The following is a 114565-nucleotide window of genomic DNA, read 5'->3' as shown; positions in this document are numbered from 1 at the left end:
CGCGCTCGGAGCGTTGTTCTGTACCGAAGCGATGCCCTTCTTGGCGGCATCACGGGTGGCGTAGGCCTGGCTCTGGGCGATCGTCTCGCCGTTTCCGGCCTTGAGACGCCAGCGGAACTTATCGCTCGCGTCGGTGAACAGTTCGAACTTGCCTGCCATGACTCACCTCGTCTCGACGTACGAGAATGGGATGCGGACCTGCGCAGAATACGTCTGCCTGTGCGTTCGGCGGACCGGGTGGGCGGGAGTCGACGCAAAGCGGTGCTGTGCCGGTGACCGGACTGTTAGCTTCGGTGGGTGGAGTTCGGGATCTATGTACCGCAGATCGTTTCGGAATTCTCGCCGCTGCTCGATATCGCCCGGACCGCGGAGCGCACCGGATTCGACAGCCTGTGGTTGTTCGACCATCTCTGGTCGCCGGGACTCCCCGAACACCCGTCCCTGGAGGCGTGGACGACCGCGACCGCCCTGCTCACCGCGACCACCACGCTGCGTGTCGGCGCCCTGGTGCTCTGCAACAATTTCCGGCACCCGGTGGTGCTGGGGCGGATGGCGACGACGCTGGACGTCATCTCCGGCGGCCGGCTCGAATTCGGGCTCGGCAGTGGTTCCATCCCCGCGGAGCACGCACAGGCCGGGCTGCCCTGGGGCTCGGCCGCGCAACGATCCGAACGGCTGGGTGAAGCGCTCGAGATAATCACCTCGATGTTCGTGGGCGAACGCACCTCGTTCGCGGGCTCGCACTATCGGGTGGACGATATTCCCAATGCGCCCGGCCCGGTGCAGCGTCCCCGACCGCCGATCCATATCGGCGGCGCCGGACCGAAGTACACGCTCCCCCTGGTCGCCCGCTACGCCGATGTCTGGAACATCCCCACCTACGGCCTGCCCGACCAGCGGCGGTTGTCGGCGTTGCTGGACGCCGAATGCACCCGTGTCGACCGTGACCCCGCCACGATCCGCCGCTCCCACCAGGCGGTCCTCGCCGTCGCCGCGACCGACCGCGAACTGCCGGAGGTCCGCGACCGCGCCCGGCGCCATTTCGGCGCCGCGGCGTTCGCGCTCGACGAAGGCTACGTCGGTACCCCGGCCATGCTGGTGGACCGGCTCGGGGAACGCGCCGACCGGGGCATCGACTCGGTGGTGTTCATGGTCGGCGCGAAACAGGCGGCGACGACCATGGAACTCTTCGCGGCCGAGGTCGCACCGAAACTGCGCGGCTGACCTTCCCGCGCGTGGGGCGTCGCCCTCGAGTCCCCCGCTCCGGCACGGCGGCGCACCGGTTCCGGCCCAGGGGTTCAGCGGTCGGGTTCAGCGGTCGCTACCGGCGCGATCGGCCGTGAGGAACTCGGTCATGGCGGATGCGACGGCCTCGGGGCGGTCCAGCATGGACAGCACGTAGGCGTCGGAGAGTTCGATCAGCCGGGCCGCCGGAATGAGTTCGGCGAGCCGGCGACCGTGGTCGCGGGGCATCACCTTGCCCGCCGCCGACCAGAGGATCAGGGCGTCGCCGCGGAATCGGCGCAGCGCTTCGGTGTTCTCGATCAGTTCGCGCGTGCGGAAGCCGGACCGGGCGTAGGCGAGCAGGTCCCGGCGGATACGGCGGTCACGCAGACCGGGTTCGGTCCAGCCGCGCACCAGCTCGTCCGGCAGCGGCTCGCGAGCCATCCAGCCGAAGAGCACCGGTAGTTCGCGCAGCCGACGGACGCGCAGCTGTCGCAGCGCCAGCACGACACCGCCCGGTAGATAGGCGGCTGCCGTCGCCGTCTTGCCCGGCAGACCCGGCGGGAAATTGCCGAACGCCTCGCACGGCAGCACGATCAGTCGGCCGACCCGCTCGTCCAACCCGTAGGCGGTGAGGAACAGCGCGCCGCCCCAGTCGCTGTGCACCAGGACGGTCTCGCGCAGATCCAGGGCGGCGAGGAAATCCGCGACGAGGTGATTCAGGCCGCGCAGACTCAGGTCCGTCCCCGGTTCGAGGGGGATGGGATGGGCGCCCAGGGGCAGGTCGGGCCGGATGTAGCGGAAGCCCGGCGGCAGCAGCTCCAGCACCGGGTCCCACACCGTGTGATTCATCAGCAAGCCGTGCAGCAGGACCACGGGCGGACCCTCACCGTGCTCCACATAGTGCACCCGACCTGCGGAAAGTTCGACCGTCGGCATCTACTGACCCCTTTCGAGCGATCGCTCTAGAGTAATTGCTCTAGTCTGGAACGGTGACCGAGAGAATGTCAACCAGCACCCGCGACCGGCTGGTCACCGCGACGACCGAACTACTGCGCACCCGCGGCTACAGCGCCACCAGCGTCAAACAGATCACCGTGGCCGCCGGTGTCCCGATGGGGTCGCTGTACCACCACTTCCCGGGCGGTAAGCCGGAACTGGCCGCCATCGCACTGCGGTCGGCGGGGGTGGCCTACGGCCGATTGATCCCGCTACTGCTCAGCCCGTACCCGGACCTGCGCGATGCCGTTCCCGCCGCCTTCGCCGCCGCGGCCGAGCAGATCGAGCAGACCGGATGGATCAATATGTGCCCGGTCGGCACGGTCGCCGGTGAGGTCGCCGATGCCGAACCCGCGCTGCGCGAGGTACTCGCCGAGATCATCGACGAGTGGATCGCCGACGGCACGGCGTACTTCGTCGCACGGGGACTGCCGGAGGCGGCCGGGCGCGAATTGATCCTCGCCATCGTCACCGCCCTGGAAGGCGCGTTCGTACTGAGCCGGACTCTGCGCTCGACCGAACCGCTGCACACGGCGGGCCGTGCCATGAGCGCGCGCCTCGGCGAACTGCTGGCCGCGCCGGAGTTCGACGCGGCGGGGGCCGCTGATCATCGGGAACACCCGGCGCAGAGCGATATCCGGCGCTAGGGCCGGCACCGGAACTCACCTCACCACGTGTCGATCCCCGTACTGCGGGCACTGTTCCGCCACCCGTCTGCCCCGGTCCGGTCACCGACCAGTTGGACCTCCAGATGCCGCGCGCCGGTGAGCAGCCGCTCTACGTACAGATCCGCGGTCCCGAAGGCGCCCGCCGCCTCGGTCCGGCACTGCGCGAACGCCGCCGGTAATTCCGCAGCCGACCGGACCACCCTGGTGCCGCGGCCGCCGCCCCCCGGCGACAGCTTTCCTCGTCACCGGCGCGGACTGCGCGGCCAGGAATTCGGCCATCTCCCGCTCCGAGGTGGGTCCGGTGGTCCCCGGCAGGACCGGCACTTCCTGTTCCTGGGCCAGCCGCCGGGCGCGGCCCTTGTCGCCGAACAACTCCAGCGTCTCCGGGGCCGGACCGACGAAAACGATCTCCGCCTTCCGGCAGGCGCGCGCGAAATCGGCGTTCTCCGAAAGGAATCCGTAGCCCGGATGGATCGCCGTCGCGCCGGATTCCGCGGCCGCGGCCAGGATCGCGTCGATATCGAGATACGCGGCCGGGCCGACGCCGGGCAGCACCACGAGTTCGTCGCACCGCGTGCAGGGCGCCGTCCTCGTCACGCGCGCGCAACCCCACCGTACCGACGCCGAGCGACTGCGCCGCCCGGAATATCCGTATCGCGATCTCGCCGCGATTGGCGACCAGGACTTTCTCCGGCTGTGCGCTCATCGGTGCCTGCCTCCCGCTCCTGCCCGCTCTCGCCGGGGCTCGGTTCCGACGCTACGTCCCCACCGTGCCCCGTCCCGCCGGTGGATGCCCGGGGCCGGGCGCCCGCTACGTCCGGGTGGGTTCCCCGGCACCCACGCCTTTCACCGCGGCGCGGTCCATGAACCCGAACAGATACCCCGCGACGCGACGCATCTGGATCTCCTCCGCGCCCTCGGTGATGCGATACCGGCGGTGATGCCGGTAGATGTGCTCGAACGGTGTGTAGCGCGAATAGCCGAGTCCGCCGTGCACCTGCATCGCCCGGTCGGCGGCTTCACAGCAGAGGCGGTTGGCCCAGTAGTTGCACATCGAGACCTGCTCGGACACCGCGAACGTGCCATAGGCGTCCATCGACCACGCGGTCTTGTGCACCAGCGCCCGCAGCATCTCGCACTGGGTGTGCAGTTCGACCAACTGGAACTGGATGGCCTGGTTCGCCGACAGCGGTTTGCCGAACGGTTTGCGTTCGTTGGCGTAGGCCACGGCCCGGTCCACGCAGTACTGCGCGGCGCCGAGGCTGGACGCGGCCTGGCGGATGCGGTTCTCGTTGAAGAAATGTTGCACGACGGCCAGACCGCGGCCCTCCTGCCCGAAGATCGCCGAGTCCGGTACGCGCACCCCGGTGAGCGAGACCCGGGCGTGGTCGGTGGGCATATTGAAGGTCCACAGGTATTCCTCGACCTTGAAGCCCGCGGTATCGGTGGGGACCAGGAACGCGGTGATCCCCCGGCCGTCGCCCGCTGCGCCGGACGTGCGGGCGAAGATCAGGTCGGCGTCGGCGATGTGCACGCCGGTATTCCAGGTCTTGGTGCCGTCGATGACCCAGTCGTCGCCGTCGCGGACGGCCGTCGTTTCCATATGGGTTGCGTCGGAGCCGTGTTCGGGTTCGGTGATGCCGAAGGCGAAGAACCGGGTTCCGGCGGCGAGGCCGTCCACCCACTGCTGCTTCTGCTCGGCGGACCCGTACTCCAGCATCAGCAGCAGGCCGACATTGTTGGCGACGACCGCGTGTTCGTTCTGCAGGTCGCAGTGCAGGCCCAGGCCGCGCCGGGCCAGATGCTCCCGGATCACGGCCATCCCGAGATTGGTGCCGTCGCGGCCGCCGAACTCCTTGGGGAACGCGTACCGGTAGTGGCCCGCGGCATCGGCCCGGCGGCGGGATTCGGCGAGCAGTGCCTCCCATTCCGCTGTGGGCAGACCGTCGCGGTCCCAGTCGGTTCGGGCGTCTTCACGGCGATGGTCGAAGAACCGGATATTGTCGTCGGCCTGTTCGAGTGGTTCGATCTCGCGCTCGATGAAGTCGTCGAGTTCGGTGAGATAGGCCGACAGGTCGGTGGGCAATTCGAAATCCACGGTCTCTCCTATGCTGTCACGCGAGGACGGATCTGCATGAGCAGATCCCATTCGATTTCCGAGACCCGGCGACCGCTGGCGGCCATGACGATATCCCGGACGGTGCCGTCGAGATGGGCCGCCGCCTGCTGGGCGAGCCCGACGCCCCAGTACACCGTGCCCATCACCTTCCACCAGCGGTAGCGGTCGAGATCGAAGGTCCCGCCCGCCTGTTCGTAGCCGCCGACGAAGGTGTCACGGTCGGCGAAGCCGCCGAATTCCTTCGCGTCCTCGCGGAATCGCCACATCCGCAGCGCGGGCCAGGCGATATCGCGCATAGGGTCACCGAACCGCTGCGTACCCTCCCAGTCCAGCACCGCGCGCAGCCCGTCCGCACCGATGATCAGATTGCCGTTGCGCATATCGGTGTGGACGAGTGCGGGTTGCGGTGGCGGACCGGGCAGCCGCTTCTCGAGCCAGCTCAGCGCCAGTGCGAACACCGGCCGGTCGGACAGGAGCGCCCGGGCGCCGGCTTCCACCTCGGCGAGGTGTTCGGCGGCGGGGTCCGGCCCCGCGGCCGGGACCGCCGTCGGCGCCGACCCGGGGTCGATACTGTGCAGCCGCGCCATGGCCGCACCCCACTGCCGCGCGGTCTCCGCGGCGTTCCCGGCGGCGGCGAGCGTACGTAATACCCTGCGCGGCACCGTCTCTCCATCGATGTGCTCGGAAATGACGAACGGTTCGCCGACATAGCCGGTATCGGCGCAGACCGCGACCACGGCCGGGACCGGCACCCCGTGCGCCCGTGCCAGTTCGCGGACTCCGGCCTCCGCCGCCACGGGCATCAGTTCCACCGCGGGCGGCACGATCGTCGCGACCAGACGGCGCGGTGCACCGGCCACGGTGGCGGTGAAGGCGATATTGCGGCGGCGCGCGCCGGCGGAGAGGAACTGGAAATCGGTGATCGTCACCGGGCTGCCGAACTCTCCGGAGAGGTAGTCGGTGAGTCCCCGGGCCGGATCCGCGCTCATTCGCCCGCCCAGCTGTCGTAGCCCGGTTTGGCGATCGCGAGGTCGGCCCGGACGATCTCGGTGAGCGCCTGCCACAGCGCCTCGTCGTCGCCCGGGGGGACGGCGTCGAGCAACTCTTTCTCCCGGGCCGCCGCGGCGGGCCCCAGCTCGACCTCCCGGCCCAGGATGCGGGCCAGATTGGCCCCGACCCGCGCACGGTGCTGCAATTCCGGCGGTAAGGCCGGCAACAGTGTGGACTCCAGCAGTTCGGCAAGTGATTCCAGCAGCTCGGCTGCCGTCGGGCGGTTCTGCACTACGGCTCCCCTCGATGGATTCCGGCTCGGCGGGATACGACGAGCGGGTCCGCGGGCAGCTGGCGAGCATCCACCGATCCGACCTCCTTGTCGTCGCTACAGGCGAGCGGTGAGACAAACAGTAGAGGATGTTCTCATCGTCGCACCAGGGGTCCGGGAGCCTCCGGCACGCCGGCGGAGGAGTCCGTCGCGGAAGAACCGGTCGCCGGCGGGGTCTGGGCTCACCGGTCGCACCGGCCACACCCGCGCTACCCAGGATCAGGGTGGCCGCGGCGGCGGCTCCGGCTCCGAGCCGCACGAAATCGGGAGCGGTCACGCGGCCGCCGCGAGGACGATTCGCGGCTCACCCTGTTCGATCACCCGGCCGTCACGCAACAGCACGCAGTGGTCGGCGTCGCGCACGTCGGCACGATCGTGGGTGGCGTGCACCACCGTGACCCCGGCGTCCCCGGCCTCGCGGATCGCCGCGCCGATAGCGGCCCGGGCGGCCGCATCCAATCCGGTGCAGGGCTCGTCGAGCAGCAGCAGGCCGGACTGCTGGGCCAGGGCGCGGGCGAGCAGAACGCGCTGACGTTGCCCGCCGGACAGCGTGTCCAGGCGCCGTTCGGCGAGGTCGGCGATATCCATGCGAGCGAGGCAGTCGGCGACGATCGCCCGGTCGATCCGGGTGATCCGGCGCCACAGACCTCGATGCGCCCAGCGACCCATGGTGACCGTTTCGCGGACCGAGATGGGCAGCGTCGCCGGTATCGCCTGCTGCTGGACGACCAGCGCGGGCCGGGATCCGCCGGTACCGGAGACCGATCCGGCGATCGGCGCGACGATGCCGCCGAGGACGGCGAGCAGGGTGGATTTTCCCGAGCCGTTCGGGCCCATCAGCGCGGTGACCCTGCCGCCCGGCAAAGTCGCGGTGACCTCGTGCAATACCCGGTTCCCCTGGTAACCCGCGGTTATTTCGGTGATCTCGACATCCGCCGTGCACATTCTGTGACTCCCGCCAACAACTTGTAATGACAATCGTTATCAGTTTAATCTCTGGGCTATGGATTGGCTGATCGTCCCGTTCGAAGTCTCCTTCGTACAGCGAGCACTCTGGGGCGGACTGCTGGTCTCCTGCCTGTGTGCCCTGGCCGGAACCTGGGTCGTGGTGCGCGGGATGGCATTTCTCGGCGAAGCCATGGCGCACGGAATGCTGCCCGGGGTCGCCGTCGCGGCCCTGCTCGGCGGCAACCTGCTGCTCGGCGCGTTGGTGAGCGCCTCCGCCATGGCCGCCGGGGTCTCGGTACTGAGCCGCAACCGCCGCCTGTCCACCGACACCGGTATCGGACTGCTGTTCGTGGGCATGCTGGCGGCCGGGGTCATCCTGATCTCGCGCTCACAATCGTTCGCGGTGAACCTGACCGGATTCCTCTTCGGCGACGTCCTGGCCACTCGTCCCCGGGATCTGGTCTTCCTGCTGGCCGCGCTGGGGGTCGCGCTGGCGATCACCGTGCTCGGCCATCGCGGTTTCGTCGCCCTCAGCTTCGACCCGCGAACCGCGCAGACGCTCGGATTGCGCCCGCGCCGAGCACAATTCGCGCTGCTCGCCCTGCTGACGCTGGCGATCGCGGCCTCGTTCCACATCGTGGGCACCCTGCTGGTCTTCGGCCTGCTGGTCGCGCCGCCCGCCGCCGCCACCTACTTCACCCACCGGCTGCCCCGGATCATGCTGGCGGCCGCGGGAATCGGGGCCCTGTCCACGGTGCTGGGCCTGCTGATCTCCTGGCATGCGGGAACGGCTGCGGGCGCGACCATCGCGGCGACCGCGGTCGCGATCTTCTTCGTATCCGCCGGCGCCGCACGGCTACGCGCGGCGCTGCGCGGGCGGACCGGCGCGGGACCGGGCGGCGGGGCCACCCAGTCCGCCCGACTCGCACGACAAACCCGGAAATTCCGCGGTCGGCGCGCCGCCCGCGCGACGGTGACCGCGCTGCTGCTCGTTCCGGTCGCCGCCTGCGGCGCGAACCCCGCAGATCCGCCGGAACCGGCACCGCACGGCTATATCGCGGGCGCTGAGGAGAGCGCGAGCGCGCAGCCGCGACTGGTGCTCGCCGAGCGGTCCACGGGCGCGGTCCGGGTGCTGGACCTGGTGACCGAGCAGATCATTTCGCCGGACCCGGTCCCCGGAGTCACCCGTATCGCCGACGACGGGCGCTACGCCTATCTGGCGGCGAACGATACGACCACGATCCTCGACAGCGGCAGCTGGGTGGTCGACCACGGTGATCATGTCCACTACTACCGGGCACAGTCACGCACAGTGGGCGCCCTGAGCGGCGAGGTCCGGACCGCGCACAGCGATACCGCGGTCACCGCGGCCGTGATGAGGGACGGCTCGACCGCGCTGGCGGATCGCGCGGCGCTCGACGAGGGCACTGTCGTACCGGGTCCGGTGGCCGACGGACCGGCACTCCCCTACGGCGGTCAGCTCCTCGTCGCGGACCCCGGCGCCGGGAAGGTACAGGTGCGCAGCCGCGCCGACACACCGGCGCTGACCTTGGAACCTTCGTGCCCGAAACCGGGCGGGCAGACCGTGACCCGGCGCGGTGCGGTGTTCTCCTGCGCGGACGGCGCGCTGGTGGTGACCGAGCGCGACGACAGCTTCACCGCCGAGAAATTGCCGTATCCGGCGGGCACGACGGGCAGCGCGGACCGGTTCTTCCACCGCCGCGGCAGCGATGTGCTGGTGACCGTGCGGGATTCGCGAGTGCTGGTGCTCGATATCGGGCGCCGCGTCTGGCGGACCATCGCGACCGGACGGGTCGCCGCGGCGAGCACGGCGGGGGCGGGCACCGCGGTACTCGCGCTGGACACCGCCGGTGTGCTGCACGCCCACGACCTGGAGACCGGTGCCGAGACCGCGCAGCGCCGGGTGTTGCCGGCTCCGGTGAACCCGGCGGCGCCGCCTGTTCTGCTCGTCGACGCCGACCGCGCCTATATCAACGACCCGGCCACCCGGCAGGTGTACGAGATCGACTACGCCGACGGGCTGCGCGTCGCCCGTACGTTCCCGCTCGACATCACCCCCGACCTGATGGTGGAGACCGGCCGATGATCAGACCCTTGCGACTCTGCGCGACCCTGCTCGTCGCCGTGTGCGCGGTCGCCGGATGCGCGGTGACGAACTCGGGTGGCGGCGGAATCGTGGTCACCACCGATATTCTCGGCGATATCACCCGGGCGGTGGTCGGTGACACGGCGCAGGTGACGGTGCTGATGCCGCCGAACTCCGATCCGCATTCCTTCGCGTTGTCGGCCCAGCAGGCGGCGGTGCTCGACACCGCCGACCTCGTCGTCGAGAACGGCCTGGGCTTGGAGGAAGGGCTGGCACGCCATGTGACGGCCGCGGCGTCGGCCGGTGTCGCGACCTTGCCCGTGGGTCCGGAGATCGATCCGCTGTCCTACCGGGCCGGCGCCGCCGCCGGAGCACCCGACCCGCATTTCTGGACCGATCCGCAACGCGTGCACCGGGCTGTGGAGGTCATCCGGGACCGGGTGCTCGAGACGGTTCCGGATATCGACGCCGCCGCCGTACGCGCCAACGCCGATCGGTACCTGACCGAACTCGACCAGTTGCGGAACTGGATGGCCGGCCAGTTCACCGGTATCGCCCCCGAACGCCGCAAACTCGTGACGAACCATCACGTATTCGGTTATCTCGCCGCACGATTCGACTTCACGGTGGTGGGTGCGGTGATCCCCGGCGGCACCAGCCTCGCCTCACCGAGTGCCGCCGATCTGGCGGATCTGGCGGCTGCCGTCAGGGCGGCCGGAGTGCCCGCGATCTTCGTGGATTCCGCTCGCCCGGACAGGCTGGCCCAGGCCCTCGCCGAACAGGCCGGTGTACAGGTCCGCATCGTCGGACTCCATTCGGAATCACTGACCGCGCCCGGTGGGGGCGCGGCCACCTACCTGGAAATGATGCGCGCCAACACCACCGCGATGGTGGCGGGTCTGGCCGACGCGTGACCCGGGACCGCTGCGATATCTCGCTGCCGCAGCCAGCACAACAGAATGAGGGAGTGTCATGCACATTCGGACCGGCCCGAAACGGGCCGTGGCCCTGTCCGGCCTACTCACCGCGGTCATCGCGGTGAGCGGCTGCGGTACCGAGACGGCCGGGGAGACGGCGATCGCCGATCCGCTGGCCGTGACCTATGACGGCGGTATCCACATACTCGACGGCAACACTCTGGTCCGCGGCGGCGGAACGGAGCTGTCGGGATTCACCCGGGTCAACCCGGCCGGCGACGACCGGCACATCATCGTGTCGACCGCCGATCGGTTCCGGGTGTTCGACGCCGTCGGCGGGCAGTTCACCGATATCGAGTTCGCCGCGCCGAAACCGGGACACGTGGTGCGCCACGCCGGGCGCACGGTGTTGTTCTCCGACGGCACCGGCACCGTGACTTCCTTCGATCCCGCCGACCTCACCGCGGGAAACCCGGCGACCAGCGAATACCGGGCCGCGGCGCCGCATCACGGTGTGGCGGTGGAACTGGAGAGCGGCGAACTGGCGGTGACCCTGGGCACCGAGGAAGAGCGGGTCGGATTGGCGATCCTCGACGCCGACCGCAAGGAGCTCACCCGCAGCGAACAGTGCCCCGGGGTGCACGGCGAAGCCACCGCGGCCGGCGACACCCTGGTTGTCGGCTGCCAGAACGGTGTCCTGATCTACCGGGACGGCAAACTCACCAAGGTCACCAGTCCGAACCCCTACGGCCGAATCGGCAACCAAGAGGGCAGCGAAGGATCGCCCATTGTGCTCGGTGACTACAAGAAGGACGAGCACGCGGAATTGGAGCGCCCCGAACAGATCTCGCTGATCGACACCGAAGCGGGCACCCTGCGCCTGGTCGATGTGGGCACCAGCTACACCTTCCGCTCGCTGGCGCGCGGGCCCGCGGGCGAGGCCCTCGTCCTCGGCACCGACGGCGGCCTGCACGTGGTCGATCCGGTCGCCGGCAAGGTGGTCCGGACGATCGACGTGCTGGACCCCTGGCAGGAGCCGATCGATTGGCAGCAGCCGCGGCCGGCACTGTTCGTCCGCGGCCCGAACGCCTATGTCAGCGATCCGGCGACCAAGCAGATCCACCGGATCGATCTGGCCTCCGGCGCGGTGACCGCGTCGGTGACCCTGCCCCAGGTCCCGAACGAGCTCAGCGGCGTCGAGTCCTGAGCACATCACGGAACGGGGCTCGCCCGGCACGGCATGAGGGGCCGGGCGGGCTCCCGCCATCGCAGGCGGCCCGAGGAATCGGTGCCGCCTGCGATGGTGCAGCGGCGGGCTCATCGACCTATCGGCACTGCGCGATCTGCTGGAGCAGCGGCCCGGCCGGTTGCGGCGAGCTACCCGGGGGTCAGGAGTCCCACGGGTCCAGTCCGGCCGAGGGATCGATGTGGTCGAGGTTCGCGACCCGCATCGCAGAGTTCAGGAGCCGGTGGCGATTCACTTGGGTGGGGTCGTTGTAGTAGGCCTCGGCGATGGCGAGATGCGTCTCGGCCAGCTGGCTTCCGATCGCCCACCGCGTATCACGACCCACGGTGTTCCACTCCTGCGGAGTGATCGCAGCGCGCAGCGCCGGACCCGAATCCCAATTGTTCTCGACACGGCGAACGAACGATTCGTCCACCATCCCGGCGGGCCCGTTGCTGTGCCGGGCGAAACCCTCCGCGGCGACCACGGCCTGCGCCGCGAACGCACGCTGGGCGGGCCCGTCGGCACGGTTGTGCGCCGCATACGCGGCGGCCACGGTCTTCTGCAGCGGCGTGAACCCGAACGGCGCATGCGACCTGGTCGCCTCCTGGACGGCGAACGCCTCCAGCGCGCCCGTGACGAGCCGGTCCGGCGCGCCGATCGCCCGCAAGACCGGGACCAGCTGGGAATCCGGAATCCGGTTGTCACGCATCAGCTTGAGCGTCCGGGCCACGCCCATCTCGCTGTTGACCCCGCCGAACCGCTCGGCTTCGCGAACGGCGAGCATCCGCCAGTTCTGGCGTCCCAATTCACCCCAGCGGTACGACTCCTCCAGACTGCCGCTCGAGGCAGCGGCGGCGCGCTGCACCCGCATCAAACCCCAGGCGAGCGGGTCGAGCGGACGCACGGTCCCGGCCAGCGCCCAGGCGACGACCGGCGAGTTGTCCAGTGTGTTCAGTGCGCCGAGGGCGCCGAGGACGCCGGAACCCGAACCACCGTGGGCCCCGCCGTGTCCGCCGCCGCCGGACTTCGCGCTCGCGCCACCGCGCAGTGCCGCGGAGATCCGCCCGGTCACCTGGTCCGAACCCCGGGACATGGCGCGTCCGAGCCGGGATACCTGGGTGACGGCGACGACCTCGACGATCGCCACGAGCACGATCACGGTGATCACCTGCCCCTGCGCCTGCCGGAAGAGGTTACCCAGGAACAGCAGGTAGATCCCGAGGAATACGGTGAACGCACTCATCCTGGCCGCCGCGAAACCACAGGTCACGAGATTGCGGACCAAATAGCTCTGCGTCGGTCCGTACACGAAACCCCCCGCGGCGAATCCGAAGATCGCCAGGAACCCGTGATAGATCGCGTCCAGCGCGCATCGGATGATGAGACCGGCCAGGAAGGCGGCGAAAACCAGCAGGACGGTGGCGCACAGCAACAGCAGCAGCCCGGCGGCGACCTGACCGAGCGTGGGGAGCGCAACCCGGTCGGCGGCCGCGGTATCACCACAGTCCGCCAGGCCCGCCCGCAGGCCCTCGGTCTCACCGGCGGTCACGCTCGCCGACCAGACCGCGCCGCACCGGTCGTCGAGCACATGGCCGAAGTTCCACACCTGTACCGGATGCCGGGCGAACTCGTCGGACATGGTCGTCGAGAATGTCTCGACCAGCCGATCCGGGTCGGCGTCCGCGCCGTTCAGTCCCGCCGCGACCGATACGCCCACATCGCGCCCCCGGGCCAGTAGGCCGTCCGCGGACAGCAGATCTGTCACCGGACCGAACACCAGCAGTCCGCCGACCACGGCTACCGCGAGCATGGTCACTATTTGCCGTGCGGCTCTGGCCGGGCTGCCGCGAATTATGAACCACGCCACAATAAATGCGCCTACGGTCGCGGCCGTGACGGATATCACCGGATCGTCGAGTTGCCGCGAAAGCGCTTCGGCCACACCGTGTAATGCCGTCGAGAACAGATCCAGCCAACGGAAACTCAAGGCGTATCCGATGAACCAGATCGCCGTCGTCACGATAACCATATAGCCGACGAATTCCAGGCCGAGCAACGTCCACAGCGCGGTTGCGCCCGGGTTCGACAATCCACCCCGATCGATCAGGAACGGGTAGTCGGCCAGGGAGACGCCGTCCGAGTCAACCACTCCGGTCCAGGCCAGACCGTCCATACGAGAGATCCCCGGGTCCGTGAGACCCGGCTCCGCGGCCACCGCCACGGCTCCGACACTTCCCGGAAAAAGAAGAATTACGTAAAGTAATGCAGCGCAATACTTCCCACGCCGCCACCACACACCCGCAGCAGGGAGCCGCCCGCGAAACGACGGAGTTTTCGATCCCACGTCGGTCAACGTCTGAATAGAACTGACACGATATAAACGCTCTTTTCCACAATCGGCACCGGTTTCGACGTACCGATGGATTATCCATTTCCGAGCCACCTCGGCAATAAATGAACTCTCCATGGCGGAAAAGGTTGTTCGATCAACAAAAGCAGGTCCGGGGTCCGCCCGCTCCGAGCCGACGCGGGCGAACCCGGACCGGAGCCGGAAGACGGACCCTAGGCTGGTCGGGACAGCCGAGTCGAGCACCGGAGCGCAGATGTCCCAAGTGATCAGTAAAGGCGGCAACGTCACCGTACGGGGCGGGCGGCTGCGGATCTCCGCCCTTCCGGCGCAGACAGATCTGACCGTGCTGTGCCTGCTGGCGAACGGCAAGGTCGGCAGTGACAGCGATTTCGTCTTCTACAACCAGCCGGCCTCGCCGGACGGTTCGGTCCGGTTGGTCGGCGGCGCGATCGAGCTGGATCTGCGGGCGGTCGCGGCGACCACGGACAAGTTCGTCGTCGCCGCCTCTGTGGATTCGGGACACTTCGGCGGTATCGCGCTGAGCGTGCGGATCTCCGAGGACAACGCGAACAACGCGGACGACGCGGACGACGCGGACGCCTACGATCTGCCGATCACCGGGCTCACCACGGAGACCACCGTCGTCCTCGCCGAGGTCTACCGGCGGGCGGGCGCCTGGAAGATCCGCAATGTGGGACAGGGCTACGCGACCGGCCTGGCCGGGCTGGCGACCGATTTCGGTATCACAGTCGACGACGAGCCCGGGGCGGCGAGCTCCCCGCCACCGGTCGCGCCCGCGGCCGGGCCGCCGCCTACCGCTCCGGCAGGACCACACGTGCTCGCGCAACCCGGGAATCCGGCGCCGCAGCCCGTTCCGGCCGCGGCGTATCCGACTCCGTCACCGGCGCCTGCCCATCCTGCCGCTCCCCCGGCGGCGCCCGGCGTGACCTTCAGCAAGGGGTCGATCACCCTGACCAAGGGGGCCGGGCCCGTTCTGCTGGAGAAGGCCCCGCTTGTCCGGCTGCGGGTGGCGTGGGCCAGCGGCACCGACTATGAGGCGTACGCGCTGGTCGTTCTCGCGGACGGGCAGGTCGTACACGTCGCAACGTTCCCGGCCGCCGGTATCCCGGCGAATCCCGGATACAACGGCCTGGTGCGCCATCTCGGCGACCGCGGCCGCGGCGATGTGCAGCGCGGCGACGGCCGCGCCGAGGAGATCATCGAGGTGCGGCTGTCGCCCGAGATCGTCGCGGTGATCCCGGTGGCGTATTCGGCGATCAACAACGGAACGGGGTCCTTCCACAAGTACCGGGTGACACTGTCGATCGAGAACGGAGCCGACAGTGTCTCGATTCCCGCCGATCAGGCGAAGAAGTCCGGCTGGATCTTCACCTGCGTACCGGGCATCGTCTACAACCGCCCGGAAGGCGTGCTCATCGAACGGCTCGAGCTCTACAGCCGGCGCTTCTCCGAACACCGGCCCGCCGCGATCCTGCATCCGGACGGACGGGTGGAAGTGCGGATGGACAAGGGTCCGGTGAACCGGTTCAAGGCGGACAGCACCTGAATCCGCCCGCCCGCGGATTACCTGCACAGTGCCTATCTTTACAATTATTGCAATCTTTTAAGAACTAGCAGGTTCACTGATAAACTCACGCCCATGGTGCATCTTTGCGGCCGGAAGCGGTCGTTGTGACGGCCCCGCGGCGGGGACGGGTCACCCAGCATCGGGTGGCGCAGACCGTGGCGGCGGAATTGCGGACCCGCATTCTGAACGGCGCCGACGACTACCGGCTGCCGACCCAGGAGCAACTGGTCCAGGAATTCGGCGTCTCCTATCCGTCGATCCGCGAGGCCATCCGGATCTTGGAAACCGAGGGCCTGGTCACCGTGCGCCGCGGGAATGTCGGCGGCGCGGAGGTGCACCGGCCCGACGAGAACTCGGCCGCCTACCATCTCGGACTCGCACTCCAAGGCGGACGCGTCACGCTGGGGGATCTGGCCACCGGGCTGCAGATGCTCGAGCCCATGTGCGCGGCGGAATGCGCGCGCCGCCCGGACCGGCTCGAGACCGTCGTCCCGGTGCTCGCCGCCAATGTCGAGAAGTCCATGGAATTGATCGATGACGGGGTGGCCTTCACCCAGACCGCCCGGGAGTTCCACGATCTGGTCGTGTCCTTCACCCCGAACGCGACGGTCCGGTATGTGGTGAGCAGCCTGGTCGCGCTGTGGTCGGCGCAGGAGGAGGCCTGGGCGGAAGCGCTGACCGGACGAGGCGAATACCCGTCGCCGGAGCAGGCCCGCGCCGCGGTCCGCACCCATCAGAAGATCGTCGACGATATCGCCTCGGGTCAGCCGACGGCGGCCGAGCACATGGCATGCGCCCATCTGGCCGCCACCCAGGCCCTGCTGCTGGACCGCTTCGACGACGGCATCGTGAACGCGTCCTCCACTCTGGCCCAGCAGGCGATCCGGTCCGGTTCGGGACGGCGCTGAGCTACAGCCGCGCCGCGCTGGGTATCTCGGTCACCGGACCCTGGTCGAAGGCGCGGATCATGGCGTCCTGGGTGAACGAGGCGATCAGCGCGCCGGCGCCGGTGCTGATCTGACCACGGATGTACGCGGTGCCCGAGCCGACGAACGTGGCCTCGTGGTGGTAGCGCAGCCAGCCGTCCCATTTCACCGGATCGTGGAAAGTGACCGCGATGCCCATCGGCGCGGTCGACAACGTGTGATGGGCCTGCGCGGTGCCGATGCCCGGGTGCGGACGCAGCGCGGTGGAGATGCCCAGATGCCCGGTGAAATGGGCGAGCACCGCGCGTCGGAGTTCGTCGCGGTCGGGCACTTCGGCGTAGCGCAGCCACGCGTCCACCACCGGTGGGCCCACCTCGTCGGGGTCGTTGATATCGACGCAGTCGACGATGCGGACCTCCCGGCCCGGCAGCGGCAGACTATCGGCCGGGACGGCGTCCGGCGGGCCGGAGACCGGCAGGCCGACCGGCTCATCCCAGCGGACCACGTCGGGTTGCGGAGTGTCCAGCAGCACCGTGCAACTCGTGCGCACCTTCAGTTCCTGCCGGACGGTCACCGTGGCGCCGGCGAAATTGCGGCCGGTCCGGATCGGGGTGACGGAGAAATCCAGCGGGGTATCCGGGTCCGCGGCCGAGAGGAACAGCGCGTGCGCGGTGCGCACAGTGCGCTCGGGCAGGGCCTTTGCCGCGGCGACGATGCTCTGTCCGAGTATCTGGCTGCCGTCGACCACACGTCGGCTGCCACCGTCGCTGTCCCCGAGATACCGTGCCGGCACCGCCGGATCGGGGCGCACATCGAAGATCTCGACCATCCGCGCCATCGAGGACGCGGGCGCACCGGGCGGCGGGTCCAGGGCGTGTCGGCCGCTCACGACCGGACCCCCGTGTAGCGGCCCGCGCCGATCGTCACCTGGACGACCGACTGATCGAAGGCCACATACCCGGCCAGGCGGGCGACCGGCGGGTGCGGCAGCGGATAGGTCCAGGCGACCCAGGGCCGGTCGCTGCCGCGGGCCGTCCAATAGGACGCCTCGCCCTTGTACGGACAGATGGTGTGCAGATCGACGGATTCGAGCTGGGTGAGGTCCACCGCGTCGGACGGGAAGTACACGACCAGGCCGTGGTCCTGTTCGTCCACCAGCAGGCAGGCATCGCTGGACGCCAGCTGCCGGCCGTCGAACACGGCGGTCATCGTATTGGTCCGGGCGAGCAGGTCCACGCGATAGTCGGGACGCTGCTGATACCCGGAACGGACAGGTTCTTCGCTCATTGCTGCTCCGAATCTCGGCTGTTGATCTCGGCGATCTTCCCGGACGGACCGGCACCGCGCACCGGGCCCGCCGGTATCACTCTCGCACGGGCAGGTACGGCTCGAGGTCCGGTTCCGGACGGACCCCGAACGACCGCATGGCCATGGCCAGCATCGCGTAGGTCCCCACGGTGAACACGATGTCCATCAATTGCTGTTCGTCGAAATCCTGTGTGAGCGCCTGCCAGGTGCTCTCGGCGACGGAACCGGAACCGCGCAACTCGTCGGCCGCCCGCAGCAACGCGCTCTCCGCGGCGGTCCAGCCCGGGGCGGCGGGACCGTCGGCGATCCGGGCGATCTCCGCCGCGGTCAGGCCCGCGTTACCGCCGAGCACCGCGTGCTGGGCCCATTCGTAGTCGCTGTCCCACAGATGCGCGACCCGCAGAATGAGCAGCTCGCGCTGCCGGTCCGACAGTTTCGTGCCATAGAGCAGGTGGCCGTTGAACGGAAGGAACGCCATGGTGAACGCGGGGTACCGAGCCAGCGTTCCGAGCAGATTGGTACCAGACCGGGTATTCGCGGGCGCCGGGCCGCCGTCGTGCACCCGGGAGCGGAACTCGGCGAAGAACGCGCGCAGTTCCGCCGACCAGTCCGCGGGCTTCAGCGGGGGTATCCGCTCCATATCCGACTCCTCTTCCACCGTCGTACCGGGATCGTTCATGTGTTGCGTCCTCCGTTCACCCCGACCGTCTGCCCCGTGATGTAGCCGGCCTCCTCGCCGACCAGGAACGCGCAGGTGGCGGCGATATCCTCCGGTTGCCCGATCCGGCCGACCGGGGTGCCGGCCACCTGCCGGTCGAGATCGAACACCCCGTTGTCCAATGCCTCGCGCATCATGGGGGTTTCGATGAAACCGGGCGGGACGGTGTTGACAGTGATGCCGTAGCGGCCGAATTCGAGGGCCAGCACCTTGGTGAGACCGTTCATCCCCGATTTCGAGGACACGTACGCGGCCATGCCGGGGACCCCGCTGTGCGTACTCGACGAGGAGATGTTGACGATGCGCCCCCAACCGGCGGCGACCATATCCGGAAGCACGACCTGACAGCAGTGGAAGGCGCTGGTGAGGTTGGTGGCCAGCACTCGGTTCCAGGTTTCGGGCTCGAGTTCCAGAAACGGCCCGGACACCGTCACCCCCGCACAGTTCACCAGGATCGCCGGACCGCCCAGCGCGGAACGCACGTCGGCCACCCCGGCTTCCACCGCGGACCGATCGGCGACGTCCACACCCACACCGAGGGCCGTCCCACCGTCGGCGCGGATCGCGGCCGCCGCCGCGCCCGCCGCGGCATCGTTGATATCGAACACGGCGACCGCGGCGCCGTCGGCCGCCAGCCGGCGGCCGATCGCCGCGCCGATTCCGGATGCGCCACCGGTCACTATCGCGGTGCGTGTCATGCGATGAGCTCGGACCCGAGCACGGTGGAGCGCGCCATCTTCCGGGGTTGGGAGCGATCGAATTCGCAGGCCCGGTGCACCAGGCCGGTGTTGTCCCACAGCACCAGATCGCCCACCGACCAGGTGTGGGTGTACACGCGGTCCGGCGTGGTCGCGCGGTGTTCCAGATCGTCGAGCAGATCCCGGCCGTCCGCCGGGTCGGTGCCGTGGATATGCGAGGCGGTGGCCCCGAAGACCATGGACCGGCGGCCCGATTCGTGCTGCCACACCAGCGGGTGGATCCGGTCGTCCCAGCGCTCCCAGTCGGCCAGCTGTTCAGGGCTGGGATCGGTGTAACTCAGCTGCTGGATTCGCGCCATCCGGTGGACGATCCGGATATCGCGCAGGCGTGCCTTCTCCCGGTCGCCGAGTTCGTCGTAGGCGAGATAGGTACTGGCGAAGGCGGTTTCCCCGCCTTCGGGGGTGATCACGCGAGCGCTCATGATCGATGTCCTGGCGATCATCCGGTCCAGGCAGCCGTCGATATGCCAGAAATCGTTGCTCGGGAAGTACGGCGCCAGCGGATTGGCCGGGTCGAAGCTGATCTCCATCACATGTTCGTTCGGGAACTTCGGGAACCTTGCCAGTTCACCCAGTTTCGCACCGAATTCGACCTGGACCGCGTCGGGAGCGTGCAACTCCCGGAACAGGACCACGCCGTATTTCTCCAGCAGCTCCTGGCACAGCCGTGGCAGGTCGGGGTCGGCGACCAACCGGTCGGCGTCGACGCCGAGTATCTCGACGCCCACCCTCTCACTCAGTTCGGTGGTGGCGACGGCCGGCATGCTCGTTCTCCTCACTACGCTCAGCTGGGCGTATTCGACTGCCGCACATTGCGCAGGGGGCGACGGTAGGACGGGTCGCCCGGAGTACGCGACGGTGCGCCGTTGGCATGGATATCGGGGACGTCGGCGAACGGGATGGGCATGGTCGGCACGACGCCCGACCATTCGATCGCGTTGGTGCGCAGCGCGATCCGCCACCGGCCGTCCCGCCGCTCCAGGCGATCGAGGTAGCGGCCACCGGCCAGCCAGTTCGAATCGTCGCGGTTGCGGGCGGCGAACAGGTAATACGTTTCGGTATGGGCGGTATCGCCTTCGATATCGCAGGTGTGGTTGAGCAGATTGTGGTGCGTGGCGTACTGGCCCTGTTCGTGCATCGCCGCAGCCCAGTCGTACAACTCGGCCGGACCGCCCACGAAATCTCCGGCCGCGACGGTGGCGTCGGGATGGAACGCGGACAGGAACAGCCCGCGATCGAACCGGTCCATGCCGCGGCTGAACCGGGTCAGGCAGTCGATGATGTCCTGCCGGTCCAGCAGGGTCGCGAGCCGCTGCTGGGTGTCTGCGATGGTCATGGCGTCCTCGATGTCGATGCGGGGGTTGTCACGGAACAGGCGACCAGATCGGCGCGCCCCGGGTATCGCGCAGTGACGGGATCGCGCGGCCGTCGATATCGGTGATGCGGTAGTCCCGGCCCAGTTCCGCGGTGATGAATGTGCCACCGGTGCGGGCCAGGAGATCCGGGGCGACGGCCAGGGCGGCGATCACCCGGCCCGGGTACTCCGGCGAGCAGCCGTGGGCCGGGGTGGTGGCCGCGTGGCCGGAGAGTCCCGGCACCGCGGCGAGATTGCGTTCGGCGCGTTCGGTCAATGTGAGTCCCTGCCACAGCGATACCGATGCGACGCCGAACGGCTTGAGTTCGACGGCCATATCGCGGGCCATCCGGTCGACCGCGGATTTGGCGGTGCCGAAAACGACGCCGTAGGTGTACGCGACTCCCGTGTACCCGGAGACAGCGACCACCAGCCCTGATCCCGCCGCGACCATGAGGGGTGCGGCATACCGGGCGGCGACGAAATTCGACCGGACTCCGACGTCCACCATCTCCCAGTTCGACAGCGGCTTCTCCCAGAACGGCCGCGGGTCGGTCAGATCCTCCGGCAGCGCGAAGGCGTTGTTCACCAGGATGTCGAGCCGGCCCTGTTCCTCGGCTACCCGCGCGAAGAGGCCGGCCACCTCGTCGTCACGGCGGTGATCCACCCGGACCGCGATCCCGGCGCCACCCCGGCGCGCGCATTCGGCGGCGGTGTCGCCGATCGTGCCGGGCAGCGGATGGTCACCGGCCGTGACCGTCCGGCCGGTGATATAGACCGTCGCTCCCTGTCCGGCGAGCGCCAGCGCGATCCCCTTGCCGATACCGCGGCTGGCGCCGGTGACCACGGCGACCCGGCCGGTCAATGAGCTCATCGGGAACCGCCTACTCGTCGAAGAATTTTTCGCTGTAGTCGCCGTGCGGCCGGCCGACGAACCACTCCTCGCGCAGCGGGGCGCCCATGACGCCCTGCGACCAGTCCGCCGAAGCCCCCTGATCGTGCGTCCAGTCGTAGAGCATGATGCGTTTCGAGATCCGCCACCGACCGTCGCGGAGTTCGAACCGGTCGAGATAGCGGCCGCCGAGTATCGCGTCCCGATGCTCCGGGCCGGTATCGAGCCGGTGGTAGGCGATGACCTGTGTTTCGGCCAGGGCCACCGCGTCCCGCACGTCGATGGAGGTCTGGCCCAGCAGATGCTGGGTCGCCACCACCGCGGGAGAGCCGGGGATCACCCAGTTCAGATACTGGTCGAACGTGCCGTCGAAGATGCCGAAATCCACCGTCGCGTCAGGCCAGAACGCGTCTTTCACCAGCGTGGGATCGCGTCGATCCTCGCCCCGCGCGAGCCGGACGACACAGTCCCGGATACGCGCGTGGGCGAGGATGGTCGCGATCTCTGCACCGTCGTCCATGCTCGGGCCGACGCTCAGGCCTGAGCCGCTTCGGGGGCGTACCCGAGGATGCCCTTGATCTCGAGGTACTCCTCGAAACCGGCCGCGCCCCATTCGCGGCCGTTACCGCTCTTCTTGTAACCGCCGAACGGGGCGGCGAAATCGAATCCGCCGTTGATGCCGATGGACCCGGCCCGCAAGCGACGGGCGACGGCCCGGGCCCGGTCCAGATCCCGGCCGGCGACGAATCCGGCGAGTCCGTACTCGGTGTCGTTGGCGATGGCGACGGCGTCGTCGATATCGTCGTATCCGATGATCACCAGGACCGGGCCGAAGATCTCCTCGCGCGCGATGGTCATATCGTTGGTGACATCCGCGAATACCGTGGGTTTGACATAGAAGCCCTTCACCAGCCCCTCGGGCCGACCGGGGCCGCCTGCCACGAGGGTTGCGCCTTCGTCGATGCCCTTATGGATGAGTGCCTGGATCCGGTCGAACTGCGAACCCGCGACGACCGGGCCCAGGGCGACCTCGCCGGTGGGGTCGCCGACGGTGATGCCGTCGGTGGCGGCGCGGGCGGCGGATACGGCCTCGGCCATCCGCGCCGTGGGAACCAGCATCCGGGCGGGCGCGCTACAGGTCTGGCCCGAGTTGCCCATCAGATCGGCGACACCCTGCCCGACATTGGTCGCGAGATCCTCGTCGTCGAGGATGATGTTGGGCCCTTTGCCGCCGAGTTCCTGGGTGACTCGTTTCACCGTGATCGCGGCGTTGCGAGCGATATCGATACCGGCCCGGGTCGAGCCGGTGAACGAGACCATATCGACCTCGGGATGCCCCGACAACGGCACACCGACGCTGGGCCCGTCGCCCTGCACCAGGTTGAACACGCCCGCCGGAACACCCGCGGCGGCCAGTACCTCGGTGAAGATCTGACCGGTGAACGGCGACCGCTCCGACGGTTTGAGCACCATGGTGCAACCGGCGGCCAGCGCGGGGAACACCTTCACCGCGATCTGGTTCATCGGCCAGTTCCAGGGCGTGATCAGCCCGCAGACGCCGATGGGTTCCTTGACGAACAGGGTGGCGCCGCGCTGTTCTTCGAACCGGTAGTTCCGCAGCACCTCGATCGCGGTCTGCAGGTGCCCGGCCGCCAGATCGACCTGGAACCCGTTGGCCAGGCCGGCCGGGGCGCCCATCTCTTCGGTGAGCGCCGCCGCCAGATCGCCGGTGCGCTTCTGGTACTCCGCGCCGATGGCATCGAAGAGGTCCAGCCGCTCGGCCACGGTACTCGCCGACCAGGCGGGGAACGCGGCGCGCGCGGCCCCGACCGCGGCGTCCACATCGGCGGCCGAACCGAGCGCGACCTGCCCACAGACCTCTTCGGTCGCCGGGTTCACCACCTCGATCGTCTGATCACCCGCCGGCTCGACCCACCGGCCGTCGATATAGAACTTCAGGTATTCGCGCATCACTGCATTCCTTCCGCGTACCAGGTGCGGAACTCGTCGTAGCTCGGCATTTCCTCGGAATTGGCTTTCGGATCGACCGCGACATGGATGACGCCGGGCTTACCGCTGGCGAACGCGCGTTTGATGGCGGGGGCGATCTCGGCGTCGGTTTCGACGTATTCGCCGTAGCAGCCGAACCCCTCGGCGACCTTGTCGAGCCGGGTGTCCTTGCTCCAATGCACCGCGGTCTCCCGGGAACCTTGGCCGAAGGTGCGTTTGTAGACGCCGACTTCCAGGCCCCACGCGTAGTCGACGGCGACCACCGAGACGAGCGGAAGATTCAGCCGGGCCGCCGTTTCCAGTTCCGCGATCTGGAACTGGAACGACGAATCGCCGGTGATCAGGAGTACGGGCCGCTTCCCGCCGTCGGCGACCGAGGCGCCCACGGCGTAGGGCAGGCCGGTGCCCAGATGGCCGAAGTTCTGGTTCCAGACCACATCGTGCGGTTTGCACTGGGTGTAGGTCCAGCCGAAGATCGTGGTGGCCCCGCCGTCGCGTACGAGGATTCCGTCGGACGGGAAATCCTTGGTGGCCTCGACCACCAGTCGGGCCGGATGCACCGGAGTCATTCCGGAGGGTGCGGATTCGGCGAGTTCGGCCAGGCGGGCGGCATCCTGTTCGATCCAGCGCGCGAGTTCCGGGGTCGGCGTGCGCGGAGTTTCCCGCAGCGCCTCGACCAGTTGCGGGACGACGGCGCGGAGATCGCCGACCAGAGGTACGTCGATGGGCCGGTTCACGCCGATCGCGGTGGGGTCCTGTTCGATCAGGATCCACTTCCGGTTCGCCTCGTTGTCCAGCCAGTGCCGGCCGCGGCCGTAGTGGACGGGCTCACCGAGCTCGGTGCCGATGGCCAGGCACAGGTCCGATTGCACGACCGCCTCGACCGCGGACGGCGAGAAGCCGTAGGGGAAGGTGCGGTCCTCGAGGCCCTCGATGTAGGAGGTGCCGCCGGAGGTCTGGACCACCGGGCAGGCCATGAGATCGGCGAGCGCCTTCACCGAGGCGCCGGCACGGGTGGTGTGCACCCCGTGTCCGACCAGCAGGACCGGCTGCTTCGCGGCGCGGATGAGTTCGGCGGCGGCGGCGACCTTATCGGGTCCCGCGGTCTGCCCGACCAGCCGGTAGCGTTCCGGCGGCAGCGCCGGGGCGACGTCGAGTTCCTCCTGGATCACATGGGAGGGGTACTCGATATAGACGGGTCCGGGGGTGCCGGTGAGGGCTTTGCGCAACCCCTCACGAATGACTTCGTCGGTCTGATCGGCGTATTCGATGCTCGCCGCGTACTTCACCGACGGCTCGAACAGGCCGGACTGCTTCACGAACTGGATCCGGCCGCGTCGCACCCGCTGCTCGGTGATCCGGGCGCGCTGGCCACCCAGGAAGATCACCGGGGAGTTCTCCACTTTCGCGCACATCATCGCACCGGCCAGGTTCGCGACACCCGGGCCGAGGGTGCCGATGCACACCGCGGCCTTCCCGGTCATCCGGGACACCGCTTCGGCCATGAACCCGGCCGATTCCTCATGGTGGGGGGACACCACGTTCCAGCCGCGTTCGTCGGCGAGGTGGAACAGGTGCACGAAGTTCGGATCCGGGATGCCGAAAAGGGTATTGATGCCTTCGGCCTCGAAGAGATCCAGAATCCGTTCGTAAACCTTGACCGTCATATTCACTGTCCTCCCATGGCCATTGCGAAGCTTCGGCCGATATGGTCGCTGTGGGCCGATGGCACCACCGGCAGCAGCCATGAATCGTTGGTATCGCGTATGTCGTCTATCTGTTCGCCGACCGCCTCGATCGTCCAATCCGGCCGGTACACACCCGGCGTCTCCGCGATATACGCGCGGGCCACCCGTCCGGCCAGCGCGACCAGCATTTCGCCGGTGACCGAACAGGTCTCGTGGGCCAGCCAGCCCACGGCCGGAGCCACCAGTTCGGGTTCCATCGGCGGATATTTCGAGGTGTCCAGCCCGTCGGCCAGCCGCGTCACCGCGGCGGGCACGATCACATTGGATTTCACCCCGTGTTCGGCGCCCTCGAGTGCCACCACATTCGACAGCCCGATCACCCCGGCCTTGGCGACGGCGTAGTTGGCGACGTTCTGGTTCCCGTACAGCCCGCCGATCGAGGAAGTCAGCACCACCCGGCCGTATCCCGCGTCGCGCATCGCGGGGAAGGCCGCGCGCACCACGTGGAAGGCGCCCCGCAGATGCACATCGAGCACGGATTCGAAATCCTCGTAGCTCATCTCGGTGAGCGGGGCATAGCGCACATTGCCGGCGTTGTGGATCAGGATGTCGATCCGGCCGTAGGTGTCCGACGCGGCGGCGACGATGGCCGCCCCGCCCGCGGCGGTGGCCACCGAGTCGGCGCTGGCGATCGCTTCCCCGCCGGCGGCGCGGATCTCCTCGGCGACGCTGCCGGCCACCCCGATATCGCTGTCACCGCCGGGGATACTGCCGCCGACATCGTTGACCACGACCTTCGCGCCGCGGGCGGCGAGCAGCAGCGCATACGCCCGCCCCAGCCCGCGACCGGCGCCGGTGATCACGGCGACCCGGTCGTCGAACCGCAATTCGGACATCGGCTTTCCTCTCATTCGCCGAGGACCAGGCCGTCGAGGCGGCCCGTGCCGCGCCACTCCCGCAGCAGGTCGTCGAGGGCGTAGAACCCGGGCCAGTAGGGCTCACCGAGGTGGGAGCGGATGTTCTGCTCGCCCTCGTTGTTGTAGTAACCCGGCGTGCACTCACGCTGGAAATTGCTGTTGTCGACCGCGGTTTCCCGGATCGTGGCGCACCACTGATCGACCGCCTCCGGCGTGGGCTCGGCCGATGTCGCACCCCGGTCGAGCGCCTCTTTGATGATGTAGGCGGCGTGCGTGCCCTGTTGATCGAACATATCGGTGGTGCTCGCGGTGATCCCGCCCTGGAGGAACCCGGTGAAGAAGATGTTCGGGAATCCGTGGCTGGTGAGACCGTGCAGGGTGCGGTAGCCGTCGGCCCAGTGCTCGTAGAGCGAGAGCCCGGCACGGCCGGTGAACGGGTGGATACCGTAGCGGCGGTCCAGATCGGTGGTGATCTCGAAGCCGCTGGCGAAGATGATGCAGTCGACCTCGTGCTCCACCCCGCCGGCGACGATCCCGTGCGCCGTGATGCGTTCGACGCCCTTGGTCGCGGAGACATCGATCAGAGTCACGTTCGAGCGGTTGTAGGTGGGCAGGTACTCGTCGTTGAAACAGGGTCGCTTGCACAGGAACCGGTAGTACGGCTTGAGCGCGGCCGCGGTCGCCGGGTCCTCGACGATCTCGTCCACCCGGTGCCGAACGCGTTCCATGGCCCGGTAGTCCTGGATCTCCCGGATCTCGACGAATTTCTCCGGGGTCACCTCCGCCCAGCTGTTCGTCTCGTCAAGGTATGCCTGCACATTCCGGCTGACCTCGGTCCAGCCGTCGCACACGAGGTCCGGCTGGCCGGGCGCGAACGCCTCGAAGGCGGCGGTGTGGAAGTTGCGGCGGCGGGCCAGTTGCCAGCCCGGTTCGAGCGTGTCGACCCATTCCGGATCGGTGGGGACGTTCCCGCGCTCGTTGATATAGGACGGGGTGCGCTGGAACACGTACAGGTGTTCGGCCGACCGGGCGATATGCGGAATCACCTGGATTCCGCTGGCGCCGGTGCCGATCACCGCGACCTTCTTGTCCTCCAGGCCGGTCAGCGCGCCGTGCATATCGCCGCCGGTGTAGGCGTAGTCCCAGCGGGCGGTGTGGAAGGTGTGCCCGGTGAAATCGCTGAGCCCCGGGATACCGGGCAGTTTCGGTTTGTTGAACGGGCCCTGCGCCATGACGACGAACCGGGCCAGGATCTCGTCGTCCCGGTTGGTGCCGATGCGCCAGCGCCGCAGCGCCTCATCCCATTCCAAGGATTTCGTCATGGTCGAGAAGATCGCCTTCTCGTACAGGCCGAAATGCTTTCCGATTCGCTGCGCGTGCTCGAAGCATTCGTCGCCGTAGGCGTACTTCTGCGTGGGGATGTACCCCGTCTCCTCGAGCAGCGGCAGATAACAGTAGGCGTCGGAGTCGCATTGGATGCCCGGATAGCGGTTCCAATACCACGCGCCGCCGAAATCGCCGGCCAGTTCGATGATCCGGAAATCCTCGACGCCGGCCTGGGTCAGCCGCGCGCCCGCGGTCAGTCCGGCCCAGCCGCCGCCGAGGACCACCACGTCGACTTCCTCGGTGAGGGGTTCGCGCGGGGTCGCCGGGGTATAGGGGTCGCCTTCGAAGAAGTCGGCGAACCCGTCCTCGCTGGCGACGTACTGCTGCTGGCCCTCCGACCGCAGCCGCTTATCGCGTTCGGCCAGATATTTGGCCCGCAGGGCGGCATGGTCGACTTCGGGAGTCTGCGTGGGTGCGCAGTTGTTCATTCGGGGGTCCTCAATGGGGGATCGGGCCGGCGACGCCGGAGTCAGCTGAGGTCACGCGGTTCGCCGGTGCCCATGTACTTCGCGAGGTTGTGGTGCAGGTTGACGACACTGCGTTCGCGATACGGATTCGGTTTCGGGCCGGAGAAGCCCAGGGTCTTCATCCCCTGCTGGACCGCCGCCATATTGTCGAAGTCCTGCGGCAGCACAGTGCGCCAGCCCGGATCGTCCTGCGGTGTGTGGACCCATTCCGTCTCCGGCGCTTCGCCTTCGGGGAACAGTTCGTAGACCGCGGCCTCGAAAATGCATTTGTCCGGGTCGTAACCGTAGGGCCGGGCGCTGTAGCAGAGCATATTGTTCACCGCCTGCCCGATCTGGAAGTTCGGGAAGATCTGCCACGCGGTACCGGCGGCGGCCACATCGGCCGGGGTGACGGTCGGCCAGACGACGCCGCGCGCCTCGTCGGTGGCGCGTGCCGAGGCCAGCCAGTGCTGCATGACCTCCGGCGCCGGGGTGCCCTCGGGGAGTTCGTCGGTGAGTCGACGGGCCGCTTCCACCATGGTCCAGGTGGTGTTGGTGTTGGCGTTCTCCCAGGTGAAGTTCTGCAGTTCGATGGTGGATTTGCGGGCGTCGGGCCCGTGGCCGAGCCGGATCTTGCCCTGGCTCTCCTCCTGGCCCTTCGGCGCGTCGTAGCCGATATTGCTGTGTTTGCCCTGCGCCCGCGCCCAGCCCAGGAACATGCCGAAGTTCATGAACTCCGGATGGGTGTAGGGCACGTGGTAGGTCTCCATGAAGGCCTCCAGCGCGACCTTCCAGTTGCAGTCGAACACCAGCCACCGCCGCCAGCGGTAGCGCATGTTCTGCAGCTGGAACGGATCGAGCAGGGAGGCGGCCGGGTCCAGGTATTCGGCCAAAGTCTCCGACGGATTCGGATCCAGGTTGATCCAGATCCAGCCGCCCCAGGTGTCGACGTGTACGTCGACCAGCCCGTCGTTGCGTTCGGTGAGGCCGCAGGGCCAGTCCTCGCGTTCGGGTACGAAGGTGTTGCGGCCCTCGAGGTCGTAGCGCCAGCCGTGGAAACCGCAGACGAACTGCTTCTTGCGTCCTTTGGCGTTCCGTTCCCCCGGCGGGGTGTCGACCAGTTTGCGGCCGCGGTGGGCGCAGACATTGTGGTAGGCGCGGATCTTGTCGTCCGCGGTGCGCACGATGATGATCGAATCGTCGAGGATCTCGTAGGTGAGGAAATCACCCGGACGTGGAATCTCCTCGACCCGGCCGACCTGTTGCCACACCTTGCGCCAGAGTTTGTCGCGTTCGTCTTTGACGTACTCGGGACTGAGGTAGGCCTCCACGCCGATCGTCATCGGCGAGGACAGCGGTTGGGTGTTCGTGGCGATATCGTCGACGGTCTCGCTCATACCTCCGCTTCGCTCCGGCACGAGCGAGGGCTCGGCTGTGTCCATTGATCGCTCGCTACGCTCGCTCATGGCGTTCTCCCACCCCGGGTCCGGGGACAGTCGGTATCGGTGCGGTTCATATCGGTGGTCAGCGGGTGATCGCGGCGCGGAATCCCTCGTCCTTCAGGAACAGTGAGGTGTTGTCCGCGCCCAGATGGGTCCATTTCAGATTCAGTCCGCCGTCGACCAGGAGCGTCTGCCCGGTGATATAGGACGACAGCTGCGAGAGCAGGAACAGCACCGCGCCGGCCTGCTCCTCGGGACGGCCGCGACGGCCCATGGCGATGGCCGTCCGGTCGCGTTCGGGGTCCTCGTCCACGTAGGTGCCCGAGGCCGGCGTCTCGGTGACGCCGGGGGCGATCGCGTTCACCCGGATATCGCTGAGGGCCAGTTCGACGGCCAGCGTCCGGGTGGCCGCGACCAGCGCTGCTTTCGCGGTGCCGTAGGCGATATGGAACGGTGCGGTGTTCATCCCGCTGATGGACGACAGCGAGACGATCGACCCCGGGCGGCCCTGCTCCTTGATCTCGGCGGCGACGGCCTGGCTCATGAAGAACATGGATTCGAGGTTCTGGTGGAACAGGGCCCGCCAGTCCTCGCGCGTCACCCGGGTGGCGGGCATCCAGGTAGCAGGTGCGGCGCCGCCCGCGATGTTCACCAGCCCGTAAAGGTCCCCCTCGGCATGCCGGGCCGCGTCCAGGACGGTGGCGACTCCGTCGTCGGTGGCGGCGTCGGCCTGAACGGGGATCACCTTCAGGCCTTCCCCGGCAAGGGGTTCCACATGCTTCGCGAGATTCTCGGCGCCCCGGCTCACCCCGAGCACCGTGGCGCCGGCCTGGGCGACCAGCCTGGTCACGGCGGTGCCGATACCTCCGCCGCCCGCCCCGGACACGATCACCACGCGTCCGTCGAGCCCGAAGAAGTCGTTCGTCATGGATATCTCACCCGTCCTTCCGGAACGCGAGCACACTGCCCTCCGCGTCGGCGGCGATGTAGAGGGTTCCGTCGGCGGCGGCGGTGATCCCCGCGAACGGCCCCTGCGGACCCGAGAACGGCGGCATGCCCAGCAGCGGTTTCGGTGTCACTCCCGGCGGGGCGCCCACCGGCAGGTTCCAGGCCAGTACCTCCCGGGCCTTGGTCTCCAGATCCACCGACACGAGGGCCTTCGCGCCCGAATCGACGATCAGCAGTTGCGAGCCGCGGACCAGGATGCCCTGCGGGATATCGAGCCCGTCGACGACGGTGTCCACCCCGGCGGGGGTGACCGAGACGATCCGGCCCGCACCGGATTCGGCGACCAGCGGCGTGCCGCCTTCGGTGAACGTCACCCCGAGCGGTTTGTTCAGACCCGACGCGAGCACATCGACACTGCCGCCGCTGTTCACTCCCAGCACCCGGCCGGTGCCGAATTCGGTGGTCACGATGACCCCGCCCGGACCGACCTCGACGCCGTAGAGCTGATCGAAGGGCGCCTGGGCGCCGGCCAGGAACTCGCACTCCCCGGCGGCCGGTCGCCAGCGGGCGATCTGTCCGCCCGCGGTGGCGACGACGAATTCGCCCGGCCCGGTGGCGGTCACGCCCCGAGCGAAACCCGGATAACCCGGGTTGAAAAGCATGCCCAGGGTTTCCAGCCCGTCGGCGCCGACCGCGTAGAAGTACGTGCCGTCGGCGACGAAGAGAGTGCCGTCGGGGCCCACCGTCAGATCCAGCGGCCAGTTCAGCCCACCCGGCAGGGTGGTGCGGGTTTCGCCACCGGCGAGGATCTCGGTGATCTCACCGGTGAAGTTGGAGACGAACAGACGGCCGTCCACCAGCGTGCAGTTGTCCAGACCCGGGTTGAGCTGGGCCAGGACGGTTTTCTCGCCGTTGCGCGGGTTGATCCGCAACACTTGGCCCGAGGCCACCTGCGTGGAGACGATGAACCCGTCTCGATCGAATTTCACGGAATCGGGCACGCCGAGATCACCGGCCACCCGTTCCGGTTCACCACCGTCGGGGTGGATACGCCAGATCTCGTTCAGGCCCATCACCGGGTAATACAGCAACCCGTCCGGCCCGACCTCCATGGCGTTGGGCTGTTCGATGTTCTCCAGCACGATGCGAGGCGCACCGCCGTCGAGCGGGAGTTCCATCAACCGCCCGCCGGGCCGGCATTCGTTGACGAACAATCGCCCCTGGTGGACCGTGATGCCGTTGGCGCTGGGCAGGTCCGCGCGCAGCAGCCGGGTGGTGCCGTCGGCATGCCGAGCACTGACCCGTCCGTCCATCACCTCGGTGGCGTAGAGGGTGCCGTCCGGATGGAAGGCGCAGTCGTCGGGGGCGATGATGTCGCCGCCCTTGGCGCTGACGGTTTCGATCGCGCCGGTATCGATATCGAGTGCGCTGATCTGGCTGCCGGTGACCTGGGCGATGTAGATCCGGCCGTCCGGCCCGGTCCGCAACCCGTTGGCGCCGAAGAGCCGGCTGGGCGCGGTGACCCGCCGCTGGCTCCAGCCCGCCGCGAGCCCGATCGACTGGCCGCCCTGAAAGCGGGCCCCTTGCTGCAACATTCCGACTGACTCCCAACCGACCCGGCCGCTAGCGCTGATCCGCCTCGATGTCGAGGACTTGTAAGGAATCTAACGCCCCATCCAGGCAAGCGCAATAAGTATTGCAATCTTTGTAAGGATAGACAGGAGCATGCGATATCCGCATGGGCACGAGGACTTTCGACGTCCGCCCGAGCCTCGCCGAGGCTGCGATCGTCAAGAAAATGAGAATATCATTCTCCATTAGGGAAAGACGCAGTTCGGCCGGATCGATCGCGGTGGCGGAGGGCCCGACAGAACATCCCCCGGGCGCGGCTCGGCCATTACACAACGGCCGCACGGACGATCGACGCACCGCACCAGCGACCCGCGCTCAGCCGAAGCGCCGGCCGACCGCGTCCACGGCGAATCGGCGCCCTCCCCATTCGGCCGCCCAGAGCGCACAGCCCGACCGCTCACCTCCGCGCTCGCCTCCGATGCAGCGAAAGCCGTCCGCCGAGACTCCGACCCGCGCGCGAGACACCTCGGCGCGCGCCCAGAGACAGGACCCTAGAGCGGCGACGAGACCGCCAGCCGATTCGGCGGAAAACGATTCAAAATGAGTATTAGTAGATGCTCAAACAGTGTTGGACATGAATCACAACAGTTTCTTACTGTGTTCTCGTTCACTACCGAGCTGTTACTCGCAGGAGGAAAGACCGATGCCCGCCTTCACCCCGACCGAACTCGCCGAACAGCTCGGTTCCGGTCTCTTGTCGTTCCCGGTCACTCATTTCACCCAGGATCTGGCATTCGACGAGCCCGCCTACCGGGAGAACATCGTTCGCTTGGGCGAGTACGAGGTGGCAGGACTGTTCGCCGCCGGCGGCACCGGGGAGTTCTTCTCCTTGACGCCGCCGGAAGTGGGCCGTGTGGTCCGGGCGGCGGTCGCCAGCGCACCCGCGGGCACCCCGATCCTCGCACCGGCCGGGTACGGCACTGCGCAGGCGGTCGAGATGGCCCGCGACGCCGAAGCGGCCGGCGCCGACGGCATACTGCTGTTTCCCCCGTACCTCACCGAAGCCTCGGCCGGCGGTCTCATGACCCATGTGCGCGCAGTCTGCGAAGCCACCTCGCTGGCCGTCGTGGTCTACAGCCGGGCCAATGCCAAGTACACGCCGGAGATGCTGGTCGGCCTCGCCGACTCCTGCCCGAACCTGATCGGGTTCAAGGACGGCGTCGGCGACCTCGAGTCGATCACCCGGATCCACTCGCGACTGGGCGACCGCCTGGTGTACATCGGCGGACTCCCGACGGCCGAGACGTTCGCGCTGCCCTACCTGGAGCTCGGCGTGACGACCTACAGCTCGGCGATCTTCAATTTCCTGCCCGAGTTCGCCCTCACTTTCTACGCCGCGGTCCGCGCGGGAGAGAAAGCGACCGTGCGCCGGCTGCTCGACGAGGTGGTGCTCCCCTATACCGCGATCCGCGACCGGGAGGCGGGGTACGCGGTCAGCGTGGTCAAGGCCGGAATGAAGATCATCGGGCAGCCGGCGGGTCCGGTGCGCCCGCCGCTGACCGATCTGGACGACGACGAACTGTCGATGTTGCGCGACATCGTCGAGAAGTCCGCCGTCCTCGCCGTCTGAGCACGGCCGACCGTTCGCCACCCCCTCCTGAGCCCGAAAGAGACGCCCGTGTCCACTCGCTCCCTCACCGGTCCGACCGGTGCCATGATCATCGGAATCGAGCCCGTCCCGGGCAGCGGCGCGATAGTGCGGTCCGCCGACCCGCGCACCGGCGAAGCTCTCGACCCCGCGTACCGCGCGGCATCCGACGCGGACATCGAACGGGCCTGCGCGGCGGCGGCCCGGGCATTCCCGGTGCTGCGGGCGACCAGCGCGCAGCGGCGCGCCGACTTCCTCGAACGCATCGCCGACCTGCTCGATGAACGCCGAGACGTCCTGGTCGAGCGCGCGCACGCCGAGACCGCGCTGCCGCGGCCGCGGCTCACCGGCGAGGTCGGTCGCACCAGCGGTCAGCTGCGTCTGTTCGCCACCGAGTTGCGGGCCGGAAGCTGGCAGGGGGCCCGGATCGATCCGGGTCGATCCGGCGACGCCCCGCGCCCCGATATCCGGCAGCGCCGGATCGCGCTCGGTCCGGTCGTGGTGTTCGGTGCGAGCAACTTTCCCCTCGCCTTCTCCACCGCGGGGGGCGATACGGCGTCGGCGCTGGCCGCGGGGTGCCCGGTCATCGTCAAGGCGCATCCGGCGCATCTGGGTACAGCGGAGCTGGTGGCCCGGGCGATCGCCGAGGCAGCCGCTGATACCGGGATGCCCGAGGGAACCTTCTCCCAGCTCGTCGGTGTCGGCACCGAGATCGGTATCTCGCTGGTCACCGATCCGCGGATACGCGCCGTCGGCTTCACCGGATCACGTCGCGGTGGTCTGGCGATCGCGGCGGCCGCGGCCGCCCGGCCCGTGCCGATCCCGGTCTACGCGGAGATGAGCAGCGTCAATCCGGTACTCCTGCTCCCCGCGGCCCTCGCCGCCCGCGGTGCCGCCCTCGGCGCCGCCTTCGCCGGGTCGCTGACGCTGGGCGCCGGACAGTTCTGCACCAATCCCGGGCTGGTGCTCGCGGTCGACGGACCAGGACTTGATACGTTCACCGAGGCGGCAGCCGATGCCGTCGCCTCGAATGCCGGAGCCGTCATGCTGACCAACGATATCGCGGACCACTACGCTGCCATGGGCGATGCACTCGCCGCCCGGGACGGCGTGGCCGAGCTTGCCCGCGGTTCCCGGCCCGACGGCGCGGCCGCCGGCGCTGCCCGGTTGCTGACGGTCGACGGCTCCCGATTCCTCGCCGATCCCGAACTGCAAGCCGAGGCCTTCGGCGCGACCTCGCTGCTCGTCCGCTGCGCGGACACCGCCGAGCTGACCGCGGCGACGACAGCCCTGCAGGGCCAGCTCACCGCGACCGTGCACGCCGACGAAGCCGACCACCCACTCGCGGCGCAACTGCTGCCGCTGCTGGAGGAGCGGGCGGGCCGCATCCTGTTCGACGGCTGGCCCACCGGGGTCGAAGTCGGGCACGCGATGGTGCACGGCGGCCCGTTCCCGGCGACCACCGACGCACGGACCACCTCCGTCGGGACGCTCGCGATCGAGCGCTTCCTTCGCCCGGTCGCCTACCAGGATGTTCCCCCGGCCCTGTTGCCGGCCGAGGTGCGCGACGACAATCCGCTCGGCGTCCGGCGCCGGCTCGACGGTCGGGACGCGATCGCTGCGAGCTGACGACGCCGGTCGTCCGTGGCCCCCACCCGATCCGGTCTCTACGCGGCCCCGGTCGCATCCGTTCCACACTGTGAGGATCCAGTGAACTCTCGATTGTGCTCGCCGTCCGTGCCGCAATACCGCGGCCCGGCTGGGCCGGCTCTTCCCGCCGCGGGACTCCGCGGGCGTCCGTACTCGTGCCAGGTTGTCGATGACTTCCGTCTCGCCGCGATCACTACGCACGGCACACCTGTTGATGGGAGCAATTGCCATGGCCATTCCTGAAGTCGGTACGGACGCGGCGCGTCCGTACTCCCCTGACGCCGCCCCCCGTGAACGCACCGTGTCCTGGCCGGGTATGCCCAGTCGCGACTCGATCGCGACCGGCGCGAAGGCCGTCGCGGGGATCGTCGGACTGTTCGCCGTCTGGCAGGTGCTCGTCAGCGTTTTCGATCCGCCGGAATTCCTGCTGGTCGGACCGCTGTCGGCCTTCGCCGAGCTGATCGAACGGCCCGAGTACTTCGCGACCAACACCTTCGTCACCTTGCAGGAGGCGCTGGCCGGTTTCGCGCTCGGCACGGTACTCGGCGCCCTGTGCGGCGCGGCGCTGCACTACTCCGCGACCGTACGCAGCTTCTTGTACCCGGCACTCGTCGCGATCGACACCATTCCCAAGGTCGCGCTCGCGCCGTTGTTCATCGTGTGGTTCGGCTTCGGTTTCGAATCGAAGGCGTTCGTCGCGATGGCGATCGCCTTCTTTCCGCTGGTGATCAACACCTATGACGGTCTGAGCTCGGTTCCCCACGAATTGCAGGAACTCGCCCGGATCAACAAGGCGTCGTCGTGGAAGAAGATGACGAAGATCGAATTGATCTACGCACTCCCCGCGATCTTCTCCGGCGCGAAGATCTCCATCTCGCTCGCGGTCGGCGGCGCGGTCGTCGGTGAATTCATCGCCGGCTCGAAAGGGCTGGGATATGTCATCCTGCTCGCCAACAGTCAGGTAGATCTCCCCTCGATGTTCGCGGCCTTCATTGTGCTGGCCGCCATCGCGCTGGCGTTGTTCTTCCTCGTCGATCTGGCCGGACGAAAGCTGGTCCCGTGGAAGAACCACGCGAAATGAGCACGGGATCAGGGATTCGGATGCGGAAATCGGCGCGTACGGCCGCGGCAGCGATCGTCGGGGCTGTTCTGCTCGCGTTGTTGCCGGCCTGTTCGAGCGGTAGCGGGCCGAACTCGATGACCCTCATGATGGACGTCGGCTACCTGCCGAAGCACGCGCCGTTCTTCGCGGCGGTCGAGCAGGGCTTCTTCCGGCAGGAAGGGCTCGATATCACCATCATGCCGGGGTCGGGGTCGACCAATACGGTCACCTCTGTCGAATCCGGGCGGGTCGATGTCGGATTCGCCGACTTCGGCACCACGATCATCGCCCAGGGCCGGGGCGCCGCGGTCAAGCAGGTCAACCTCCTGCAGGCCAGATCCGCCTACGCGGTGGTCGGTCTCGCGGACTCCGGTATCCGGGACTGGAAAGACCTCCGGGGCAAAACCCTCGCCACCGAGGGGGCGGGTGCGATGACCGCGATGTGGCCGCTCGCCCTGAACAGACTCGGCTTGCGCGCCGGCGATGTGAATCTCGTCCACGCGTCGAGCGGATCGAAGATTCCGGGACTGCTGGCGGGCCAATGGGACGCCAATCTCGCCCTGTACGTCTCCGACGAGCCCGCCATCGATGCACTCGGCCGGGAGGCCGCCGTCCTGAAATGGTCCGATCTGGGGATCGATCTCTACGGCAACGGGATCGTCGTCTCCGACGAGAAACTGAAAAACGACCCGGATCAGGTGCGGCGTTTCAACCGGGCGATGCAAAAAGGTTTCCTCTGGTCGTGTGCGAACCCGGAGAAAGCGGCGGGAGACTTCCAGAAGGAAGTCCAGGGCTACGAGACCGATACCATCGCGCTCGCGATCCGCGCACAGTGCTCCCTCAACTGGAGTGCCGACACCACCGCGGATCAATTCGGCGTCATGGACGACGCGGGCGTCCAGGAGCTGCTCGACGTGGCGAAAGAGTTTCTCGGTCTGAAAGCCGACAGCCGTCTCACGCCCGCAGACATTTACACCAATGCCTATCTCGCGCCATTACACCGCGACGAGACCATCCAAGCCCCGTAACAGTCAGCCGGAGGGCACCATGAACAACGAATACGCCATCTCGGTCAACGGCGTCGGAATGACCTATCGCTCCCGCGACGGTCACGACAACACAGTGCTCGAGGGCCTGGACTTCCAGGTGAAACCGGGTCAGTTCGTCTCGATCGTCGGACAGTCGGGCAGTGGTAAGACCACATTGCTCAAGACCATCTCCGGCCTGCAGCAGCCCACCGCGGGCGAAATCACGGTGAAGGGCCGGCCGATCAGCGACGGGCTCGAAGATATCGCGATGGTTTTCCAGAGCCCGGTGCTCCTGCCGTGGCGCAACAATATCGACAATGTGCTCCTGCCCCTGGAGTTCCGCGGCACCCGAACCGACGAGTCACGCCGCTATGCCCAGGAACTGCTGGAGATGGTGGGACTGGGCGATCGCGCGAAACGGTACTCCTACGAACTCAGTGGCGGAATGCAGCAGCGGGTCGCCATCTGCCGCGCCCTGGTCTCCCATCCTGAACTGCTGCTGATGGACGAGCCGTTCGGCGCGCTCGACGCCATGACCCGCGATTCGATGAACTTCGAGATCCAGCGCATCTGGCAGAACACCGGGTGCAGCGTCCTGTTCGTGACGCACAGCATTCCGGAGGCGGTCTGGCTCGGCGACCGGGTGGTCGTGGTGGGCGGCAAGCCAGGCCGGATCGTCGCCGATATCGCGGTCGACCTCCCGCGCCCCCGGGGCAAGGAACACCGGTTCTCCGCCACCTTCTCCGACTATGTCACGGAGATCGAATCCCATATCGGAGTCACCACCGGTATCAGCTGACCCGCCCGAACCGAAACCGTTCCGAATCTCGACACCAGAGGGAAGAAATGCTGAGTATCACCGCCGACGCCACGCAGGTCGAGCAGATGTACGGGCTGGACGCGCGCAAGAGTCTCCTCTTCTCCGCGATCCGCCTCGATTCCCACCCGCTCGTCGCGCCGCTGATCGCGCAGACCGATGAAGCGCGGTATCTGCTGGTGCGCCAGCAGGAACAAGGCAACGCGCTGTCGGCCGGGGTCCCCAAGGAGCAGATCAAGTTCTATGCGCCCTGGGTGACGATCGACCCCCGGATCATCGCCGACACTCCCGCCGCGGAGTCGCTGACCAGCCTGGTCCAGGAGCTTGCCGACGGCGCGGCGGTGCGTCTCGCGGCCGATGTCGTCTACAGCCACTACCGCGCGCTCGCCGGCTCCGTAGAGCTCGTCGTCGCCGATCAGGACCCCACCCCGGTCACCGCCTATGAGCTCGATCTCGACGAGATCCTCGCGCGGTTCGCGGCGTGGCGCAAGGCGGGTGTCGATACCGCGCGGCAGGTGATCGAGGATGTCGAGCACCTCTCGGGTCTGGCCGACGAGTTCACCGCCACCGTGGACACCAGGTTCTCGGGTCTGCGGGCGGTGGCCGCGGAGCGTTCCCTGGACGCGCTGCTTCTCGCCGCTCCACCGAACTTCACCGAAGCGACCGGGTTCGCTCAGCCGGACGGATCGGTCGCCCTGTGGCTCGCCGATTCCGGGAAGCTGATCGTCCTGGCCACCGGGGACGCGCCGGAAACCCCCGGTGTCGTCGTCGGCCGGTACCCGTCGGTGGGCGCCGCGGTCGCGGAACTTGCCACCGGACCACGGACCGGCGTCGAAGAGGAGTGGATCAGTGTCGGCCTGGCCCGCGAGCTCGAGGCCGCGGCAGCCGAACTGGTCCCGGTCACCCGCGACCTCGCGCACTGGCGCGACATCCGCGATCACGAGGACCTCGCCTTCCAGGTCGTCGCGGCTCGGGCCAGCGTCTTCGCCATCGAGGAGGCCCTGGCGTGGGCGGGGGCCGGACTCGATGCCGGTCGCACGTTCACCGAGCTGGACATCTACGCCGTGTACGTCGACAAGATCAACGAGTTCCGCACGGGCAACGAGATCCCGTTCGCTGTCGAGCCCTACTTCACCAACCTGCACTCCTCGAACCGGATGCTGTTCCCCGGGCCGCCCGTCGACTATCCGATCAACGACGAGACGACGTGCATCCAGCTCGATGCCGGCGTGCGCATCGTCATCGACGGGGTCATCGTCGCCACCTCGGATATGGCCCGCTCGCTGCCCCGCACCGCGGCGGCGAAGGAGGCCTACAGCTTCTTCTTCGATGTCGTGCGGGAGGGCATCATCGGACAGCTCGCGCCCGGCGTGATCTGCGAAGACGTGCACGAGGGAACCCTGCGTTACCTGGCGCCCCACCTCGATCGGATGGTCGAGATCGGGATGCTGGGAACGGAGGTCGATTTCGATACCGAGTACCGCAAGCGCAATGTCGGTCACCTCATGGGCAAGCAGGAGTCGTTCGCGAACGAACTCCGGCCCGGCTACAAGCATGTCCTCGATATCGGCTCGTACGGCGCCGCGGAGATCCCGTGGCGCTACGACAACGCGGCCATCGGCACCGAAGACCTGTGGTACATCGGCCGCGACCGGACCTACATCCTCAGCAAGCGATGACGATCGCCTGTGACGCCACTTTCGCTGTAGCAGAACAGGTTTCAAATATCCGGAGCCGCATGATCCGCGTCTTCCGGGCTGTTGAACGGAAATCAGTGTGACCGAAGTGAAAGAACGCCTCGCGGCGTTGTCCCTCGAACTACCCGTACTCGGTGCGCCCCAGTACGCCTACGAGGCGACCACTCGCTGGGGAGACCTGCTGTGGGTCTCCGGCCAGATCTCGCGTACGGCGACGGGTGAGATCCTGGGCGGCCGGATGGGCGAGAACGCCACCCGCGAAGACGGTGTGGCCGCGGCCGAGACCTCCGCGCTCAACCTCTTGGCGCGCATCGATGAGGCGGTCGGCCTCGACAATGTGGCGCAGGTGCTCAAGCTCGACATCTGGGTCGCGAGCGCGGCGGATTTCGTGGACCAGCCGTCGGTAGCCGAGGGGGCCTCGCGACTACTGCTCGCCGTCCTGGGCGACGCCGGGCGGCACGCGCGCACCGCGCTGCCCACCCAGGTGCTGCCCAAAGGCGCACTCGTGGAACTCGACGCCACGGTGGCCGTCCGCAGCGCGTAGCACCACCTGACAGGCCGCGGCGCGGGGGCGCCGCGGCCTGCTACGCGTTACCGTGCTCGCATGCCCGAGGACCCGCTGCCCCGATTGCGCGAGTTGTGCACGGCCCTGCCGGAGACCTCCGAGCGGCTCAGCCACGGTGAGCCCACCTGGTTCGTGCGCGGCAAGAAGACGTTCGTCACCTACTCCGATCATCATCACGACGACCGCCTGGGCTTCTGGTGCGCCGCCCCGCCGGGTGCGCAGGAAGCGCTGGTCGCCGCCGAACCGAATCGTTTCTTCCGCCCACCGTATGTCGGCCACCGCGGCTGGCTCGGCGTGTACCTGGATGTACCGGTCGACTGGGCAGAGATCGGCGAGATCGTCACCGACGCCTACCGGATGATCGCCCCCGAAACGCTGATCGCCCGGCTCGACGAGCCGTGAATCACCGCGGACACACCGCCGGATGCCGCGCAGCTCCGCAGTCGGAGCGGATCGGCACCGAGCACCCGAACCACGAGCAAGTGCGTCGACGACGACCACAATCGCGGTGTGCGATGGCCATCCCCCCAGCGTGATCATCCCGAGGCCCCAGCCCGTCGCCGGGGCACAGTGAACGGGCGTGGACCGTCCCGCTGTCCGGGGTATCGGATGCCGACGTCGGGATTCAGCGGGCGGCAGGTGGTGTGTTCCAGCCGGCCCGCGATGCGGGCGGACCGGATTCCCGGGGTGGGCACGCGTGTCTGCCTCACCGGATAGACCTGTGGCTCGTATTCTGCAGTCGACCAGGCTTTATCCAGCTTTGCGAGCGGAGGCAGGCATGGCGGGCAAGTTCGTACTGTTCACCGATTCGACCGGGATGTTCCGGTGGCGGCTCAAGGCCGGCGACGGCGAGATCATCGCCGCGAGTCAAGCCTATGACAGCAAGGACTCGGCGCAGAAGGGCATCGACTCGGTCCGATCCCATGCCCCCGGCGCCGAGGTCATCGACGACTCCGTCAGAGCCTGATCCCGAGCCCGGCCGCTCGGCCGGCTCATCCCGCGCGGCCCGAGCGGCATCAGCGTTCACCGCGGACCCGGTCCCAGCATCGGGCTCGGCGACGTCGCGCGAGCGGTCACAGGCCTTCGTCCACCGGGACCTCGGGTAGGCCCGGCACCGGCGCTGTCGCCGCGTAGAGCACATACCGGTCGTCTTCCTCATCCATTGCGGCACGGATGCGGCTTCCATCCGCCGAGACCACCGTCCACAGCCCCGGCGGCTCGGTATCGCCGTACAGCACGCAGGTATCGAAGTGGGCGGCGAATCGTTCGGCGAACTCCTGGCGACCGACCCGGTCGGCCAACCGACCCTCGACGCCGACGGCGACGCGCAGTGCGAAGTGGCCGAAAACCTTTCCGTACGTGCAGAACACGGAGAATACGACGTCTTGCGCAATGTCCGGCGTCGCGTCGGCGACCTGGTCGTCGCGGCCCACGAACAACTCTCCCGCGCCGATCCCGAAACAGTCCAGCAGGAACGTCCGCAGCTCACTTTCCGGGATAAGGCGAGCCGATAGACAGTCGTAGCCTGTGGCATCGGTATCCGTCACGACGCCACCCTACGGCGCACACCGGCTTCTATCCTGCGCGTTTCACGCGCCTGCACCGGCCTCCGGCCGGTCGGCGCACCCGAAAACGAATCACACTGATTACATGCCGTGAGTGCCGGCCGCGCTCCGGATACCTTGCGCCGTGGGAGGACTTCTCTTTCTGACGGAAAGTGTGCGACTCGATGCGTAGGAACAAGCGCAAGGCGATCATCGCGGCCGGGATCGCCGCCGTGCTGCTTCTCACCGGATGCTCCGGCGGGAACGACGCGGGCCTGCCGGTGGACGGTGGCGAGTTCGTCACCGGCCTGTACCTGGAACCGCGCGGGCTGGATCCGCACCGGCAGGTGTACTGGGAGACCTACCGGGTCTCGCGCAATATCTTCGAACCCCTCGTCGGTGAGGACCTGACCACCGATTCCGGCGTTCCCGGACTGGTTCCCGTCCTCGCCACCGAGTGGGAGCACAGCGATGACGGGCGGGTCTGGACGTTCCAGCTGCGCGACGGAGTCACCTTCCACGACGGCTCACCGTTCGACGCGGCCGCGCTGCACAAGAACGTCCGGCGGGTGTGGGACCGCTCCTACGAATTCTTCGACGAGGAGAGCGCCGGCCGGGTGAAGGTGTGGTTCGACAACCTGCGCGCCGCCCGGCCCACCGGCGACCACAGCTACACCTTCGAATTCGACAAACCCTTCCTCGGTTTCCCGCGCATCCTCGCCCAGTCGATGTACACGCTGCCGGTCGGGAATCCGGCGGTCTGGGAGAAGTACGGCAACGACGGATTCGCCCAGCATCCCGAAGGCACGGGGCCGTACCGATTCGCCTCCCGCGCGATCGGCGACCGGATCGTCCTGCAACGCAATCCGGACTACTGGGGTCCGCGTCCCCGCCTGGATACCTTGACCTTCCGCGTCATCCCCAACAATCAGACCCGCGTGGCCTCCCTGCTCAACGGCGAAGTCGACCTGATCAGCTACGTCCCGCCCGACGATGTCGAAACGCTCGAGAACGCCGGTTTCAACGTCCCCGAGGGCACCGCCGCCGAACTGGTGTATTTCTCCTTCAATCGCCACAATCCGGTATTCGAGGACGATCGGGTCCGCCGGGCGCTCATCCACGGCCTCGACCGCGAAGCGTTGGCGAAAGAGGTCTACAACGGCTTCGCGTCACCGCAGTATTCGTTCCTCCCGCCCGGCAACGAGGCCTACGATCCGGCGGCCCGCGATTTCGACTACGACCCCGATCGCGCCCGGCGACTGCTCGCCGAGGCCGGTTACGATCCGGGCGAACTCCGCTTCAATCTGGTCATCGATGTGGCCAACGAGAACCTCGGGCAGTGGCTTCAGGCCCATCTGAAGGCGATCGGGGTCGAGGTGGACGTCGTGAGCCTGGACCGGGTCAACTACTCGGCGCGGGTCTACCACCCCCAGCCCGGTGACGGTCTGAGCATCGATGAGTTCGGCGAGACGAATGCCGAATGGCTGCACAACGGGTACAACGGCCTGAAGAATCGGGGGCTCGACCCGGCGAAGTATCCCGACGTGACGGCGGCCATCGACACCGCGCTGCACACCACCGACCCGGATACGCGAATCCGGCTGTGGCAGCAGGCCGAGGAGAAACTCCGCACGAACGCGCTGGTGATCCCGGCGGTCAATCTGAACCGCTACTACGCGACCGGCCCCAATGTGGAAGGTTTCGTCTACGCGTCCACCAACTGGTACGACCTGTCCCCGGTCTGGCTGTCGGGCTCCCGATGAGGCAACTTCGTCATATCGGGTTCCGCGTCCTCAACGTGCTGCCCATCCTGTTCCTGGTATCGATCCTGGCGTTCCTGCTCGGCGTGCTGACCCCGGGCGATCCGGTGGAAGCCCAGTTCGCGTCGCGGTTCACCCCCGAACAACTCGACGAGCTGCGCACGACCTACGGTCTCGATCGACCGCTCTGGGAACAGTATTTCGTCTGGTTGAAGAACCTCGCGGCCGACGGCGGCGGGCTGTCGCTCACCCTGGGCACACCCGTGTTCGACATGCTCGTGCCGCCCTTCCTCAACACGCTGATACTCACCGTGGCGGGGGCCCTGGTCTGCGTGGTGTTCGGCACGCTGATCGGTGCGATCGCCGGTATCTTCCACGGGACCTGGATCGATCGCGCGGTGATGCTGCTGGCCCAGGTCGGCAGCAATCTGTCCGTGTACTGGTTCGGGCTCGTGCTGATCAGCGTGTTCTCATTGCAGCTGGGCTGGCTCCCGGTCGGCGGTATGCAGTCGCGCGGCGGCGGCGGATTCGCCGACCTGCTCGAACATCTGGTCCTGCCCGCGGTCTCGGCCGCGTTGATCTCCATGCTGGTGCTGGCCCGCTTCGTCCGGATCGGCGTGATCCGGGAAGCGGAGACCGACTACGTCCGCACCTTCCGCTCGCAGGGCGTCCCACTGCGGACGATCTACGGCCGCAACATCTTCCGCAATATCGCACCGAGCATCGTCAATGTCACCGGCCTGGAGATCGGCACTCTGATCACCGGCGTGTTCTTCGTCGAGATCGTCTTCAACTGGCCCGGAATCGGCACGCAGCTCGTCAATGCCGTCAACGGCAAGGACTATCCGGTGATCCAGGGCGGAATCGTGCTGGTGGCACTGTGCTATCTGCTGGTCAACCTGGTCACCGATGTGATCGTCGACGCGCTCGATCCGCGGCTGCGGGGGGCGTGATGGTTCTCGCGCTCCCCCGCGTCTCGATCACCGGATCCGCCGCCGCCCGTCGGCACAACGCGCAGTTGGTCGCGGCCGCCGTTCTCATCGGCGCCGTCGTGCTGGTCTCTCTGCTCGCACCGCTGCTCGCACCGTACGACCCGGTGGCCACCGATCCGTCCGCCAAATTCCTGCCACCGGGCAGCGCCGGGCACCTGTTCGGCACCGATGATCTGGGCCGGGATCTGCTGAGCCGGCTCCTGTGGGGTGGCCGGACCTCATTGCTGCTGGCTGTTCTCTCGGTGGCCGGCGCCACCGTCGTCGGAGCGGTCGCGGCGCTGCTCGCCGGTTTCGCGGGTCCCAAGGTGAGCGGCGTGGTCATGCGGCTGGTGGACATGCTGTTCGCCTTCCCGGTGATCCTCGTCGCCGTCGCGCTGGCCGCGCTGCTGAGCCCCGGGCCGGGCGTCGTGATCGTGGCGATCGTGTTCCATGTCGTTCCTTATGTGACGCGAGTGATGTTCACCGAGGTCAAGCAACATACGCGGCGGGAGTACGTGGAGGCCGCCACGGCGCTCGGCGCGACCCGCTGGTCGCTGATGGTGCGGGAGGTGCTGCCCAACGTCACCGGTCAGATCGTCGTCTACGGCACCGGCCTGGTGGCCAGCATGGTGGTGTTCTCCGCGAGCCTGAGCGCGGTGGGAATCGGCGTCCAACCCCCCACCCCCGACTGGGGTCAGATGATCGCCTCCGGGGCCAAAGTGGTGCTCTCCGGACATATGTACGTGGCGGTGATACCGGGCGTCACCGTCGTGCTCGTCGCGCTGGCCTTCAACTGGCTCGGCGACGGCCTGCACGACCTGACGAGTCCGCGCACCCGAGGGATCCGACGATGACCACGCTCTCCACACGGGAAATCCGCGAAGAACAGTCCGTGGCGCCGGCCGCGCCGGTCCTCGAGGTCGAGGATCTCGGCATCGCCTTCCCTGGAGACGCGGCCGGGACCGCGACCGTGTCCGGGATCTCCTTCGCCCTGAACGCCGGGGAGGTCCTCGCCCTGGTGGGGGAATCCGGCTCCGGGAAGAGCCTCACCGCCGCCGCGATCATCGGTCTGCTTCCACAGGCCGCCCGCGTCACCGGCGGATCGGTGCGATTCCGCCGCGGGACAGCGCCGTCGGTCGACCTCACCGCGCTACCGGAGCGCCGGCTCGCCGCCTACCGCGGCTCGGGTATCGGCATGGTGTTCCAGAACCCGCTGGGCGCACTGGATCCCGCGCACCGCATCGCCGCCCAGCTCGACGAGGTCCTCGCCCGGCACCGCCCGGACACCTCGCGGGCCGCGCGCCGCGAGCTGGCGGCGGAATGGCTCGCCAAGGTCGGATTCGACGTCCCGGAGCGGGTACTGGCCGCGTACCCGCACGAACTCAGTGGTGGAATGCGGCAGCGGGTCGCGCTGGCGCTGGCCGCGCTGGCCGAACCCGTCGTGCTGATCGCCGACGAACCCACCACCGCGCTCGATACCGTGGTGCAACGGCAGATCCTCGATCTGCTGCGCGATGTCACCCGCGCCACGGGGTCCGCGCTGCTGCTGATCACCCACGACTTCGACGTGGTCGCCCATATGGCCGACACCGTCGTCGTGCTCCAGCGGGGCCGGATCGTGGAACAGGGGGCGCGTGACACCGTGCTCACCACACCGGATCATCCCTACACCCGCCGTTTGCTCGACGCGGTACCGCGGCTGGGCAAGCGGGCGGCCCTCCCCCACTGGCAGGGGGCACGGCGGTTGTCGGCGGCCGATCCGGAGCGGGGCGAACTCGTGCCGACCACACCGGACGACACTCACGAACCGTTGCTACGACTGGAGTCGGCCGGCAAGCGGTTCACCGTCGGCGGTTTCGGCACCGGACTCGCCAAGCGCGAACTGCCGGCGGTGGACGATATCTCGCTCACGGTACGGCGGGGCGAGATCTACGGGCTGATCGGGCCGTCCGGATCCGGTAAGTCCACGCTCGGACGCGTGATGGGCGGGCTGCTACCCGCCACCGCCGGTTCGGTCGTATTCGACGGCAACCGGCTCGTCGGCGCCCGGCCCGCGGCGTTGCGCGCGCTGCGGTCGCGCCTGCAATACGTGTTCCAGGACCCCGTCGGCTCGCTCAATCCCGGCATCCGCGTCGGTGAACAGATCGCCCGCCCACTGCGGCGGTTCGGCCGGGCGCACGACCGGAAGGCGGTGGCCGACGCGGTCGCGCGGGCTCTCGAACTGGTCGGGTTGCCCACCGCGTTCGCCGACCGTTATCCGCACGCCCTCTCCGGCGGCCAGGCCCAGCGGGTCGGCATGGCGCGCGCGCTCGCGCTCGAGCCCGAACTGCTCATTCTCGACGAACCGACTTCGTCGCTGGACGTCTCCACCCAGGCCGAGATCATCGACCTACTACTCGAACTACGGGAGCGACTGAATCTCACCTGTGTGTTCATCGGTCACGATCTCGGTCTCGTGGAATGGGTCAGCGACCGCATCGGCGTGATGTCCGGCGGGCGGCTGGTCGACGAATTCGCGACCGAACACCTCTACGACACCGCGCGTTCCCCCGCGACCCGGGCCCTGCTCGAGGCCGATCTCGGCATCAGGAAAGCACAACTTCCATGACAAACCCCGATTCCGGCGCCGGCGCTCCCACCGTCGCTTCGGCCACCATCGCTTCGGCCACCATCGCTTCGGCCACCATCGCTTCGGCACTGACCACCGCGGAGGCCGCCGCGATCATCGGCGACCCGGCGCTGCTTTCGGCGTGGGCGCGGTATCGCGCCGCGTTCGTCGTGATCGGGATCGATCGGCTCGCCGGCGCCGGTGCGGAACTCACTCCGGCCGCCGGCGATCTCGATCCCAGTGTGCTGGCCACCGCGCTGGCGGCGCACGGCGGCCCCGCGGTCGTCATCGCCGCGAGTGCCCATATCGATCTTCCGTACAACCTCGCCCGCCGCGCACTGTCCCTGGACCACCTCACTCGGGGCCGGTCCGGTGTGCTGCTCGGCAGCCGTGATCCGCGGGGACGCACCACGAACGCGTGGAGCGGAGCGGGTCTCGGCGGGGAAGCCGACCTCGGTCCGGAGACCGCGGCCGACACCGCGCGGGCCCTCGTCGGACTGTGGCAGAGCTGGCCACTCGACAGCATTGTCGGGGACAAGGAATCCGGCATCCTGGTGCACTCCGACCGAATCCGGCGGGTCGACCATCAGGGGGTCACGAAAACGGCAGGACCGCTGAGCATTCCGACCTCGGACCAGGGCACGCCGGTACTGGGCTGGTACGGCGCCGGCGCGAACGGCGGAGCAGGCGACCCCGATTTCGGCGATTTCACCGTCCTGGGCGGGTTGCCGACCAGCGAGATCGTCAGCGCCACGATCGATCAGCCGCCGGGCCGCGCACGCGTCCTGGCCGAGGCGTCGGCCGGCGATCTCGAAGCTGCCGCCGGACTTCTCGCGGCCGGCGCCCACGGACTCCTGTTGCGCACCACGGGCGGCGGCGTCCCCGCCGATACCGCCGCGCACCTGCTGGGCGTCGACCTGCTGTCGCGCTTTCCCGATGCGGCGGATCCCGGCGGCGCAACCCTGCGGGACGCGCTCGGACTGCCACCCCCCACTGATCTGTTGACCACCGCCGCGCCGGCGTTCAGCGCGCCCTCCACGCGGGTCTATCGCTGACCGCGCGCCCACTTACCGAAGGGATCACCCCATGGCAGCCCCCACATCGGCCGATCTGAGGTCGCTGCTGGCACACCCGGACGCCGACTACGACACTCTCGCCGCGAAATACGGGCCGCTCTTCGACCGGATCGCCGCGGGCAACGCCGCTCGGGAACGGGCGCGCGAGTTCCCGTTCGACCAGGTCCGGCTGCTGGTGGACGCGGGGTTCTCGCGGTTGCGGATCCCCCGGACGCTGGGTGGTGACGGCGCGACCCTGCAGCAGGTCTTCCTGTTGCTCGCCGACCTCGGTGCGGCCGATCCCAATGTCGCCCATATCTTCCGCAACCATCTCGCGTTCGTCGAGGACCGGCTCAACTCCCCGGATCATCCCGCCACCGAGATCTGGTTGGACCGTTTCCGGCGCGGCGAGTTCGTCGGGGGCGGCTGGACCGAGGCCAACAACGCGAAATTCGGCGATATCGGCACCCGGATCAGCACGGCCGGCGGAATCACCCGGCTGACCGGCGAAAAGTATTACGCGACCGGCAGTCTCTACGCCGACTGGCTCGATGTGATCGGACGCGACGAGAACGATCGGCTGATCACCGCGCTCGTCGCGCGCGAACAGCCGGGCGTCACACTGACCGACGATTGGGAGGGTTTCGGGCAGCAGACCACCGCCAGCGGATCCGCGCGGTACCGCGACGCGGTGGTCGACGAACACGGCATCTTCCCGGCGGAAGAGCGCTTCGCCTACCAGGGGCTCTTCTATCAGACGGCCCTGCTGTCCGTTCTGGTCGGCATCGCCCGGGCGACATTCCGGGACGGCGCCGCGGCACTGCACCGACGGCCCCGCAATTATCCGCTGGGCACGAACGAGGTTCCGGCGCAGGACGCTCTGCTCCAGCAACGCATCGGGTTGCTCGCCACCCGGGTGTTCCAGGCCGAGGCCGCCCTGGAGAAACAGTCCGCGACGCTGGATGTGGTGGCACACGCCCATATCCGGGGTGACGAACAGGCCGAAGAGAAAGCGCTCGTCGCGGCGACGGTGCGCACCCATGAGGCGCAATCGGTCGTCATCGAGGCCGCGCTCGAGATCACCACCACGGTGTTCGACGCCCTCGGCGCCTCGGCGACCGCCGTGTCCGCGGGTCTCGACCGGCACTGGCGCAATGCCCGCACGCTCGCCTCGCACAATCCCCGGGTGTTCAAGGAGCGGGTGCTCGGCGACTACTACGTCAACGGCACCCCGCCGCCGGGCGGTTCGAACTCCTTCCTGCGCCCGCAGGGCCAGGGGGCGTGAGAGTCGTGCCCGAACCGCGCCCCGGTCATGTCCTGCTCGGTGTGAATGTGCTGGTCTACGGCTATATCCCGGCGGCCTGGCGAACCCCGCTGTTCGGCGCCCGGGATTTCCTCACCGCGCACTACTGGGAGCAGGTCGGCCGACTCGCCGAACGTGCCCACCTCGACGCGGTCTTCCTCGCCGACGCGCTGGGCCTGGGCGATCCCGCCTATGACGCCAATCCCATCCGGCTCGATCCGTTCGTCGTCTGGGCTCATATCGCCCGGGCCACCGAACACGTCGGTCTCATCGCCACCGCCTCCACGACCTTCAACGATCCGGTGGACCTCGCCGCCCGGATCCTGACCCTGGACCACGTATCGAACGGCCGCGCGGGCTGGAATCTGGTGACGACCCGCGACGACCGCTCGGCGGCGAACTTCGGGCTCGAACGCGTGGTGCCGCGCGGTCAGCGCTACGAGCGGGGCGCCGAGTTCGCCGAATTGGCGCGCGCGCTGTGGTCGGCGGCCGGAACCGGAACGCGAGTCACCCATCACGGCAAGCATTTCCATTACGACGACGAATTCCGCGCCCCGGCCTCGCCGCAGGGCCTGCCCGTGCTGTTCCAGGCCGGAGGCTCGCCGGGCGGCCGGGATATCGCGTCGCGGTACGCCGACGGCGTCTTCACCGCCGAGATCACGCTCGAGACAGCCCGAGAGCACTACCGGACGGTGAAGGACGGCGCGGTGCGCGCCGGACGCGATCCCAGCGATGTCGCCATCATGCCCGGCCTGTTGCTGACCCTCGGTTCCACCGAGGAAGAGGCGCGGCGGCGCGTGGACGACCTGTACGAGTCGAGCCCGAGTGTGTACGCGGCCGCCTGGTTGTCGCATGCGATCGGCGTCGACGTCAGCACGCTGGAACTGGACGAACCGTTCCCGGCCGCGGTACTGCGCGGCCCCGCCGACCCGGATATCTTCACCGGCAGTATCGGTTTCCGCGAATCCATCCTCGAGCAGATCCGCCAGACTCGGCCCACCGTCCGGGAATACCTGCGCCAGACGCGCTACTCCGGCTCCGGGCACGGCGGTTTCGTCGGGACTCCGGAACAGCTGGCCGACCGGATCGAGCAGTGGTACCGCGAGTACGCCTGCGATGGATTCAATCTGCAGCCCGATGTCCTGCTGGACAGCCTGGAGGTGATCGCCGACGAGGTGATACCGCTGCTGCGCGCCCGGGGGCTGTACCGCGAGGAGTACGAGTCGACCACGCTCCGGGGCAATTTCGCCGCGGCCCACCCGACCAGCGCGCCGGCGATCACCGCGATACGACCGTGAGTCGCGGGCGCGGGCGCCCAGCGGTGTAGCGTCGCGGGCGGAAACGCGCCGAATGCCGATTGCGAGCTCGTGAGGGTGCCATGCCGCGGGAACTGACCGACCTGCCGTTCGCGAACCTGCTGGAACCGGCCGGTGCGGTGGACGTCGAGGGAGAGTACGACTGCGTCCGATTCGACGACGTGGATCTGACCGACCCGGACGCTCGCCACACCGTGTTCGACCAATGCGCCTTCCAGTCGGTGCGGTGGGACGGCGGCTCGTTACGCGGCGCGCGGTTCAGCGAGGTCTGGCTGCACGGGGTCCGGATCACCGGTACCGAGATGTCCGACGCGGCCTGGCTGGACGCCGAGATCGTCGAGGGCGCCTGGTCGGGCGTCGAGGCGAGCCGAGCGGAGTTGCGCCGGGTGGTGTTCCACAACTGCAAACTCGATTCGGTCAACTTCCGGGGCGCGGTCCTGACCAAGGTCCGGTTCGTGGATTGTGTGCTCCGGCACGTCGATCTCGGAGGCGCGAAACTGAACGAGGTCGACTTTCCCGGCTCGGAGATCTCGGCGCTCGTGGTCCGGGACGCACGATTGACGAAGGTGGACTTCCGGGGCGCGGAGGCGCTGCGGGTCGCCGACGGGGTCGGCGCGCTGCGTGGCGCGATCGTCACCCCGGATCAATTGCTCGATCTCGCACCGGCCTTCGCCGCGTCGGTCGGTTTGCTCGTCGAACCCGAGTAGACCCGGGGCTCGTTACCCCGGTGTGCGGGTGACGGCGCGCGCCACCGTCGCGGCGACTTCCTCATCGCACGGACACGTCGAGATGGATGCCGACCCGCTGTCGGCGGTCACCGAGCACGACATCGCATCCGGCCGGGTACTCGCCTGCCTTGCCCGGCCGGCCACCGAACGCGTAGTCCTGCGGTTCGCGAACCGGTCACCGTCCACGGACGGGTGACACCACTGGATCGTCAGCCCGAAAGTTTCTCGTACTGCGTATCGAGCGCCCAGTCGAGCGTGGTCCGCCAGCGATCGTCCTGGTCGAAATAGGCGAGAAAGGCATTCAGCACGGTATCCCGGTCCGTGTCGGGTGTCACGTAGTGCCGGCCGGCGTCGCCGTCCCGGAATTCGAGAGCGAACTCCGCGGCGCCCGGGGAATAGGAATCCCGGTTGTCCGGGAGGTACACGGTCTGGATGTACACCTGGTTCGTACTGCCGAGAATGGCGATCGAGTATCTCCCCGTACCCAGCGATCGGATCAGGTCGGCAACCTGATCCCGGGACGCAGTCGCTGACACGAGGGCGAAATCGGACCTGAGAAACATAGGCTACTGATCTACCACGATCCGGCGGCGTCCGCGAATACAGCACCGAATCATCGCGCGCTCACTGCGACATGGTCCCGAGCACCGCGGCCGCCGCGTCGGCCACGGCCGGGTCGGCGCCCGCGGCCATCGGATAGCCCGTGGTCGAACGGCTGAAGATCACCAGCGCGATCGACGTTCCGGTGGGGCTCCACACCACGCCCGCGTCGTTGGCCGTGCCGTAGGCGCCGCTACCGGTCTTGTCCGCCGCCACCCACCCGACCGGCAGACCCCGGCGCATCCGTTCCCGCGAGGTGACGCTCGACCGCATCCAACTCGTCAGCATGCGCCGATAGTCGACGGCCAGCGCATTTCCGAGGATCAACTTCTGATAGCCGCCGGCGAACGCCGCCGCGGTGGTGGTGTCGCGTGGATCGGCGGGCAACGCCTCGTCGAGTTCGGGTTCCCAGCGGTCCAGCCGGGTCTGCGCGTCGCCGATCGATCGCGCGAATTCCGTGACGGCACCGGGGCCGCCGAGCCGGCGCAACAGCAGGTTGCCCGCCGTATTGTCGCTGCGCACCAGAGCCGCCCGGCTCAGCTCGTAGTAGCTCATGACCTCGCCGACGTTATCGCTGGTGACCGGCGAATTCACCACGATGTCCTGCCGGGTTATCGGCACCTTGTCGTTCAGGTCCAGCTCGCCGCGTTCGGCGAGCCGCAGGACGGCGGCGACCGCGTACACCGTGAAGGTCGAGCACATCGCGTATCGCTCACCGGCGTTCCATTCGAATGTCCGCCCGCCCCGCGTATCGACGGCGGCGATCCCGAACAGCACGTTGTACTTCGCCTCGAGCGCCATCAGCGTGTTGCTCAGGTCCGTGGTGTCCGGTGTGGTGCCCGCGACGGGACCGGCCGGCGCCCCGGTGTCCGCGCCCCCGCAGCCGGCGGCGGACAACGCGGCCGCTACCAGAACGATCGCCAGTGCACGCCGGCGCGACGGGACGCGATACGCGGATCGGTTCGGTTTCACCCCCGCAGCAGACACCGCCCCGCCACCGGCCGCCAATATCCGACACTCCCGCATATCATTCATATTCGATATAACTGCAGTTGAGCGTGTGTTTAGCTGCTCGGATCGGCCCATAATTCCGCTGTTCGGCGGGGGTGTCGCACGCGGCTGGTTCAATATCGCTATGGACCTGATCCGCCATCTCGGCTACTTCGTCGCCATCGCCGACGAAGGCCATTTCGGGCGGGCCGCCACCATCCTGGATATGACCCAGCCGCCGCTGTCCCAGGGCCTGCGGCGACTGGAGGACCGGCTCGGCGTCGAACTGCTCCACCGCACCCGGCAGGGCGCGGTGCTCACGGCGGCCGGCCGGCAGCTGCTGCCCCGGGCCCGGCTACTGGTCGACGACGCGGAGCGACTGCTGGCCGAAGCGCAGCGGATCGCCCGCACCCGCGGCACGGTGCACTGGGGCGCCACCTCCGCCCTCCCCGACCGGATCGTCACCGCGTGTGTCACCGTCCTGCGTACCGGAAACACCTCCGGCGAGGCCGTATCCACCGATATGGGCACGACGGTGGATCTGGTGGCGGCGGTCCGGTCCGGGCTGTGCGATCTGGCGGTCATCGAGCATCCGGCGCTGGTGGACGGCGTGGAGGCCCGGCCGGTGGTGAAACTGCCCCGCTGGGTCGTCGTCCCGGCCGATCATCGCAGCGCCGCCACCGAACGCCCCGTGTTCCCGATGCTGACCGACCTCACCTACGCCGCGTACCCGCGCGCCGCGAATCCCCCGGCCTCCGATACGGTCCGGGATCTGTTGCGCGAACGCGGCCTCGACGCGCCGACGGTCACCGTCCACGACGACCGCGCGGTGCTGGCCGCGGTCGCCGCCGGGACCAGCTTCGGGCTGACCACCACCCCGCCGTCCGATATCCCGGGCGTCGCCTGGTTGCGCATGGCTCCGCAAGCAGTGGCGTTGCGCTGCCGGGTGATCCACCGAGCCGGCGCCGAGGACCAGGCGAACGCCCTGGACGGGGTTCTCTACCGGGAACGCCTGCAATGACCGCCGCCGACCGGATTCGCGCGGTATTCGCCGACGCCGGCTGCACCGGCCGGCTGCACGCCCGGCGCTGCGACGACAGCACCGAGCAGGTGTCGATCGGCGGGACCGAGCGGGTGGTCACGGCATCGGTGTACAAGCTGCCGCTGCTCCTCGCGTACTGCCGGGCCGTGGACGACGGCCGCCTCGACCCGCTCGCCCGGCTCACTCTCACTCCGGCCGACTGCACGCCCGGGCCGACCGGGATCTCGGCGCTGCACGACCCGGTCACCATGAGCCGCCGTGATCTCGCGACCTCGATGATGACGGTCTCCGATAACGCGACCGCGGATCTGCTGCTGGGCGAGATCGGGCTCGCCGCAGTGCACGAACTTCTGGCATCGTTGGGGCTCGAGCAAACCCGGCTGGTCGGCGGCACCGCCGATATCCAGCGCAGCCTGGTGCAGGACACCGACACTCACGATACGGCCGAGGCGTTCGCCGCGCTGGCCGACAACGACGAGGCGTGGACCGTCTCCGCCTACGATCCCGCGTATACGAGTGCGACGACACCGGAGGAGATGACGCGGCTGCTGTCCGCACTCTGGTGCGGCCTGGTGGTGTCGGGTGAGCAGACGGATTTCGCTCGCGCGGTCATGCGCCGCCAGGTGTGGCCGCACCGGATCGCCGCCGGGTTCCCGCACCGCGGCGTGCGGGTGGCCGGGAAGACCGGCACCATCGGCATCATCCGCAACGAGGTCGCCGTCGTCGAGTTTCCGGACGAGTATCCGGTCGCGGTAGCGGTTTTCACCCGGGCCGCCCGCGCCGACCCCACCTTGCCCGCCGTGGACGCCGCGATCGCCGAAGCCGCCCGGATAGCGGTCACCGAACTGCGCCGGGCGCTGCCCGCCGAGTGAGGCATGCCGCCGCCCGGCGGGGCGACGTCGCGGGCGGCGCGGACAAACGGGCTCGTCGTCACCCGGTCACGCCCGGGTCACCAGCAGGTCCACTCGATAGTCCGCCGCGGGAACCCTGCCGCCCGCCGGCGGCGACGGGTGGACGGCCACCAGTTCGATCCGGTAGCCGCCGACGGTCGCGCCCGTGGCGAATCTCCGGTTGCTATGGAGTTCCTGGCGGGAGCGCTGCGCCCCGACGGTCACCTCGGCCACTATCGTCGCGTCGCCCGCCCACATGCATGCCGTGCCCTCCGGGCACCGGCTGTCCTCCGGCACTTCGGCGAACAAGACGGTCATCCGGTCCTGGTCGAGATCCGCGGAGGCACCGGCGGCCAGCGTGAATTCGGCGCCGAGCTCCACCGGCGCGTCCGGAGAATCGGCGACCGCGCTACAACTCGGCGACACCATGAGCAGTGTCGCCACGACCGCGCACCGCAGCAGACTCGAGGCATTCATGGAGGCCGATCCTGGCACAAGGCAGCGCGCAATTCGAGCGTCTCGCACGAAATCCCGGCACGGGATCAGATCTGTTATCCGACGGGCGAGGGACCGGTTTCGCTACCCGCTTCGGGAGCCCGGAATCGGGGACCGATGAACTCGAGCCCGAAACGAGCGCCCAATGCATTGAGCGCGTCCGGATCACCGAACACCGCTTCACCGCTGTAGTCCTCGTCCGGCGGATCCACCGCACAGAAGACTCCGACCGGGTGGGCGGTCATTCCGGGCAGATAGGTGGCGAAGGTCAGGGCGGCCTCCAGCGCCTCCTCCGCGTCGCCGGGGCAGACCGACCACACGTGGGTGTCACCGTTCCAGTCGAATCGGAGGTCCCATTCGTCCTCGTCGCCCTCGACCAGCCGCACCTCGGTGATCGTCACCGCACCCCGGGCACAGGCGGCGATGGCCTCCAGCTCGTCGCGATACCAGGCCGAGCGCTCTTCGTCGTCGGCGTCCTCGATTCCGCGAAACGTCTTGTAGTCCAGGGTGTATCGAATCCCCAGCTCACCGAGCAGACCACAGACGGCACGCGGGACGGTACGACCGAAGTAGCTCAGGGGCTGGTCGAGTTCATAGGGAGCCAGCGACTCCGCCGCCACCGCCGAATCGACGAGGCCGAGTTCGACGATCAGATCCACCACTTCACGGGTGCCGTATTCGGAACTCACCGATCCCCCTCGAGGCGGCAGCGTCGGGCGGCCGACACCGAGTATCCGTATCGGGCGGGACTTTTCCCACCGGGCCCGTACCCATTCCTGGGGAGGCACGCCTCGCCCGGTGCTCGCGTTCCGCCAGCGGATCGGGCCGCCGATCAGCCTTATTCGAGCCGACGTACCCGGGAAGGATCCCGCACCGCGGCGCACCCGGCGGGCTCCGTCGGGAACAGATCGGCCCGATCCGTGCACCCCGTCCGGAGATCGCGCACATCGACGGCGCGAGCAGCATGCTCTCACCCAGCGGGAGTGAAACAAGTTGTGCCGCATCATTTTCAGACCACCGTGTGTAGGCTCCCGTCGGGTGACCGGCGCTGAGCCGGTCGTCATCCAGCCGGGCGACAGAAGAGTGATGCATGACCAGGTACGCGCATTTTGTAGGTAGCCTCCCCCCAGAACTGATGACAGGAGGCGACCGGGCCGTCCTGGATTGGTTCGCCACACACACCGCGGGCCATCCCGTCACCGCGTTGCCGTGCGATCTCGACCCCGACTGGATCGTCGCCTACCTCCGGGAGCTCGGCAGCCGTACCGACGCCCTCGAAGTGCTGCGCCCCGGCGCTTTCGCCGGCTACGCCGACTTTCCCACCTACGGGGTGCGGGCCGGCCGGAGGCTCGAGGCGAGCGATATCTCGATGGATCGGATCGACCGGATCAGCGAGGTGGTGACGGCCTTCGAATCGTTGCGGCGGGACCGGCCGGAATTGGCGGAGGCGAAGCTCCAGCTCAGTCAGCCCCATCCCCTGGATCTCGCGATGTTCGTCTTCGCGGGCGGTGCGGTGGCCGGGGGACTTCCGGTCGGCCTCGCGGTCCGACGGTCGAATCTGGTGCTCGCGGCATTGCGACAGCTGCCGGCGTTCACGGAGGCCGCGCTGGAGGAGATGCGCGAAGTGCGCCGCCGGCACGGCGACCTGATCGTATGGCAGGTGGAATCACCGATTTCACTGCTGAGCATGGTCAAGGCCCAGCAACTCGGGGCGTTGTGGGCGCTGGCGCCGGTGGTCGCCGGACAACTGGCCGGGTTCCTGGAGAAGGTGCACGAAGTCGACCGCGATCACGGCATCGACACCGAGACGATCGTGCATTTGTGCTACGGCGATTATCAGCACAAGAGCCTGCTCAGCCCGCGGAATCTGGCGCCGGCCGTCGCTCTGCTGGACCAGACCGGCCGCCGCCTCGTACAGCGCGGCGTGCCCGTACCTCTGGTCCATATCCCGTGCGCGTACGGCGCCCATCCCGCACCGGTCGACCCGGAGTTCTACGCGCCGTTGCGCAAGCTCGGACCCGAATGGCGAGTGATCGCGGGCGTGGCCTCCACCGGAGAACCTGCGGCGAGCGCGGCGGCGCTCACCCTTTTCGAAAAGGCCAGCGGCGCCGCCGCCTACGGTGTGGCCGCCGCGTGCGGCTTCGGCCGGAACAGCGCCACGGAGGCCGAGCAGGGCGCCGAGACCATTCTGTCTCTCGCCCGGGCGCAGGACGACAGCCGGAGCTGACTCTCCTGCACGGTATTCGGCGCGGGCACTACGCCGTTCGGCCGGCCGTCGACCTGAAGGTGTGTCCGCCCGGCCGGCCACCACACCCGAGCGCCAGCGAATTGCCGAGAACGACGCCGCCGGGTCCGGTCGGGCCCGGCCACACGTCTTCCACAGTGCCGAGTGATGCGGCGGCGCGGCGTACCGACTGGTTCGGTCCCGCGCCCGCCGTTCGACTGCTGATCTGAAACACCTTCTACCAGGCCGTTGTTCCGCCTCCGCCGGGCAGGCATGCAATCGACGGTCGAGTGCGCGCACATCAGGACGCGCCTCATCGTCCGTGCACGTGCATAGTGCACTTGCAGGCGCAATCGTGCGTTCGTTGCTACACTTTTCCCGGCGCCACTCTGTTCGAAACCACCAGCGGCATCGCGATTTCGGGTCCATGGGCCCGGTCGGCCCGACCGCCGGTGGCGGACCTCATGGTCCGTTCAGCTATTCCAGGAGTCAGCTATGGCGCACGATCCTCATGTTCTGGTTATCGGTGGAGGTCCGGCCGGATCCACCACCGCGGCCCTTCTCGCCCGCGCGGGGATCCGCGTAACTCTCCTGGAGAAGGAATCGTTCCCGCGCTACCACATCGGCGAATCCCTGTTGGCGTCGGTTCTTTCGACCCTGCGGCTGTCCGGCGCATACGACAAGGTCGCCGCGCACGGGTTCCAGGTGAAACGGGGCGCGTACTTCCTATGGAAGGACGACCCGTGGCTGTTGAACTGGGCGGCACTCGTCGACGCCGAGGCGTGGTCGTGGCAGGTCGACCGCGCCGAGTTCGACAAGATCTTGCTGGACAACGCCGCGGAGCAGGGAACCGAGGTGATCGAGCAGGCCACCGTGAAACGCGTCGTCTTCAACGACGAGGGCCGCCCGAACGCGGTGGAGTGGACGCTGGCCGGTGACAGCGCCGTACGCACGACAGAGTGCGATTTCCTGGTCGACGCCTCCGGGCGCGCCGGGATTCTCGCCAAGCACTTCAATATGCGCCGGGTCCACGACGGTTTCCGCAATATCGGCATCTGGTCGTACTGGACCGGCGCACATCTGCATCCGGACAGCCCCGAGGGCGCGATCAATGTCGTGTCCACGCCCGAGGGCGGCTGGTTCTGGCACATCCCGCTGGCCGGCGGGAAGTTCAGTGTCGGTTATGTGGTGTCCACCAAGGTCGCCGCCGAACGTGTTCGCGCCCACGGATCCCGGGAGGCGTACTACCACGCCATCATCGGTGAGACCCCGGAACTGCAGGAGTTGCTCGTCGGCGCGGAACAGATCGCGGATGTGCGTGCCGAACAGGACTACTCGTATGTCGCCGACCGCCTGTGCGGCCCGGGCTACGCCCTGGTCGGCGACTCCGCGCTGTTCCTCGACCCGCTGCTGTCCACCGGCGTGCACCTGTCCACCTTCGGTGGCCTCACCGCGGCCGCGTCCATCGCGACCTATCTGCGGGGAGAGATGGACGAGAGCCAGGCCCTGGCGTTCCACGAATACGTGTACCGCCGGGCGTACGAGCGGTTCCTGAGCCTGGTCTCGCGCATGTACAAGGACTACGTCGGCTCGCAGGAGTATTTCCAGCACGCGGCCACCCTCACCGAGGAACACGAAGCCGACAGTCCCGCACAGTCGTTCACCAGGATCATGGCCGGGTTGACCGACGTGGAGGAATCGTCGGGCGCCCAGACGCGGACCGCTACCGTGACGATCTTCGACGAGGCCGACGGGTACCGCGCCGATTTCGCGGACAACGCGAACACCGAGTACATGGGCTCGATCGATATGGCTCCGGTCTGGGACCTCTGGCGCGACCCGCTGGGCGCCGATACGACGATGGGCGATCTGCGTATCACCACCACACCCCTGGGTCTGACCTCCGACCTCCGCACCGAAGCCGAGAAGGCCGCGGTGGTCCGCCCGGTCCGACCTCCGATCACCGCGGAAGGCGCGGCCGCGGGCTGAACGACGGATCCGGAGAGTTTCATGTGCGGTAACGCGCGGGGGTCGCGGTGACAGCGGCGCCCCCGCTGCCCGAGCCGTCCGGGTTGCCCCCGGACGGCTCGGGGTTCCGGAATCCCGTGACCCGGTCCTTGCTGGCGCATATCGGCTACACGACGCCGGCACTGGAAGCGCTGGTCCACACCGATCTCGACATCCGGGTACTCCAGCAGCACGATACGCAGGCCTCTCGGCTGACCCCGACAGTCGCCGGAGTGCTGAAGGTGTCCGGGCACGATCGCGTCCTGGTCCGCAGATCGGCGCTGGTGCACGAGGAGCTGACCGTGTCGGTCAACCTCGTGGTCGCCACGCGCGGCCGTGCCGCCGACTACGGGGTCGATGACCAGCGGACGCCGATCGGGCGCAGCCTGATGGCACGAGGGGCCCGCCAGCAGCGACGAGTTCTCCGGGCGGATCTGGCGCGCTGGCCGGACGGCAGGATGTGCGCGGCCCGCGCGTACATCATGACGCTCGATCATCGGCCGCTGTGTTACATACGGGAATCGTTCAACCCCGATATCGTCTCGCCGGACCATTGCGAACCCACTCGATTCCGGACCTGGGACGACGAGCCGGTCCCCTCCGGCGGGCCCGTCCCCTGGTCCTGAGCGCCGGCGAGGCCAGGGCCGGGCGCCTCCCCCGCCGACGGCGGCGCGAGGCCGCGGCGACGCGGGCCGCGGCACGGCATGCGGAGGTAGCTGGTCGGGATTGTCGTCCCGTCAGTTACCACCCAGGAATTGCGATCTTCATAACGCGGACTATAGTTCTGGTCCGAGCTGAGGAGAGGCAAGAATGAAACAGGATGTCGCTGTTGCGATTTCATGGTCCAGACCGATCACTGTGGTGAATATGGTCCGGGGTGAATCGTACGGACTTTCGCCATCCGTCGGACTATCGACACCTGCGTGAACACCCGGTACGACCATCCCCGCCGATATCGGCCGGGATCCTCTTCCGCCCGTGTTGATCATGCAATTCGAAGCTGTACCCATAATCGCGATTCCAGCCCTGTTCACACCTCTGGAGCCACATCTTGACCATGCAGTCGTCCCCGACCTACCCGGGCCCCGCACCCCAAGATGAATTCCGGTACCCGCTCTACTCCCCGGAGTTCGCCGCCAACCCCCACAGCTGGTACGAGCATATGCGGGCCACGGGCCAGTCCCTGGTACCCGTCGAACTCGCACCCGGCGTACCGGCCATGCTGGTGATCAGACACAAGACCGCGGTGAGAATTCTCAACGACCCCCAGCATTTCCCCTCGGACCCGAGGGAATGGCAGGGAACCGTTCCCCAGGACTCGCCCGTCCTGGCGATGATGGGATATCTTCCCGCCGCTCGATACAGCATCGGCCTCGAGCACGCGCGCTATCGCGGCGCCTCCGCTTTCAGTATCGACGGCGTCAACGTCAACGGCCTCATGCCGATGATCGAGAACATCGCCGTCACGCTGATCAACACCTTCTGCGAGCGCGGCCGAGCCGACCTGATGGGCGACTACGCATTCAAACTCGTGCTGGAAGTGCTCAACCGCATCTGCGGATGCCCCGAGGACATCGGGAAAAAGGTCGCCGACGGCATGACGAAGCGCTTCGACCAGGACCGCGCCCTGGCGAAAGAGGGCATGCTGGAACTCAAACAGGCGCTGATGGAGCTGATCCAGCTCAAGCGGGACAAGCCGGGCGACGACGCGACGACCCGCTTGGTGCAGCACTCCTCCGGACTCGACGACACCGAGGTCTGGGCCCAGCTGATGTCGTTCTACGGGGCCGGTTTCGAGCTGCAACGCAATCTCATCGTCAACACCCTGCTGATGATGCTGACCGACCCGCGGTACAAGGACAACTCGGGCCGGAACCTGGCCACGATGACCGCCATCGACGAGGTGCTCTTCAACGACCCGCCGATGGCGAACTTCTGCACCACCTACCCACGCCAGCCGACTTCGCTCGGCGATGACGGATGGGTGCCCGCGCACCAGCCGGTCGTCATCAGTCTCGCCGCCTGCAACAACGACCCCGAGATCCGCGACGCGATACACGAGGGACCGGGTGGAGCCCACAGCGGCAACCGGTCGCATCTGGCGTGGAGCATCGGGCCGCATGCCTGCCCGGCGAAGCCGCTGGCCTATCACGTCACGCAGTACGCGATCGACGAGGTGCTCAACGCGCTGCCCGACATGGAAGTGATGCAGCCCCCGGACAAGCTGCTCTGGCGACCGGGGCCGTTCACCCGGGGACTGGTGACGCTGCCGGTCGGCTTCGCCCCGGTGCCGCCGATGATCGTGCCCGCGTAGTCACTGAAACCGCTGCGCCGGCCCGTGTTTCGGGTCGGCGCGGCCGCATGCGCTCGGTTCGGAGCGCGCACCTGTCCTGGTTCGCCGCCCCGTCGGGAGTCTCCTAGCGACCACCGCGATGAGCGGGCGGGCAGCCTTGTACACGACTCCGACCGGATGCCGCGGACGGCCCCTCAGGGGTTGCTCGACATGCGCTCGCCGACACCGAGCCTGTGTCATGATGATCTTGAATCTATTGTTTGCAGTGCGAGCTCGAAAGGGGGCAGGGGATCGGCCCCGCCAGGGCGACCGCACCCCGACCGCCATATGTTGAACTCCATCGTCGGTACTCATCTACGCCTCTTCCTCCCCAACGGCTGGGTTTTCGAACCTTGGTTCACCGGACCCGATTTCATCGAATACCAACTGGTCGGCGGCCCGCACACCGGACGTCACGCCATCCAGTACCCCACCTTCCGCCAGCTGGCGCCCGGGGTGGAGTTCCTCGGCTGGTACGAAGAGACCGGCACCGTGGTGACCCTGACCTGGTTCCTGGAGAGCCAGACCGTGAAACGCTTCGCCGCAGTGCCGAAGTGGCTGCACGACGGCGATATGGCCGTGAGCGCGGGCAAGAACTGGGATCTGGATTTCCTCGGCAAGATGCAGGAATTCGCGGCCGCCGGGCCCGATATGCCGCGCCATATCTACTCCGACCGTGGCTACTTCGAGGTCCTCGAACCCGAGAAGGTCGCGGAGCACAAGAGCAAAGGATTCGGCACCGAGCGGGCGGAGGCGAAGAAGGTGGCCGCGCAGTACCGCGGCATCTGAGCCGGCGGCGGCCACGCTTGCGCCGTTAGGCCCCGCGCCGATCTCCAACAGCTGCCGATGCACCCTGCGGGCGCATCGGCAGCTGTTTCGGACCGGACGGTTGCCACGAGATCGCCACCTGCGGTCGAGCGGCGGCGATGTTCAGGCGTTGCGCCACATCCTATCCCCGTCGGCTCGCGCACAGGCGACCTCGAGCTGGGGCGACCGGTCTGTTCGACAGCGGAAGAGGAGTCACCGTGCGGATCCAGGTGACCCAGGTTCCGGGGGCGCCGGGGGTCTGCCCAGCGGCCTCGTCCGAACGCTCGCCGAGCAGACCCCGAATGCGAAAGAGGCTACGGTTACCGGTGACTCGTCGCGGCACAGGACTTTCCGACGTTGCGCCGGTGCCGAAGAGTCGTAGGTTAGGGCAGGTGCCTTAACAAGCGCCTGATGATCGGAGCCCGGGTTGTCAAGTCATCAAATGATCTTTCTGCTACTGGATCTCGTCCTCATCATCGTGCTCGCGCGCCTGCTGGGCGGGCTGGCCCGACGACTCGGCCAGCCCGCTGTGATAGGTGAGATCGCGGCCGGAATTCTGGCCGGCCCGACCATTCTCGGCGCCGGGCTGTCCTCGGCGATCTTCCCGGCCGAGGTGAACCCGCAACTGACCGCGCTGGCCAATATCGGCGTCGTGATCTTCATGTTCCTGGCCGGGCTCGAGATCGACCAGGCCCAGTTGGGCGGAAGCGGCCGGTCGATCGTGGCGGTGGCGCTGTCCGCGTTCACCACGCCGTTCGTGCTCGGCTGCGCCATCGCGCTGGGGCCACTCGCGCGCCACCACGACGGCAACGAGCTCGGGTTCACTCTCTTCATCGGGTGCGCGCTGGCGGTCACCGCTTTTCCGGTGCTGGCGCGAATTCTGCAGGACCGCGGCCTGTTCACCGCTCGCCTGGGCCAGCTCAGCCTGGCCAGCGCCGCGCTTGCCGATGTCCTGGCCTGGTGTGCGCTGGCCCTGGTGTTCACGCTCGCCCGGCCGGAGTTCGACGATCACTGGCGGCTGCTGCTGCTGGTCCCGCTGGTGGCGGCGCTCTGGTGGGTGGTGCGTCCCGCGCTGGCTCGCGCCACCGCCCGCAAGCACAGTGAGATCGAGATGATCCTGGCCGGGATCTCCGGGGCCATGCTCACCGCGGCGGTGACCGAATGGATGGGTTTGCACCTGATCTTCGGCGCCTTCCTCTTCGGCGTGGTATTCCCCCGCTCGGAGCGTCCGGTGGTCGAACCCGGCGCACAACTGATCAGCAGTCTGTTCCTGCCCGCGTTCTTCGTGGTCGCGGGACTTCGGGTCGATCTGAGCGGTCTGGACCGGGCCGCGATCGTCGAGGCGTTGGTGATCGTCGCCGCCGCCGTCGCCGGAAAAATGGGCGGAACCTACCTGGCCGCGCGATTGTGCCGGCTCGACCGGCGCACCGCCGGCGCGCTGGCGGCACTGATGAACACGCGCGGCCTGACCGAACTCGTCATCCTCAACGTCGGGCTCAGCATCGGCGTCATCGACACCCAGCTGTACTCGGTCCTGGTGCTCATGGCCCTGATCACCACGGCGATGACCGGCCCGCTGCTCACCGGGTTCGGTGTGCGGCGGCCCGCATCACCGGAGGCCGAAGTCATGGGCCCGCACGCCGCCACACAGATGTGAGGACATCGGCGCATCGGGATTCGGACGGGTGTCATCGTGACGCTTCGGCCGACACTCGGTGCACCGGCGCCCAGGACTTCGTGCCGACCGGGCGCCCCACCCCGGTGCGGGGGTGGCGCGCCCGGATCGTCCCGGCTACTTGAGCAGCGAGCCGCAGTCCACGGGCAACGTCACGCCGGTGAGATAGCGGGCCTCGTCCGAGGACAGGTACAGCACGGCGTTGCTGATATCGATCGGATCCACCCACGGCACCGGCAGAGTGTGGAACATCTGACAGATCGGCGCCATGTCCTCGGCGGTCGGGTTCTCCAGATCGGGGCGGAACATGGCGAAAGTCTTCTCGTTCATGATCATCGCGGTGCTCACGTGCGTGGGGTGCACCGAGTTGACCCGGATCGAATGCTGGCCGAGCTCCACCGCGAAGGCACGCATCAGGCCGACCACACCGTGTTTCGCGGAGACGTAGTGCCCGGTTTGCGGGTAGGCCTTCAGGCCGCCCACCGAGCTCGTGAGCACGATGGATCCTCCGCGTCCGCCTTCGAGGATGTGCGGGACACCGGCTTTCACCGATTTCCATACGCCGCTGAGGTTGACGTCGATCATGTCCTGCCAGACCTGCTCGTCGGTCTCGGCGAGGGTGTCGCCGCCGCTGGCGATACCGGCGTTCGCGACGATGATGTCGAGCCGCCCGAGCTTGCCGACCGACTCGGCGAGAGAAGCCTTCAACGCGTCGGAGTCACGGACGTCGACTTCGGCGGTGATGATCTTGCGGCCGGTGGCCTTGACGAGTTCCTCGGTTTCGGCGAGATCGTCGGGTGTCGCCAACGGGATCTCGACCGTATCGATCGGCTTGCAGATATCGATGGCGATGATGTCGGCGCCCTCTTCGGCCAACCGCACCGCGTGGCTGCGGCCCTGGCCGCGCGCCGCGCCGGTGATGAAGGCGACCTTGCCTTCTACCCGTCCGGTCATGATTACCTCTTCTCTTCGTGCCTGCGTCGGAATCCTGCTGAATGCTGTGGCAGTGCGGGTTTCAGCGTTTGGGGGTGTAGGTGATGTTCAGCTCGGTCAGACCGCGCAGGATGAAGGTCGGCTCGAAGTCGAACACCGGATTGTCCGCGGACCCGTGCTTCTCCGGATCGATGCGGATATCGAGCATCCGGTCGAGGATCCGTTCCAGTGAGACGCGGCCCTCGACGCGCGCCAGCGGGCTGCCGGGGCAGGTGTGCACACCGCGGCCGAAGGCCATGTGCTCGCGGAAGTTCGGACGGTCGAGGTCGAATTCGTGCGGGTTCTCGAATCGCCGAGGGTCGCGGTTGGCGGCGCCGGGGCAGACCATCACCAGCTCACCGGCCGCGATCGGCACGTCCCCGATCTCCACGGGCTTCTTGGCGAGCCGGAAACCGCTCTTCACCGGCGCCTGCATGCGCAGGGTCTCCTCGATGAACACGGGGATGCGGCTGCGGTCGGCCCGCAGCGCGTCCTGCAGGTCCGGCCGGACGACCAGGAACTGCATGGCGCTACCGAGCAGTTTGGCGGTGGTCTCCTGGCCGGCGCCGAACAGGAAGGTCGCGGTACGCACGACATCGATGACCTCGGGGGTCGACCCGTCCGGGTACTTGGCCTGCGCCAGCGAGGTCAGCACATCGTCGCGGGGGTTGCTCCGACGGTCGGAGATGAGGCTGCCGAACAAGTTGTCCAGCCATTCCAGCGGATTGGTGGGCACGATCTCCTGATCGATCGATCCCACGGTCGGGCCGCCGGCCAGGTTGATGCGCAGTTCCTCGTGATATTCCTCGGGTACGCCGAGCAGGTCGGCGATCACCAGCAGGGTGAACACTTTGGCGTAGGCGCCGAGGAATTCACATTTGCCGTTGTCGATGAACTCGTCGAGCTGTTTGTCGGCCAGTTTCCACATGAACTCCTCGTTCTCCTTCAGCCGTGAAGGAACGAGGAGCTTGTTGAGCAGCGACCGAGCGGCCGTGTGATCGGGTGGGTCCATGGTGACCATGTGCTCGAACATCGGCAGCTGCTCGCGGTGTTCGGCGATCTGGGCGGTGATGTCGTCGCCCTCGGGGGTGAACGGCAGCGGCGGGAACGGGCCGCCGACGGCGATGCACGAGGAGAAGGTGTCCGAATCGCGCAGCACATCGATGGCTTCCTCGTAGCCGGTGACCGCGAAGACGCCGTAGTTGGGTTCCCGGGTCACCGGGCATTTGGCGCGCAGATGGTCGTAGTAGGGATGCGGGTCGGGCACCAACGCCGGGTCGGTGAAGTAGTCGACCGTATCGAAATCGGTCACGGGAACCTCCTGATATCAACAGAATTGCGTTGCCAACCGTGGATCACCGGTTGATACGGCGTGTGCACACCGCGGCCTGCTCGGACTGTCGCCGGCGGCGGCCGCCGCCCCGGACGCGCGTTGTCGCTCGGTATCGCTCACAGCAGCCTCCTCGCCCCGGAACGCATCTCGTACCGCGCCGCCGCCGTACCTCGGAGCCGACCCGGTACGACCATTGCTGAGCGCGCGCTCAGATGTGATGCTGAGCACATGCTTAGCATGGTCGGAGGGACGGCGTCAACAGTCGCTGCTCGCGGGATACGATCCCCGGTGATCCCATGACCGGGGTGGCCACCCGGAAATCCCAGAGGAGGGCGAGACATGTCACCACCCCGCCGGCTCGGCGCACCCGATGCCAAGAACCGCGGCGTCCTGATGGATTCCGCCGAACAGCTGATGATGGAACAGGGCTGGGCCGCGGTGACCTCCCGGCGGATCGCCGAACACGCCGGCCTCAAACCGCAATTGGTGCACTACTACTTCCGGTCGATGGACGATCTGTTCCTCGAACTGTTCCGCCGCCGCGCCGACCAGGGCCTGGAAACACTGGCGCAGGTACTGAAGTCGGACCGGCCGCTGCACGCGCTGTGGGCGTTCAGCACCGATACCACCGCGGCCCGGTTCACCATGGAGTTCGTCGGCCTGGCCAATCACCGGCCCGCGATCCGGGCCGAGGTGGTCCGCTACTCCGAACAGTTCCGGGAGGCGCAGACCGAAGCGCTGGGCCTGCTGCTCAGCGGCTACGGCGTCGATACGAGCCGGTTCCCGGCCGATGTGCTGTCGGTCCTGATGACCAGCGCGGCCCGGATGGTCGTCCTGGAACAAGCGCTCGGCATGACCGCTGGGCACGCCGAGACCTTCGCGTTCGCCGAACGCGAGATCGGCTTCCTCGAGGACGGCGTGTAGACCGGTCATCGCGGCCTCATTTCCCGCGGTTCATCACGCGATCGGCCGCCGCCCAGTGCGCGTCGGCCACCCAGAGTTCGGCGAAGGCCGCCACGGCTTCATGCCGACTCGCACCGTCGACGACGCGTTTGATCGCGCCCGCCGACGGCGTGGCCAGCGCCCGCGCCAGGGTCCGCCACGAGTCGGCGAACTCGGCACGCGGCACCACGCGATCCACCAGACCCAGGCGTTCGGCGTCGGGGGCGGTCAGGATCTCCCCCGACCCCGCCAGCAGCAACGCCCGGCTGCGACCGACCAGCCGCGCCAGCCGCTCGGCGCCGCCCCAGGCCGGCATGATCGCCAGCGCCACCTGATTGAACCCGATCTTGACATCGTCCGCGGCGATCCGGATATCGGCGGCCACCGCGACCTCGGCGCCGCCACCGAGCGCGTGGCCGTTCAACGCGGCGACGACCGGACCGGGGAACCCGGCCAGTCTGTCGCAGACGCCCCGCATCTTCTCCGCCATGGCGGCCGCCTGATCGACGGTGCGCAGCGCGGCCAGTTCTTTGAGGTCCCCACCCGAGACGAACGCCCGATCCCCGGCACCGGTGATCACGAGCGCCCGGGCGCCCGCGGCCTCCTCGATCGCCTGGTCCAGCTCGTCCATCGTGTCCAGGGCGATGGCGTTGCGAGCATGCGGCCGGTTGATGGTCACGACGGCCAGACCGTCCGCCAGTTCGAGCTCGATCACGACTTGTTCTCCTCGACGGAAATATGATTCTCTTACATAGAGAACCATATACTTTCCGCTGGTTTCCGGCGGCCGGATCGGGAGTTCGTCATGCGCAAAGTTCCCCCCGAACTGGCCCTTCGCTATCGCGAAGCGGGCTGGTGGGCCGACGAGACGCTCGGCGAACTCCTCGCCCGCAGCCTCGCCGCGGCCCCCGCCGCGACCTTCGCGGTGCACTCCCGGTTGCGTCCCTATTCCGGCACCTTCGCCGAGGTCGAGCAGATCGCGCGGCGCCTGGCCGCCGGGCTGCGCCGACGCGGCGTCGGGCCCGGCGATATCGTCGCGTTCCAGTTGCCGAACTGGATGGAGGCGGCGGCGACCTACTGGGCGTCCGCCCTGCTGGGGACCACGGTGGTGCCGATCGCGCATTTCTACGGACGCAAAGAGCTCGGCTACATCCTCGATTCCGTCGCACCGAAGGTGTTCGTCACCTGTGAACGGTTCGGCCACAACGAATTCGACCCGCGCCTGTGCGCGAATGTCCCGGTGGTGGGGGTGGTCGGCCAGGACTTCGACGAACTGCTCGACCCGGAGCCGATGACCGGCGTGCTGACCACCGATCCGGACGGCCCCGCGTGCATCGCCTTCACCTCGGGCACCACTCGCGCACCAAAGGGCGTCGTACACAGCCACAACACCCTCGGGTACGAAGTCCGGCAGCTGGCCGGCATGTATCCGCCGGACCGGGGCGATCAGCTCACCTCCGCGCCGGTCGGGCATTTCATCGGCATGCTCAACGCCCTGCTGATCCCGGTCCTCGACGGAGCGCCGATCCATCTGCTCGACCTGTGGGATCCAGGATGGGTGCTCGAGCTGATGGAGACCGAGAACATCTGCGTCGGCGGCGGCGTCAGCTATTTCATGACGAGCCTGCTCGATCATCCCGGCTACAAACCGGCACACCTCGCACAGCTGCGTTACGCCGGACTCGGCGGTGCGGCGGTGCCGGCGGCGGTCAGCACCCGGCTCGAGGACCTCGGGATCACCGTGTTCCGCTCCTACGGCAGCACCGAGCATCCCTCGATCACCGGGTCGACGGCGACGGCGCCGGCCGCGAAACGGATGTTCACCGACGGCGACGCGCTGCCCGGCGTGGAGTTCCGGCTGGACGAGGACGGCGAGATAATCAGCCGCGGACCGGATCTGTGCCTGGGCTACACCGACCCCGATCTCACCGCCCGCACCTTCGACGCCGACGGCTGGTATCACACCGGCGATATCGGCGTGCTCGACGCCGACGGATATCTGACGATCACCGATCGCAAATCCGACATCATCATCCGCGGCGGCGAGAACGTGAGCGCGCTCGAGGTGGAGGAGGTACTGCTCACCCTGCCGGGGGTGGCCGAAGGCGTGGCGGTGGCCGTACCCGACGCGCGCCTGGGCGAGCGCACCGCCGCCGTGGTGCGCTGCCTGCCCGCACATCCGGAACCCGATATCGATTCGCTGCGCCGGCATTTCGAGCAGGCCGGACTGGCCAAACAGAAGTGGCCCGAGGAACTGCACATCGTCACGGATTTCCCGCGAACCCCCAGCGGAAAGATCCAGAAGTTCGCCATCCGACGCGATCTGGCCGCGGCGCGTACCGAGGCCGTTGCGACCGACCTGAAATGAGAATACGATTCTCATAAATAGCCAAGGAGGATTCCATGAGTGAAGTCGAGCTGCCGTACCAGCTCTTCGATGCGGACAACCATCTCTACGAGACCAAAGAAGCCCTCACCCGGCACCTGCCCAAGGAGTACGAGGGGGCCATCCAGTACATCGAGATCAACGGCCGCACCAAGATCGCGGTGCTCGGCCAGATCAGCGAGTACATCCCCAACCCCACCTTCGACGTCGTGGCCCGTCCCGGCGCGATGGAGCAGTACTTCAAGCACGGCAACCCCGAGGGCAAGAGCCGCCGCGAGATCTTCGGCAAATCGATGAAGGCGATCGACGCCTTCCGCAATCCGGAAGCACGGCTGAAGGTCATGGACGATCTCCAGTTGCAGCGCGCGCTCATGTTCCCGACCCTGGCCAGCCTGGTCGAGGAACGGATGCGCCACCACCCCGATCTGATCCACGCGGTGATCCACTCGCTGAACCAGTGGATGCTCGAGGACTGGGGCCAGGACGGCGGTTTCGTGCACTCCGACCGGATCTTCACCGTCCCGGTGATCACCCTGCCGATCGTCGAGAAAGCCATCGACGAGCTGAACTGGGCCGTTGTCGAGCACGGCGCCAAGGCGATCCTGATACGCCCGGCCCCGGTACCCGGCCTGCGCGGTATGCGGTCGTTCGCACTGCCCGAGTTCGATCCGTTCTGGAAGCGGGTCGTCGAGCTCGACGTGCTGGTCACCATGCACTCCTCGGACAGCGGCTACTCGCGTTTCGACGCCGAGTGGGAGGGCAGCGCCCTGGAGATGCTGCCGTTCAAGACCAACACCTTCGCAATGACCAACCAGTGGCGCCCGGTGACCGACGCGGTCGCGTCGTGGGTGTGCCACGGTGCGCTGAACCGCTTCCCGGACCTGAAGATCTCCGTGATCGAGAACGGTTCCGCCTGGCTCGAGCCGCTGCTGCAACAGCTGACCGACGTCTTCAAGAAGGCGCCGGAGGGCTTCGGCTTCCGCGACCCGGTCGTAGCCATCAAGCAGAGCCTCTACGTCAGCCCGTTCTGGGAAGAGGATCTGCAGCGACTGTCGGACGTGATGGGCGTCGATCACGTGCTGTTCGGTTCCGACTGGCCGCATCCGGAAGGCCTGGCCGAGCCGGCGCGCTATATCCACGAGATCAAGGACATGCCGCCGGAGAACCAGGCCAAGATCATGGGCGGCAACCTCGCACGCCTGCTCGGGGTATGAGCGGATCAGGCCCGGAGGCGGGAGCGGAGCGTAACCACGCAGGGCCCCGCTCATACCCCGATGGACACAGTATGAGCGGATCAGGCCCGGAGACGGGAGCGGAGCGTAACCACGCAGGGCCCCGCTCATACCCGATCGACACAGCATGAGCGGATCAGGCCCGGAGGCGGGAGTGCGATACCTTCGCCTTCGCTGCGGCCACCGCTATCCCGGCGTGGACGGATCGCCGGGCTCGTTCCGGCCCATGGAGACTGCATGACCTTCCGGACCATCCCGCAGGTGGCTCTGTCCGCCGCCGACCGCTTCGGCGAAGCCGAAGCGGTCGTGGACGGGGACCTGCGCGTGAGCTATACCGAGCTCGGGGACCGGATCCGCCGAGCCGCGGGCTCGTTCGCGGAGGCCGGGATCGGCAAAGGTGATCGAGCGGCCGTCTGGGCGCCGAACTCCGCGGAGTGGATCATCGCCGCGCTCGGCCTGTTGACCGCGGGCGGCACGCTGGTCCCGGTCAACACCCGGTTCAAGGCGGAGGAGGCGGCCGATGTCATCCGCCGCAGCGGCGCCAAGGCGCTGCTGGTGCAGAAGGGGTTCCTGGGCGGCGAGTATCCGGCGCCGCCCGGGGTGCCGGTCTACGACCTGAAGTCCGATTTCCTGTCCAGCGGCGCACCTTTCGAACGTGAGGTCGAGGGCACCGATATCGCCGACATCATCTACACCTCGGGCACCACCGGCCGCCCCAAGGGCGTGATGATGAACCATCTGCAGACCTTGCGGCTCTACGCGGAATGGTGCGATCTGGCCGATCTCCGGGAAGGCGACAGGTATCTGCTCGTCAACCCGTTCTTCCACACCTTCGGATTGAAGGCGGGGATCGTCTCGTCGCTGATCCGCGGCGCGACGATGCTGCCGGTGCCGGTCTTCGATGTCGAGAAGGTCCTCGAGCTGGTGGAGGCCGAGCGGGTCACCATGCTGCCGGGACCGCCGACGCTGTACCACTCCCTGTTGGAATATCGTGGGGCGCGCGATATCTCGTCACTGCGCGCGGCGGTCACCGGTGCGGCCGATATCCCGGTCGACCTGATCCGGCGGATCCGCGAGGAACTGCCCTTCCAGTCGATCATGACCGGCTATGGGCTCACCGAAGCCGGCACGGCCACCGCCTCGCGTCCCGGGGATACGTTCGAGCAGATCGCGACGACCGCCGGCCGCGCCTGCGATGGAATCGAGCTGCGTATCGCCGCGGACAGCGAAGTCCTCATCCGCGGTTACAGCGTGATGCAGGGCTACCTCGACGATCCGGAGGGCACCGCCGCCGCGGTCGATGCCGAAGGCTGGCTGCACACCGGCGATCTGGGCAGCCTGGACGACGGCGGACGGCTCCAGGTGATCGGACGGAAGAAAGATATGTACATCGTCGGCGGATTCAACGCCTATCCCGCCGAGATCGAAGGGTTCCTGCTGGAGCATCCGGCGGTCGCCCAGGCGGCGGTGATCGGCGTACCCGACGAACGGCTCGGCCAGGTCGGCAAGGCGTTCGTGGTCGCGCGCGGCGAGGTCGGCGAGGCCGAGCTCATCTCGTGGAGCAAGGAGCGGATGGCCGGGTACAAGGTGCCACGGTCGGTGGTGTTCCTGGACCGGCTGCCGCTCAACGCCACCGGGAAAGTGATGAAGGATCAGCTGCGCTGATCGCGCGACCGGTGCGGCTCGGTACCGAGCGGGCCTGCGCATCGCCGCAGCAGCAGAGACGCGGCGAGGCGACGAGGGCGGCCCGTTCGGCGAAGATCCGCAACAGTTCAGCGCCCGAGCCCACACGGTCACCCGATATTTCGAACGCCGGAGTCGGCCCGCGCCGGGCGGCGGCGACTACGCACTCGCCCCCGACCCCGGGCTCCGCGCCTTCCGGCGCGATCCGGACTCGGATCATCTCGACCCGAGGACCCCGCCGGGTGTATCGTCGAACACAATCGAGAGTCTAATTCTCATTTTATGAGATCTTCGATCTCCGTCCGGGTGCGCCCGGCGTCGAGCACGAACAGCGAGGAGTCCGGTGAATATCGACGACATGATTCTGGTGAGCATCGACGACCATGTGGTCGAACCACGCAATATGTTCGACAATCACGTGCCGAAGAAATACGCCGAGTACGTGCCCAAGGTCGTCCTCGACGACACGGGTATCGATCGCTGGATATACCGGGACCGGCCGACCGGTGTCACCGGCCTCAACGCGGTCGTCTCCTGGCCCCCCGAGGAATGGGGATACGACCCCGCCGGCTACGCGGAAATGCGGCCCGCCGTCTACGACATCCACGACCGGGTACGCGATATGGACGCCAACGGCGTCTTCGCCTCCATGTGCTTCCCCACCTTCACCGGCTTCAGTGCCGGGCATCTGAGCCGCGGCGGTATGGACGAGATCACCGTCGCGATGATCTCCGCCTACAACGACTGGCATATCGAGGAGTGGGCGGGCGCCTACCCGGGCCGGTTCATCCCGCTGGCGATCCTGCCGATGTGGGACCCGAAACTCGCGGTCGCCGAGATCGAGCGCGTCGCCGCCAAGGGCTGCCATTCGGTGACCATGCCGGAGCTACCGCATATCGACGGCCTGCCCAGCTACCACGATATCGACTACTGGGGCCCGGTGTTCCAGGCGCTCTGCGATAACGACACCGTCATGAACCTGCACATCGGGCAGGGCTTCGGTGTCCTCAAGCTGGCGCCGAACGCACCGATCGACAACCTCATGGTGCTCGCCCCCAGCATCTCCCTGATCGCAACCCAGGACCTGCTCTGGGGGCCGGCGTTCCGCAGCTACCCCAAGCTGAAGGTGGCTCTGTCCGAGGGCGGCGTCGGCTGGATCCCGTTCTTCCTGGACCGCTCGGACCGGCACTACACCAACCAGCGCTGGCTGCGCCGCGACTTCGGCGGCAAGATGCCCAGCGAAGTGTTCCGGGAGCACGTCATGGCCTGCTACGTCACAGACCCGACGTCGCTGAAGCTGCGGCACGACATCGGTATCGACAACATCGCCTGGGAATGCGACTACCCGCATTCGGATTCACTGTGGCCGGGCGCCCCCGAGTTCGTACTGAACGAACTCGAGGCCGCGGGTGCCGACGACTCCGATATCGACAAGATCACCTGGCAGAACGCCTGTCGGCACCTGAACTGGGAACCGTTCGCCCATATCCCCCGGGAAGAGGCGACGGTCGGCGCGCTGCGCGCCAGGGGCGCCGATGTCGACCTGTCCACCACTACTCGCCAGCAGTACGCCGACCGATACGCGGCCAAGCACGCGAGCTGATCCGCGGAGTGCGGCGGGCGTTCCCTCATGAGCCCTGCCGCGACTGCCGGTACACCGCCTCCTGGATTCCTCGAATCCAGGAGGCGGTCGACAGTGTGGGCACCGGCGGCCGCTCGGTTTCGGAACGGCACGGTGACGACGAGACGAGGTCGACGCCCCGGAACTTCTACGCGCGCATCGCGTTCCCGCGGTCGCCGCGCCGGGCAACGCGGGTGAGTCCTACACCGGCGGCCGCGACCCGCTTGCCCCGGCACGACGGACGGTAGAGCCTCGAATCGGTGAGCACACTGAGACCATCCGATCTGGCCCGCGAACACGGCCTGTCGGCGCAGGCCGTCCGAAACTACGAGCAGAACGGATTCATCCCGGCGGCCGAACGTACGGCCGGCGGTTACCGGGTCTACACCCCGGTGCACGCGGCAGCACTGCGCGCCTTCCGCGCCCTGGTCGCGGCCTACGGCCACGCGCTCGCCGGCCGGATCATGACCGAGCTCCACCGGGGCGACCTCGACCGCGCCCTGGAAATCATCGACCGCGGCCATTGTCAACTGCTCCGCGACCGCGAAACGCTGGACGCGGTCCGCAAGGCGATCGACCACCTCACCCCCGCAGCAGATATCGTCGCGGACCGCTCCCCCGGACGCACAATTCGCACCGTCGGCGAACTCGCGCGCCACCTCCGTGTCACCCCCGCCACCCTGCGCGCCTGGGAAGCCGCGGGCATCCTCGCCCCCGCCCGCGACCCGGCCACCGGGTATCGCGTTTACCACACACCCGATGTACGCGACGCCGAACTGACCCACCTCCTGAGGCGCGGGGGCTACGACCTGCCACGCATCGCCGCCGTGGTCGAACAGATCCGGACGGCCGGCGGCGCCGGCGCGGTGACCGCCGCCCTCGACGAATGGCGTCGAAAACTCACCGCGCGGGGAGTCGCCATGCTCGAGGCGGCCGGTCGGCTCGGACATTACCTGCGTGATCACCCCGACGGCCCGCTCCGGACCAGTGATGACGAGTAGGGGCAGAATTCGAGCCGCTGCCCTGGGAGATCGCCGAACAGACCGAGCCCTGGGTAGACCGGGTCGTCCGGGTGCGGCGCGGCCGGAATATCGGTCGACAGCATGTTCGGCCATGCGGTTGCATCGACGCATGATGCGATTCCGGTTCGAGTTGGCGCCGGTCGAAGAGGTCGGCCCGTGGGGTCCCGATCGAAGGCTGCACTGGTTCGGGCTCACCGAAGGCCGGTACTGCCTCGAGGTGGGCGGAACCGAGTTGATGCGATACGCCGAACAGACCATTGCCGCGCGCCCCCTCGAAGGCCGTCGGACGAAGGCACCGTGGGTGGACTACTACGTCGTGCGGCTATGGGAGGACATGCTGGATGCGCTGCCGCACATCCTCGAACCCGTACCCGACGATCTGGTGGACTTCGTGGCCGCCGGAGCCGCGGAATGGGCCGACACAGACGATCCCGAGATCCTGAACGACACCTCGATCGACGCGGCCTGCGACGCCTGCGCGCAGCGGTGCGTCGACACCGGGTATCTGCGTTTCGGTCCCTTTCTGCGATGGTGGCGCACCGTCGATACCGCGGACACTGTCACCGTGGCTTGGCAGTTCACCCCTGATCCCGACGGTGAAATCGCGTTCACCGCACCCCTGTCGGGCCGTGCATCGGTCGCCACGGATGAATTCATCGCCGCCGTGACCGATTTCGACAATCGACTGTTCGAGTCCATGCAGCAGCGAGTGGACCGGCTGACCGCGACCGGCGCGCCCGCGGGAATCGAACTCGATATTCCCGGTCTGGTCCGGGAGCAGGCGCAGCGACGGACCTGGCTGCCCCGCGCGCTGGCGCGGCAGGTGGACACCGACTGGAATGCGGTGCGCGCCGGAATCCCGACCCTGGCGCCGCATCGGGTGCGGCCCGCGGACCGATCCTGAACTGTCGGCCATGCCATCGCCCGCGGCCCCCGAGCGCCCCCGGGGCTGCGAGCAGTATGGTTTGCGCGGGCGGGACCACCGTGGTCGAAGCGATACGAATGGCTCGATGAGCTGCGAATATCGGGTCTACTATTGGGCCATGTCCACCCCTCCGGCTCACCACCCCGACCTCCCGGAGTACATGACCTGGGAGGACATCCGGATCCCCTGGTCGGATCTGGAATTCTGAACCCCGCGGGGGTTTGCGGGAGCGGAGCCCCTGGTCAGAACCCGCGCACTCGGTCGGGGACGACCCGGATGGGTACCGAATATTCGGCGCGGAACTGATCGCCGGTCATGGACAGCCCCGCCAGCCCCTCCTCGTACTTGTCGAGATAGGCCGTGACCTCGTCCGGGCCGACGCTCATTTCGATCCGAGCGGCGCCGCCGAAGACCACGATGTCTCCCCCGGCCCCGTTGCTGTCGAAGTGGAGCGCCACCCGCGGGTTGCGCGCGATATTGCGGAGCTTCGGCCGGTCGGGCTGGCTGAAGACGAGAAAGGCCCCGTCGTGCCAGTGGAACCACACCGGGTTCGGCTGCGGGGTACCGCTGGGGCCGACGGTGCTCAGCCACACGATCTGTTCGCGTTCCAGGCGCTCGGCGATGTGGGCGCCGAATTCCGTTGTGGTGTCGATCAATCCGTTCACGCTGGGTGTCGTCATGGGGCGGCCTCCGAGACGTTTCGGGCGGGATGTGCACGGAACAACACCCCGCCCGCCGGGTCGATTCCCGGGGTCCGGAGCCCTGCGGCCGGCACTCGATGAGTAGCGCATTATTTTAAAGGTCTATTTTCCGGTAAAAGCGTTCGATGGCGCCTTCCACCGTGCGAGACTTTCTGCCGTTCGTCGATCTCCCTGAATCTCCCCGAAGGAAGTCTTTCATGAGAACACTCGCCGTCCTCGGCGCCACCGCTCTCGCCGCCGCGTCGTTCGGCCTGGTCGGGGCCACGCAGACAGCCTCAGCACAGTCGGGCGGATGTCACGCCTCCTACGACCCCTGCGTTCCTATCACCAGTGACGTCGATTGCGAAGGAGGCAGCGGTAACGGACCGGCCTACACCGGGCGAGTCCGGGTGATCGGCCCCGACGAATACGACCTCGACCGGGACGGCAACGGGATCGGCTGCGAAAGCAGCTGACAAAATCCGGGGGCACGACCGCGCGCGATGTTCGCCGCGGCCGTGCCGGTACACGAAGAGGAGCTCATACCTCGGAACCGGTGCGGAGTCCCGACCGACGGCCGGACACTGTCACCGTGGCGTCATCTCTCAACGTGGCGCCAGATTGAAGAGATACAGCTGCCAGCCGCCCTTGTGCTGGCAGCGGTATCTCGTGTAGGCCGCGCTCTGGATGTTCACCAGCCGCTTGCCTTCGTTGACGCAGGCGGACTGCGACGAGAATCGGCCGACGTAATGATCCGCCGAGGCCGTTCCCGCCCCGAACGCCAGCGACGCAAGGGTCATCATCACGGCCGCGCTCAGCGTCATGGATATTTTTCGCAAAAGGTGTTCGCCTCCAAGAATCGAGTCGGTGCGAACACCAGCCAAACACAGCGATTTGGGCCTGGACAGGCCTCGGAGGCGGCCCGGCGCATCCCTTACGGTCCGTTGATCTGCCCGTGCTCAGCTGCGGGCCGGGCCGACGCTTGCCCGGCTGTCACCGGGCGGCCGAGTGGGCCACCGATGAACGTCGAGCAGGGTCGCCGGGCGGCCGGTTGCCTCGACATCGCCATCTCCGCCGACCTGATCGACCCCGGCCGGATCAACATCTTCGAGCGCTGGGAGTCGCAAGAAGCCGTCGAGACCTTCCGCAACAAGGCGGCCCGGACCGTGCCTCGACCCGAGGTAAAAGCAAGACCCACTCCGGTTGACGCCGCAATACTGTTGTCGTAGAAATTGTTTCGCAAATATCAGAGCGCCCGGGCAGACCCCGGAGCGTCGATCCGGTCGATCAACCGTTCGCCTCCGCGCCCCGGTTCCCGCCGAGTGCGGTCATGTAGATATCGAATGCCGCGGTGACGCGGCCGGTTTCGCCGGTGGTGAGCAGATCGAGCAGCAGGCCGCGGGCGGCGGCGACGGCCAGGGTGGCCTTGGCGGTCGCGGTCTCGTGGTCGTCGCCGTCGGCTTCGAATGCGACGGTCAGGATGTCCAGCCAGTCGTCGACGATGTGCGCGAGGAAGGGCTGGTAGGTCGCGGGCTGCTGGAGGGCGTTTCCGTAGATTTCGAACAGCAGCCGGTACAGGGGCGCGTGCTGTGGGTCGGACAGCCACTTCCATGCTCGGGTGATGAGGGCGCGCGGATCCGCGTCGCGCGCGGACCGGAGATCGACAGCCTGCCGCATCCGGTCGCGGACCTGGCCGATGATCGCGGTGAGGAGTTGGTCCCGACTGCCGAAGTGATGCACCAGGGTGGTGGTGGTGACGCCGAGTTCACGGGCCAACGGTCGCAGCGACAGATCGGACAGGCCGTTCTCGATGACATAGTCGCCCGCGGCCTCGAGGAGCCGGGCCCGTCGTTCGTGATCCACCGGCCGTGCCATCACCGCACCCCTTTCCATTCCTTGAACAGTCGTGCTAGCTTAGCGCTCTAGTTTGTTGAACGATTGTGCAAGGAATTGTGGCGGTTGCGCGCCGCGCCGGACGGCCCGCCGATGTGCCGGCCACAACGAAGGAGACGCCTCGATGGGCTTCGGTATCCGAACCGTTCTACTCGGCGCGGGTGTGGCCCTGCCGCTGGTGCGGTATCTGCGCGACGAACCTGTGCCGATGGGGCCGGCGGCCCGGCAGGACGAACCCGGATCGTTCACGCGTTTGAGTCACGGCATCACCCACTACGAAGTCACCGGCCCCACGGCAGGGGAACCGGTCCTGTTCATTCCGGGCGCGACTTTGTCGCAGTGGATCTGGGACGGCCTGTTCGAACGCATCGCGGCCGCCGGCGCCCGGGCGATCCGCTACGACCGATACGGAATCGGGTTCAGCGACCGACCGGATGTCGACTACGACTACGACCTGTTCGAGACCCAGATCCTCGAACTGCTCGACCAGCTCGGCATCGACCGCCCGATCACGATCGTCGCGCTGGCGTTCGGCGGTCCGATCGCCGCCGAATTCGCCGTGCGCAATCCGCGCCGCGTCGCACGGGTGTGCATGATCGCCCCGGACGGTTTCGGCGTTCCGATCAGCCCCGGTCTGAAGGCCGCCATGCTCCCGGTGGTCGGTCAGCCGTTCTTCAAGATCGTCGGGGATCGGGCCCTGATCGCACGTATTCCGGGATATTCCGCGGACGCCTCCGTCGTCGCGCGGGTCGCGACACGATTCCGGCCCGAACTCCGGTACCGGGGGTTCAAACGGGCGCTGCTGTCGGCGCTGCGCAACGTGCCGATCCACAGCGCCGAATACCTGTACCGATACCTCGACACCCGGGGTATTCCGCTGCAGATCCTGTGGGGAACCGACGACCGGATCACTCCGGTGCCGAGCCGCGAACTGGTCACCGACGTGTTCTCCCGCGCCGACGTCCGATTCCTCGACGGGGTCGGACACCTGCCGCATTTCGAGCGACCGGACACCACGGCCGCGGCGATCACGGAATTCATCACCGGCGACGAGAAAGACTGATGCCGCCGACTTCAGCACTTCCGACCCACTGCAACGCCGGGTCCGAACTCCGACGCCGAGTCGGCGCTGCGCCGCTCTTCCCGCACACCATCGGGCGGGCTGTGCAGGGTGATCATATAGCCGACGACGATGCCGTCGACACAGGTCTTACCGATCAGAACCGTGCCGCGACCAGCAGCGTCGACGGTCACCAGGCTGCGACCGAGGGCGTCGGCCAGTCTGCCCCGGCCTCGTACGGTGTCGCCAGATCACCGGTCGCCGAGCTGCGCAACAGTCACATCGGGCGCAGCCGAACCAAAGCCCTGTCGATCAGCGCTCGCGCCTCGTCCCCGAGAACCGCTCGCTCGCTCAGCCTCCGCCACACTTTCTCGTAGCACTCGAGCTCGCTCGGCCGGGTAACGGTGAGGTTCGCCGATATCGTTTCGACCTCGACTGTGCGCTCGTCCATGATGACGAAACCGGTAGTCGTGTAGACGAAGCCGGCGTCCTGCGGAACAATGCCCAGCTCCTGCCGAGGCAGATCCATGACGTCGAGCAGGTATTCCAACTGCCCTCGCATCACCTCGGCGCTCCCGACACCGGTGTACAGCACCTGTTCGGCCAGCAGCACGCCGAACCGGTGGTCTTCACTGCGCAGGACCTGCTGCCGCGCCATCCGCGCGGCGACCGCGTCATCGATATCGTCCAACGAACCGGTGAATTCGATGCAGGTGTTCAGAATCGCGCGAGCGTACGGTTCGGTCTGCAAGAGCCCGGGAACGATCTGATCCTGATAGTTGCGGATCGTCCGGGCACGCCCCTCGGCTTCGATCAGGCCGCGCTGTATCGGTGCGATACCTGCGGCGGTCAGATGCCGCCACTGCTGCCATCGTGGTCCGGCGCCGTCCGGGGTGGGGTCGATGGTCACAACCGAAATATAGCGTGCGGAATCAGGTCTGCGCCGAGGTTCGCGAGTCGCGCCGATCCGAAACTCGTCTTCCACCAATGTTTTTCCACCGGACGTGGCCGGTTGGCAGCAACGCTCCGACTCCGCGGTGCACCGAGGAGCGGCGCCGGAGTCGTCGAGACCCCGACGCCACGCCGCTCGCACCCCCTCAGGCCACCGCCCCGCTGGTCTTCAATTCGATGATCCGGTCCCAGTCCAGCCCGAGCTCGAGCAGAACCTCGTCGGTCTGGGCGGCGAACTCCGGGCCCGGCCGCAGTTCCGGAGCGGTGACGTCGAATTGCACCGGACTGGAAACCAGCTCCAATTCCCCTGCGGGGAGGATGTATTCGTTGGACCTGATCTGATCGTCCTGACCCACTTGATGGGAATCCTGGACCGGAGCCCAGGGGCCCTTGAGTGTGGCGAATTTCTTCGTCCATTCGGCCAGCGTGCGTTTCGCGATGGCCTCGCGCAGGATCTCGACCCCGGCGTCGGTATTGACCGCGATCTGCGCCGCGTCGGCGAAGCGTGGGTCTTGCGCCAGCTCCGGGCGGTCGATATGCCGGCACACGTCGGCCCAGAACTTGCCGGGTTGCAGCATGACGAACGAGAGATAGCGGTCGTCGGCCGTGCGGTAAAGGCCCGACAGCGGGTTCGACATCGCGCCGTGCGTGCCGGGCGGCGGCGCCAGCATCGGTTCGCCCTGATACGCCGACAGCGCGACAGTATGACCGAGCGACCACAGTCCGCTGCCCAGCAGCGATACATCGACCACGGACGGCTCTCCGGTCCGCTCCCGCTTCAGCAGTGCCGCGGCGATCCCGCCGGCCAGGTTCGTCCCGGAGATGGTGTCGCCGAAGGCCGGGCCGGGCGGCGAGATCATCCCGTCGGTGCCTTCCGGGGTGATGGTGGCGGCCACGCCGCCCCGGCACCAGAAGGCCGTCATGTCGTAGCCGCCCCGGTCGGACTCCTGGCCGCGCGGACCCAGGGCACTGCCGCGGGCGTACACGATCTTCGGGTTCACCTTGCGGATATCGTCGACGTCTATCCCGAATTTCGCGCGCGCCGAAGGCAGGAAGCTGGTGAGGAACACATCCGCGCGCCGCGCCAGTTCGTGGATCACTTCGCGGCCCGCTTCGACCGTCATATCGATGCCGATACTGCGTTTGCCGCGGTTGGCGTGCTCGATATTCGGGTTGGGATCGCCCTCGACCTTGAACTTGCCGATCTGGCGCAGGCCGCGCTGCGGATCGCCGGTGACCGCGTGCTCGACCTTGATCACATTCGCGCCCCAGTCGGCGAGCACCGCACCCGCCGACGGGACGAACCCGTACATGGCGACTTCGAGGACCGTGATCCCCTCCAGCGGCCTACTCACGAGGCCACCACCTCGGCGAGGGTCTTGCGCTCCATGAACTCCTCCATGCCCACGACGCCCATCTCCCGGCCGACACCGGACTGCTTGTAGCCGCCGAAGGGCGCGTCGGGATGGAAGTAGTTGCCGCCGTTGATGCTGAAGGTGCCGGTGCGGATGCGTTTGGCCACCGCGCGGGCGCGGGCGGCGTCGGCGCCGAACACACCGCCGGACAGACCGTAGATGGAGTTGTTGGCGATCGCGACGGCGTGGTCGATATCGTCGTACGGGATCAGCGCCAGCACCGGGCCGAACACTTCTTCCTGCGCGATCTCGCTGTCGGGGTCGACATTCGACAGCAGGGTCGGTGTGTAGAAGTACCCGGGATCGACCTTCTCGCCGCCGGCCACCAGCGTGGCGCCCGCGGCGACCGCCCGCTCCACCAGGCCGTGCACCTTGTCGCGCTGGCGGTCGCTGATCAGCGGGCCCATGTAGTTCTTCGGATCGGACGGGTCGCCGTAGGTGATGTTCGCCAGATTCGCGGCGACCAGTTCGGCGACCTTGTCGTGATCGGCCCGGGGGACCAGCAGGCGGGTGGTGATCGCGCAGCCCTGCCCGGCGTGCGAACAGATACTGAACGCGGCGAACATGGCGCCCAGGTTGTAGTCGGCGTCGTCGAGCAGGATGGCCGCCGACTTCCCGCCCAGCTCGAGGAACACCTTCTTGAGGGTGGCGCTGGCGGCGGCCATGATCTTGCGGCCGACCACGGTGGAGCCGGTGAACGACACCACGTCGACGTCGGGGTGCGTCGTCATCCGTTCGCCCACCGCCACATCGGAGCCGGACAGGACGTTCACGACACCGGCGGGGATATCGGTGTGCTGGGCGATGAGCTCGCCCAGGGCGAGCGTGATCAGCGGAGTGTCGGGAGCGCCCTTGAGCACCACCGTGCAGCCCGCGGCGAGCGCCGGCGCGAGTTTCGCGAAGGCGAGCTGGTAGGGGTAGTTGTAGGCGGCGATGGCCGCGACGACCCCGGCGCCCTCCTTCTCGACCCACCGCTGGTGCTGGGCGCCACGGATCTCCACCGGGCCGAGGTCCTCGGTCCAGGTGTAGTCCTTCAGCACGCCGGCGTAGTACTTGACGATCTCGAAGGGCGTTTCGAGCTGGTTGCCCTTGGTGAGGATGTAGCTGGCGCCGACCTCGGCGATCATCAGCGCGCGCAACTGTTCCACATTGTCCTGTAGCGCCTGGTAGAGCTGCTCGAGGCAGCGCGCACGGAATTCGTGGTTCGCCGACCAGTCGGTGGTGTCGAACGCGCGGCGAGCGGCGGCCACGGCGGCGTCGACCTCGGCGACTCCGGCTTCGGGCGCGTGACCGATCACTTCGCCGTTCGCGGGATTGAGCGAGGCCAGGGTGCGCCCGGTCTCTACCAGCTGCCCGTCGATGAGCAGCCGCTGCGTGGCAGTCACCGCCTCTTCCTGCGTTGACATCCCGCCTCCTCGAAGATTGTGGAAATAGCATTCTCGTTTGAGGAGAATAGTACATTTGGCAAGGGTGCTCGCGCTGCCGATTCGGTGAGCTGGAACGACACGCGAATACGCCCTCGAATCGGCCCGATCGGGCGGATCGCGCAGATCTTGCGCAGCCGTTCCGACCGAGAGTACGGTTCTCGTATTCGGAATGCAGGTTCTTGCGCCGCTGGGCGCAGCAGGAGGAGAGCAAGCGTGAAAACCGCAGTTGTCACCGGCGGCGCCTCGGGCATCGGACTGGCCATCGCGCAGCGGCTGCGCAGCGACGGATTCCATGTGGCCGCCCTGGACCGCAATGCCCCCGCCGAGGACGACTCCGCTTATCTGGCCGATGTCACCGACCCCGACAGCCTGGTCGAAGCACTCACCCTGATCCGCGAGAAGCTCGGCCCGGTCACGGTTCTGGTGAACGCCGCCGGTGTCGACGGATTCAAGCGCTTCCAGAACATCGATTTCGCGGAATGGCAGCGGGTCATCGAGGTCAATCTGCACGGTGTCTTCCACACCATCCAAGCCGTGCTGCCGGATATGATCGAGGCCGGCTGGGGGCGGATCGTGAACATCTCCTCGTCGAGCGCGCAGTCGGGGCAGCCGTTCATGTCCCACTACGTCTCCTCGAAATCAGCGGTCAACGGCCTCACCAAATCACTTGCGCTGGAGCTGGGCCCGTCGGGAATCACCGTCAACGCGGTACCGCCCGGCTTCATCGACACCCCGATGCTGCGGCGCTCCGAGGAGCGCCGGCTACTCGGCGGCACCGTCGAGGACCATATTCAGCGCACCCCCGTGCGACGTGTCGGCAAACCCGAGGATATCGCCGCGACCTGCGCCTTCCTGATCTCTGAAGAGGCCGGGTACATCACCGGCCAGATCATCGGCGTCAACGGCGGACGCAACACCTGACAGCCCCGGGTATCCGCGCCCACCGCATCCGAAGGGAAGTGACAACCGTGAAGGTCCATGTCGATCAGGAACGCTGCCAGGGACACACCCTGTGCTCGATGATCGCGCCGAAAGCGTTCGAACTCAGCGAAATCGACGGGCATTCGTCCCCGGTCGACGAAAATGTAGCCCACGACCAAGAGGAACAGGTGCGCGAAGCGGTGCACTCGTGCCCCGAGCGCGCCATCTCGCTCACCGAGTAACACGAGGGGGCACCCGATGTCCGCCACCGAATCCACCGACCGACTGCATCCGCGGCTCGATTTCGACCGTTACGGACCCGGTTACCGGGAATCGTTCCAGACGATCACCGAGCATATGCACGAGCACTGCCCGATAGCCTGGACCGACAACCACGAAGGCTACTGGGTGGCCGCGGGGAACAGGGAGGTCTTCGAGCTCGCCCGGTGCCCCTATGTGTCCAGCGACCGCGATATCGAGGGCGTGCGACGCGGATACCACGGGATCACCATCCCCTCCACCAACAAGGCCGCCATCCGCAACGGCATCCTGGAGATGGACGATCCCGAGCACCGTGAACTGCGGTCGGTGCTCAATCCGTACCTCTCCCCCGCGGCCGTGCAGCGCTGGATCCCGTTCGTCGACGAACTCGTCCGCGCCGCGCTCGACGAGAAGATCGCGAGCGGACGCATGGATTTCGTCGACGATCTGGCCAATATCGTGCCCGCGGTACTGACCCTGGCGATGCTGGGGATACCGCTGCGCAACTGGTCGGTCTACAGCGAGCCCGCCCATGCCACGGTCTACACCCCGCCCGATTCCCCGGAATTCGAGCGGGTGCACCAGCTGCACCAGGAAATGGGCCTGGATCTCTACACCAACCTCACCGAGATCCGGGCGACCCCGCGGCCGGGTCTCATCCACGCGCTCGCCACCGAGGCGACACTCGGCGGCGAACCGCTCGCGGATATCGAGATCCTCGGCATGCTCGGCCTGCTCATCGGCGGCGGTTTCGACACCACCACCGCGCTCACCGCGCATTCGTTGGAATGGCTGTCCGAGCACCCCGCGGACCGGGAAACACTCAGCCGGGACCGCGAGCAACTGCTGGATTCGGCGACCGAGGAATTCCTGCGGTACTTCACGCCCGCACCCGGCGACGGCCGCACCCTCAACACCGACGTCGAACTGGCCGGAGCCAGTTTCGCCGAAGGGGAACGGCTGTGGCTGTCCTGGGCCATGGCCAACCGGGATCCGGCTGTGTTCGAACAGCCCGACTCGGTCGTGCTGGATCGAAAAGGCAACCGGCACTATAGTTTCGGGCTCGGAATCCACCGCTGCATCGGATCGAACGTGGCCCGCGCGGTATACAAGCGCATGCTCGTCGCGGTACTCGATCGGATACCGGACTTCCGGTGCGTCCCGGAGGAGACCGTGCACTACGAGACGATCGCGGTGATCCAGGGGATGCGGCAGCTGCCCGCCACCTTCACCCCGGGTGAACCGCTGGGCCCCGGCCTCACCGAAACACTCGAGAAACTGCAGACCGTCTGCGACGAGCAGCGACTCGCCGAGCCGGTGACCGTTCGCAAGGGGCCGGCACAGATCTGACGGACGATACGACTTCCGACTCGCGGCGGGCGGCCGGGCGGCCGCCCGCCGCGAGCGATACGGCACAGGTCGCCACCGGCGGCATCCAGTACCAGTCGCACCGGCGACACGAGGAGGCGATATGGCATCGACGACCGGCGACGATCCGGCACCCCGCTCCGGGCGGCCGCTCCCGCTGCTGTCCCTGGACACCGAGTTCTTCTGGACCTCCGGCGCCGACGGGCGACTGCGGGTCCAGGAATGCCGCGCGTGTTCGGCGCTGATCCATCCGCCGCAGCCGATCTGCCGGTACTGCCGGGCGCGTGATCTGGCGCCGCGCATCGTCTCGGGCGCCGCGACTCTCGCCTCGTTCACGATCAACCACCGCTTCGCCCTGCCGGGACTGCCTCCGCCCTATGTGGTGGCCACCGTGGCGCTGGACGAGGACCCGCGGGTCCGGCTCACCACCAACATCGTCGAATGCGATCCCGGCGAACTCACCCTGGGCATGCGACTCGAAGTGGTGTTCCAGCAGGACGACGACGTCTGGTTGCCGCTGTTCCGGCCTGCCGCGCAACAGCCGGATCCCGGACCGCTGCCGACCGACGAGATACCGCCCGACCAGTTCGCCCACCACGTGGCCCCGATGCGTCGCCGCGACAAGTTCGAGGACAGTGTCGCCCTCACCGGGATCGGAATGTCGGAGATCGGGCGGCGACTGATGCGGCCGCCGCTCGATCTCACCGTCGACGCATGCGAACGCGCGATCGCGGACGCCGGACTGACCCTCGACGATATCGACGGCCTGTCCTCCTACCCCGGCGGTGGCAATCTCGGCGGTTTCGGCGAGGGCGGCGTGACAGCGCTCGAGGCCGCGCTCGGAATACGGCCCACCTGGCACAACGGCGGGATCGAGACGTTCGGGCCCGGTGGGTCGGTGATCGCGGCCATGCTGGCGATCCACGCCGGCCTGGCCACCCATGTGCTGTGCTACCGCACGGTGTGGGAGGCGACCTTCAACGAGATGGTGAAACGCGGCGCCATCAAGGCCTCCGGCGGCGGCCGCACCGCCGGCTGGATGCACCCGTTCGGGTCGACATCGGCCGCGCATACGCTCGCGCAGAAAGCACAGCGGCATTTCCACGACTACGGCACCACCCGGGAAACGCTGGGCTGGATCGCGTTGAACCAGCGGGCCAACGCCGGGCTGAACCCGTCCGCTGTCTATCGCGATCCGATGACGATGGACGACTATCTCGGCGCGCGGCCGATCACCACGCCGTTCGGGCTCTACGACTGTGACGTTCCGTGCGACGGCGCGGTCGCGGTGATCGTCTCGGCGCGCGACGTCGCGGCCGATCTGCCCGTCCCCTCGATCCGGGTCGACGCGGTGGGCACCCAGATCGTCGAACGAATCGAATGGGATCAGAGCACACTCACCCACGAACCCCAGGTCCTCGGTCCGGCCGCACACCTGTGGACGCGCACCGATCTGCGGCCCGACGATGTGGACGTGGCCGAACTCTACGACGGATTCACCATCAACTGTCTGTCCTGGATCGAGGCGCTGGGCTTCTGCAAGATCGGTGAGGCCAAGGACTTCCTCGACGGCGGGCAGAACATCGCACGCGACGGGATCCTGCCCCTGAACACGCACGGCGGACAGCTCTCCCACGGTCGCACCCACGGGATGGGCCTGCTGCACGAGGCGATCGTGCAGCTGCGCGGGACCGGCGGCGAGCGCCAGGTCACCGACGCGAAGGTAGCGGTCGTCTCCAGTGGCGGACTCACCCCGGGCGGGGCGATGCTGCTGCGGAGCGATGACTGATGGGCGCCACGGTCCGGAGCGCCCGGTGACACTGACCGACGCCGACCTGGCCCCGGCCGATTCGACCGGTCCGTTACCGGTGGTCGCCGAAGTGCCCGAGGTCGACGGAATTCCGGTATCCGGATTGCTGGCCGAGGCGGCGACACCGCGCGCGGTGGTGGTCGCCCTGCACGGTGGTGCGGTCGATTCCCGGTATTTCGACTGCCCCGGACATCCGGACTTCTCGCTGCTGCGCACCGCGGCCCGGCTCGGCTACACCGTGCTGGCCGTGGACCGTCCGGGATTCCGTAGTTCCGGCCCCTACGCCGATCTGCTGAAAGATCCTGCACGCCGCGTGGATCTCGTCTTCGGCGCGGTCGACGCGCTGCTGGACGGGTCGCCGCGCGGCGCGGGCGTATTCCTGATGGCGCATTCGGCCGGCTGCGAACTCGCGGTGCGGATGGCGGCCGCCGAACGCGGCGCGGATCTGCTCGGCCTGGAACTGGCGGGCACCGGACGCATACATCAACCGGTCGCTCAGGAACTGCTCTGGGACGCTCCCCGACCGGCGGGCACGCGGCCCCAGGGGATCGGGAAACTGATCTGGGGGCCGCGGCGCCTGTACCCCGACGATGTCGCCGGCGGCGGCTCGGTCTCCGCGCGCGGCTCCGCGCTGGAGTCGCGGTCCATCGAAGAATGGGCGGCGCGCGAATTCCTCGGCCTCGCTCCCCGCATTCACATCCCCGTGCGGTACACCCTGGGTGAATACGAAGGTGTGTGGCGCAACGATCCCGAAGAGATGACCGCGGTCGGCGGCCTGTTCACCGCGGCGCCGCGGGTCGTGGTGAGCAAACAACCCAATACCGGCCACAACATCAGTCTCGGCCGAACCGCACCGGTCTACCACCTCAATGTGCTGGCCTTCGCCGAGGAATGCATTATCGCCCGCACGACCGGGGAGTTCTCCGGACCCACCCTGCAATTCGACGGCGGCGCCCCGGCGCGCCCGGAAAGGTAACCGATGGACGTCACCGATATCGCGCTGCTGCTGCTTCGTCTGGTCGTGGGGGGCACCATGATCGCCCACGGGGTCAATCACTGGATCGGCGGCGGCAAGATCGCCGGAACCGCGGGCTGGTTCAGCGGCCTCGGACTGCGCAACGGCGTCCTGCAGGCCTGGCTCAGTGTGATCACCGAGATCGGCGCGGGCGTGCTGCTGGTCATCGGGCTGCTCACGCCGCTGGCCGCCGCGGCGGTGATCTCGGTGATGCTGGTCGCCGCGCTGCTGGCACACCGTAAGAACGGCTTCTTCGTGTTCAAGGACGGCTACGAGTACGTGCTGGTCCTCGCGGTCGTCTGCCTGGCGATCGGCGTCCTCGGGCCCGGATGGCTGTCGGTGGACCATGCCGCCGGAATCGAGGTCACCGGCTGGGGCGGCGGCGCGGTCGCACTCATCGTCGGAGTGCTGGCGACCGCCGGCCTGCTGGCGGTGTTCTGGCGTCCGAACGCCCCGAAACCGGGGTCGGCGGACGTCGATTCCTGAGCTGTGCGAATGGAGGAACATCTGATGCGCGTCGGATTCATCGGATTGGGAAGTCAGGGCGGGCCGATGGCGCGCCGCATCGTCGAGGCCGGCTACCGGACCACGCTGTGGGCCCGGCGCGCCGCGTCGACCGAGCCGTACGCGGATACCGCGGCGAAGATCGCGGACAGTCCGGCGGCACTGGCCGCCGACAGCGACCTGGTGTGCCTGTGCGTCGTCGGCGACGCCGATGTCCGCGACGTGCTGGAACGCGCGGACGGGGTACTGGCCGGGTTCGCCGCGTCCGCGGCCGGGCGCGAGACACCGCCGGTGATCGCGATCCACAGCACGGTGCATCCCGACACCTGCCGGGATCTGGCCGAAATCGCCGCCACCCGAGGTATTTCGCTGATCGACGCCCCGGTCAGCGGTGGGGCGCCCGCCGTCGAAGCGGGACGGCTGCTGGTGATGGCCGGTGGTGACGAGGGCACGGTCGCACGCTGTCTGCCGGTGTTCGAGACCTACGCGAACCCGGTCGTGCACCTCGGCGACGTCGGCGCCGGGCAGACCACGAAACTGTTGAACAACCTGCTCTTCACCGCGCATATGGCCACCGCGGTCGGCACCTTGGAACTCGGCTCGAGGCTCGGAGTGAGCCCGGCGCGACTCGGCGAGGTGATCGGCAACGGGAGCGGAAACAGCTTCGCCCTGGGGCGAATCCTGGCGGCCGGCGGGACCCTGGATCAGATCGCCGCCCACGCCGGTGATCTGCTGCGCAAGGATGTCCGGCTGATCGGCGAACTGGCGGCGGCGGCCGACATCACGCCGGGAGTCGTCCTCGACACCGCCGACGCCACCCTCGGCCTGATGGGCAAACCTCGCTGACCGCTGCCCCGGCCCCGGGTGACCTGCGCCGGGCCTGTATCCGGGCGCGGACACAACCCTCGCCACTGATCGAAGGAGAACCGAGTGCGTATCGGATTCATCGGCGCCGGCCGGATGGGAGTACCCATGATCCGGCGGCTGGTGGCCGCCGGCCACACCGTCCGCGCCGTCGGGCGCGGTCCCGAGACCCGGACCGCGATCACCGATACCGGCGCCACCGCGGTCGGTTCGGCGACCGAGGCGGGACAGCACGCGGACGCGGTGGTGATCTGCGTCTTCACCGACCAGCAGGTCCGCGAAGTCTGCCTGGACAGCGGACTGCTCGAGACCATGCCCGCCGGTTCGGTGCTGATCCTGCACACCACCGGCAGCCCCGATACCGCGACGACGATCGCCGACGCTCCGGCCGCCGTGGGCCGGTATGTGGTCGACGCACCGGTCAGCGGCGGCCCGCACAACATCGCGGACGGTTCGATCACGGTCTTCCTGGGCGGTTCCGCCGCAGCGGTCGAGCGCGCCCGGCCGGTCCTGGCCGCCTACGCCGACCCACTCCTGACCGTCGGCGCGCTCGGTAACGGCCAGCGGGTGAAACTGGTCAACAACTCTCTCTTCGCCGCGCAGATCGGCCTGGTCACCGAGGCCGTACGACTGGCCGGTCAGCTGGGGCTCACCGAAGCCGAAGTACTCTCCGCGCTCCCGCATGCCAGCAGTTCGGGTCGCGCGGTGCTCAGTGTCGCGGCCAAGGGGTCGGTCGCGGCGTTCTCCGAGTCGGTCGGCGATTTCCTGCGCAAGGATGTCGCCGTGGCCCGGGACCTGGCCGGCCGGTTGGGCAGCGACCTCGGCCTGCTCGACCCGGCCATCCGCGCGGCAGTCGGCTCCGCCTGAATCCGCCGGCGATCACACCGATGGCCGGATCCACAGCACCGAATTACCATCGCGCGATGGCGAAAGTACACCGACGCCGGACTCTCACGGTCGATGCGCAGCAGTATGTCTGGGCGAACTACCACCAGCACGTGAACGGCTGCGCGGAAATCCTGCGACTGCGGCGCCGGGGAGCGGCGGCGGGCCTGACCCTGATCTTCCGCCCCGACGGAGAGCGCCTGGTCTCCGACGGCGGTCCGATCGCGACGGGACTGGTCTGGATCGGTGACCGGCTGCTCAACCTGAACAAGCCCGGCGTGGTCCGAGCCTTCGTCGACGCGGCCGCCGACGCGGGCTGGCTGACCGAGGCGCACGCAGTCGGCCGCCGCGACGGCTGGGTTCTGTTCGATGACGCGTACGCCAGGAATACCGGCCGCGAATCACCACCGTGAGCACCGAACCGGTTTCACTGAGCGTCACGACCCGTCCGGCCACTGCGGCGAGCGACCGAGCTGCCGGAGGATCCGGTCCAGGGGCGCGCCCTGATCGCCGCCCGGCAGGGCATGTGCGAAGGCCGCGCCCGGGGCCTCCCGTTCCGGACCGTCGGGAACCTGCCCGGCGATGCGCAATGCCGGTTCGACGGTCTCTTCGTCCAGCTCGTAGCCCACGCCGAGGGATCGGGCCAGATCCCAGCCGTGCACCACATAGTCGATCAGATGGAACCCGACGGCCTGCGCGCCCGGCGCGACGACCTCGGGTCCGAACTCGGGCAGCGCGAAGGGACGTTCCAGCACATCGGGCAGCGCGAAGGCACGCAGCACGTCCCCCGCGGAGTCCGCGTATTCGGCAGGGGTGTGCGGGCCCGGCGAGCGCGGCCGCCAGTGGGCGAGATCAGCGCCCTGCCCGCGGGCGGCGGCAGCGAACCCGCGGTGCTGCGCGGCCATATGCGCCAGCAGGTCACCCACTGTCCATCCCGCGCACGGGGTGGGCCGGGACAGGTGGCCGGCGGTCACGAGTTCGGCGGTGGCCACCGTGGTGAGCACCGCCCGGCGGTCGAGTTCTACGAGGTCTGTGGTCATCCGTGAAACAATACTCATGCGCCTATGATAGGTCAATGCTTATCAATTGTGAGTAGGTAGGTTCTACCCATGGGAACCACGGACAGGCGGGACCTGGCGGCGATGCTCGCGCCGCTGACCCGTAACCTCCTCGCGCTCGAACAACCAGTCCTCGAAGCCCACGGGGTGACCATGTGGGCGTACACGGTCCTGTCCGCACTGAGCCGCGGCACCGCCCGGGGCCAAGGCGTGCTCGCCCAGGAGATCGGCGCGGACAAGACGCGGATCATCGCGGTACTCGACGATCTCCAGGACCGCGGACTCATCGAACGCACCCCCGACCCGGCGGACCGGCGAGCCCGGCTGCTGGCACTCACTTCCGAAGGACACCGGATCTGCGCGGCCGTCCGCAGCGAGATCCAGGCCCGCGAGGAAGAACTGGTACTCGGCCACCTGTCGGCGACCGAGCGCCGCGGGTTTCTCAACGCGCTACGAACGTTGACCGCGCTCCCCCGCGACTCCTTCAGCGAGGGCCCCGCGCAGGACTGAGCCGCGACCGGTCATCTCTCGCAGGCGACCCCGTCACCGTCCCGATCCAGACCCGGCCGGTACCCGGGCTCGCCCCGATGCAGCGGCGCGACTCCCGCCGCGCGCGCGGCGGCGCACGACCCGAAATAGGTGGCCGACGGCGCGGGGACCGACGGCGGCGCGACGGTCGGCTCCGGGGTCCATCCGGATTCGGGTGCGGGAGGTACGGCGAACGGCGGCGGAGCGGGCGCGACGGCAACGGACGGTGTCACCGGAACGACCGCAGCCAGGGTGGTCACCGGCGCGGCCACGGGCGGCGGCGCGGAGGTGACGGTAGAACCCGGCGCGGCGGTTTCGGCGCCGTCCACCGGCGTACCGAGTGTCATGACCGGGGCGACCGCGGCTGTCGACGGTGCGTCGGAAATGACGGTCGGAGTGGTTGCGGCCGTCTCGCCGCCACCGCAACCCGGCAGCAGCGCGCACCCGACGGCGACAGCACACGCCAGTACAGACCTTCGCATATCTCTGACCTCCGATTCCGTTGCGGCAGAGACGCGAGTGGGCGCTCCACACGATCGATGTGCCGTGTGATCGCCGAACGGACAGCGGATGTTTCAGAGTTGCCGGTGCCGGGTGCAGACGCGCACTCTCACCCTTCGCTCGCCCGGAGCACGCGCAGCGGCGCGTGGTTGGCCCAGCCCTCGGCCGGCCAGTTGAACCAGCCCGCCGAAGCCCAGGTGCCGCCGTCGGGATGCAGTGTGGTGCCGGTGAGGTAGGACGACAGGCCGGAGGCGAGAAAGACCGCGCAGTTCGAGATATCGGCGGGATCACCGGCCCGGCCCATGGGGATCGCGACCTTGACGCCCTCCGGATCGGTCATCGCGTTGTCGCCGGTCCCGATCCGCTCCAGATTCGGGGTGGGGACGAAATCGGGGGCGATGTTGTTGACGCGGATGCCGTCCGGGGCCACCTCGATAGCGAGGGTGCGGGCGAACTGTTCCACCGCCGCCTTGGCAGCGGCGTAGACGGCGAAACCCGGTGCGGCGCGGTGCGCTTCGATGGTGCTGATATTGATGATGCTGCCGCCGCGGCCACCGGCACGCATCCGTGGCACGGCCAGGTGGCAGGCGTGCAGCACATGGGTCAGGTTGGTGCGCAACAGCGCGTCCCAGCCCTTCGGGCGGGTGTCGGTGAACGGCGCGCGGAAGGTTCCGCCCACCACGTTCACCAGGATGTCGAGCCGCCCCCAGCGTTCGCCGGCGGCCTCGAACAGCACGGCGAGGTCCTCGGGATCCCGGGCGTCGCCCTGATGCACCACGGCGTCGTGACCGCCCGCGGCGAAGACTGCACGGATCTCTTCGGCGGCGGCGGGATCCAGATCCAGCACGGCGACCCGCACCCCGTTGACCGCCAGGTCCGTCGCAATCGCCCGGCCCAGTCCACCCGCGCCACCGGTCACGACCGCGACGCTGCCCGCGAGGCCGCCGCGTTCCTCGAACCAGCCCATGGTCCGCCTCTCAATCGATATAGGTCGCGCCGAACGCCGTCAGGAAGTCGAAGGTGGCGTCCGGATCGAGAGTTTCGTGCACCCCGGAGCGGGTGGAGACGACGATCCAATCCACTCCGGCCCGAGCCAGTTCCGCGAAGGCTTCCCGATGCGCACCGGGATCGGCGCCGGGGCCCGTGAGACCTTGATGACTGTAGGAGTACACCAGGTCGATATGGTCGGCGCGACCGGCGGTTTCGGCCGCCGAACGCACCTCGCTGATCTTGTTCGCGAGCTCGGCGATCGAACCGAGTTCCGGAGTGCGGGCGGTCGTGCTCAACTCCGCCCCACCGGACATCGGAATCCACCCGTGCGCGGCCCGTGCCACCCGGCGCCGGCTCAGCGCGGAATTGCCGCCGATCCAGATCGGTATCGGTTGCTGCACGGGTACGGGCCGGGCCTGGACGTCGCGGGCGCTGAAATGTTTCCCGGTGTAGCTGAACGGCTCCCCTTTCCAGTGCAGCGGAAGGACATCCAGCGCCTCGTCGAACAGCGTGTTCCGCTCGTCGAAATCGACGCCGAGCGCATGGAATTCACCCTTCAGATATCCGGTGCCGATCCCCAGGATCGCCCGGCCGCCGGACAGTTTGTCCAAGGTGGCCGCCGCCTTCGCCAGCAGCATGGGATTGCGATAGGGCGCCACCGACAGATAGGTGATCAATCGGATCCGCTCGGTGAGCGCGGCCGCGTACCCGAGCGCCACGAAGGGGTCCAGGGTTTGATGCCCGCCCGCGCCCAGCCAGCGGGCCCCCGGCGCCGGATGCTCACTGAACGAGAATCCGCCGAAACCGGACCGCTCGGCGGCAGCGGCCACCTCCCCCAGCGGGCCGGCGTCGAGCACATCGCCGTCCACACCACCCGTTTCGGGATAGTGGAAGATGAATCGCATAGCTACCTCCGCGTATTCGCAACGACCCGGACCTACCGGCCCCGTCGGACCTCGTTGAACGGCACCTCCCGGTCGGCGGCGTACTCCCGCGGCATTCCGAGAACCCGCTCGCTGATCACATTGCGCGCCATCTCGGTGCTGCCGCCGGCCAGGCTCCAGGCGGCCCGGAACAGGAAGTCGGTGCCGATCTTGGCGGTATCGGCGGGATCACCGGGGGCGTGCGTGGCGGCCGCGGCGCCGGCGACCTTGACCGCCATATCGGTTTGCAGCCAAGAATTCTCGGCGCTGAACAACCGGGTGATCGAGCCCGCGGCCGGCGGCAGCTCCCCCGCGAGCACACTGCGGGTGATGTGATCGATGAGTTGATCGCGCACCACGGTCATGGCCCGGGCCTCGCCGATGTCCTCGCGGACCCGGATATCGTCGAGCTGGCCGGTTCGGCGGGCGAGCTCCAGGATGTGGGAATCCTCGCCGCCCAGGTGCGGCCGGGCACCGCTGATGTAGGGCGAGGTCCCGCCGATCGCGGAACGTTCGTGATACAGCAGCCGGGAAGCCGCCTCCCAGCCGTTGTCGACCTCACCCACCACGGCGTCGTCACCGAGGGCGACATCGTCGAAGAACTCCTGGCAGAACTCGGTGGATCCGGTGACCTGCTTGATCCGCTGCACGGTCACCCCGGGGGCGCCGATCGGCACCAGGAACATGGTGAGACCGCGATGCTTCGGCACTCCCCAGTTGGTGCGGGCCAGGCAGAGCCCGTAGTCGGCGGCGTAAGCGCCCGAACTCCAGATCTTCGACCCGTTGAGGATCCACCGGTCGCCGTCGCGCTCGGCGCGGGTGGTGAGCCCGGCCAGGTCCGAGCCGCCGCTGGGTTCGGACAGCAACTGCACCAGCAGTTCGTCGCCGCGCAGCACCGCCGTCAGATGCTCTTGCTTCTGCTGCTCGGTACCCAGATCCACCAGAGTCGCGGCGCAGATGGACAGCGTCGGGACGTTCAGGATGAGCGGCATCTCGTAGGCGTAGGACTCTTTGGTGAACGCCTGCTGGTGGGCCGGGGTGAGCCCGAGACCGCCGTATTCCTTCGGGAAGCAGATACCCGCGAAGCCGCCGTTGTAGAGCAGCCGTTGCAGTTCGCGCGCCCGATCCCATTCCTCTTTGCTGTCGGGTGGGCCCTGATCCGGCGGGTTGGGCGGAAGATTGTCGCGCAACCAGACCCGGGCGCGCGCCCGGAACTCGGCGACGGGTTCCACTTCGGTGGTCATAGCGGTACTGCCTTCCAGGGGAGTCCGTCGCGCTACGCGGCGGTGACGAGGAGGTCGGTGATCCGGCGGCGATGCTCCTCGGGAGTGCCGTAGAGCGCGCGGCCCAGCCCGATGCGCCGCAGATACAGGTGCAGATCGTGCTCCCAGGTGACCCCGATCCCGCCGTGCAGCTGGACGCAGTCCTGGCCGATCACCGAGGCTTTCGCGCCCACATACGATTTCGCGACGCTGACCGCCTCGGCCGCCGTGGCCGGATCGTCGTCGACGGCGGCGGCCGCCGCGCCTGCGGTCGCGCGGCACGCCTCGAGCCAGGTCTTGTTATCGGCCATCCGGTGTTTGAGCGCCTGGTAGGAGGCGAGAGCGCGACCGAAGGTGAACCGGTCGGTCAGCCAGGACAGGGTCGTGTCCATGGCTTTGTCGGTGGCGCCCACCGTCTCGGCCGCGGTCAGTACCGCGGCGGTGTGCAGCTGGGTACGCACGGCGGCGGCCGCGGCCGCACCGGTGTGCACCACCGCGTCGGCGGGCACCGCGACCTGGTCGAAGTCGATCCGGGCGGTGCGGCGGACCAGGTCCAGGGTCCAGGTCGGGGTCACCGTGACACCGGCGGCGTCGGCGGGGACCAGCAGTTGCACCGGACCGTCCGCGCTCTGCGCGGTCACCAGGAAGATATCGGCGCGGTCGCCGGCTTCGACGCGATCCTTGACACCGGTGAGGCGGTACCCGTCGCCGTCGCGCACCGCCCGGGCCCATTCCCCGTCGCCGGGAGTCGCCCCGTCGGCGAGCGCGTTGACGATATCGAGGCCGCGGCCGGGTTCGTAGACCGCCCAGGAGGCGAGGACGGCGCCGGCGGCGATGCCGGCAACCGTCTCGCCGACGCCGGCGCCGGCGCTCGCCAGACCGGCCAGCACCGCATTGGTCGTCACGAACGGCCCCGGCGCGCAGGCCCGGCCGAGTTCCACTGCTACCAGCGCCAATTCGGTCATCGGACGGTCGGAGATGGTGCCTCCGCCGTATTCCTCGGCGACGAGCATGGCGGTCCAGCCAAGTTCGGTCGCCGAGCGCCACCACTGGCCGTCGAATCCGGTCCCCGCTTCGCCGAGCGCGCGTACTGTCGCAACCGGGACGGTCTCCGCCAGGAATTCCCGGGCGGTCTGTTGGAAGAGCCGCTGGTCAGCGGTGAGATCAAGGGTCATGTTCTCCGGTCCTCCGGTTGACGCACGGCATGCCAGTGTGGAAATCTCATACTCACAGATGAGAGTTATATTCTCAAATGCGGAAGGCAACCGGCGGAGCTGCTCGTGGCGGTGGGAGCCGGCGGAGCGAAGGGAACCGTCACGTGAAAAACTTCCAGGATCTCGACTTCTTCCTCGGACAGGAACTGGTCGACGATCCGTATGCCTACTTCGACGCTCTTCGCGAACAATGCCCGGTGACCCGGGAGCAGCACCACAACGTCGTCATGGTCACCGGTTACGACGAGGCGCTCGAGATCCTCAACGACGCCGAGCGGTACTCGTCCTGCATCTCGGTCACCGGGCCGTTCCCCGGCTTCCCGGTCCCGATCGACGCCGAGTCCGATGTGGACGCGCTGATCGCCGAACACCGCGACTCCCTGCCGCTCAGCGATCAGCTGCCGACGCTGGACCCGCCCACGCATACCGCGCATCGCGGTCTGCTCATGCGGCTGATCACCCCGAAACGCCTCAAGGAGAACGAGGAGGCGATGTGGGATATGGCCGATAAGGTGCTCGACGAGTACCTCGCGCCGGGCAAGGGCGATCTGATCCGCGACTTCGCCGGCCCCTTCACCCTCTACATCATCGCCGACCTGCTCGGCGTGCCCACCGAGGATCAGGAAGAGTTCCTCAACACCCTGCAGCGCGACCCGCACCGCACCGACACTGTCGGCAGCACCAAAGGCGAAGGCGGGATGTCGCACAATCCGATCGAATTCCTCTACAGCAAATTCTCGGGCTATATCGACGACCGCCGGGCGAACCCGCGCGGCGATGTGCTGACCAGCCTCGCCGAGGCGACCTTCCCCGACGGCAGTCAGCCGGAGGTGCTCGATGTCGTGCGGGTGGCGGCCAACCTGTTCTCGGCCGGCCAGGAAACCACGGTCCGGCTGCTGTCCTCGGCGCTGAAGATGATCGCCGAGGATCCGGAACTGCAGCAGTGGTTGCGCGCCGACCACGAGCGGATCAACAACTTCATCGAGGAAATGCTGCGGATGGAAAGCCCGGTGAAGGGCGATTTCCGCATGGCGAAGACAGCCACCAACGTCGCCGGTGTCGATATCCCCGCCGGCACCGTCCTGATGCTCGCCAACGGCGGCGCCAATCGCGACCCGCGCCGGTTCGAGAACCCGGGCACCTTCGACGCGCAACGCTCGAACGCGCGCTCGCATATCGCGTTCGGCCGCGGTATCCACACCTGCCCTGGCGCCCCGCTGGCCCGGGCCGAGGCCAAGGTCGCGATCAAACGGCTGCTGGAACGCACCACCGATATCCGGATCGACGAGAGCGTGCACGGACCAGCGAGCGAACGCAAGTTCACCTATCTGCCGACGTTCATCCTGCGCGGGATCACGTCACTGCATCTGGAATTCGACCGCACGGAAGGGTAGGTCCCATGAAGGTCATCGTCGACGAGGACTCCTGCAAGGGCCACGGGATCTGCACCACGCTGTGCTCCGAGGTGTTCACTCTCAACGATTACGGCTATGCGGAGGCCATCGCGGACGAGATTCCCGAGGATCTCCAGGAGGCGGTGGCCACCGCCAAGGATGCCTGCCCCGAGTGGGCGATCAAGATCGTCGACGAATCGGCGGGCTGACCGGGCGCGGAGAGCGTTCGGGTAGTCGATCGCGACACCCGGACGTTCCGGCTGTGCCCGCAAGGGCACGGGCACGAGCGAGCCGGTAGGCGGCCTACACTGCTCCGGAGCTGAGATACCGGTTTCCCGGTCGCCGAATCCGACGGCACCCGCCGACCCATATCCGCAACGACCATGGCGGCGGCCATCTCTCGGCCGCGGCGGTCGGCGCAGACCGAAGCGCACTCGGCGGAGCAGGTGACCGCCGGGAGCCGGTCGCCCGTGCCCGGGTCGGATACCGCTCACCGGCACCGAGCCCGAGCACAACGATCTCGAGCGATCGACAGACCGGCTACCGCAATCGCCGAAGCCTGACTCGGGAACTCCAGGTCAGGGGGTGGTCGGAACCGAGGATCCGCTCACGATCGGCGAGGTTCCGCTCATACATCGAAATCGCCTCGCTCAGCCGACCGGCCAACTCGTAAGCGTTCGCGAGATTGTTCCGGGACACCAGAGTATGCGGGTGATCGGGGCCGAGGATCCGCTGGCAGTCGACGAGGTTCCGCTCGTATATCGGGATCGCCTCGCTCGCACGGCCGACGGCCTGGTAGGCGTTCGCGAGGTTGTTACCGGAGGCCATGGCATCGGGGTGATCCGGACCGAGGACCCGCGCACGATCGGCGACGACCCGCTCGTGCAGCGAAATCGCCTCACCCAACCGACCCGCCGCCTGGTAGGCCTGCGCAAGGTCGCTACGAGAGCCCAAGGTATCGGGGTGATCCGGACCGAGGGTCCGCGCACGATCGGCGAGGACCCGCTCGTGCAGCGAAATCGCCTCACCCAACCGGCCTGCCGCCTGGTAGGCGTTCGCGAGGTTACCAGCGGAGGTCGAGCTACCAGGGTGATCGGGACCGAGGACCCGAACGAAGTCCGCGAGGACCCGCTCGTGCAGCGAAATCGCCTCACCCACTCGGCCCTCCGCTTTGTAGGCCTGCGCGAGGTTGTTGCCGGAGGTCAAGGTGTCGGGGTGATCGGGACCGAGGACCCGAGCGAAGTCCGCGAGGATCCGCTCGTGCAGCGGGATCGCCTCACGTACCCGGCCGGTCGCCTGGTAGGCGTTCGCGAGATTGTTACCGGAAGCCAAGGTATCGAAGTGATCCGGACCGAGGACCCGCTCACAGTGCGTGAATGCGCGGTGGTGGTATGCCGCGGCGCGTTTCGTCAGTCCTTGGCCGGTGAGGAAGGATGCGGTGGCGTCGAGGATGTGCGCAGTAGTGGTCGTGTCGCGCACGGTGTATTCGAGAAGTGCGTCGATGTGCGGAAGCAGTATCCGCCAGGTGGGCCAGGTGGCGGAGTCTTCCGGGTCCGGCAGCGAACCGAGCAGCGTGGTGGCGGCGTGGGTGCGGGCTTGTTCGATCGCTCCGGGACTGCGGTGGGGATCCTCGGAATCCGGGGTGCGAGCCACTGCTTGTACAAGCCGGTGAATCGACACGGTGGCGATGACCGGGTCCGCGGAGATCATGTTGTAGGCGTTGAGCACACCGAGTGCGGCGTTGAGGACGGGTGGCGCGGCCAGATCCCCGCACAGAGCGAAGGGAACAGCGTCGGAGCCGAACCAAGCCAGGACGCGCAACAGGTCCCCTGCCGCCGGCTGGACGGCGACGATGCGGTCCAGGGTCACCCGCCAGATCCGCGCGATAGCACGTGCGGGGTCGACACCGACCGCGGTCTGACCGAACATGTCTGCCGGGTACTCGGTGAGCAGCAGCAGGTAAGCCCGCGCAGTGGTGAGCGGGTTCTGCGCCAGATACGCGCCGGCTTGCCCGACAGCGAGAGGCAGATGCCCGAGCTCCGCGCACAATTCGGCGGCACCGTCTTCATTGCGGGGTCCCGCGGCGGTGAGGATTCCCGTGATCAACCGCAGCGACTCGTCCGGTTCCAGGACATCCAATCGCACCACCGAAGTGCCCTGCTGCCAGCCGGCGGACAAGCGACTGGTGATCACGATACGGCCGGCACCGGCACGGGCCAGCACCTCGGCGGTATCGGCAGGATCGTCGACGTTGTCGAGGATCAGCAGCCATCCGGTGTGGGTGGCCAGCCATTGCAGGGCACGCTCGGCGAGCTGCTCCACAGCCAACGCTTGCGCCCATGCCGGCTGCAGGGCGGCGGCGAACTCGGCCAGCCCCTGCTCGACGTGTGCCGCGGTGTCAGCGGTGATCCACCGCACCGGGGCGTGGCCGTGCGGGCGGGTCGCGGCCCAGTGCGCGACCAGCGTGCTCTTACCGATACCGCCGAGTCCGTGCACCGCCACCCGCCCCAGGTCAGCGAGCCCGGCATCGAGCTCGTCGAGCTCGCGTTCACGACCGACGAAACCGCGGCCGGGTATGACCGGCAGGTTGTCCAGTCCGGGTGGGGCATCGACTTCGGCGATGGGCTGCCACGCCTCCGGCGGCGGTGGTGCTACCGGCCGGGCCCGATCTCCCGAGACCATGAATGTGACGCCACCGTGGATCTGGTTCCCGGTCATAGAAATAGCACCGCCACCAGCTGAGGCTGTGGCGGAAGGCGCGGGGCTACCGGGTGTCAGGGCCGCGCCGCGCCGGGGTCCGGCGCCTCCGTGCGGCCCGCTCGCACACCGCTGATCTTCACCGCCCCCGCGATCTCGCTATCGGCCACCCGCACGCCGTCACCGGCGGAAGCGATATCGGAGATCTCGAGCACGGCGGCCACGAGGTTGGTCACCTCCGCCCCCACTACCTGCGGATGATGCTGCCGCACCGCGCCCAATACCGCGAGAGCCGCCGCACCGAGCTCCGCGTCACCGGCGGCACCGGCATCGTCGAGGTCCTCGGCCAGCGACTGCTTCTTGACCTCGGAGTCCGGCTTTCGCTCCAGCCCGGACACGTCCACCTGCTCGTACTTGCGCGAGAGCAGGTCCTTCAGCCCGCGATAGGCATCCTTCACCATCTGCGCCGCGGTATCACTCACCCCCGCCGCCGCACCCGCGGCGATCGCCGAAACCACCACTGCCGTCACAGGATCCATTCCGCAATCCTTACATCCGGACCGCCGTGGGACGCGATCGAACCAGCAAATTCCGCGCGGATCCGATATCCCCGTCCCACCGGCGACTCCACCACCTATCGGATGTAGCTGGTTCGGCATGCTCATATCGCCACGACGCGAGGCGGGGTCCTCAACCGCCGACGCGTCAGCTCACTCACCCGTCCAGCGCGGCACCCGCTTCGCCGCGAACGCCGCCGGACCTTCCTGCGCATCCGCGCTGCGGTAGGCCCTCACAGCGGCGTGCCGTGCCGACTGCAGCGCGGCCGACCGGCCCATTTCGGTTGCCAGCATGACGGTTTCGCGGGCCGCGCGCACCGACAGCGGCGCCCCGGCCAGTACGGTGGCGGCCAGGTCGAGCGCGGTGTCCAACAGGTCGGCCGGCTCGGCCAGCCGGTTCACCAGACCGATTTCGTAGGCCCGCTGGGCGGTGATCGGGTTACCAGTGAGCAGTATCTCCATCATGATGCGCTGCGGGATCATATGGATCAGCGGCGCGGCCCACGGTGAACTGCGCCCCACCTTCACCTCGGTCACCGCGAATGTCGCGCTGGTGCTGGCCACGCACAGGTCGCAGGCCTGGGCGATCATCCAGCCGCCCGCGAACGCCGCGCCGTTGACCGCGGCGATGGTGGGTTTGGACAGCGCGATCGTGTCGTAGGGCACCGGGAACATGTCCCGGGGCGGCTCGGCCATCCCGGTTTCGACCATTTCCCGGAGGTCACCGCCCGCGCAGAACGCCTTCGCCCCGGCACCGGTGAGGATCGCGATCCGCAACGCCTGATCCCGCTCGAAGCGCTCCCAGGCGGCGAACAGCCCGGCCCGGACTTCCGCGGACAGGCAGTTGCGAGTCTGCGGGCGGTTGAGGGTGATCACCGCGATGCCGTCGGCGCGGGCGTCGAAGAGTACGGCGTCTTCCATCTAGAAACCTCGCTGCTCGATACGGTGCGCGGTGCGCGCCAGGTCTTCCCGGAAATCGGGGTGGGCGATCTCGATCAGGTGCCGGGCGCGTTCGGCGAGCGTGCGCCCGGCCAGTTCCGCGGCGCCGTATTCGGTGACCACGATGTCGACCTCGCTGCGCGCGGTGGTGACCGGCCCGGACAGGGCCGCGGTGATCCGGCTGACGGTGCCGTTCTTCGCCGTGGCGGGCAGCGCGATGATGGAGCGCCCACCGGGTGAACGCAGGCCGGCGCGCACGAAATCCACCTGGCCGCCGGTGCCACCGAGATAGCTCTCGCCGGATTGTTCGGCGTTCACCTGACCGGTCAGATCGACCTCCAGCGCCGAGTTGAGCGTCACCAGGTTCTCGACCCGGGCGAGGACCGCGGCATCGTGGGTGTAGGAGGTCGCGCACATGCGCACGGCCGGGTTGCGATGCGCGAAATCGTAGAGTCGCCGGGTGCCGATGAGCGCGCCGGTGATCGAGACGCCCCGGTCGATCCGCTTGCGCGCGTTGGTGATCACTCCCGCTTCCACGAGGTCGACGAGTCCGTCGCCCATCATCCCCGAATGGATGCCCAGGTCGCGGCGGTCGCGCAGTGAGCGCAGTACCGCGTCGGGGACGGCGCCGACTCCGGTCTGCAGTACGGCGCCGTCCCCGATGTAGTCGGTGATATGCCGGGCAACGGCCTCGTCCACTGCCGCGATCGCCGCCGGGGGTACCTGCACGGGCGACCGCGATACCGTGACGGCACAGTCGATCTCGGCGGCGGCCAGCGATTCTCCGAACGTATAAGGCACCCGGTCGTTGACCTCGGCGATCACCACCCGGGCGCGCGACACCGCCGCCCGGACGTAGTCGCTGATCAGCCCGAAGCTGTGCCGGCCTGCGGCGTCGGCCGGGCTGACCTGGACGAACGCCACGTCGCAGCCGAGTTCACCGGTGTCGATCATCGATGCCACCCGGCCGACATGGCAGGGCACGATATCGAGTTCACGGCTTCTGGTCAGGCTGCGCAGGGCGCCGATGGCACCCATGCTCGACAGGGCGAAGGAACGGCTGACGCCGGGCGCGAACTGCCCCGAGAAGCTGGTGGCGGTGAACGCGGACAGTTTCCCGATCCCGGGCCCCTGCTCGATGAGCGCCTCGATCAGGGTCGTCGGCTCACCGCAGGCCTGACCGAGGACGATCCGGTCACCGGGACGCAGCCATTCGCCCAGGTCGATCGCGGTGCCGGTCATGCCGGTGTCCCCCGGCCGTTGCCGACCGGCACCCCGGGTCCCGGGTCGGGCGGCGGCGCGGCCGCCTCGTCCAGCACTTCGCGGGTGTGCGCGCCGAGGCGCGGCGCGGGTCCGGCCACACGGCCGGGGGTGCGGGAGAACCAGGTGGGTGGGCCGGGGAAACGCAGGGGACCGTGGGGACTGTCGACGGTTTCGAAGAAGCCTGCGGCGTTCAGGTGCGCGTTGTCGAACAGATCGTCCAGTGTCTGCACCGGTGCGGCCGGGATATCCAGGGAATTGAGCAGTTCCAGCCATTCCGCGGTGGTGCGGGTGCGGAAGGTCTCGCGGAGATGGGCGTAGACGGTGTCGATGCGGCGAGCGCGCTGGGCCAGCGTCGCGAACTCCGGACCGTTCCACGCCGGGTGCACCGCGTTCACGAACGCCGTCCACTGTTTGTCGTTGTAGACGAGCGCGGAGAGGTAGCCGTCCGCGGTGCGGTAGGGGGTGCGTTCGGGGGTGACCGCACGCGGGTAGGCGGCGGGGCCCAGCGGCGGGTCGAACAGCGCGCCGTTGGCGTGCTCGACCAGCATGAAGGCGGCCATGGTCTCGAACATCGCGACCTCGACCTCCTGCCCCTCCCCGGTCCGCTCACGATGGAACAGGGCCATCATGGTGGCGTAGAGGGCGGTCATCCCGGCGATCTTGTCGGCCATGATGGTGCCGACGTAACCCGGTGTGCCGGTAAGGAGTTCCTGCACGTGGGGCAGTCCGCATTCGGCTTGGATCGTATCGTCGTAGGCGGTGCGATCGGCGTCGGGACCGCGGCGGCCGTAGCCGTAACAGTTGGTGTAGACGATCGCCGGGTTCACCGCGGCGACCTGTTCGTAGCCGAAGCCGAGCGCGGTCACCGCCTTGCCTCGCATGGAGTGGACGAAGACATCGGCGCCCACGATCAGCTCGCGGAGCGCGGATCTGCCCTCTTCCTCGCGCAGATTCAGGACCACACTGCGTTTTCCGCGGTTGACGTTGACGAATACGCCGGCCATCCCCGGTTCCGGCCCCACCGAGATATGCCGGGTGTTGTCCCCGGCCGGGGGTTCCACCTTGATCACGTCGGCACCCATATCGGCCATGATCTGGGTGCAGTAGGGACCCATCACCATCGCCGTCAGATCGATTACCCGCACTCCGGCCAGCGGCCCTGTGTGCTGCATACGCCCTACCTTCACCGGGCCGGCCGAACAAATCGGCGGCTATCTGATGAATCTTTGTAAGGATAGTGATATCAAGTATGGGTGCCCAGTTTCAATGGCGAGAACGTCGAGCCCGACGGCGGCGAGAACGTCGAGCCCGACGGCGGCCGCTCCACCGGACCGCGGCTTCCGGAGTCGATCGCCGATGTGCTGCGCCCCGCCCTCGCCGCGCACCCGCAGGCCATCGCCATCGAAGCGGCGTCGGGCTCCTGGAGCTACCGCGAACTCGACGATCGCGCCCACGCGGCCGCGGCCGCGCTGTGGTCGCTCGGCGTCCGCCCCGGCGACCGGGTCGCGGCCTGCCTGCCCAACGATCTCGAAATCGTCGCCGCCTTCCACGGCGCCCAGCGGATCGGCGCGGTGTGGGCGGGTATCGGCGAGGCCCTGGCCGCGGCCGAACAGCAGTACCTGCACGAGCTGATCGAACCGAAAGTCGTGCTGGCGGGTCCCCGCTATCTCGTCGACTCCCCGGCCCGCGTCGGCCCGGACAGTTGGGCTGCGGCCCAACTCGCACCTGCCGCGCCCGATTTCACCCCGGACCCGCACGCACCGGCCGGGATAGCGTTCACCAGCGGAACCTCCGGGCGGCCGAAGGCCGTCGTACACAGCCAGCGCAATCTGCTGCTACCCGGAGCTGTGCTGGTCGCCACGCGCGGCTGGGGACCCGAATTGCGCAAGGGCGACAGCTTCCCGCTGACCATCCTCAACATGATGGTGCTGTCCACCCTGCTCACCGCCCAGGCCGGCGGCTGCGCGGTGATCATGGACCGCCGCGATGCCGCGGGGGTCGCGGAATGGATCTCCACCCGGAAGGTGACCGTCTGGAACGGCGCGCCGGCCCAGCTCTACGACCTGGCCGCGCGCCCGGAACTCGATCTGGGTTCGCTCCAGGAGGTGTGGAGCGGCGGCAGCGACACCCCGGATACGGTCAGGACGGCGTTCGCCGCCGCGCACGGACCGATCCCGCGGGTGACCTACGGCCTCACCGAGGCGCCGACGGTGGTGGCGATCGATCCGCCCGGACCGGAGTGGCGGCGGCGGGCCAGCGGCCGGGTACTGCCCCAGTTCGACGTCGCCGCCTACGACGACGACGGAAAACGGCTCCCGGCAGGCGAACTCGGCGAGCTGCGACTGACCGGACGCACCGACGGCCCCTGGGCCGGACTCTGGCGGCCGCTGCTCGGACACTGGTCCGGCGGCCGGATTCAGCCTCCGCCGGAAGGGCCGGTCGCCACCGGAGATATCGGCACCGTCGACGAAGACGGCTGGCTCACGGTGCTCGACCGCAAGAAGATGGTCATCATCCGCGGCAGCGCGAATATCTATCCGCTCGAGGTGGAGCGGGTGCTGGGGGCCCATCCGGCGGTCGCCAAGGTGGCGGTCTGCGGAGTTCCGCACGAACGGCTCGGCCAGCAGGTCGCGGCGGTACTCGAGACGAACGGGTCAGCCGTGGATTTCGCGGAGCTGGCGCGACACTGCCGAGACGAACTCGCCGGGTACAAGATTCCCGAGCTGTGGGCCGTGGTCGACGCACTGCCCGTCAATGCCATGGGCAAGGTGGTGCGGACCGACCTCCCGGGTCTGATCGCGCGCGAGGGCCGGGAATGAGCGCCGACCGCGCGGCCGCCGTACGCCCTTTCGAACTCGACGGCAGGGTGGCCATCGTGACCGGCGGGTCGTCCGGTTTGGGTGCGGCGGTGAGCCGCGCGCTGTCCGGGCTCGGCGCGCGGGTCGCGGTGGTGGCGCGGCGGCGGGACCGCTTGGAATCACTGGCCGGCGAGATCGGCGGTCTGGCACTGGGGTGCGATCTCGCCGAACCCGCCCGGATCGCCGACATCGTCCCGGCGGTCACCGAATCGCTGGGTCCGCCGGAGATCCTGATCAACGCGGCGGGTAACCGCTTCGGCACCGAACACGCCGAATCGGAAGCGCTGACCGATATCCGGCGCACCCTGGACCTGAATCTGCTGGCCCCGCTGCTGCTCGCCCAGCAGGTCTTCCCGTCCATGCGCGATCTCGGTCGAGGGTCGATCGTGAACGTCTCGTCGATCAGCGGGCGCGTGGGGATACCGGGTATCCCGCAGGCGTCCTACGCCGCGAGCAAGGCCGGATTGTCCGGGCTCACCACCGAACTCGCCGTGCAGTGGGCACGGCATTCGATCCGGGTGAACACGGTCGCACCCGGCTTCTTCCGCAGCGAGATCACCGACAGCCTCTACGACAGCGAGCGCGGCGCCGGCTATCTGCGCCGCAATATCCCGCTGCCCACCGAGGGCACCGCCGCCGACATCGTCGGCGCCATCGTCTGGCTGGCCGGGGACGCCGGCCGCTACGTGACCGGACAGACCGTCGTCGTCGACGGCGGCTGGACGGTGCGCTGACCAGCCGGGTGTTGACACCGATCAGCACTGATGGAAATATGATTCTTGTTTACGAGAATCTAATTCTTTTGTGACTTCCGCGGATCGGCGCCCATCCCATCGGCACCGCCGTCCGGACGCCGCAACGGCATCCGGACGGCAGCGAGAAAGGAACACATCACCGATGTTCTCCGCAATTCTCATCGACAAGGGTGAGTCGGGCTCGAAGGTAGAGCTCACCAGCGTGGACGAGGCCCAGTTGCCCGAGGGCGACGTCGAGATCGAGGTGGCCTTCTCCACCCTCAACTTCAAGGACGCGCTCGCGATCACCGGATCCTCTCCGGTCGTGCGCAAGTTCCCGATGGTGCCGGGTATCGATCTCGCCGGGACCGTCACCTCCAGCACGCACTCCCGCTGGTCCACCGGCGATCGAGTGGTCCTCAACGGCTGGGGAGTCGGCGAAACCCATTGGGGCGGTCTCGCGCAGCGCGCCCGGGTCGACGGCGACTGGCTGATCCCGCTGCCGGGCGAATTCACCGAACGCCAGGCCATGTCCATCGGCACCGCGGGCTACACCGCCGCCCTCTGTGTGGACGCCCTGCTGAAACACGGCCTCACCCCCGACAGCGGCGAGATCCTGGTGACCGGCGCGACCGGCGGCGTGGGCAGCGTCGCCATCGCGTTGCTCACCAAGGCCGGATTCTCGGTCGCCGCCGCGACCGGCAAGGCGGACGAGCACGCGTATCTGAAACAACTCGGCGCCACCACCGTCGTCGAGCGCGCCGACTTCGCCGACAAGGGCAAACCGCTGCAGAAGGAACGCTGGGCGGGTGTCGTGGACACGGCCGGCAGTCACACCCTCGCCAATGCGTGCGCGCAGACCCGATACGGCGGCGCGGTCGCGGCCTGCGGGTTGGCCCAGGGGATGGATTTCCCGGCGTCGGTCGCCCCGTTCATCCTGCGCGGCGTCTCGCTGCTGGGCGTGGACAGCGTGATGGCGCCCCAGCCGAAACGGCTCGACGCCTGGGCCCGGCTCGCGCGCGACCTGGACCCCGCCGTCCTCGATTCGATCGCCCGCGAGATCGCGCTGGGTGCGGCCGTCGAGGCCGCCAGCGGGTTCATCGCCGGCACTGTCCGGGGCCGGATCGTCGTCGATGTGAATCGCTGAGCAGGAGTTCTCGTGAGCAAGAAAACGGAAGAATCCACCGTCGAACTCGATCTCAGCGATGTCGACCACCGGGTCGGCACACCGATCGGCGGCGGACAACTGTGGGATCCGTGCAGCACCTCCGATATCCGCCGCTGGGTGATGGCGATGGATTATCCGAACCCGTTGCACTGGGATCAGGAGTTCGCCCGCGAATCCCGGTACGGCGGCCTGATCGCACCGCAATCGATCGCGGTCGCGCTGGACTACGGGCACGGTGCGGCACCGGCCTGTGTGGGACATATCCCGAACAGTCATCTGATCTTCGGCGGCGAGGAATGGTGGTTCTACGGCTGCCCGGTGCGGCCCGGCGACCAGCTGTTCCAAGAGCGTCGCTTCCACGATTACACAGTGGCGAACACGAATTTCGCCGGCCCCACCATGTTCTCGCGCGGCGATACGACCCACCGCAACCAGCACGGCACACTCGTCGCCAAGGAGCGGTCCACCGCGATCCGCTATCTCGCCGAAGAGGCGAACAAACGCGGCATGTACGCGAACCAGCTCGGCGAGGTCAAGAAATGGACGGCCACGGAACTCGCCGAGGTGGACGCGCTGCGAACCGAATGGCTGATGTCGAACCGGCTCGGTGTGTCTCCGCATTTCGACGAGGTCGAGGTCGGCGACAAACTGCCACGGCGGGTGATCGGACCGCACAGCATCGCCAGCTTCACCACCGAATACCGGGCTTTCCTGTTCAACATCTGGGGCACGTTCCGGTGGACCGCGCCCGCGGGCGTAGCAGATCCGTGGGTCTATCAGGACCCGGGCTGGACCGAGGGGTTCGGCTTCGACGAAGAAGGCGCGAAGATCGACCCACGGTTGCGCGACGGACTCTACGTCGGACCCTCACGCGGCCATATCGACGCCGAGAAAGCCGGTGACGTCGGGATGGCCCGGGCGTACGGCTACGGCGCCACCATGGGCGGCTGGTGCACCGACTATCTGGCCTATTGGGCCGGTAACGACGGCATGGTCCGGCACACCAGAGCCGACTTCCGACTCCCCGCGTTCGAAGGCGATGTCACCTATTTCGACGGCGAGATCGTGGACAAGAACCCCGAATCGACCTGGGGTGTGCCACTGGTGCAGGTGAAGCTGAAACTCACCAACCAGGACGGCGGCACGCTGGTCTCCTGCACCGCCGAGGTCGAACTCCCGCTGTAACAGCGGCAACCCGCGTATCACCGTCAGAGAGGAAACCGGCGATGAGCACCGGGACCCAGCACCTTCCCGACCGGTCGGCGGCGATCGCCGCGGGGCCGCCGCTGAGCGAGGAACCGGGTCTCGGGACGCTCACGCTACCCGGATTCCTCCGCGAAGTGACCGAGCTGTACCGGGACCGCACCGCACTGTCGTCCCCCGCCGACGGCCTCGCCTGGACCTACACCGAACTGTGGGACCAGGCGCTCGCGGTGGCCCGGGCACTGCGGGCCTGCGGCGTCGGGAAGGACAGCCGGGTCGGCGTGCTCATGACCAACCGCGCCGAGTGGCTGGCGGCTGTTTTCGGGACTTCACTGGCCGGTGGCGTCGCGGTGGCGCTGAGCACCTTCTCCACCGGCCCGGAACTGGACCATCTGCTGCGGGTCTCCGGTGTCTCGGTACTGCTGTTCGAACGCACGGTGGCCAAAGCGGATTTCGGCGCCGTCCTGACCGGCCTCGAGCCGCGCCTCGCGTCGGGAACGCCGGGCCGGATCGATTCCGGCGCATACCCTTTCCTGAGGTACGTCGCGGTGGTCGGCGACCCGCCGCCCGTTGGGGCGATCGAGAGCTGGGACGCCTTCCTGACCCGCGCCGCCGATACCGATCCCGCGCTGATCGAGGCCGCCGCCGCCACCGTGCGACCCAGCGATACCGCGGTGCTGTTCTTCTCGTCGGGCACCACCAGCAAGCCGAAAGGCATCCGCAGCGCGCATCGCGGGGTCACGATCCAGATGTGGCGTTTCCGGCGTATGTTCGGTTTCGGTCCGGACGACGACGTGCGTTGCTGGACCGCCAACGGTTTCTTCTGGTCCGGTAATTTCGCCCAGGCGCTCGGCGCCACGCTGGCCGCGGGCGGGACGCTGATCCTGCAATCCCTGTTCGACGCAGCCGGGGCTTTGGAGCTCATGCAGTCGCAGCGGGTGACCTTCCCGGTGGCCTGGCCGCATCAGCACGCCCAGCTCCAGAGCGCCGCCAACTGGGTCTCGGCGGATCTGAGCAGTCTGCGGTTCGTGGACCGCGACCTGCCGCTTGCCACCCACCCGACCATCGATACCGAGTGGACGGAGCCGGGACACGCCTACGGCAATACCGAGACCTTCACCATCACCACCTGTTTCCCCGCCTGCACGCCGGAAAAGGTGATCGCCGGCAGCAGTGGGATGCCGCTGCCCGGGGTGACGGTGAAGGTCGCCGATCCGCTCACCGGCGCGGTGCTGGCCAGGGGCGAGAGCGGCGAGATCTGCATCAAGGGCCCCACCCTGATGCTCGGCTATCTCGGTACACCGTTGGACGAGACCCTCGACGAGGACGGCTATTTCCACACCGGCGACGGCGGTTACCTCGACGAGGCCGACCGGCTGTACTGGGAAGGCCGGCTCACCGACATCATCAAGACCGGCGGTGCGAATGTCTCACCGCTCGAGGTCGACGAGATCCTGAGCCACTATCCGGGCATCAAGATCGGCCGGACTGTGGGGGTACCGCACGAGACCCTGGGTGAGATGGTGGTCGCGTGCGTGGTACCGCACGCCGGCCGGGCACTCGACGCCAGGGAGATCCGGGACCATCTCCGCGCACAGCTCGCCAGTTACAAAGTGCCGCGCGAAATCCTGTTCTTCACTGAAGACGACCTGGCACTGACCGGCAGCGCGAAGATCAAGTCCGGCGATCTCCGACTGCTGGCGGCCCAACGGCTCGCGGCTGCCGCCGACCAGCACAAACCGCATATCGGCGGCGTATGAGAACTTCCCACTCTGTGCACGCGGCGGCCGGCCTCGGTCGTGGGGATCCGGAGTCCCACTTCGGAGCCTCTGTACAGGAATCATGTACAACCCCCGCATGAGGCAGCTCTCTTACACCGAAGCCCGCGCGACCTTCGCGAAGGTGCTCGATACCGCTACCGACGATCTGGAGGAGTTCGCGGCAGGTGGCTTCGTCCCCGGAGAACGTCTGGACCTGCCCGACGACGATGATTCGACAGGTGTGGCGTGAAGCTGCAGTTCTCCAGCGAAGCCTGGAAGGACTATGCGTGGACGGTGGCCGACGACCGGGCGTCGGCACGGAAGCTCTTGCCGGTTATCGGGCGGGTCAAAACGCATGAGTCCACGCGGAAGCTGGCGCGGCGTATCGACGCCGGGACCGCACGCATCATGTCGGCGACAGTGAAACGGGAACGTGGCCGCTGGTTTGTCGTGTTCACCTGCGAGGTGCAACGCAACAACCCAGCACCCCGGAACCCGAACACCGCTGTCGGTGTCGATCTCGGCATCAAGACGCTGGCCGTCACCTCCGACGGCGGCGAGCACATGAACCCGAAGCATCTGAGTAAGGCGTTGAACCGCTTGCGCCGCGAGTCGCGACAGGTCTCGCGGCGTCAAGGACCCGACCGGCGTATCGGGTATCGCGGGTCCGGGCGCTGGCATCGCGCCAACCGGGCCCGCAATCGAACCCACTACCGAGTCGCTGATGCCCGCCGCGACAGCCTTCACAAACTCACCAGCCATCTCACCGACACCTACGGCGCTGTCGGCGTTGAGGACTTGAACGTCGGCGGGATGCTCCGCAACCGCAGGCTGTCTCGCGCCATCGCCGACTGCGGGTTCGCGATACTGCACCATCAATTGTCCTACAAGACCGAGTGGCGGGGCACGGTGTTCGCCGTCGCGAACCGCTGGTACCCCTCCAGCAAAACCTGTTCCGGCTGCAAGGCAGTGAAAACCAAGCTGTCGCTATCGGAACGGGAGTTCATCTGTGAGTGCTGCGCAATGGTCCTCGATCGGGACTTGAACGCGGCGATCAACCTCGCGGACCAGGTAGGAATCCTCTTCCCGGAGTGGCCGGGTGAGGTGAAACGTGGACGCGGAGGCGATGTCAGAACCGCACAGCGGGCAGTCGCCGGTGAAACGTCTACCCGACGACCGCAACACGCGGCACAGGGACTTCCGGGCGGCAACACCCGGATCACAGAGAATCACTGATGCTCTAGTGAACGGCCAGATGACCGGATTCCGGCACTGAGCACGTCCTGTGAGTGTTGCCGGGGCATGGGTCATGTTCCGGTTGATGCGGATTCGCGCAATCCGGTTGCGGTGGTGCGGCATCGAAGCGCGCCCGCTGCCCGTCGTCGAGCCTGCTGCGCGTGGTATCCGTGCACTCGGAGTACTTCACACCAAGGGTGATGGTCGCACCCTGCGCTCCCATTTGCCGACCGCTTCAAGCGAGCATCTGATCCGGTCGGCGAACTGATCCTGCGTGTCCCGCAATGCTGCACGCAGCGCGGTGACTCGGTCCCGCTCCACTTGATGATCGTGTCGAGCCGCGGCACTGATCGGGGCTGGTGCCTCGATGGTCAAGGTGCGGTTGTCACGTACGAACGCAGGCTGGTGTCTCGGGCCGACCC

At 68.0% G+C, this 114565-nt stretch carries 111 protein-coding genes and 1 pseudogene (1 of these 112 only partly in view); 62 read left to right on the top strand and 50 right to left on the bottom strand.

Features of this window, described 5'->3' with window-relative positions; translation table 11 throughout:
* A protein-coding gene (locus OG804_RS01410) for a YegP family protein (RefSeq protein WP_328393027.1) crosses the window boundary here: on the bottom strand, window positions 1-159 show its 5' portion. Its footprint begins 30 nt before the window's first position; 159 of the gene's 189 nt are visible here — the first part of the coding sequence; it begins with the start codon at window positions 157-159; the stop codon falls past the left edge of the window.
* Window positions 160-297: 138 nt separating this feature from the next.
* Between OG804_RS01410 and OG804_RS01405 the strand changes: the two genes are divergently transcribed.
* Window positions 298-1224: an LLM class flavin-dependent oxidoreductase gene (locus OG804_RS01405; RefSeq protein ID WP_328393025.1), complete on the top strand. Its 927-nt coding sequence runs from the start codon at window positions 298-300 to the stop codon at window positions 1222-1224.
* An 87-nt stretch (window positions 1225-1311) separates the two neighbouring features.
* Here OG804_RS01405 and OG804_RS01400 read toward each other — a convergent pair whose 3' ends face one another.
* Window positions 1312-2163 carry an alpha/beta fold hydrolase gene (locus tag OG804_RS01400; protein ID WP_328393023.1) on the bottom strand — a complete coding sequence of 284 codons (852 nt, stop codon included), beginning with the start codon at window positions 2161-2163 and terminating at the stop codon, window positions 1312-1314.
* A 65-nt stretch (window positions 2164-2228) separates the two neighbouring features.
* Here OG804_RS01400 and OG804_RS01395 point away from each other — a divergent pair, with 65 nt between their 5' ends.
* Entirely contained in the window at window positions 2229-2870 is a 642-nt protein-coding gene (locus OG804_RS01395) for a TetR/AcrR family transcriptional regulator (protein ID WP_328393021.1), read from the top strand.
* Between the two features lie 20 nt (window positions 2871-2890).
* Here the strand turns inward: OG804_RS01395 and OG804_RS32220 are convergent, their stop codons facing one another.
* The 6 genes and pseudogenes from OG804_RS32220 to aztA all read right to left on the bottom strand — a co-directional run bounded on the left by OG804_RS32220 (window position 2891) and on the right by aztA (window position 7276).
* Complete coding sequence (locus OG804_RS32220) at window positions 2891-3091, bottom strand: ATP-binding protein (RefSeq protein WP_442941715.1); 201 nt, start codon at window positions 3089-3091, stop codon at window positions 2891-2893.
* Window positions 3092-3326: 235 nt separating this feature from the next.
* A pseudogene (locus tag OG804_RS32215) lies at window positions 3327-3597 on the bottom strand (biotin carboxylase N-terminal domain-containing protein); the annotation flags it as partial.
* Window positions 3598-3702: 105 nt separating this feature from the next.
* Window positions 3703-4989, bottom strand: a complete 1287-nt coding sequence (locus tag OG804_RS01385) for an acyl-CoA dehydrogenase family protein (RefSeq protein WP_328393017.1) — start codon at window positions 4987-4989, stop codon at window positions 3703-3705.
* An 8-nt stretch (window positions 4990-4997) separates the two neighbouring features.
* Window positions 4998-5999, bottom strand: coding sequence for a phosphotransferase family protein (locus OG804_RS01380; protein WP_328393015.1), 1002 nt, complete (start codon window positions 5997-5999; stop codon window positions 4998-5000).
* Window positions 5996-6292 (bottom strand): DUF6285 domain-containing protein, encoded by a 297-nt coding sequence (locus tag OG804_RS01375; protein ID WP_328393013.1) that lies wholly within the window; start codon window positions 6290-6292, stop codon window positions 5996-5998. Before OG804_RS01375 ends, OG804_RS01380 begins: the two co-directional genes overlap by 4 nt.
* Before the next feature lie 312 nt (window positions 6293-6604).
* Complete coding sequence (aztA, locus tag OG804_RS01370; RefSeq protein ID WP_328393011.1) at window positions 6605-7276, bottom strand: zinc ABC transporter ATP-binding protein AztA; 672 nt, start codon at window positions 7274-7276, stop codon at window positions 6605-6607.
* A 58-nt stretch (window positions 7277-7334) separates the two neighbouring features.
* Between aztA and aztB the strand changes: the two genes are divergently transcribed.
* The 3 genes from aztB to aztD are packed head-to-tail and all read left to right on the top strand — an operon-like array spanning window position 7335 to window position 11510.
* Window positions 7335-9386 carry a zinc ABC transporter permease AztB gene (gene aztB / locus OG804_RS01365; protein WP_328393009.1) on the top strand — a complete coding sequence of 684 codons (2052 nt, stop codon included), beginning with the start codon at window positions 7335-7337 and terminating at the stop codon, window positions 9384-9386.
* Complete coding sequence (aztC, locus tag OG804_RS01360; RefSeq protein ID WP_328393007.1) at window positions 9383-10300, top strand: zinc ABC transporter substrate-binding protein AztC; 918 nt, start codon at window positions 9383-9385, stop codon at window positions 10298-10300. Before aztB ends, aztC begins: the two co-directional genes overlap by 4 nt.
* A 58-nt stretch (window positions 10301-10358) precedes the next feature.
* Entirely contained in the window at window positions 10359-11510 is a 1152-nt protein-coding gene (aztD, locus tag OG804_RS01355; protein WP_328393005.1) for a zinc metallochaperone AztD, read from the top strand.
* Between the two features lie 181 nt (window positions 11511-11691).
* On the opposite strand, the gene OG804_RS01350 is transcribed toward aztD, so the two are convergent.
* Entirely contained in the window at window positions 11692-13704 is a 2013-nt protein-coding gene (locus OG804_RS01350) for a hypothetical protein (protein ID WP_328393003.1), read from the bottom strand.
* 430 nt (window positions 13705-14134) lie between these two features.
* On the opposite strand from OG804_RS01350, the gene OG804_RS01345 reads away from it, so the two are divergent.
* Both OG804_RS01345 and OG804_RS01340 read left to right on the top strand, forming a co-directional pair.
* Window positions 14135-15448 (top strand): TerD family protein, encoded by a 1314-nt coding sequence (locus OG804_RS01345; protein ID WP_328393001.1) that lies wholly within the window; start codon window positions 14135-14137, stop codon window positions 15446-15448.
* Between the two features lie 125 nt (window positions 15449-15573).
* Window positions 15574-16377, top strand: coding sequence for a FadR/GntR family transcriptional regulator (locus OG804_RS01340; protein ID WP_328392999.1), 804 nt, complete (start codon window positions 15574-15576; stop codon window positions 16375-16377).
* Between the two features lies 1 nt (window position 16378).
* Here OG804_RS01340 and OG804_RS01335 read toward each other — a convergent pair whose 3' ends face one another.
* From OG804_RS01335 to OG804_RS01265, 15 genes are all read right to left on the bottom strand, one after another.
* Entirely contained in the window at window positions 16379-17284 is a 906-nt protein-coding gene (locus OG804_RS01335) for an acyl-CoA thioesterase (protein ID WP_442941714.1), read from the bottom strand.
* Window positions 17281-17682: a DUF427 domain-containing protein gene (locus OG804_RS01330; protein WP_328392997.1), complete on the bottom strand. Its 402-nt coding sequence runs from the start codon at window positions 17680-17682 to the stop codon at window positions 17281-17283. Before OG804_RS01330 ends, OG804_RS01335 begins: the two co-directional genes overlap by 4 nt.
* A gap of 76 nt (window positions 17683-17758) precedes the next feature.
* Complete coding sequence (locus OG804_RS01325; RefSeq protein ID WP_328392995.1) at window positions 17759-18382, bottom strand: carboxymuconolactone decarboxylase family protein; 624 nt, start codon at window positions 18380-18382, stop codon at window positions 17759-17761.
* A complete protein-coding gene (locus OG804_RS01320; protein ID WP_328392992.1) occupies window positions 18379-19119 on the bottom strand; it encodes an SDR family NAD(P)-dependent oxidoreductase in 741 nt (246 codons plus the stop codon). Before OG804_RS01320 ends, OG804_RS01325 begins: the two co-directional genes overlap by 4 nt.
* Window positions 19116-19943, bottom strand: a complete 828-nt coding sequence (locus tag OG804_RS01315) for a TauD/TfdA dioxygenase family protein (protein WP_328392990.1) — start codon at window positions 19941-19943, stop codon at window positions 19116-19118. Before OG804_RS01315 ends, OG804_RS01320 begins: the two co-directional genes overlap by 4 nt.
* Before the next feature lie 20 nt (window positions 19944-19963).
* Complete coding sequence (locus OG804_RS01310) at window positions 19964-20515, bottom strand: nuclear transport factor 2 family protein (RefSeq protein WP_328392988.1); 552 nt, start codon at window positions 20513-20515, stop codon at window positions 19964-19966.
* A gap of 28 nt (window positions 20516-20543) precedes the next feature.
* Window positions 20544-21407, bottom strand: a complete 864-nt coding sequence (locus OG804_RS01305) for an SDR family NAD(P)-dependent oxidoreductase (protein ID WP_328392986.1) — start codon at window positions 21405-21407, stop codon at window positions 20544-20546.
* A gap of 10 nt (window positions 21408-21417) precedes the next feature.
* A complete protein-coding gene (locus OG804_RS01300; protein WP_328392984.1) occupies window positions 21418-21945 on the bottom strand; it encodes a nuclear transport factor 2 family protein in 528 nt (175 codons plus the stop codon).
* A 14-nt stretch (window positions 21946-21959) separates the two neighbouring features.
* On the bottom strand, window positions 21960-23396 hold the full coding sequence (locus tag OG804_RS01295) for an aldehyde dehydrogenase family protein (RefSeq protein ID WP_328392982.1): 1437 nt from the start codon (window positions 23394-23396) through the stop codon (window positions 21960-21962).
* Window positions 23396-25102: a thiamine pyrophosphate-binding protein gene (locus OG804_RS01290; RefSeq protein ID WP_328392980.1), complete on the bottom strand. Its 1707-nt coding sequence runs from the start codon at window positions 25100-25102 to the stop codon at window positions 23396-23398. Before OG804_RS01290 ends, OG804_RS01295 begins: the two co-directional genes overlap by 1 nt.
* A 2-nt stretch (window positions 25103-25104) precedes the next feature.
* A complete protein-coding gene (locus OG804_RS01285; protein WP_328392978.1) occupies window positions 25105-26019 on the bottom strand; it encodes an SDR family NAD(P)-dependent oxidoreductase in 915 nt (304 codons plus the stop codon).
* Between the two features lie 11 nt (window positions 26020-26030).
* Window positions 26031-27854: a flavin-containing monooxygenase gene (locus OG804_RS01280; protein WP_328392976.1), complete on the bottom strand. Its 1824-nt coding sequence runs from the start codon at window positions 27852-27854 to the stop codon at window positions 26031-26033.
* Window positions 27855-27895: 41 nt separating this feature from the next.
* Entirely contained in the window at window positions 27896-29269 is a 1374-nt protein-coding gene (locus tag OG804_RS01275) for an aromatic ring-hydroxylating oxygenase subunit alpha (RefSeq protein WP_328392974.1), read from the bottom strand.
* Between the two features lie 127 nt (window positions 29270-29396).
* Window positions 29397-30242 carry an SDR family NAD(P)-dependent oxidoreductase gene (locus OG804_RS01270; RefSeq protein WP_328392972.1) on the bottom strand — a complete coding sequence of 282 codons (846 nt, stop codon included), beginning with the start codon at window positions 30240-30242 and terminating at the stop codon, window positions 29397-29399.
* A 7-nt stretch (window positions 30243-30249) separates the two neighbouring features.
* Window positions 30250-31857 carry an SMP-30/gluconolactonase/LRE family protein gene (locus OG804_RS01265; RefSeq protein ID WP_328392970.1) on the bottom strand — a complete coding sequence of 536 codons (1608 nt, stop codon included), beginning with the start codon at window positions 31855-31857 and terminating at the stop codon, window positions 30250-30252.
* Window positions 31858-32537: 680 nt separating this feature from the next.
* On the opposite strand from OG804_RS01265, the gene kdgD reads away from it, so the two are divergent.
* From kdgD to OG804_RS01220, 9 genes are all read left to right on the top strand, one after another.
* Complete coding sequence (gene kdgD / locus OG804_RS01260) at window positions 32538-33464, top strand: 5-dehydro-4-deoxyglucarate dehydratase (protein ID WP_328392967.1); 927 nt, start codon at window positions 32538-32540, stop codon at window positions 33462-33464.
* Window positions 33465-33548: 84 nt separating this feature from the next.
* Window positions 33549-35111, top strand: coding sequence for an aldehyde dehydrogenase (NADP(+)) (locus OG804_RS01255; protein WP_328398188.1), 1563 nt, complete (start codon window positions 33549-33551; stop codon window positions 35109-35111).
* Between the two features lie 250 nt (window positions 35112-35361).
* Entirely contained in the window at window positions 35362-36213 is an 852-nt protein-coding gene (locus tag OG804_RS01250; RefSeq protein WP_328392965.1) for an ABC transporter permease, read from the top strand.
* Window positions 36210-37262: an ABC transporter substrate-binding protein gene (locus OG804_RS01245; RefSeq protein WP_328392963.1), complete on the top strand. Its 1053-nt coding sequence runs from the start codon at window positions 36210-36212 to the stop codon at window positions 37260-37262. The genes OG804_RS01250 and OG804_RS01245 overlap by 4 nt, the downstream gene beginning before the upstream one ends.
* 19 nt (window positions 37263-37281) lie before the next feature.
* Window positions 37282-38061 carry an ABC transporter ATP-binding protein gene (locus OG804_RS01240; protein WP_328392961.1) on the top strand — a complete coding sequence of 260 codons (780 nt, stop codon included), beginning with the start codon at window positions 37282-37284 and terminating at the stop codon, window positions 38059-38061.
* A gap of 47 nt (window positions 38062-38108) precedes the next feature.
* On the top strand, window positions 38109-39758 hold the full coding sequence (locus OG804_RS01235) for an aminopeptidase P family N-terminal domain-containing protein (protein ID WP_328392959.1): 1650 nt from the start codon (window positions 38109-38111) through the stop codon (window positions 39756-39758).
* Window positions 39759-39855: 97 nt separating this feature from the next.
* Complete coding sequence (locus tag OG804_RS01230) at window positions 39856-40320, top strand: RidA family protein (protein ID WP_328392957.1); 465 nt, start codon at window positions 39856-39858, stop codon at window positions 40318-40320.
* 60 nt (window positions 40321-40380) lie between these two features.
* Complete coding sequence (locus OG804_RS01225) at window positions 40381-40743, top strand: MmcQ/YjbR family DNA-binding protein (protein WP_328392956.1); 363 nt, start codon at window positions 40381-40383, stop codon at window positions 40741-40743.
* Window positions 40744-41119: 376 nt separating this feature from the next.
* The gene (locus OG804_RS01220; protein WP_328392954.1) at window positions 41120-41308 is read left to right on the top strand and encodes a YegP family protein; all 189 of its coding nucleotides are present in this window, start codon (window positions 41120-41122) and stop codon (window positions 41306-41308) included.
* 106 nt (window positions 41309-41414) lie between these two features.
* Here the strand turns inward: OG804_RS01220 and OG804_RS01215 are convergent, their stop codons facing one another.
* Window positions 41415-41888 carry a hypothetical protein gene (locus OG804_RS01215; RefSeq protein WP_328392952.1) on the bottom strand — a complete coding sequence of 158 codons (474 nt, stop codon included), beginning with the start codon at window positions 41886-41888 and terminating at the stop codon, window positions 41415-41417.
* Window positions 41889-42070: 182 nt separating this feature from the next.
* Between OG804_RS01215 and OG804_RS01210 the strand changes: the two genes are divergently transcribed.
* The 9 genes from OG804_RS01210 to OG804_RS01170 all read left to right on the top strand — a co-directional run bounded on the left by OG804_RS01210 (window position 42071) and on the right by OG804_RS01170 (window position 51822).
* On the top strand, window positions 42071-43648 hold the full coding sequence (locus OG804_RS01210; RefSeq protein WP_328392950.1) for an ABC transporter substrate-binding protein: 1578 nt from the start codon (window positions 42071-42073) through the stop codon (window positions 43646-43648).
* Window positions 43645-44598, top strand: a complete 954-nt coding sequence (locus OG804_RS01205) for an ABC transporter permease (protein WP_328392948.1) — start codon at window positions 43645-43647, stop codon at window positions 44596-44598. The genes OG804_RS01210 and OG804_RS01205 overlap by 4 nt, the downstream gene beginning before the upstream one ends.
* The gene (locus OG804_RS01200; RefSeq protein ID WP_328392946.1) at window positions 44598-45470 is read left to right on the top strand and encodes an ABC transporter permease; all 873 of its coding nucleotides are present in this window, start codon (window positions 44598-44600) and stop codon (window positions 45468-45470) included. Before OG804_RS01205 ends, OG804_RS01200 begins: the two co-directional genes overlap by 1 nt.
* A complete protein-coding gene (locus OG804_RS01195) occupies window positions 45467-47224 on the top strand; it encodes an ABC transporter ATP-binding protein (protein ID WP_328392944.1) in 1758 nt (585 codons plus the stop codon). Before OG804_RS01200 ends, OG804_RS01195 begins: the two co-directional genes overlap by 4 nt.
* Window positions 47221-48279, top strand: coding sequence for a hypothetical protein (locus OG804_RS01190; RefSeq protein WP_328392942.1), 1059 nt, complete (start codon window positions 47221-47223; stop codon window positions 48277-48279). Before OG804_RS01195 ends, OG804_RS01190 begins: the two co-directional genes overlap by 4 nt.
* A 31-nt stretch (window positions 48280-48310) precedes the next feature.
* Window positions 48311-49564, top strand: coding sequence for an acyl-CoA dehydrogenase (locus tag OG804_RS01185; RefSeq protein WP_328392940.1), 1254 nt, complete (start codon window positions 48311-48313; stop codon window positions 49562-49564).
* 5 nt (window positions 49565-49569) lie between these two features.
* Window positions 49570-50880, top strand: coding sequence for an LLM class flavin-dependent oxidoreductase (locus OG804_RS01180; RefSeq protein WP_328392938.1), 1311 nt, complete (start codon window positions 49570-49572; stop codon window positions 50878-50880).
* Between the two features lie 80 nt (window positions 50881-50960).
* Complete coding sequence (locus tag OG804_RS01175) at window positions 50961-51605, top strand: pentapeptide repeat-containing protein (RefSeq protein ID WP_328392936.1); 645 nt, start codon at window positions 50961-50963, stop codon at window positions 51603-51605.
* A gap of 82 nt (window positions 51606-51687) precedes the next feature.
* A complete protein-coding gene (locus OG804_RS01170) occupies window positions 51688-51822 on the top strand; it encodes a hypothetical protein (RefSeq protein ID WP_328392934.1) in 135 nt (44 codons plus the stop codon).
* Between the two features lie 13 nt (window positions 51823-51835).
* Here the strand turns inward: OG804_RS01170 and OG804_RS01165 are convergent, their stop codons facing one another.
* Both OG804_RS01165 and bla read right to left on the bottom strand, forming a co-directional pair.
* Entirely contained in the window at window positions 51836-52162 is a 327-nt protein-coding gene (locus tag OG804_RS01165; protein ID WP_328392932.1) for a hypothetical protein, read from the bottom strand.
* 88 nt (window positions 52163-52250) lie between these two features.
* The gene (gene bla, locus OG804_RS01160; protein ID WP_328392930.1) at window positions 52251-53198 is read right to left on the bottom strand and encodes a class A beta-lactamase; all 948 of its coding nucleotides are present in this window, start codon (window positions 53196-53198) and stop codon (window positions 52251-52253) included.
* Between the two features lie 163 nt (window positions 53199-53361).
* Here bla and OG804_RS01155 point away from each other — a divergent pair, with 163 nt between their 5' ends.
* Entirely contained in the window at window positions 53362-54237 is an 876-nt protein-coding gene (locus tag OG804_RS01155; RefSeq protein WP_328392928.1) for a LysR family transcriptional regulator, read from the top strand.
* Window positions 54234-55130: a serine hydrolase gene (locus OG804_RS01150; RefSeq protein WP_328392926.1), complete on the top strand. Its 897-nt coding sequence runs from the start codon at window positions 54234-54236 to the stop codon at window positions 55128-55130. The genes OG804_RS01155 and OG804_RS01150 overlap by 4 nt, the downstream gene beginning before the upstream one ends.
* A gap of 66 nt (window positions 55131-55196) precedes the next feature.
* Here OG804_RS01150 and OG804_RS01145 read toward each other — a convergent pair whose 3' ends face one another.
* On the bottom strand, window positions 55197-55625 hold the full coding sequence (locus OG804_RS01145; RefSeq protein WP_328392924.1) for a hypothetical protein: 429 nt from the start codon (window positions 55623-55625) through the stop codon (window positions 55197-55199).
* 74 nt (window positions 55626-55699) lie between these two features.
* The gene (locus OG804_RS01140) at window positions 55700-56332 is read right to left on the bottom strand and encodes a hypothetical protein (RefSeq protein WP_328392922.1); all 633 of its coding nucleotides are present in this window, start codon (window positions 56330-56332) and stop codon (window positions 55700-55702) included.
* Between the two features lie 446 nt (window positions 56333-56778).
* On the opposite strand from OG804_RS01140, the gene OG804_RS01135 reads away from it, so the two are divergent.
* From OG804_RS01135 to OG804_RS01110, 6 genes are all read left to right on the top strand, one after another.
* Window positions 56779-57870 carry a hypothetical protein gene (locus OG804_RS01135; protein WP_328392920.1) on the top strand — a complete coding sequence of 364 codons (1092 nt, stop codon included), beginning with the start codon at window positions 56779-56781 and terminating at the stop codon, window positions 57868-57870.
* Between the two features lie 492 nt (window positions 57871-58362).
* Entirely contained in the window at window positions 58363-59856 is a 1494-nt protein-coding gene (locus OG804_RS01130) for an NAD(P)/FAD-dependent oxidoreductase (RefSeq protein ID WP_328392918.1), read from the top strand.
* A 116-nt stretch (window positions 59857-59972) separates the two neighbouring features.
* Window positions 59973-60500 carry a hypothetical protein gene (locus tag OG804_RS01125; RefSeq protein ID WP_328392916.1) on the top strand — a complete coding sequence of 176 codons (528 nt, stop codon included), beginning with the start codon at window positions 59973-59975 and terminating at the stop codon, window positions 60498-60500.
* Window positions 60501-60931: 431 nt separating this feature from the next.
* Window positions 60932-62188: a cytochrome P450 gene (locus OG804_RS01120; protein ID WP_328398187.1), complete on the top strand. Its 1257-nt coding sequence runs from the start codon at window positions 60932-60934 to the stop codon at window positions 62186-62188.
* 306 nt (window positions 62189-62494) lie between these two features.
* Complete coding sequence (locus tag OG804_RS01115; protein WP_328392914.1) at window positions 62495-62995, top strand: phenolic acid decarboxylase; 501 nt, start codon at window positions 62495-62497, stop codon at window positions 62993-62995.
* A 460-nt stretch (window positions 62996-63455) separates the two neighbouring features.
* Window positions 63456-64670 (top strand): cation:proton antiporter, encoded by a 1215-nt coding sequence (locus OG804_RS01110; RefSeq protein ID WP_328392912.1) that lies wholly within the window; start codon window positions 63456-63458, stop codon window positions 64668-64670.
* A gap of 135 nt (window positions 64671-64805) precedes the next feature.
* On the opposite strand, the gene OG804_RS01105 is transcribed toward OG804_RS01110, so the two are convergent.
* Window positions 64806-65642, bottom strand: coding sequence for a mycofactocin-coupled SDR family oxidoreductase (locus tag OG804_RS01105; protein WP_328392910.1), 837 nt, complete (start codon window positions 65640-65642; stop codon window positions 64806-64808).
* 61 nt (window positions 65643-65703) lie between these two features.
* Window positions 65704-66972 (bottom strand): cytochrome P450, encoded by a 1269-nt coding sequence (locus tag OG804_RS01100; RefSeq protein ID WP_328392908.1) that lies wholly within the window; start codon window positions 66970-66972, stop codon window positions 65704-65706.
* A 360-nt stretch (window positions 66973-67332) separates the two neighbouring features.
* Here OG804_RS01100 and OG804_RS01095 point away from each other — a divergent pair, with 360 nt between their 5' ends.
* Window positions 67333-67917 carry a TetR/AcrR family transcriptional regulator gene (locus tag OG804_RS01095; RefSeq protein WP_328392906.1) on the top strand — a complete coding sequence of 195 codons (585 nt, stop codon included), beginning with the start codon at window positions 67333-67335 and terminating at the stop codon, window positions 67915-67917.
* 16 nt (window positions 67918-67933) lie between these two features.
* Here the strand turns inward: OG804_RS01095 and OG804_RS01090 are convergent, their stop codons facing one another.
* Window positions 67934-68698 carry an enoyl-CoA hydratase/isomerase family protein gene (locus OG804_RS01090; protein ID WP_442941713.1) on the bottom strand — a complete coding sequence of 255 codons (765 nt, stop codon included), beginning with the start codon at window positions 68696-68698 and terminating at the stop codon, window positions 67934-67936.
* A gap of 42 nt (window positions 68699-68740) precedes the next feature.
* Here OG804_RS01090 and OG804_RS01085 point away from each other — a divergent pair, with 42 nt between their 5' ends.
* The 6 genes from OG804_RS01085 to OG804_RS01060 all read left to right on the top strand — a co-directional run bounded on the left by OG804_RS01085 (window position 68741) and on the right by OG804_RS01060 (window position 76783).
* Window positions 68741-70303, top strand: a complete 1563-nt coding sequence (locus tag OG804_RS01085; RefSeq protein WP_328392902.1) for an AMP-binding protein — start codon at window positions 68741-68743, stop codon at window positions 70301-70303.
* 35 nt (window positions 70304-70338) lie between these two features.
* The gene (locus OG804_RS01080; RefSeq protein ID WP_328392900.1) at window positions 70339-71535 is read left to right on the top strand and encodes an amidohydrolase family protein; all 1197 of its coding nucleotides are present in this window, start codon (window positions 70339-70341) and stop codon (window positions 71533-71535) included.
* 255 nt (window positions 71536-71790) lie between these two features.
* Window positions 71791-73218: a FadD3 family acyl-CoA ligase gene (locus OG804_RS01075; RefSeq protein ID WP_328392898.1), complete on the top strand. Its 1428-nt coding sequence runs from the start codon at window positions 71791-71793 to the stop codon at window positions 73216-73218.
* A 361-nt stretch (window positions 73219-73579) separates the two neighbouring features.
* Window positions 73580-74839 (top strand): amidohydrolase family protein, encoded by a 1260-nt coding sequence (locus OG804_RS01070; protein WP_328392896.1) that lies wholly within the window; start codon window positions 73580-73582, stop codon window positions 74837-74839.
* A 278-nt stretch (window positions 74840-75117) separates the two neighbouring features.
* Window positions 75118-75858, top strand: a complete 741-nt coding sequence (locus OG804_RS01065; protein WP_328392894.1) for a MerR family DNA-binding transcriptional regulator — start codon at window positions 75118-75120, stop codon at window positions 75856-75858.
* Window positions 75859-75988: 130 nt separating this feature from the next.
* Complete coding sequence (locus tag OG804_RS01060; RefSeq protein ID WP_328392892.1) at window positions 75989-76783, top strand: DUF5984 family protein; 795 nt, start codon at window positions 75989-75991, stop codon at window positions 76781-76783.
* A gap of 263 nt (window positions 76784-77046) precedes the next feature.
* On the opposite strand, the gene OG804_RS01055 is transcribed toward OG804_RS01060, so the two are convergent.
* Window positions 77047-77484, bottom strand: coding sequence for a TIGR03667 family PPOX class F420-dependent oxidoreductase (locus OG804_RS01055; RefSeq protein ID WP_328392890.1), 438 nt, complete (start codon window positions 77482-77484; stop codon window positions 77047-77049).
* A 218-nt stretch (window positions 77485-77702) separates the two neighbouring features.
* Between OG804_RS01055 and OG804_RS01050 the strand changes: the two genes are divergently transcribed.
* Window positions 77703-77960, top strand: a complete 258-nt coding sequence (locus OG804_RS01050; RefSeq protein WP_328392888.1) for a hypothetical protein — start codon at window positions 77703-77705, stop codon at window positions 77958-77960.
* 129 nt (window positions 77961-78089) lie between these two features.
* Here the strand turns inward: OG804_RS01050 and OG804_RS01045 are convergent, their stop codons facing one another.
* Window positions 78090-78323 (bottom strand): hypothetical protein, encoded by a 234-nt coding sequence (locus tag OG804_RS01045; RefSeq protein ID WP_328392886.1) that lies wholly within the window; start codon window positions 78321-78323, stop codon window positions 78090-78092.
* Window positions 78324-78413: 90 nt separating this feature from the next.
* On the opposite strand from OG804_RS01045, the gene OG804_RS32210 reads away from it, so the two are divergent.
* Complete coding sequence (locus OG804_RS32210; protein ID WP_442941843.1) at window positions 78414-78713, top strand: putative quinol monooxygenase; 300 nt, start codon at window positions 78414-78416, stop codon at window positions 78711-78713.
* Window positions 78714-78771: 58 nt separating this feature from the next.
* On the opposite strand, the gene OG804_RS01035 is transcribed toward OG804_RS32210, so the two are convergent.
* The gene (locus OG804_RS01035) at window positions 78772-79377 is read right to left on the bottom strand and encodes a TetR/AcrR family transcriptional regulator (RefSeq protein WP_328392884.1); all 606 of its coding nucleotides are present in this window, start codon (window positions 79375-79377) and stop codon (window positions 78772-78774) included.
* A gap of 124 nt (window positions 79378-79501) precedes the next feature.
* On the opposite strand from OG804_RS01035, the gene OG804_RS01030 reads away from it, so the two are divergent.
* Window positions 79502-80440, top strand: coding sequence for an alpha/beta fold hydrolase (locus OG804_RS01030; RefSeq protein ID WP_328392882.1), 939 nt, complete (start codon window positions 79502-79504; stop codon window positions 80438-80440).
* Window positions 80441-80451: 11 nt separating this feature from the next.
* Here the strand turns inward: OG804_RS01030 and OG804_RS01025 are convergent, their stop codons facing one another.
* The 4 genes from OG804_RS01025 to OG804_RS01010 all read right to left on the bottom strand — a co-directional run bounded on the left by OG804_RS01025 (window position 80452) and on the right by OG804_RS01010 (window position 84209).
* Window positions 80452-80658 carry a hypothetical protein gene (locus tag OG804_RS01025; RefSeq protein WP_442941842.1) on the bottom strand — a complete coding sequence of 69 codons (207 nt, stop codon included), beginning with the start codon at window positions 80656-80658 and terminating at the stop codon, window positions 80452-80454.
* Between the two features lie 56 nt (window positions 80659-80714).
* The gene (locus tag OG804_RS01020) at window positions 80715-81347 is read right to left on the bottom strand and encodes a DUF5753 domain-containing protein (RefSeq protein WP_328392878.1); all 633 of its coding nucleotides are present in this window, start codon (window positions 81345-81347) and stop codon (window positions 80715-80717) included.
* A 187-nt stretch (window positions 81348-81534) separates the two neighbouring features.
* Entirely contained in the window at window positions 81535-82743 is a 1209-nt protein-coding gene (locus OG804_RS01015) for a CaiB/BaiF CoA transferase family protein (RefSeq protein ID WP_328392876.1), read from the bottom strand.
* Window positions 82740-84209 carry an aldehyde dehydrogenase family protein gene (locus OG804_RS01010; protein WP_328392874.1) on the bottom strand — a complete coding sequence of 490 codons (1470 nt, stop codon included), beginning with the start codon at window positions 84207-84209 and terminating at the stop codon, window positions 82740-82742. Before OG804_RS01010 ends, OG804_RS01015 begins: the two co-directional genes overlap by 4 nt.
* Before the next feature lie 234 nt (window positions 84210-84443).
* Here OG804_RS01010 and OG804_RS01005 point away from each other — a divergent pair, with 234 nt between their 5' ends.
* The 9 genes from OG804_RS01005 to OG804_RS00965 all read left to right on the top strand — a co-directional run bounded on the left by OG804_RS01005 (window position 84444) and on the right by OG804_RS00965 (window position 92271).
* Window positions 84444-85151 (top strand): SDR family NAD(P)-dependent oxidoreductase, encoded by a 708-nt coding sequence (locus OG804_RS01005; RefSeq protein ID WP_328392872.1) that lies wholly within the window; start codon window positions 84444-84446, stop codon window positions 85149-85151.
* Window positions 85152-85198: 47 nt separating this feature from the next.
* Entirely contained in the window at window positions 85199-85393 is a 195-nt protein-coding gene (locus OG804_RS01000) for a ferredoxin (protein ID WP_328398186.1), read from the top strand.
* A gap of 16 nt (window positions 85394-85409) precedes the next feature.
* The gene (locus tag OG804_RS00995) at window positions 85410-86762 is read left to right on the top strand and encodes a cytochrome P450 (protein ID WP_328392870.1); all 1353 of its coding nucleotides are present in this window, start codon (window positions 85410-85412) and stop codon (window positions 86760-86762) included.
* Window positions 86763-86883: 121 nt separating this feature from the next.
* The gene (locus OG804_RS00990) at window positions 86884-88569 is read left to right on the top strand and encodes a thiolase C-terminal domain-containing protein (protein WP_328392868.1); all 1686 of its coding nucleotides are present in this window, start codon (window positions 86884-86886) and stop codon (window positions 88567-88569) included.
* A gap of 25 nt (window positions 88570-88594) precedes the next feature.
* The gene (locus OG804_RS00985; RefSeq protein WP_328392866.1) at window positions 88595-89566 is read left to right on the top strand and encodes an alpha/beta hydrolase; all 972 of its coding nucleotides are present in this window, start codon (window positions 88595-88597) and stop codon (window positions 89564-89566) included.
* A gap of 3 nt (window positions 89567-89569) precedes the next feature.
* A complete protein-coding gene (locus tag OG804_RS00980) occupies window positions 89570-90091 on the top strand; it encodes a DoxX family protein (protein WP_328392864.1) in 522 nt (173 codons plus the stop codon).
* Between the two features lie 24 nt (window positions 90092-90115).
* Window positions 90116-90955 carry an NAD(P)-dependent oxidoreductase gene (locus tag OG804_RS00975; RefSeq protein ID WP_328392862.1) on the top strand — a complete coding sequence of 280 codons (840 nt, stop codon included), beginning with the start codon at window positions 90116-90118 and terminating at the stop codon, window positions 90953-90955.
* Window positions 90956-91039: 84 nt separating this feature from the next.
* Window positions 91040-91840: an NAD(P)-dependent oxidoreductase gene (locus OG804_RS00970; protein WP_328392860.1), complete on the top strand. Its 801-nt coding sequence runs from the start codon at window positions 91040-91042 to the stop codon at window positions 91838-91840.
* Window positions 91841-91896: 56 nt separating this feature from the next.
* Window positions 91897-92271 carry a hypothetical protein gene (locus OG804_RS00965; RefSeq protein WP_328392858.1) on the top strand — a complete coding sequence of 125 codons (375 nt, stop codon included), beginning with the start codon at window positions 91897-91899 and terminating at the stop codon, window positions 92269-92271.
* Between the two features lie 24 nt (window positions 92272-92295).
* Here OG804_RS00965 and OG804_RS00960 read toward each other — a convergent pair whose 3' ends face one another.
* A complete protein-coding gene (locus tag OG804_RS00960) occupies window positions 92296-92916 on the bottom strand; it encodes a TIGR03086 family metal-binding protein (RefSeq protein WP_442941712.1) in 621 nt (206 codons plus the stop codon).
* 51 nt (window positions 92917-92967) lie between these two features.
* Here OG804_RS00960 and OG804_RS00955 point away from each other — a divergent pair, with 51 nt between their 5' ends.
* Window positions 92968-93426 carry a MarR family winged helix-turn-helix transcriptional regulator gene (locus tag OG804_RS00955; RefSeq protein ID WP_328392856.1) on the top strand — a complete coding sequence of 153 codons (459 nt, stop codon included), beginning with the start codon at window positions 92968-92970 and terminating at the stop codon, window positions 93424-93426.
* Window positions 93427-93437: 11 nt separating this feature from the next.
* On the opposite strand, the gene OG804_RS00950 is transcribed toward OG804_RS00955, so the two are convergent.
* The 5 genes from OG804_RS00950 to OG804_RS00930 all read right to left on the bottom strand — a co-directional run bounded on the left by OG804_RS00950 (window position 93438) and on the right by OG804_RS00930 (window position 98295).
* Window positions 93438-93926, bottom strand: coding sequence for an excalibur calcium-binding domain-containing protein (locus OG804_RS00950; RefSeq protein ID WP_328392854.1), 489 nt, complete (start codon window positions 93924-93926; stop codon window positions 93438-93440).
* A 128-nt stretch (window positions 93927-94054) separates the two neighbouring features.
* The gene (locus tag OG804_RS00945) at window positions 94055-94912 is read right to left on the bottom strand and encodes an SDR family NAD(P)-dependent oxidoreductase (protein ID WP_328392852.1); all 858 of its coding nucleotides are present in this window, start codon (window positions 94910-94912) and stop codon (window positions 94055-94057) included.
* Window positions 94913-94922: 10 nt separating this feature from the next.
* Window positions 94923-95840, bottom strand: coding sequence for an LLM class F420-dependent oxidoreductase (locus tag OG804_RS00940; protein ID WP_328392850.1), 918 nt, complete (start codon window positions 95838-95840; stop codon window positions 94923-94925).
* Window positions 95841-95872: 32 nt separating this feature from the next.
* The gene (locus OG804_RS00935; protein ID WP_328392848.1) at window positions 95873-97102 is read right to left on the bottom strand and encodes an acyl-CoA dehydrogenase family protein; all 1230 of its coding nucleotides are present in this window, start codon (window positions 97100-97102) and stop codon (window positions 95873-95875) included.
* Window positions 97103-97134: 32 nt separating this feature from the next.
* Window positions 97135-98295: an acyl-CoA dehydrogenase family protein gene (locus OG804_RS00930; protein ID WP_328392844.1), complete on the bottom strand. Its 1161-nt coding sequence runs from the start codon at window positions 98293-98295 to the stop codon at window positions 97135-97137.
* Between the two features lie 143 nt (window positions 98296-98438).
* On the opposite strand from OG804_RS00930, the gene OG804_RS00925 reads away from it, so the two are divergent.
* Window positions 98439-99728, top strand: coding sequence for a cytochrome P450 (locus OG804_RS00925; RefSeq protein ID WP_328392842.1), 1290 nt, complete (start codon window positions 98439-98441; stop codon window positions 99726-99728).
* Window positions 99729-99733: 5 nt separating this feature from the next.
* Window positions 99734-99937 carry a ferredoxin gene (locus OG804_RS00920; protein ID WP_328392840.1) on the top strand — a complete coding sequence of 68 codons (204 nt, stop codon included), beginning with the start codon at window positions 99734-99736 and terminating at the stop codon, window positions 99935-99937.
* Between the two features lie 331 nt (window positions 99938-100268).
* On the opposite strand, the gene OG804_RS00915 is transcribed toward OG804_RS00920, so the two are convergent.
* The 5 genes from OG804_RS00915 to OG804_RS00895 form a co-directional block, all read right to left on the bottom strand.
* Window positions 100269-102446: a tetratricopeptide repeat protein gene (locus OG804_RS00915; RefSeq protein WP_328392838.1), complete on the bottom strand. Its 2178-nt coding sequence runs from the start codon at window positions 102444-102446 to the stop codon at window positions 100269-100271.
* A 56-nt stretch (window positions 102447-102502) separates the two neighbouring features.
* A complete protein-coding gene (locus tag OG804_RS00910) occupies window positions 102503-102964 on the bottom strand; it encodes a hypothetical protein (RefSeq protein WP_328392836.1) in 462 nt (153 codons plus the stop codon).
* A gap of 171 nt (window positions 102965-103135) precedes the next feature.
* Window positions 103136-103903: an enoyl-CoA hydratase/isomerase family protein gene (locus tag OG804_RS00905; protein ID WP_328392833.1), complete on the bottom strand. Its 768-nt coding sequence runs from the start codon at window positions 103901-103903 to the stop codon at window positions 103136-103138.
* A complete protein-coding gene (locus tag OG804_RS00900) occupies window positions 103904-105163 on the bottom strand; it encodes an acetyl-CoA hydrolase/transferase family protein (RefSeq protein ID WP_328392831.1) in 1260 nt (419 codons plus the stop codon).
* The gene (locus OG804_RS00895; protein ID WP_328392829.1) at window positions 105160-106356 is read right to left on the bottom strand and encodes a CaiB/BaiF CoA transferase family protein; all 1197 of its coding nucleotides are present in this window, start codon (window positions 106354-106356) and stop codon (window positions 105160-105162) included. The genes OG804_RS00900 and OG804_RS00895 overlap by 4 nt, the downstream gene beginning before the upstream one ends.
* A gap of 81 nt (window positions 106357-106437) precedes the next feature.
* Here OG804_RS00895 and OG804_RS00890 point away from each other — a divergent pair, with 81 nt between their 5' ends.
* The 7 genes from OG804_RS00890 to OG804_RS00860 all read left to right on the top strand — a co-directional run bounded on the left by OG804_RS00890 (window position 106438) and on the right by OG804_RS00860 (window position 114143).
* Window positions 106438-108003, top strand: coding sequence for a class I adenylate-forming enzyme family protein (locus OG804_RS00890; protein WP_328392827.1), 1566 nt, complete (start codon window positions 106438-106440; stop codon window positions 108001-108003).
* Window positions 108000-108776 carry an SDR family NAD(P)-dependent oxidoreductase gene (locus tag OG804_RS00885; RefSeq protein ID WP_328392825.1) on the top strand — a complete coding sequence of 259 codons (777 nt, stop codon included), beginning with the start codon at window positions 108000-108002 and terminating at the stop codon, window positions 108774-108776. The genes OG804_RS00890 and OG804_RS00885 overlap by 4 nt, the downstream gene beginning before the upstream one ends.
* A 163-nt stretch (window positions 108777-108939) precedes the next feature.
* The gene (gene acuI, locus OG804_RS00880) at window positions 108940-109923 is read left to right on the top strand and encodes an acrylyl-CoA reductase (NADPH) (protein WP_328392823.1); all 984 of its coding nucleotides are present in this window, start codon (window positions 108940-108942) and stop codon (window positions 109921-109923) included.
* Between the two features lie 12 nt (window positions 109924-109935).
* Window positions 109936-111129, top strand: coding sequence for an FAS1-like dehydratase domain-containing protein (locus OG804_RS00875; protein WP_328392821.1), 1194 nt, complete (start codon window positions 109936-109938; stop codon window positions 111127-111129).
* Between the two features lie 41 nt (window positions 111130-111170).
* Window positions 111171-112907, top strand: a complete 1737-nt coding sequence (locus tag OG804_RS00870) for a class I adenylate-forming enzyme family protein (protein ID WP_328392819.1) — start codon at window positions 111171-111173, stop codon at window positions 112905-112907.
* 97 nt (window positions 112908-113004) lie between these two features.
* Window positions 113005-113157, top strand: coding sequence for a hypothetical protein (locus tag OG804_RS00865; RefSeq protein WP_328392817.1), 153 nt, complete (start codon window positions 113005-113007; stop codon window positions 113155-113157).
* Entirely contained in the window at window positions 113154-114143 is a 990-nt protein-coding gene (locus OG804_RS00860; RefSeq protein ID WP_328392815.1) for an RNA-guided endonuclease TnpB family protein, read from the top strand. The genes OG804_RS00865 and OG804_RS00860 overlap by 4 nt, the downstream gene beginning before the upstream one ends.
* The last annotated feature ends 422 nt before the right edge of the window (window positions 114144-114565 follow it).

It is taken from the genome of Nocardia sp. NBC_00416 (assembly GCF_036032445.1).
GTDB lineage: Bacteria > Actinomycetota > Actinomycetes > Mycobacteriales > Mycobacteriaceae > Nocardia.
The sequence above is the reverse complement of the archived record's forward strand: the minus strand, read 5'-3'. Positions and strand labels throughout refer to the sequence as shown.

Excerpts from the sequence above, each read along its gene's own strand:
- OG804_RS01330 (WP_328392997.1), bottom strand. The coding sequence starts at position 17,682 with ATGAGCGAAGAACCTGTCCGTTCCGGGTATCAGCAGCGTCCCGACTAT.
- OG804_RS01150 (WP_328392926.1), top strand. The coding sequence starts at position 54,234 with ATGACCGCCGCCGACCGGATTCGCGCGGTATTCGCCGACGCCGGCTGC.
- OG804_RS00955 (WP_328392856.1), top strand. The coding sequence starts at position 92,968 with ATGGGAACCACGGACAGGCGGGACCTGGCGGCGATGCTCGCGCCGCTG.
- OG804_RS00935 (WP_328392848.1), bottom strand. The coding sequence starts at position 97,102 with ATGACCACCGAAGTGGAACCCGTCGCCGAGTTCCGGGCGCGCGCCCGG.
- OG804_RS01095 (WP_328392906.1), top strand. The coding sequence starts at position 67,333 with ATGTCACCACCCCGCCGGCTCGGCGCACCCGATGCCAAGAACCGCGGC.
- OG804_RS01295 (WP_328392982.1), bottom strand. The coding sequence starts at position 23,396 with ATGCGCGAATACCTGAAGTTCTATATCGACGGCCGGTGGGTCGAGCCG.
- aztB (WP_328393009.1), top strand. The coding sequence starts at position 7,335 with ATGGATTGGCTGATCGTCCCGTTCGAAGTCTCCTTCGTACAGCGAGCA.
- OG804_RS00990 (WP_328392868.1), top strand. The coding sequence starts at position 86,884 with ATGGCATCGACGACCGGCGACGATCCGGCACCCCGCTCCGGGCGGCCG.
- OG804_RS01380 (WP_328393015.1), bottom strand. The coding sequence starts at position 5,999 with ATGAGCGCGGATCCGGCCCGGGGACTCACCGACTACCTCTCCGGAGAG.
- OG804_RS00945 (WP_328392852.1), bottom strand. The coding sequence starts at position 94,912 with ATGGGCTGGTTCGAGGAACGCGGCGGCCTCGCGGGCAGCGTCGCGGTC.
- OG804_RS00905 (WP_328392833.1), bottom strand. The coding sequence starts at position 103,903 with ATGGAAGACGCCGTACTCTTCGACGCCCGCGCCGACGGCATCGCGGTG.
- OG804_RS01240 (WP_328392961.1), top strand. The coding sequence starts at position 37,282 with ATGAACAACGAATACGCCATCTCGGTCAACGGCGTCGGAATGACCTAT.
- OG804_RS01170 (WP_328392934.1), top strand. The coding sequence starts at position 51,688 with ATGGATGCCGACCCGCTGTCGGCGGTCACCGAGCACGACATCGCATCC.
- OG804_RS01345 (WP_328393001.1), top strand. The coding sequence starts at position 14,135 with ATGTCCCAAGTGATCAGTAAAGGCGGCAACGTCACCGTACGGGGCGGG.
- OG804_RS01105 (WP_328392910.1), bottom strand. The coding sequence starts at position 65,642 with ATGACCGGACGGGTAGAAGGCAAGGTCGCCTTCATCACCGGCGCGGCG.
- OG804_RS00900 (WP_328392831.1), bottom strand. The coding sequence starts at position 105,163 with ATGACCGGCACCGCGATCGACCTGGGCGAATGGCTGCGTCCCGGTGAC.
- OG804_RS01075 (WP_328392898.1), top strand. The coding sequence starts at position 71,791 with ATGACCTTCCGGACCATCCCGCAGGTGGCTCTGTCCGCCGCCGACCGC.
- OG804_RS00895 (WP_328392829.1), bottom strand. The coding sequence starts at position 106,356 with ATGCAGCACACAGGGCCGCTGGCCGGAGTGCGGGTAATCGATCTGACG.
- OG804_RS01090 (WP_442941713.1), bottom strand. The coding sequence starts at position 68,698 with ATGGTTCTCTATGTAAGAGAATCATATTTCCGTCGAGGAGAACAAGTC.
- OG804_RS01255 (WP_328398188.1), top strand. The coding sequence starts at position 33,549 with ATGATCATCGGAATCGAGCCCGTCCCGGGCAGCGGCGCGATAGTGCGG.
- OG804_RS01110 (WP_328392912.1), top strand. The coding sequence starts at position 63,456 with ATGATCTTTCTGCTACTGGATCTCGTCCTCATCATCGTGCTCGCGCGC.
- OG804_RS01185 (WP_328392940.1), top strand. The coding sequence starts at position 48,311 with ATGGCAGCCCCCACATCGGCCGATCTGAGGTCGCTGCTGGCACACCCG.
- OG804_RS01265 (WP_328392970.1), bottom strand. The coding sequence starts at position 31,857 with ATGTTGCAGCAAGGGGCCCGCTTTCAGGGCGGCCAGTCGATCGGGCTC.
- OG804_RS01155 (WP_328392928.1), top strand. The coding sequence starts at position 53,362 with ATGGACCTGATCCGCCATCTCGGCTACTTCGTCGCCATCGCCGACGAA.
- OG804_RS01085 (WP_328392902.1), top strand. The coding sequence starts at position 68,741 with ATGCGCAAAGTTCCCCCCGAACTGGCCCTTCGCTATCGCGAAGCGGGC.
- OG804_RS00980 (WP_328392864.1), top strand. The coding sequence starts at position 89,570 with ATGGACGTCACCGATATCGCGCTGCTGCTGCTTCGTCTGGTCGTGGGG.
- OG804_RS00885 (WP_328392825.1), top strand. The coding sequence starts at position 108,000 with ATGAGCGCCGACCGCGCGGCCGCCGTACGCCCTTTCGAACTCGACGGC.
- OG804_RS01225 (WP_328392956.1), top strand. The coding sequence starts at position 40,381 with ATGCCCGAGGACCCGCTGCCCCGATTGCGCGAGTTGTGCACGGCCCTG.
- OG804_RS01250 (WP_328392965.1), top strand. The coding sequence starts at position 35,362 with ATGGCCATTCCTGAAGTCGGTACGGACGCGGCGCGTCCGTACTCCCCT.
- OG804_RS01400 (WP_328393023.1), bottom strand. The coding sequence starts at position 2,163 with ATGCCGACGGTCGAACTTTCCGCAGGTCGGGTGCACTATGTGGAGCAC.
- aztD (WP_328393005.1), top strand. The coding sequence starts at position 10,359 with ATGCACATTCGGACCGGCCCGAAACGGGCCGTGGCCCTGTCCGGCCTA.
- OG804_RS01145 (WP_328392924.1), bottom strand. The coding sequence starts at position 55,625 with ATGAATGCCTCGAGTCTGCTGCGGTGCGCGGTCGTGGCGACACTGCTC.
- OG804_RS01050 (WP_328392888.1), top strand. The coding sequence starts at position 77,703 with ATGAGAACACTCGCCGTCCTCGGCGCCACCGCTCTCGCCGCCGCGTCG.
- OG804_RS01200 (WP_328392946.1), top strand. The coding sequence starts at position 44,598 with ATGGTTCTCGCGCTCCCCCGCGTCTCGATCACCGGATCCGCCGCCGCC.
- OG804_RS01035 (WP_328392884.1), bottom strand. The coding sequence starts at position 79,377 with ATGGAAAGGGGTGCGGTGATGGCACGGCCGGTGGATCACGAACGACGG.
- OG804_RS00940 (WP_328392850.1), bottom strand. The coding sequence starts at position 95,840 with ATGCGATTCATCTTCCACTATCCCGAAACGGGTGGTGTGGACGGCGAT.
- OG804_RS00950 (WP_328392854.1), bottom strand. The coding sequence starts at position 93,926 with ATGCGAAGGTCTGTACTGGCGTGTGCTGTCGCCGTCGGGTGCGCGCTG.
- OG804_RS00915 (WP_328392838.1), bottom strand. The coding sequence starts at position 102,446 with ATGACCGGGAACCAGATCCACGGTGGCGTCACATTCATGGTCTCGGGA.
- OG804_RS01190 (WP_328392942.1), top strand. The coding sequence starts at position 47,221 with ATGACAAACCCCGATTCCGGCGCCGGCGCTCCCACCGTCGCTTCGGCC.
- acuI (WP_328392823.1), top strand. The coding sequence starts at position 108,940 with ATGTTCTCCGCAATTCTCATCGACAAGGGTGAGTCGGGCTCGAAGGTA.
- OG804_RS00870 (WP_328392819.1), top strand. The coding sequence starts at position 111,171 with ATGAGCACCGGGACCCAGCACCTTCCCGACCGGTCGGCGGCGATCGCC.
- OG804_RS00965 (WP_328392858.1), top strand. The coding sequence starts at position 91,897 with ATGGCGAAAGTACACCGACGCCGGACTCTCACGGTCGATGCGCAGCAG.
- OG804_RS01205 (WP_328392948.1), top strand. The coding sequence starts at position 43,645 with ATGAGGCAACTTCGTCATATCGGGTTCCGCGTCCTCAACGTGCTGCCC.
- OG804_RS01210 (WP_328392950.1), top strand. The coding sequence starts at position 42,071 with ATGCGTAGGAACAAGCGCAAGGCGATCATCGCGGCCGGGATCGCCGCC.
- OG804_RS00930 (WP_328392844.1), bottom strand. The coding sequence starts at position 98,295 with ATGACCCTTGATCTCACCGCTGACCAGCGGCTCTTCCAACAGACCGCC.
- OG804_RS01275 (WP_328392974.1), bottom strand. The coding sequence starts at position 29,269 with ATGAGCGAGACCGTCGACGATATCGCCACGAACACCCAACCGCTGTCC.
- OG804_RS00995 (WP_328392870.1), top strand. The coding sequence starts at position 85,410 with ATGTCCGCCACCGAATCCACCGACCGACTGCATCCGCGGCTCGATTTC.
- OG804_RS01315 (WP_328392990.1), bottom strand. The coding sequence starts at position 19,943 with ATGCCGGCCGTCGCCACCACCGAACTGAGTGAGAGGGTGGGCGTCGAG.
- aztC (WP_328393007.1), top strand. The coding sequence starts at position 9,383 with ATGATCAGACCCTTGCGACTCTGCGCGACCCTGCTCGTCGCCGTGTGC.
- OG804_RS01280 (WP_328392976.1), bottom strand. The coding sequence starts at position 27,854 with ATGAACAACTGCGCACCCACGCAGACTCCCGAAGTCGACCATGCCGCC.
- kdgD (WP_328392967.1), top strand. The coding sequence starts at position 32,538 with ATGCCCGCCTTCACCCCGACCGAACTCGCCGAACAGCTCGGTTCCGGT.
- OG804_RS00910 (WP_328392836.1), bottom strand. The coding sequence starts at position 102,964 with ATGGATCCTGTGACGGCAGTGGTGGTTTCGGCGATCGCCGCGGGTGCG.
- OG804_RS01055 (WP_328392890.1), bottom strand. The coding sequence starts at position 77,484 with ATGACGACACCCAGCGTGAACGGATTGATCGACACCACAACGGAATTC.
- aztA (WP_328393011.1), bottom strand. The coding sequence starts at position 7,276 with ATGTGCACGGCGGATGTCGAGATCACCGAAATAACCGCGGGTTACCAG.
- OG804_RS01235 (WP_328392959.1), top strand. The coding sequence starts at position 38,109 with ATGCTGAGTATCACCGCCGACGCCACGCAGGTCGAGCAGATGTACGGG.
- OG804_RS01080 (WP_328392900.1), top strand. The coding sequence starts at position 70,339 with ATGAGTGAAGTCGAGCTGCCGTACCAGCTCTTCGATGCGGACAACCAT.
- OG804_RS01285 (WP_328392978.1), bottom strand. The coding sequence starts at position 26,019 with ATGTCCGAATTGCGGTTCGACGACCGGGTCGCCGTGATCACCGGCGCC.
- OG804_RS01395 (WP_328393021.1), top strand. The coding sequence starts at position 2,229 with ATGTCAACCAGCACCCGCGACCGGCTGGTCACCGCGACGACCGAACTA.
- OG804_RS01220 (WP_328392954.1), top strand. The coding sequence starts at position 41,120 with ATGGCGGGCAAGTTCGTACTGTTCACCGATTCGACCGGGATGTTCCGG.
- OG804_RS01245 (WP_328392963.1), top strand. The coding sequence starts at position 36,210 with ATGAGCACGGGATCAGGGATTCGGATGCGGAAATCGGCGCGTACGGCC.
- OG804_RS01115 (WP_328392914.1), top strand. The coding sequence starts at position 62,495 with ATGTTGAACTCCATCGTCGGTACTCATCTACGCCTCTTCCTCCCCAAC.
- OG804_RS00975 (WP_328392862.1), top strand. The coding sequence starts at position 90,116 with ATGCGCGTCGGATTCATCGGATTGGGAAGTCAGGGCGGGCCGATGGCG.
- OG804_RS01270 (WP_328392972.1), bottom strand. The coding sequence starts at position 30,242 with ATGACGAACGACTTCTTCGGGCTCGACGGACGCGTGGTGATCGTGTCC.
- OG804_RS01175 (WP_328392936.1), top strand. The coding sequence starts at position 50,961 with ATGCCGCGGGAACTGACCGACCTGCCGTTCGCGAACCTGCTGGAACCG.
- OG804_RS01300 (WP_328392984.1), bottom strand. The coding sequence starts at position 21,945 with ATGGACGACGGTGCAGAGATCGCGACCATCCTCGCCCACGCGCGTATC.
- OG804_RS01305 (WP_328392986.1), bottom strand. The coding sequence starts at position 21,407 with ATGAGCTCATTGACCGGCCGGGTCGCCGTGGTCACCGGCGCCAGCCGC.
- OG804_RS00865 (WP_328392817.1), top strand. The coding sequence starts at position 113,005 with ATGAGGCAGCTCTCTTACACCGAAGCCCGCGCGACCTTCGCGAAGGTG.
- OG804_RS01195 (WP_328392944.1), top strand. The coding sequence starts at position 45,467 with ATGACCACGCTCTCCACACGGGAAATCCGCGAAGAACAGTCCGTGGCG.
- OG804_RS00960 (WP_442941712.1), bottom strand. The coding sequence starts at position 92,916 with ATGAGTATTGTTTCACGGATGACCACAGACCTCGTAGAACTCGACCGC.
- OG804_RS01290 (WP_328392980.1), bottom strand. The coding sequence starts at position 25,102 with ATGACGGTCAAGGTTTACGAACGGATTCTGGATCTCTTCGAGGCCGAA.
- OG804_RS01350 (WP_328393003.1), bottom strand. The coding sequence starts at position 13,704 with ATGGACGGTCTGGCCTGGACCGGAGTGGTTGACTCGGACGGCGTCTCC.
- OG804_RS01030 (WP_328392882.1), top strand. The coding sequence starts at position 79,502 with ATGGGCTTCGGTATCCGAACCGTTCTACTCGGCGCGGGTGTGGCCCTG.
- OG804_RS00920 (WP_328392840.1), top strand. The coding sequence starts at position 99,734 with ATGAAGGTCATCGTCGACGAGGACTCCTGCAAGGGCCACGGGATCTGC.
- OG804_RS01130 (WP_328392918.1), top strand. The coding sequence starts at position 58,363 with ATGGCGCACGATCCTCATGTTCTGGTTATCGGTGGAGGTCCGGCCGGA.
- OG804_RS01010 (WP_328392874.1), bottom strand. The coding sequence starts at position 84,209 with ATGTCAACGCAGGAAGAGGCGGTGACTGCCACGCAGCGGCTGCTCATC.
- OG804_RS01060 (WP_328392892.1), top strand. The coding sequence starts at position 75,989 with ATGATGCGATTCCGGTTCGAGTTGGCGCCGGTCGAAGAGGTCGGCCCG.
- OG804_RS01310 (WP_328392988.1), bottom strand. The coding sequence starts at position 20,515 with ATGACCATCGCAGACACCCAGCAGCGGCTCGCGACCCTGCTGGACCGG.
- OG804_RS01325 (WP_328392995.1), bottom strand. The coding sequence starts at position 18,382 with ATGAACGATCCCGGTACGACGGTGGAAGAGGAGTCGGATATGGAGCGG.
- OG804_RS01135 (WP_328392920.1), top strand. The coding sequence starts at position 56,779 with ATGACAGGAGGCGACCGGGCCGTCCTGGATTGGTTCGCCACACACACC.
- OG804_RS01120 (WP_328398187.1), top strand. The coding sequence starts at position 60,932 with ATGCAGTCGTCCCCGACCTACCCGGGCCCCGCACCCCAAGATGAATTC.
- OG804_RS01320 (WP_328392992.1), bottom strand. The coding sequence starts at position 19,119 with ATGACACGCACCGCGATAGTGACCGGTGGCGCATCCGGAATCGGCGCG.